The following is a 115343-nucleotide window of genomic DNA, read 5'->3' as shown; positions in this document are numbered from 1 at the left end:
GAAATCTTCCGGATGAATCTCGTATTCGCGCACTTCGCCGTGCCTCAGTTCGCCGACTTTCGTCGCCGCGCCGAGCGAGACTTCGTCCATGCCGTCCTTGCCGTGCACGACGAGCACGTGTTTCGCGCCGAGCCGCTGCATCACGCGAACCTGAATGCCGACGAGGTCTTCGTGGAACACGCCCTGAAGCTGGTTCGGCGCGCTCGCCGGATTCGTGAGCGGCCCGAGAATATTGAAGATGGTTCGCACGCCGAGTTCGCGCCGCACGGCTGCGATGTTCTTCATGGCCGGATGATGATTCGGCGCGAACATGAAGCCCATGCCCGTTTCGGCGATGGAGGCGGCCACTTGCTCCGGCGTGAGGTCGATGTTGACGCCGAGTGCTTCGAGCACGTCCGCGCTGCCCGACTTGCTGGATACGCCGCGATTGCCGTGCTTGGCTACCTTCGCGCCGGCCGCGGCGGTGACGAACATCGACGCCGTGGAGATGTTGAACGTGTGCGAGCCGTCGCCGCCCGTGCCGACGATATCGACGAAATTCGAGTTGTCCGCCACGTCGACGTGATTGGCGAACTCGCGCATGACGGTCGCCGCCGCCGCGATCTCGCCGATGGTTTCCTTCTTCACGCGCAAGCCGGTGATGATCGCGGCGGCCATCACGGGCGACATCTCGGCGCGCATGATCTGGCGCATGAGATGCAGCATTTCGTCGTGAAAAATCTCGCGATGCTCGATGGTGCGTTGCAGGGCTTCTTGTGCAGTGATCGTCATGTTCTTAAGCCCGCTTGCCGGACGCCGTGTTCTTCACGAAGTTTTCGAGCAGCGCGTGGCCGTGCTCGGAAAGAATGGATTCCGGGTGGAACTGCACGCCTTCCACGGCGAGTTCCTTGTGGCGCACGCCCATGATTTCGCCGTCCGCCGTCCATGCCGACACTTCGAGACAGTCCGGCAACGACTCGCGCTCGATGGCGAGCGAGTGATAGCGCGTGACGTTGAAGTGCTTGGGCAGATCGGAGAAGACGCCCTTGCAGTCCGTTTCGATCTGGCTCACCTTGCCGTGCATGATGGTCTGCGCGCGCACGACGCGCCCGCCGAACGCCTCGCCGATCGCCTGATGGCCGAGACAGACGCCGAGAATCGGCAGCTTGCCGGCGAATTCGCGCAGCACGTCGAGCGTGATGCCCGCGTGCTGCGGATTGCTCGGGCCAGGCGAGAGACAGATGCGCTCGGGTTGCAGCTCCGCGATCTGGTCGAGGGTGATTTCGTCGTTGCGATACGTGCGCACGTCCTCGCCGAGCTCGCCGAAGTACTGGACCAGGTTATAGGTGAACGAATCGTAGTTGTCGATCATCAGCAGCATGGTCTTGTCTCCTCAGAAGTCGCTGTCGAGGCCGTCTTGCACTTGCTCGGCCGCGCGCAATACGGCGCGCGCCTTGTTCTCCGTCTCTTGCCATTCCGATTCGGGCACGCTGTCCGCGACGACGCCCGCCGCTGCCTGCACGTAGAGATTGCCTTTGTGAATGAGACCGGTCCGGATGGCAATCGCCAGATCCATTTCGCCGCTGAACGACAGATAGCCGACGGCGCCGCCGTACAGCCCGCGCTTGACGGGCTCCAGTTCGTCGATCAGTTCCATCGCGCGGACTTTCGGTGCGCCGGAAAGCGTGCCGGCGGGGAACGTCGCGCGAAGCACGTCGAAGTTGTTCATGCCGGGCTTGAGTCGGCCTTCCACCGAACTCACGATGTGCTGAACGTGCGAGTACTTCTCGATGATCATCTTGTCCGTCACCGCGACCGAGCCCGTCTCGGCGATACGGCCCACGTCGTTGCGCGCGAGGTCGATCAACATCACGTGTTCGGCGATTTCCTTCGGATCGTTCAGCAGTTCGGTGGCGAGTTCGGCGTCGCGCTCGGGCGTGTTGCCGCGCGGCCGCGTGCCGGCGAGCGGGCGAATGGTGACGATACGGTCCTCGGCGCGCTTTTCCTGACGCACCAGAATTTCGGGCGATGCGCCGACCACGTGAACGTCGCCGCCGAAGTTGTAGTAGTACATGTACGGCGACGGATTCAGCGACCGCAACGCGCGATACAGCGAAAGCGGATTGTCGCGGAACGGCTTGATCAGACGCTGGCCGACTTGCACCTGCATGAGTTCGCCCGCCGCGATGTACTCCTTCGCGCGACGAACGGCGTTGAGATAGTCCTCTTTCGCGAACTCGCGATACGTCTCCGTGCGCACGCTCGCCGATGTCACCGGCGGCTGGACCGTCGCGCGCAGACGACCGCGCAACTCGCGCAGACGATGCTTCGCCTTCGCATACGCTTCGGGCTTCGTCGGGTCTGCATAGACGATGAGGTAGAGCTTGCCCGCGAGATTGTCGATGACCGCGACTTCTTCAGTCAGCAGCAGCTGGATGTCGGGCAGGTTGAGGTCGTCGCGCGGCGCCGTATCGGCGAGCTTCTTTTCGATGTAGCGAACCGCGTCGTAACCGAAGTATCCTGCGAGACCGCCGCAGAAGCGCGGCAGGCCGGGGCGCATGGCCACTTTGAAGCGTTTCTGGAAGCGTTCGATGAACGCGAGCGGATCGCCTTCGTCGGTCTCGGTGACCGTGCCGTCCGTGACCACTTGCGACACGCCGTTCTGCACGCGCACCGTCGTGCGGGCCGGCAAGCCGATGAACGAGTAACGCCCGAACCGCTCGCCGCCGACAACCGATTCCAGCAGGAAGGAGTTCGCGCCATTGCGCTCGCTCTGGGCGAGCTTGAGGTAGAGCGAGAGCGGCGTTTCGAGGTCGGCGAGGGCTTCGGCGATCAGCGGAATGCGGTTGTAGCCTTCGTTCGCCAGCGATTGGAATTCGAGTTCGGTCATCTTGCTGTCCTTGAGCGACGCGTTCGTTTTGTCAGGGCGCGTCAAAGGGGATGCTTACGGCGCTGCGGGCGGCTCGTTTGCCGGATTGTCGGTCGATGCAGCTTGGCCGCGCGGCATCGAACTATTTCGATGTCACGTGGACGGCCTGCGCGTACGGCACATGCCGCGCGCAACGCTATACGGCGCATGCCGAAGCAAGGCTCGATGTACGAGATGTACGACCAATCAACGGAAACGGCGCGGGAATGCGCAGCGAAACAAAAAACGGTTGCTGAAGCGAGTGAAGCAGAACGCAACGTCACTTCAGCGTACCTCGGGCGAGGTTAGCGCGACCAGCGACGCCAGGGCCAGGCTCCCCGGTCGATGCTGCTCAGACTCCGTTTTCTGTTGAGAAACATGAGAGATGGACTATTCAGTCAGTGTGGTATTCGGCGGCGCGAGCGTGGCGGCGATTGCCGAAGCGGCCGCGCGCAGCGAGGAAACTATACCATCGGATTTCACCGATTGCACGGCTTTCCCATGGTTGTAACCGTAGGGCACCGTGAGCGTCGCCATGCCAGCGGCGCGGCCTGCGAGCGCGTCGTTTTCGGAATCGCCGACGGCCACCGTTTCGCGCGGCAACACGTCCAGCCGCTCGCATGCGGTGAGCATCGGCAGCGGGTCGGGTTTCTTCAACGGCACGGAATCGCCGCCGAGAATGACCTTGAAGTACTGCGCGATGCCGAAGTGCGACAGCAATTCCACCGCGAAGCGATGCGGCTTGTTCGTGACGCACGCGAGCGCAATGCCGAGTTCGCGCATGGCTTCGAGCCCTGCCTCGACTTCGGGGAAGAGCGTCGAATGCTTGCCGTTGATCTTCGCGTATTCGCTCTGATAGGTGGCGAGGGCGTCGTCGAACTGAGCGGTGGCCTGCGGATGCGGCAGGCGCGCGCCGAGCACGCTGCGGATCAGGTTTTCCGAACCCTTGCCGATGTAGCCGACGACTTCTTCCCGCGTGGCGGGCTGGTCGATGCCCACGCGCGTCAGCATGCCGTTGAGCGCGGCGACGAAGTCGTCGGCGGTGTCGACCATCGTGCCGTCCAGATCGATGATCGCGGCGCGGATAGGGCGGTTCGTGAATGCCGGCGGCGGCGCGATGACGTCGCTCATTGCTGCGCTCCCGATTTAGCCAGTTCGGCGCGCATGGCGTCGATGACCTGCTTGTAGTCGTGCTTGCCGAAGATGGCCGAGCCCGCGACGAACGTGTCCGCTCCGGCCGCCGCGATTTCCGCGATGTTGTCCACTTTCACGCCGCCGTCGATTTCCAGATGAATCTCGCGGCCCGTGCGCTCGCGGTAGGCGTCGATGCGCGCCCGCGCTTCGCGCAGCTTGTTGAGTGCTTCCGGAATGAACGACTGCCCGCCGAAGCCCGGATTCACCGACATGATCAGCACGAGATCGAGCCGGTCCATCACGTGATCGAGATAATTCAGCGGCGTTGCGGGATTGAAGACGAGACCCGCTTTGCAGCCGTGATCGCGAATGAGCGAAAGCGTGCGGTCGATGTGGTCCGAACCTTCCGGGTGAAAGCTGATCACGTTCGCGCCGGCCTTCGCGAAATCGGGCACGATGCGATCCACCGGCCGCACCATCAGATGCACGTCGATAGGCACTTCCGTGTGCGGGCGAATGGCCTCGCACACCATCGGGCCAATCGTGAGATTCGGCACGTAATGGTTGTCCATCACGTCGAAGTGAATCCAGTCGGCTCCCGCGGCGACGACGTTGCGGACTTCCTCGCCGAGCCGGGAGAAGTCGGCGGAAAGGATGCTGGGAGCGATGTGAAATTGCGCCATGGACGTATCCGGTTTGGGGCCGCAGGGACCAGGAGACTCGATTCGCGCGGCCAAGCGTGCAGCCGACGGTCTGAAGCGCAATTCTAACCCGCGTTGTCTTTGGCGTAAGTCGGCCGGACGGCCAGCTTGACGGCGCGGAAAACGCCCGCGAGGCCCCGTCCGTGTTGCGGGCGCGGGCTGCATCAAGCAGAATGCCTGACCAGTAGCGGCGCACCCGCGCGCTGTTTTTGCGCAGCGCAGCGATGAATTGACTTGGAACGACGATGAGCCAGTACGAATTCACCGTGTCCGTCGAGACGCGATATATGCCCGAGCAGTCCGACCCGGACAGCCGCCAATACGCCTTCGCCTACACGTTGACGATCCGCAATACGGGCCACGTGACGGCTCAGTTGATTTCGCGTCATTGGGTCATCACGGATAGCGACAACCAGGTGCAGGAAGTGAAGGGGCTGGGCGTGGTCGGCCAGCAGCCGTTGCTTGCGCCGGGCGAGCAGTTCGAATATACGAGCTGGGCTGTGATCGCGACGCCGGTGGGCACCATGCGCGGCGAGTATTTCTGCGTGGCGGACGACGGCGAACGCTTCGAAGCGCCTATCGCGGAATTCGCGCTGCACGTGCCGCGCACGCTGCACTGACTGGGCAAGCAGCGGGCAAGCGCAAGTTAGCGGCGTTTGGCCGAGTCGTTGGCGCGGTTCTGGTGCTTCTTTTTGCCCGAAGCCGTCCACGCGACGATGAAAATCAAGAGCCCGAGCGCCACGAGCGCCTCGAGCGCGAAGATGAGCATTGGATATTCGTCGAACAGATCAGACATGGCGGTTCCCATCAAGAACGAGCATTGTATGCGGTTAGCGCCACGCGCCGCGCGAGGAGCGGCCTGGGCCGCGTCGATTGCAACGGCCGTGCTGCTCGCCTCGTGCGGCGGCGGCAGTTACGTGAAGCCGGGGCCGAGCACAGCGGGCGGCACGCCCATCACCACGGGCCAGCGCGCATCGTCGCGACTGACCGCAGTGAGTTGGCAGCAGGTTCCCGGCTGGCAGGACGATAGCCTGATCGGCGCGACGGCAGCGCTGCGACAAAACTGCAGCCGGCTCGCACGCCAGCCTGGATGGCAGAAGGCCTGCGCGGCGGCGCAAAGCCTCGACGATCTGGACATGTCGGCGGCGCGCAGTTTCTTCGAGGCGTATTTCACGCCGTTCCAGCTCGCCAATACGGACGGCACCGTCGATGGTCTCGTGACCGGCTATTACGAGCCGTTGCTGCGCGGTTCGCGCACGCGCCATGGGGCGTATCAGTACGCGCTGTATCGCTGGCCGTATCGGTACAAGCCGGGCTCCGCGCTGCCGGCGCGCGCGCAGCTCGAACGCTCCGGCGTGCTGAACGGCAACGAGCTCGTGTGGGTCGACGACCCGATCGAAGCGTTCTTCCTGCAAGTGCAGGGGTCGGGGCGCATCGTGATGGAAGACGGCAGCGTCATGCGCGTGGGCTTCGGCGGGACGAACAACCAGCCGTACCGATCCATCGGCAAGGAGTTGCTCGATCGCGGCGAACTCACGCCCGCGCAGGCGACGATGCAGGGCATCAAGGCCTGGGCGAAGGCGAACCCGGCGCGCGTCGATGCGCTGCTCGACGTGAATCCGCGCTTCGTGTTCTTCCGCGAGATGCCCGCGAACGACGTGATGAGCGCGAGTCTCGGCGATGGTCCCGTCGGCGCGCTCGGCGTGCCGCTCACACCGGAACGTTCGATTGCCGTCGATCCGTCCGCCATTCCACTCGGCACGCCCGTGTTCCTGCAAACCACGCGGCCGCTCAGCAACCAGCCGATGAACCGCCTCGTCTTCGCGCAGGACACCGGCACGGCGATCAAGGGCGGCGTGCGCGCCGATTATTTCTGGGGCCTCGGCGACAACGCCGGCGACCTTGCCGGGCGTATGAAGCAGGGCGGCCGGATGTGGCTGCTGATGCCGAACTCCTGAACGCAGGGACGCTTACGCGCTTATCTTGCGCTTGTCGACTACACGCCGCGCCTTGCCGACCGACCGCTCTATGCCGTTGACCGCAAGGACGTTCACGACCGCGCTCACACCGATCAGCGCCTTGATGTCGTAGGCAAGCGCGGTCTTCGCGCTTTCCAGAGCGGCGACATCCTGTGCCGACTCGGGACACGGCTCGCAGTTGAGCGTCAGCACGTCGAGCGGGCCGTCCTTCGTCAGCACGATCTGATAGTGCGGCGCGAGCACCGGCCGCTTCAGCAGCAATTCCTCGATCTGCGTCGGGAACACGTTGACCCCGCGCACGATCATCATGTCGTCGGAGCGGCCGGTGATCTTCTCCATGCGGCGCATCGTGCGTGCGGTGCCGGGCAAAAGGCGCGTCAGATCGCGTGTGCGATAGCGGATGATCGGCAACGCTTCCTTCGTGAGCGACGTGAACACAAGCTCGCCGAATTCGCCATCGGGCAGGACTTCGCCCGTTTCCGGATCGATGATTTCCGGATAGAAGTGATCTTCCCAGATCATCGGGCCGTCCTTGGTCTCGGCGCACTCGGACGCGACGCCCGGTCCCATGACCTCCGACAATCCGTAGATGTCCACGGCATCGATACCCATGCGTTGCTCGATGGCATGGCGCATGTCGTTCGTCCACGGCTCCGCCCCGAAAATGCCGATTCGCAGTGAGGAGTTCGACGGATCGAAGCCTTGCCGCTCGAGCTCGTCCGCGATGGACAGCATGTAGCTGGGCGTGACCATGATGATGTCGGGCCGGAAGTCCTGAATGAGTTGCACCTGCTTCTCGGTTTGCCCGCCGCCGAACGGGATCACGGTCAGCCCCGCGCGTTCGGCGCCGTAGTGCGCGCCGAGCCCGCCGGTGAAGAGGCCGTAGCCATAGCTCACGTGCACCTTGTCGCCGCGCCGCGCGCCCGCTGCGCGAATCGAACGCGCGACGAGATCTGCCCACGTGTCGATATCTGCCGCGGTGTAGCCGACGACAGTCGGCTTGCCCGTGGTTCCCGACGACGCGTGAATGCGCGCGACACGCTCCTGCGGCACGGCGAACATGCCGAACGGATAGTTGTCGCGCAAGTCCTTCTTGGTCGTGAACGGAAACCGCGCGAGATCGGCGAGGGATCGCACTTCGTCGGGATGCACGCCCGCTTCGTCGAACTTGCGCCTGTAGACCGGCGAGTTCTCGTAGGCGTGCTTGAGCGTCCATTTCAGGCGTTGCAGTTGCAGCGCGACGAGTTCGTCGCGGCTCGCCGTTTCGATCGGATCGAGCGGCAATGCTGTGGTCATCGGTGTCTCCTTCATGCTCGCGGTCTCGGTGCGCTTCACGGCCCGTCAGACGGGAATCACGGTTCCCTTGATTTGTGCCGACTTGCCGCGAAACATCGCTACCGTTTCGCTTTCGCGGTTGGTCACGCGGATGTCGTAGATGCCGGCGCGTCCGCTCAATGTCTGTTCGACTGCCTCCGCAGTCAGCCGGTCGCCGCCCTGCACGGGCCGCAAAAACTCAATCGAGCAGCCCGCCGCGACCGTGCTCACGTTGTACGAATTGCACGCGAAAGCGAACGCGGAATCCGCAAGCGTGAAGATGAGACCGCCGTGGCAGATGGCGTGACCGTTGAGAAAGTCGGGACGGACGTTCATCTGCAGGCGGGCATAGCCCGGGCGCACTTCGATCAACTCGATGCCGAGCGTGCGCGAGCAAGCGTCCGCTTCGTACATGGCTTTGGCGGTGGCTTCCGCAAGCTGTTGAGGCGTCACAGGTCTCTCCGGTAATGGTCTTACAGGCCCTCGAAGCGCGGCGCGCGCTTTTCCTTGAACGCTGCGACGCCTTCGATATAGTCGGGCGACGCGCCGAGTTCGCGCTGAATATCGCGTTCGAGGTCAAGTTGGGCGTCGAATGTGTTGTTCGCGCTCGCACGCATCAGTTGTTTGATTGCGGCCACTGCGCGCGCCGGCTGTTGCGCGAGTTGCGCCGCCAGTTGCGCGGCTGCCTGCTGCAATTCACCGTCTTCGACGACCCGCCACACGATGCCCCAGGCTTCCGCGTTATCCGCGCTCAACTTCTCGCCGGTGAGCGCGAGGGCGAGGGCTCGCGCTTCGCCGACGCGGCGCGGCAGCAGCCACGTCCCGCCCGAGTCCGGAACTAGGCCGATCTTCACGAATGCCTGGATGAAGCTCGCCGAGCGCGCGGCGATGACGAGGTCGCACGCCATCGCCAGATTCGCTCCCGCGCCGGCGGCCGTGCCGTTGACGGCAGCGATGACGGGCAGCGGCATCGTCTGCAGGCGACGCACGAGCGGATTGAAGTGCGCGTCGATCAGCTCGCCAAGGTCGGACATCGAACCGGGCGTGAAGTCGAGGTCGGCCAAGTCCTGCCCCGCACAGAAGCCGCGCCCCGCGCCCGTGATGACGACCGCGCGCGCGTTGCTGGCCTCGATCTCCGTGAGCGCGTGGCTGAGATGGCCGTGCATCTCGCGCGTGAAACTGTTCAGCTTGTCCGGGCGGTTCAGCGTAATGGTCGCGACGCGCGTATCGCCGTCAATGTGGTACAGGACAGACTTCTCTGACATGGCATCTCCTTGGGCACGTGCCGGCCGCGTTGCTCACTCACCCGCCGATACTAGACGTGCTAAACGCCGCTTTCCATTCGGCCGAACGGCATAGGCCGATTGCACGGTTTCGCAGGTTGTCGTTTTCGCCTATGCCGTTTGGCCAGCTTCCGCGGGCGTTGCTTTCGGGGCAACATGAACCCGGCTCTGGACAACGCGGAAGCGATTCGCGACGAACGCGGCATCCGCGAGCGCAGCGTTGGCGGCCGGGTTCGCGCCCGTGCCGTGGAAGTCCGAAAACGCGGCCGACTGATTGACGAACACGCCACCGGTCAGATTGATTGAAAGCGCGACGCCCCCGCGTATCGCGGCGTCATGCGCGGAGTGGATAACGGCGTCGTCGGTGCTGTAGACGGACAACGTGAGCGCGCCGTGCTCCTGAGCGATCGAGCCGGCGAGGTCGAGGGAGTGCGCGGTCGAATCCGTTGCGATGACGAACGAGATGGGCCCGAACCATTCCTTGGTGAACTTCGGTTGGTCGGAGCGCGCGTCCATCTTTAGCATGAGAGGCGTATGAATGCGCGCGTCGGGGAAAGCCGGATGGGCGAGCGTCCAGCTATCGAGCAATACCTCGCCGATTGCGCGGGCCTCGGCGATGCGCGCGACGACGCCTTCGTTCTGGATCGCGCCGATCAGATCGACGGCGCGCGCCGGATCGGAGGTCAGCTTCTCGACCGCGCTGGCGAGCGACTTCGCGACATCGTCGAAGCTCAGGTGACCGTCGGCGGTACGGATGCCGTCGCGCGGCACATAGATGTTCTGCGGCGCGGTGCACATCTGGCCGGAGTAAAGCGCGAGCGAGAACGCGATATTGCGGGCGGCCGCTTTCATGTCGTCCACGGAATCGATGACGATCTGATTGACGCCCGCCTTCTCGGTGTAGACCTGAGCCTGATGCGCATTGCGCTCGAGCCACGTGCCGTTTTGCGTGCTACCGGTGAAGTCGATGACCTTGATCTCGGGGCGAACCGCAAGCTGCTGAACAAGTGCGCCATCGTCCGGTTCAGTTGCGAGCAGCGTGACGATGTTGGGATCGAAGCCCGCTTCGCGAAGCACCTCGCGGGCAATGCGGACGGTGATTGCCAGCGGCAGGATTGCACCGGGGTGTGGCTTGACGATAACGGCGTTGCCGGTGGCGAGATCGGCGAAAAGGCCCGGGTATCCATTCCACGTCGGGAAAGTGCAGCAGCCGAGCACGAGCCCCGTGCCGCGAGGCACGACGGTGTAACGCTTTTGCATGGCGAGTGGCGGATTCTTGCCCTGCGGCTTTTCCCAGTGCGCTTCGGCAGGAATCCGGCGCAACTGGTCCCAGGCGTAGACCACGGCCTCGAGCGCGCGGTCCTGCGCGTGCGGGCCGCCTGCCTGGAAGGCCATCATGAAAGCCTGTCCGGTGGTGTGCATGACGCTGTAGCCGATCTCGAAGCTCGCGCGATTAAGACGTGACAGGATCTCGAGGCTCACGCCGACCCAAGCCTGCGGACCGGCGGCGCGCCATTCGGCTTGCGCTTCGGCGGCTGTGTGAATGAGCGCGTCCGGGTCCGCCTTCGGATAGCGAATATCGAGCGCGATGCCGAAAGGCGATTGCTCTTTGCCGACGGTTTCGCCCGTCGACGGTTGGTCCAGCTCGAACGTCTTGCCGAGGTGCGCCTTGAACGTCGCTTCTCCGTCCGCGTTGGCGGTTTCCCCGTACACTTTGGGACTGGGCATTTCGGCGAACGGGCTCCAGTAGCCGCGGGTTTCGATGGCAGCGAGAGCTTTGTCGAGCATCGCCTCATGCTTCGTGAATAGCGGATGTGTCATGGTCGCGAGAACGGAAGTAAAGGACGGTTGGGCCAGATTAATTAACCGACCGGTTGGTTGGTGATGTTAGCATTATCAAGATGACGGAGAAGAGGTCTTTTCATTAGGACTTACCTGAGGATCGCTAGGAGGAGCGCATGACTTACGAGAATCTGCTGGTCGAGACACGCGGGCGGGTCGGGCTGATTACGCTGAATCGTCCCAAGGCGCTGAACGCGCTGAACGACGCGTTAATGGATGAACTCGGCGCGGCCCTGAAGGCGTTCGACGCGGACGACGACATCGGTGCGATCGTGCTGACCGGCAGTGAGAAGGCTTTTGCGGCGGGCGCGGACATCGGCATGATGGCCAAGTATTCTTATATAGACGTCTACAAAGGCGACTACATCACGCGAAACTGGGAGACGATCCGGTCCATTCGAAAGCCGGTCATCGCGGCGGTGGCCGGGTTCGCGCTCGGCGGCGGCTGCGAGTTGGCCATGATGTGCGACATCGTCATCGCGGCGGACACGGCGAAGTTCGGTCAGCCTGAAATAAAGCTCGGCGTGATTCCGGGAGCGGGTGGCACACAGCGGTTGCCGCGTGCCGTATCCAAGGCAAAAGCGATGGACATGTGCCTTACGGCCCGAATGATGGACGCCGCCGAAGCCGAGCGTGCGGGACTGGTGTCACGCGTGGTCGGGGCGGAGCGTCTGCTCGACGAGGCTGTCGAGGCTGCCACCGTCATCGCCGGCTTCTCGTTGCCCGCGGTGATGATGGCCAAGGAGTCGGTGAACCGCGCCTACGAGACGACGCTCGCCGAAGGCGTCCACTTCGAGCGGCGTTTGTTTCATTCGCTGTTCGCGACCGAGGATCAGAAGGAGGGAATGTCGGCGTTCGTCGAGAAGCGCAAACCGGCGTTCAAACATCGATAATTTCTTGCGCGGAGTCCTTGCGTATTGTCGTGCCGGTCACTAAAATTCCGTCCTTCGCGATTCAACGAACGCGAAGGAAGCGGGAAAAGTGGTGTCGTGGTGAGCTTGGAAGGTAGAAGTGTTCCAAGCGCGGTTGACGAGTGAAATGCTTCAAAAACTTGTTGACACTGACCGAAACGACGTACATAATCTCGTTTCTCTGCTGCTGATGCAGCGACGCAAGACGAAGCGGTTGAGCCAAGTGCTCGATGCGGCAAAGCAGGAAGGTCTTGGCGGATTGCTCTTTAAAAACTAACAGCCGATAAGTGTGGGCGCTTGATGGTGAGTGCGGCCGGTTCTTCGGAGCCGGGCAAGCAAAAGTATCAAGAGTCTCACACGAAGTATCAGAGGAAGGTTTATCTGTCGAGAGACGGATTAATCATCGTCAGTACGTTGAGTGAGCGACCGGTTGGTAAGACAACCGAAAACAGTAACAGGGTTTGAACTGAAGAGTTTGATCCTGGCTCAGATTGAACGCTGGCGGCATGCCTTACACATGCAAGTCGGACGGCAGCGCGGGCTTCGGCCTGGCGGCGAGTGGCGAACGGGTGAGTAATACATCGGAACGTGTCCTGTAGTGGGGGATAGCCCGGCGAAAGCCGGATTAATACCGCATACGATCTACGGAGGAAAGCGGGGGATCTTCGGACCTCGCGCTGTAGGGGCGGCCGATGGCAGATTAGCTAGTTGGTGGGGTAAAGGCCTACCAAGGCGACGATCTGTAGCTGGTCTGAGAGGACGACCAGCCACACTGGGACTGAGACACGGCCCAGACTCCTACGGGAGGCAGCAGTGGGGAATTTTGGACAATGGGGGCAACCCTGATCCAGCAATGCCGCGTGTGTGAAGAAGGCCTTCGGGTTGTAAAGCACTTTTGTCCGGAAAGAAAACTTCGTCCCTAATATGGATGGAGGATGACGGTACCGGAAGAATAAGCACCGGCTAACTACGTGCCAGCAGCCGCGGTAATACGTAGGGTGCGAGCGTTAATCGGAATTACTGGGCGTAAAGCGTGCGCAGGCGGTCTGTTAAGACCGATGTGAAATCCCCGGGCTTAACCTGGGAACTGCATTGGTGACTGGCAGGCTTTGAGTGTGGCAGAGGGAGGTAGAATTCCACGTGTAGCAGTGAAATGCGTAGAGATGTGGAGGAATACCGATGGCGAAGGCAGCCTCCTGGGCCAACACTGACGCTCATGCACGAAAGCGTGGGGAGCAAACAGGATTAGATACCCTGGTAGTCCACGCCCTAAACGATGTCAACTAGTTGTTGGGGATTCATTTCCTTAGTAACGTAGCTAACGCGTGAAGTTGACCGCCTGGGGAGTACGGTCGCAAGATTAAAACTCAAAGGAATTGACGGGGACCCGCACAAGCGGTGGATGATGTGGATTAATTCGATGCAACGCGAAAAACCTTACCTACCCTTGACATGGTCGGAATCCTGCTGAGAGGCGGGAGTGCTCGAAAGAGAACCGGCGCACAGGTGCTGCATGGCTGTCGTCAGCTCGTGTCGTGAGATGTTGGGTTAAGTCCCGCAACGAGCGCAACCCTTGTCCTTAGTTGCTACGCAAGAGCACTCTAAGGAGACTGCCGGTGACAAACCGGAGGAAGGTGGGGATGACGTCAAGTCCTCATGGCCCTTATGGGTAGGGCTTCACACGTCATACAATGGTCGGAACAGAGGGTTGCCAAGCCGCGAGGTGGAGCCAATCCCAGAAAACCGATCGTAGTCCGGATCGCAGTCTGCAACTCGACTGCGTGAAGCTGGAATCGCTAGTAATCGCGGATCAGCATGCCGCGGTGAATACGTTCCCGGGTCTTGTACACACCGCCCGTCACACCATGGGAGTGGGTTTTACCAGAAGTGGCTAGTCTAACCGCAAGGAGGACGGTCACCACGGTAGGATTCATGACTGGGGTGAAGTCGTAACAAGGTAGCCGTATCGGAAGGTGCGGCTGGATCACCTCCTTTCTCGAGCTTCGCACGAAACTAGCAAGCGCTCACGCTTATCGGCTGTGGTTTAGAAACAGGCTAAGGGTCTGTAGCTCAGTCGGTTAGAGCACCGTCTTGATAAGGCGGGGGTCGTTGGTTCGAATCCAACCAGACCCACCACCCTAACAAGTGCTGACCGAGCTTCGAACTCAAGTCAGGCATACGGGGGATTAGCTCAGCTGGGAGAGCACCTGCTTTGCAAGCAGGGGGTCGTCGGTTCGATCCCGTCATCCTCCACCAATCCTCAATGCTTAGGGTTTCGCAAAAAGCGAAGCATTAAGCATTGGCGATTGCTAGCCAGTTGATGCTGTGGGTATTGCAAGACACCTATCGGCTAAACGTTCTTTAACAATCAGGAAGAAGTAGTAAAGAGATTATCTGAAAGCACTTAGAGATGGGTGTGAGTAGGGTAGTCAGGGTAGTGATTGTATCGAGTATGAAAAGTGATCTTAATTGATGACTTGGAATACGGCACAACGCGAATACTCAGCCTGTAGCGTGTGAGTCTAGAGCAGCAAAGAGACACACTCGTTATAGGGTCAAGCGAACAAGTGCATGTGGTGGATGCCTTGGCGATCACAGGCGATGAAGGACGCGGTAGCCTGCGAAAAGCTTCGGGGAGCTGGCAAACGAGCATTGATCCGAAGATGTCCGAATGGGGAAACCCACTCCGTATGGAGTATCCATAGCTGAATACATAGGCTATGTGAAGCGAACGCGGTGAACTGAAACATCTAAGTAACCGCAGGAAAAGAAATCAACCGAGATTCCCAAAGTAGTGGCGAGCGAAATGGGAAGAGCCTGTACTCTTTATTTGTATTGTTAGCTGAACGCTCTGGAAAGTGCGGCCATAGCAGGTGATAGCCCTGTAAGCGAAAACAGTATGAAAGAACTAGGGGTACGACAAGTAGGGCGGGACACGTGAAATCCTGTCTGAAGATGGGGGGACCATCCTCCAAGGCTAAATACTCGTGATCGACCGATAGTGAACCAGTACCGTGAGGGAAAGGCGAAAAGAACCCCGGGAGGGGAGTGAAATAGATCCTGAAACCGCATGCATACAAACAGTCGGAGCCCTGTCAAGGGGTGACGGCGTACCTTTTGTATAATGGGTCAGCGACTTACGTTCAGTAGCGAGCTTAACTGATTAAGGCAGGCGTAGCGAAAGCGAGTCCGAATAGGGCGATCAGTTGCTGGGCGTAGACCCGAAACCAAGTGATCTATCCATGGCCAGGTTGAAGGTGCGGTAACACGTACTGGAGGACCGAACCCACTAACGTTGAAAAGTTAGGGGATGAGCTGTGGATAGGGGTGAAAGGCTAAACAAACTTGGAAATAGCTGGTTCTCTCCGAAAACTATTTAGGTAGTGCCTCGTGTATCACCTTCGGGGGTAGAGCACTGTCATGGTTGTGGGGTCCATTGCGGATTACTACGCCATAGCAAACTCCGAATACCGAAGAGTGCAATCACGGGAGACAGACATCGGGTGCTAACGTCCGGTGTCAAGAGGGAAACAACCCAGACCGCCAGCTAAGGTCCCAAAGATTGGCTAAGTGGGAAACGAAGTGGGAAGGCTAAAACAGTCAGGAGGTTGGCTTAGAAGCAGCCACCCTTTAAAGAAAGCGTAATAGCTCACTGATCGAGTCGTCCTGCGCGGAAGATGTAACGGGGCTCAAGCCAGTCACCGAAGCTGCGGATGCGTGTTTTACACGCATGGTAGGAGAGCGTTCCGTAAGCCTGCGAAGGTGCGTTGAAAAGCGTGCTGGAGGTATCGGAAGTGCGAATGCTGACATGAGTAGCGATAAAGGGGGTGAAAAGCCCCCTCGCCGTAAGCCCAAGGTTTCCTACGCAACGTTCATCGGCGTAGGGTGAGTCGGCCCCTAAGGCGAGGCAGAAATGCGTAGCTGATGGGAAGCAGGTCAATATTCCTGCACCATTGTTAGATGCGATGGGGGGACGGATCGCGGAAGGTTGTCCGGGTGTTGGACGTCCCGGTCGCTGCATTGGAGAAGGTGCTTAGGCAAATCCGGGCACATAATTCAAGGGTGTGGCGCGAGTGACTTCGGTCACGAAGCAATTGGAAGTGGTTCCAAGAAAAGCCTCTAAGCTTCAGTCTAACGATGACCGTACCGCAAACCGACACAGGTGGGCGAGATGAGTATTCTAAGGCGCTTGAGAGAACTCGGGAGAAGGAACTCGGCAAATTGGTACCGTAACTTCGGGATAAGGTACGCCCTGGTAGCTTGACTGGCCTGCGCCAGGAGGGTGAAAGGGTTGCAATAAACTGGTGGCTGCGACTGTTTAATAAAAACACAGCACTCTGCAAACACGAAAGTGGACGTATAGGGTGTGACGCCTGCCCGGTGCCGGAAGATTAAATGATGGGGTGCAAGCTCTTGATTGAAGTCCCGGTAAACGGCGGCCGTAACTATAACGGTCCTAAGGTAGCGAAATTCCTTGTCGGGTAAGTTCCGACCTGCACGAATGGCGTAACGATGGCCACACTGTCTCCTCCCGAGACTCAGCGAAGTTGAAGTGTTTGTGATGATGCAATCTCCCCGCGGCTAGACGGAAAGACCCCATGAACCTTTACTGTAGCTTTGCATTGGACTTTGAACCGATCTGTGTAGGATAGGTGGGAGGCTATGAAACCGGAACGCCAGTTTCGGTGGAGCCGTCCTTGAAATACCACCCTGGTTTGTTTGAGGTTCTAACCTTGGTCCGTGATCCGGATCGGGGACAGTGCATGGTAGGCAGTTTGACTGGGGCGGTCTCCTCCCAAAGCGTAACGGAGGAGTACGAAGGTACGCTAGGTACGGTCGGAAATCGTGCTGATAGTGCAATGGCATAAGCGTGCTTAACTGCGAGACCGACAAGTCGAGCAGGTGCGAAAGCAGGTCATAGTGATCCGGTGGTTCTGTATGGAAGGGCCATCGCTCAACGGATAAAAGGTACTCTGGGGATAACAGGCTGATACCGCCCAAGAGTTCATATCGACGGCGGTGTTTGGCACCTCGATGTCGGCTCATCTCATCCTGGGGCTGTAGCCGGTCCCAAGGGTATGGCTGTTCGCCATTTAAAGAGGTACGTGAGCTGGGTTTAAAACGTCGTGAGACAGTTTGGTCCCTATCTGCCGTGGGCGTTGGATATTTGAAGGGGGCTGCTCCTAGTACGAGAGGACCGGAGTGGACGAACCTCTGGTGTACCGGTTGTCACGCCAGTGGCATCGCCGGGTAGCTATGTTCGGAAGAGATAACCGCTGAAAGCATCTAAGCGGGAAACTCGCCTTAAGATGAGATATCCCGGGGCTTCGAGCCCCTTGAAGGGTCGTTCCAGACCAGGACGTTGATAGGTCAGGTGTGTAAGTGCAGTAATGCATTGAGCTAACTGATACTAATTGCCCGTAAGGCTTGATCCTATAACCAGTGTGTCTTGTCGGTCAAAGTTAGCGCTTCAGCGCTTACTTGGACCCCACCCTCGAAGAGGGCCACACGGGTTGAGTAGCGACTGTGCCCACAGTCACTGCCCTAACACACTACTTCTTCCCCGATTGGTTGTAGCGCCCCACAGGCGATACAACATCCCCTTTATGCCTGATGACCATAGCGAGTCGGTCCCACCCCTTCCCATCCCGAACAGGACCGTGAAACGACTCCACGCCGATGATAGTGCGGATTGCCCGTGTGAAAGTAGGTAATCGTCAGGCTCCCCCTTGCAAAACAAAAACCCCACCCCGAAAAGGTGGGGTTTTTGCGTTTGGGCGACATAGCGCGTCGCGCCACTCGACGGACCCCTAGATCACCGGGCTAAGAACCGCTCAGCAAGCCTAACCCAATACGACGAGCCGACGGACAGTAACGCGTCGTTGAAATCGTAGCTCGCGTTATGCAGCATGCACGGACCTTCACCGTGTCCATGCTCGCGGTGCGCCCCATCTCCATTACCCAAGAACGCGTAGCAGCCCGGCTTCTCGAGCAGCATGAAGGAGAAGTCTTCAGCGCCCATCGTCGGTTCGACGGAAGAGTCGACGTTCTGCTCGCCGACCACTTCACCCATTACCTCGGCCGCAAATTTCGTTTGCGTCGGATCATTGATTGTCGGCGGATAGCTTCGACGGAAGTAGACTTCGGCTTCGCAGTCGTAAGCTAAGGCGGTCGCATCAGCAATCTTCCGCATGCGCGCTTCGATCAAGTCGAGCGTTTCCACCGTAAAAGTCCGCACCGTGCCGCCCAGCCACGCATGATCCGGCACCACGTTGACCGCTTCGCCCGCATGGATCTGCGTGATCGATAACACGGCCGTATCGAGCGGCTTCTTGTTGCGCGTGATGATGCTCTGCAGCGCGTTAGCGATTTGAACTGCGCTGAAGACGGGATCCCGTCCGTTATGCGGCAAAGCGGCGTGCGACCCAACTCCGCGGACGGTAATTCGAAACTCATTGCTCGACGCCATGATCGGGCCTTCCGTCACGCCGAAGTGCCCTGCCGGAATGCCAGGCCAGTTGTGGATGCCGAAGACGGCGTCGACTGGAAAGCGGGTGAAAAGTCCATCGTCGATCATGGCCTTCCCGCCGGCGCCGCCTTCTTCTGCCGGTTGAAAGATGAAGACGACCGTCCCGTCGAACTTTCCGTGTTCCGCGAGGTACTTCGCCGCGCCGAGCAGCATGGCCGTGTGCCCGTCGTGACCGCACGCGTGCATGCGTCCGGCGTGAGTCGATTTATGGCCGAAGCTGTTGATCTCCTGAATCGGCAAGGCGTCCATGTCGGCGCGCAGCCCGATAGACGCGCGGCCCAACCCACGCTTCAAAACGCCAACGACCCCTGTCTTCCCCAAGCCTCGGTGGACCGTAATGCCCCAACGTTCGAGATTCTCCGCCACCAGTTTCGCAGTCCCTATCTCTTCATAGCGCAGTTCGGGATGAGCGTGGATCGTTCGTCGGAGAGCCTGGATTTCATCGTGAGATGCTTCGATTTCCGGTATCAGATTCATTGAACCGCTCGCTTGTTTGAATTCGGACCAACCGTGTGATGCACCGCTGGTTCATTCTACGCCGCCACTATTTGAGGCATCGGACGGACGGTCGCATAGCCGGCGTAATAGAATTCTGGCATCTGCCCCCTTGCCGATTGACCGGACTATCCGATGAACGCCCCAGCCGAGTTTGCCCGAGCCGTTTGCCCGCACGATTGCCCCGACACCTGCGCGATGCGCGTCACCGTAGAGAACGGCCGGGCAGTGAAGGTGAGCGGCGACCCGGATCATCCGCCGACGCAAGGCGTGCTCTGCACGAAGGTCACGCGATACGCCGAGCGAACGCATCACAAGGACCGCCTGCTCACGCCGTTGATCCGTGTCGGGCCGAAGGGGTCCAGTCGTTTCGAACGGATCAGTTGGGAGGCGGGGCTGCAAATAGCCGCCGAGCGCCTGGGCGCGATCGCGCGCCGTGCGCCGGAAGCGATCCTTCCGTACAGCTACGCCGGCACCATGGGCCTCGTCCAGGGCGAAAGCATCGCCGCGCGACTTTTCAATGTGCTCGGCGCGTCGCGGCTGGATCGCACGATTTGCGCGGCAGCCGGTGCGGCCGGGCTGCGCTACACGTATGGCGCGGGCATCGGCATGCACGTCGAGTTCTTCGAGGAAAGCGAGCTGATCCTGATCTGGGGCGCGAACCCGATCGCGTCGAGCCTGCACTTCTGGACGCGCGCGCAGGAGGCGAAGCGGCGCGGCGCGAAACTGATCGCAATCGATCCGTATCGGTCGCTGACCGCCGAGAAATGCCATCAGCACATCGCGCTGCGGCCCGGCACGGATGCCGCGCTCGCGCTCGGCATGATTCACGTGCTGATCCGCGACAACCTGCTCGATCACGAGTACATCGCAGACCACACCGTTGGTTTCGACGCGCTCGCGGCGCGGGCCGCGCAGTATCCGCCGTCGCGCGTGGCGACGATTTGCGGCATCGAGGAACAAACCGTCGTGGATCTCGCGCGTGCATTCGGCTCCACCAAGAAAGCTGCCATCCGCCTGAACTACGGCATGCAGCGCGTGCGCGGCGGTGGCAACGCGGTGCGCGCCGTCGCGTGTCTGCCATCGCTGACGGGTGCGTGGCGCGAGCGGTCGGGCGGTCTATTGTTGTCGTCGTCGGGATGGGCACCGGTCGACAACGCCGCGCTCGAGCGCCCGGACTTGCTGCCGGCTTGGCCGAATAAGCTGCCGCGCAGCATCAATATGAACGCAATCGGCGACGCCTTGCTCCATCCGGGCGATGCTGCGTTCGGGCCGAAAATCGAAGCCCTGATCGTCTACAACTCGAACCCGGTCGCCGTTGCGCCGGACTCGGCGAAAGTTGCGGCTGGCTTCGCGCGCGAGGACTTGTTCACCATCGTGCTCGAGCACTTCCAGACCGATACAGCCGACTACGCCGACCTGATCTTTCCGGCGACCACGCAGCTCGAGCACCTCGACGTCCACAAGTCGTACGGCCACACGCACATCATGGCGAACCTGCCGGCCATACCGCCGGTGGGCGAATCTCGTCCGAACACCGATTTCTTCCGCGGCCTTGCCCGCGCGATGCATCTCACCGAGCCTGCTCTCTTCGAAACGGATGAGCAGATCGCGTCGAAAGCCTTTCGCTGGGACGACCCCACGCTGAACGGCCGCGGATGGGAAGCACTGAAGGCGTCGCGCTGGCTCGAACTCGACATTCCCGACGCGCCGCTCGCGCACGGAGGATTCCGCACGCCATCAGGAAAGTGCGAGTTCTTCAGCGAACGTCTCGCACGCGAAGGCATGGACCCGCTGCCGGATTACCTTCCGCCGTACGAGTCGGCGGAAGCGGCGCCGGAGCTCGTCGCGCGCTATCCGCTCGCGATGATCTCGCCGCCCGCGCGCAACTTCCTGAACAGCAGCTTCGTGAACATCGAAAGTCTGCGCGCGACGGAAGCAGAGCCGCATCTCGATATTCATCCGGCCGACGCGGACGCGCGCGGTATCGCGGACGGCGCGCAGGTGCGCATTTTCAATGATCGCGGGTCGATGCAGGCGCGTGCGCGCGTCACCGATAGGGCGCGCGAAGGCGTGGTCGTCGGCTTGTCGATCTGGTGGAAGAAGTTGTCCCCCGATGGCTGCAACGCCAATCAAGTAACGAGCCAGGCTTTGACCGATCTGGGGGGATCGGCGACGTTCTACGATTGCCTGGTGGAAGTGGAGTCAGTGCATTGAGAAGTATGGAAAGACCCGACCCGAAGTGGTCTGAAATGCGGCGTCTAACCGGATTGTCGGAACGGAAGCGAGCGGCTAGCATCCTGTTTTCGCACGACCATTCGGAAATTAAATAAGGAGACGCCGTATGGAGAAACTCTGGCTGAAATCGTATCCGGCCGGCGTACCCGCGGAGATCGACGTGTCGGCGTACCGGTCGGTCTCACAGTTGCTCGAAGACAGTTTTCGCAACAACCGCGACCGTCGCGCCTTCCTCTGCATGGGGCAGGCGATCACTTACGGCGAGCTCGACGACATGTCGAAAAAGCTCGCTGCGTGGTTGCAGCACAGGGGACTGAAACGCGGCGCGCGCGTCGCGCTGATGATGCCGAACGTGCTGCAATACCCGGTCGCCATTGCCGCTGTGCTGCGCGCGGGCTATATCGTCGTGAACGTGAATCCGCTGTACACGCCGCGCGAGCTTGAACATCAGCTTCGCGACAGCGGCGCGGAGGCCATCGTCATTCTGGAGAACTTCGCGACCACGCTCGAAGCCGTGATCAAGAACACGGCGATCAAGCATGTCGTCGTCGCCGCAATGGGCGACCTGATGGGCATGAAAGGCCTGCTGGTGAATCTCGTCGTCCGCAAAGTGAAGAAGATGGTGCCTGCGTTCAATCTGCCAGGCAGCATCCGCTTCAACGATGCGATCAGCGAAGGCAGCCGCCACGCGCTGGAGCCGGTCGCGCAGACACCGGAGGACGTCGCGTTCCTCCAGTACACCGGCGGCACCACCGGCGTGGCGAAGGGCGCGACGCTGACGCATCGGAACCTGATCGCCAACGTGCTGCAATCGGAAGTGTGGCTGGAACCGGCGCGCAGACAGCGGCCCGACATCGACCAGTTCGTGTGCGTCGTCGCGCTGCCGCTGTATCACATCTTCGCGTTGACGGTGTGCGGCATGCTCACCATCCGCACGGGCGGGCTGGGCGTGCTGATTCCGAATCCGCGCGATATCGCGGGCACCATCAAGGGACTGAAGGGCATTCCCATCAACACGTTCCCGGCGGTGAACACGCTCTATAACGCGTTGCTGAATCATCCCGACTTCTCGAAGCTGGATTTCTCCAAGCTGATCGCGGCGAACGGCGGCGGCATGGCGGTTCAGGAAGCGGTCGCAAAGCGCTGGTTCGCGGTGACCGGCGTGCCTATCGTCGAAGGCTATGGGCTGTCGGAGACTTCGCCCTGCGTCACGTGCAATCCCGTGACGGCCACCGAGTACACCGGCACCATCGGCTTGCCGCTGCCATCGACCGAAGTCTCGATCCGCGACGACGACAACAACGAAGTGCCGCTCGGCCAGGCGGGCGAGATCTGCATCAAGGGACCGCAGGTGATGGCGGGCTACTGGAATCGCCCGGACGAAACGGCCAAGGTGATGACGCCCGATGGTTTCTTCCGCTCAGGCGATGTCGGCGTGTTCGACGAGCGCGGCTACGTGAAGATCGTCGATCGCAAGAAGGACATGATTCTCGTCTCGGGCTTCAACGTGTATCCGAACGAAATCGAGGATGTCGTGGCGATGCTGCCGGGCGTGTTCGAAGTGGCCGCGGTCGGCGTGAAGGATCAGAATTCGGGCGAGGCGGTGAAGCTCTTTATCGTGCGCAAGGACGACAACCTGACCGAAGCGGACGTGATCGCGTTCTGCAAGGAACGGCTGACGGGCTATAAGCGGCCGCGCATCATCGAGTTTCGCAAGGACTTGCCGAAGAGCAATGTGGGCAAGATCCTTCGCCGCGAGTTGCGCGACGGTACAGTCTGACCGGATCGCGCTCACTCGATAAAAGCCTTCGCGTCGCAAGACGCGAAGGCTTTTTTCATGGCGCGAGGCAAAAGCTCGAGACGAAAAAAAGGCGCCCAAAGGCGCCTTTTAAGGAATACGACGTTGTTACGAGCTTCTTAGAACTTGTGGCGGATACCGACCAGCGCTGCCACCTGGTTCGACGTCGACGACGGCGACAGGCCGTTGATGTTGGCGACTGCGGCGCCACGCGTCGAGTCCGTGCCCGAAGCGTGCTGATACACGCCGTCGATATACACGTCCGTGCGCTTCGACAGGAAGTAGTCCGCGCCCAGCATGCCTTGGTGATACTTGGCATTGCCCAGGCCGTAACCCTTCGTGTAGTCGTAGGCAGCGCCAACCAGCAGAGCCGGGGTCAGCTGATACTTGAAGTTGATTTCGGCGTTGTGGAACTTGCCCGTGCCGCCCGTGTAGCCAGCCGGGTTCAGACCCGTGCCTGCTTCCCTGCCGACATCCTTGAACTGCGTGTTGCTATACGTTGCGCCGACCGTTGCTGCGCCGAACGTGTAAGCCGCGCCTGCCGAGATCACTTGCTGCGTATGAGCCGAAGCGTAGCCGGAATACACGCGGCTGCCGCCCATGTTCGAGCCCGTCGTGCTCGACGCCGGCGTGTTGCCGAAGAACGAGTAGTTCGGGTCCTTGACGTTCAGGTAGCCCGCGCCCAATTGCAGCGGACCTTGCGAGTAGCCGAGGCCGACCGACCAAATCTGGTTGCGGTTGAACTGGCCAGCGTTGCCGCCGAGGCTATACAGACCGCCGAACGTGAAGCCTGCGTAATTGGCGCTCGTGAACTTGATCGCGTTGTTCACGCGGTTCGAGTTGTTCATGTTGTCGAGGTCGCCCGGGTGCGCACCGTAGTACGTCGCCCACTGGCTGCCGACTTCGAACGCACCGGTGAAGTCGACCACGGAGTCATACTGGCGACCCAGCGTGACCGTGCCGAATTGCGCCGTCGACAGCCCCACATACGCCTGACGGCCGAACTCCGAGCCGCCTTGGGCGAGACGGCCGTTGAACACGTTGAAGCCGTTCTCCAACACGAACAGGGCCTTCAGGCCGCCGCCCAGATCTTCCGTGCCACGCAGGCCCCAACGGCTGCCCTGCACGTTGCCGCTGCTCATTGCATACAGCTTTTGACCGCCGACATTATTGGAATAGACGAAACCTGCGTCGATGATGCCGTACAGCGTCACGCTGCTCTGCGCATGTGCGGCGCCAGCGAAGACGCCCAATGCTGCGAGAGCGAGAAGCGACTTTTTCATTGTGTAGATCTCCAAGGAGTGTTTTGCGACTTGTTTGGCAAGGTCACTGTTCTAGCGCCAGTGTGTTGACGGCCCCTGCCGGGGTCTTCTTTGCGAAGTGACACGTAATGTAACAAACACGACTTTTCGCACAAAGGAAAAGGGACCGCGCCCGCGGCTACGTGTGACGTTTACGCAACATGCGCTAAAATCCTGGTTTTGCAGCAGTTTTGCGAGTCGTGTTTGCCCTAATTACAAAAAATGGCGCTCGCCGACGGCCGTTTTCGCATGTCTGACCGGGGAGAATAGGGATTGCTAACTGTCCTGTACGACGTTGCGCGAAACGATGACATCAACAACGAGGTGAGAACATGACGCTCGACGAAATCATTGGCGAGTTCGATCGCGGCCTGCGTTCCATGACCGGAGTGAGCCGCATGTCGCGGCCTGTACCGCAATCGAACATGCCGGTTCTCGTGGAGGGCGGCGTGGTCGCTGATGCGCCGCAGCTCACGGACGAAGAGAAGGCTCATTCGGCCGGTCTGATGCGTGTGAATCATGTAGGCGAAGTCTGCGCGCAGGCGCTTTATCAGGCGCAAAAGCTCGCGACTCAATCGCCGGGCTTGAAGGCGAGCTTCGAGCAGGCCGCCCGCGAAGAGGAAGATCACCTCGCATGGACGTCGCAGCGTCTCAAAGACCTCGACTCGCGCCCGAGCCTTCTCAATCCGCTGTGGTATGCGGGCGCGCTCGCCATCGGTTTCGTCGCGGGCCGCTTCGGCGACCGCGCGAGCCTCGGCTTCATGGCGGAAACCGAGCGCCAGGTGGAACAGCATCTCGACGGCCACATGAAAACGCTGCCTGCGACCGACTACGCTTCTCGCGCGATCGTCGAACAGATGCGGCAGGACGAAAGCGCGCACGCAGCAGCCGCCATCGGCGCGGGTGGATCGGAGATGCCGTTTCCAGTCCGTCTCGTGATGCGAGCGGCGGCGAAGGTGATGACGCGCACCGCATACTACGTTTAGGCGCCAAAGTGTCGCGCGAGGCGCTTTGTATGAACAATGCAACCTGTCGAGCGCCCGCGAGCGCTCGCGGAAACCGTTACATTTCACACGTCTGCGGCGCGGATGTTCATACTTTACGTTCGCTTCCCGCACTAGTTCTCTAATTTCAAACGATTTTCCCCTTCCTCCTGGCAATAAGTCCGTTCGCTAAGTCCTTGTTCTAGCGAGTAAAAGCTCCCCGAAAAAAAGCCGCGCGTCTTGACCGAGGAAATCCGTTCCTCTAAAGTGGGAGACAGTGTGAGAAAGTGGTTGTTTGTGTGATCCGGCGACTACTTTTCGGCAGTTTCAAGGCATGTGCGGCGTCTCGGTGGGCATCGACAGTCAGGCAGCGACAAACGGGGAGAAGGGCGAGTGTTCCAAGGGGCGTCGGCGCTGACGCTCGATGCGAAAGGGCGGATGTCGGTTCCGTCCCGCTATCGGGAGGCGCTGCAAGGGCAGGCAGAAGGCCGGGTGACGCTCACGAAGAGCCCGGATGGATGCCTGTTGCTGTTTCCTCGCCCGGAGTGGGAAGTCTTTCGCGCCAAGGTTGCCGCGCTTCCCATGGAAGCCATGTGGTGGCGGCGCATTTTCCTCGGTAACGCAATGGATGTCGAACTCGATACCGCCGGGCGCGTGCTGGTCTCGCCCGAGCTTCGTGCTGCCGCTTCGCTCGAAAAAGAAGTGACGCTGCTCGGCATGGGCGCGCACTTCGAATTATGGGACTCGCAGACGTACGCGGCGAAGGAAGCCGCAGCCATGGCGCAGGGCATGCCCGAAGCGCTGAAGAACTTCACTTTCTGACGCGGCGCTGAAAAACATGGCACCTGCGATGGGAAATGACTTGCAGCATCGCACGGTGCTGTTGAAGGAAGCGGTAGACGGACTGATCACGCGCGCCGACGGTATCTATATAGATGGCACCTTCGGGCGCGGCGGTCATAGCCGGGCGGTATTGCAGCGGCTGGGCGAAGCAGGGCGGCTGATCGCGTTCGACAAGGACCCGCTCGCCATCGCCACGGCGCAACAGATTCAGGATCCGCGCTTTTCGATCGTGCATGACAGCTTCGCCGCGTTGCGAAGCGCGGCAACGGAGCGCGGGATAGAACGGGTGTCGGGCGTGTTGCTGGACCTCGGGGTGTCGTCGCCGCAGGTGGACGACCCCGAGCGCGGTTTCAGTTTCCGCGCGGAAGGTCCGCTCGACATGAGGATGGACCCGACTCGCGGCGAGTCGGCGGCCGAGTGGCTCGCGCGGGCCACGGTGCAGGAAATGACGGAGGTGATCAGAGATTATGGGGAAGAACGGTTTGCTTTTCAGATTGCAAAGGCGCTTGTTGCTCGCAGGGCAGAGTCCGACCGTCTTGGGCCTCTCGTCAGCACGCGCGAGCTTGCCGAAATCGTGGGTCACGTCGTCAAGACCCGTGAAAAGGGCAAGGACCCGGCAACTCGCACCTTTCAGGCTATACGGATTCACATCAATCAAGAGCTTGCGGAGCTGCAAGTAGTTCTTGAATCGGCACTTTCGTTGTTGGAGCAAGGGGGGCGGCTGGTCGTGATCAGCTTTCATTCGCTCGAAGACCGGATCGTCAAGCGGTTCATGCAGGCGCAATCCAGCGCGCCGGCGGTGGACCGTCGTTTGCCGATCCGCGCGGTCGATCTGCCGAGTCCGCCTCTGCGGATCGTCGGCCGCGTGTTTCCGAGCGATGCCGAAGTTGCCGACAACCCGCGCGCCCGGTCCGCGGTCATGCGTATCGCGGAGCGCATCGCGCCATGAACCGTCTCAACATCTTTCTCCTGATCGTCGTGCTCGGGTGCGCGCTGTCGGTCGTCAGCGCCACGAACAAGCAGCGGCAGGTGTTCATCGAATTGCAGCGGGCGCAGTCGCAGGAGCGCCAGCTTCAGCAGGATTACGCGCAGTTCCAGTATCAGCAGAGCGCATTGTCGAAGACTTCGCGCATCGAGCAGTTGGCCACTAACTCACTGAAGATGCAGCCCGCAACAACCGGCCGCACGCAATACCTGACCTACGACCCGGCGACCGCGAAGGCCGCCGATGCACCCATGCCGCCGCCGTTGCCCGCCTCGGCGCCGTCCGCACGCGGAGTCAAACGATGAAGAAATCCGCGAAGCAGAAGGACGTCGCCTACACGCCGAACCCGATTCTCGCCGTGCGCCTGCCCATGTGGCGCTCGAAGCTCGTCGTGTTCCTGCTTTTCATGGCGTTCGTCGCGCTGGCCGCGCGCGCCTTCTGGATTCAGGGCCCGGGCAACGCTTTCTTCAAGAAGCAGGGCGAAAGCCGCTATCAGCGCACGCTGGAAATGCCCGCCACGCGCGGCCAGATCCGTGACCGCAACGGCCTCGTGCTCGCCACGAGCCTGCCCGTGAAAGCAATTTGGGCGATTCCCGAAGCCGTCCCGAACGATCTCGGTGCGGACAAGCTCGCCGAACTCGCGAAGCTGCTCGACATGACGCAGAAGGACCTGCGCGCGAAGCTGTCGATGGATAAGACGTTCGTCTACGTGAAGCGTCAGGTTCCGCTCGAAGTCGCGCAGAAGGTGGCGGCGCTGGACATTCCGGGCATCTATTCGCGCGGCGAATACAAGCGCTTCTATCCGGAAGGCGAAATCACCGCGCACCTGATCGGCTTTACTAATATTGAAGACAAGGGCCAGGAAGGCGTCGAGCTCGGCGACCAGAGCGTGCTGGCCGGCACGCCGGGCATGCGTCGCGTCATCAAGGACCGGATGGGGCATATCGTCGAGGACGTCGACGAACAGGTCGTGCCGCATAACGGCCAGGACGTCGAGCTTTCGATCGACAGCAAGATTCAGTACATCGCGTACACGGACCTGAAAGCGGCCGTCGAAAAGACGAAGGCGAAGGCCGGCGCTGCGATGGTGATCGACGTGAAGACGGGCGAAGTGCTCGCGCTCGTCAACTATCCCACCTACAACCCGAACGACCGCTCGCGCATGACCGGCGAGCAGTTGCGCAACCGCATTCTGACGGACACTTTCGAGCCGGGCTCGATCATGAAGCCGTTCACCGTTTCGCTCGCGCTCGATCTGCATCGCGTGACGCCTAATACGCTCGTCGAAACGGGCGGCGGCGTGTTCGTACTGGACGGCGCGCGCATCACGGACGACTCCGGTTTCGGCACGCTCACCGTCGGCGGCGTGATTCAGAAGTCGAGCAATATCGGCGCCACCAAAATTGCGATGCAATTGCGGCCCGAGGAAATGTGGAACATGTACACGAGCCTGGGTCTCGGTCAGGCGCCGAAAGTCGGTTTTCCGGGCGCCGTCACCGGACGTCTGCGGCCGTGGAAGAGCTGGCGGCGCATCGAGCAGGCGACCATGTCCTATGGCTACGGCTTGTCGGCGTCGCTGTTCCAGCTGGCTCGCGCGTACACCGCCATCGCGCATGACGGCATGATTCTGCCGGTCTCGATTTTCCGCACGCCGGGCGAGCAGCCGCCGGTGGGCCAGCAGGTCTTCTCGCCGACCACTGCGCGCGAGGTTCGCGCCATGCTCGAGACGGTCGTGTCGAAGAACGGCACGTCGCCGGATGCGGCGGTGCCGGGCTATCGCGTCGGCGGCAAGAGCGGCACGGCGTACAAGCACGCGGGCCGCGGCTACGATCACTCGAAGTACCGCGCGTCGTTCGTCGGCATGGCGCCGATGCCGAATCCGCGCATCGTGGTGGCCGTATCGGTCGACGAACCGACCGCGGGCAGCCACTTCGGCGGCCAGGTATCGGGGCCGGTGTTCTCGGGCATCGTCGGCGATACGCTGCGCGCGCTGAACGTGCCGCCGGACATGCCGGTCAAGCAAATGGTCGTGACGGACGAGTCGAATTCCGCCGCGCAAGCGTCCGCGCACCCCGCGAGCGCGAACGGTTCGAACAACGCGAACACGGCGAAGAAGGTGGCCGTGTCGAGCAACACGAAGACACATCCGGGAGTCGTGCGATGAGCGCGCCCCGTCAAAGCAAGATGCAGAAGGACGTTTCACACGCCGTTCAATGGCTGCGCGCGCACGCGCGGCCCGAGGCCCAGTTGCACGCCGACACGCGCTCGCTGAAAGGCGGCGACGTGTTCCTGGCGTACGCCGTCGACGGCGCGGACAACCGGCCGTATCTCGACACGGCGCTCGGCGCGGGCGCGGCTGCCGCGCTGTATCAGCCGGAGAACTTCGCGGGACAGCCGGACGCTTCGAAGGCGCTCGCCGTGCCCGCGCTCAACGAACTCGCGGGTCCCATTGCGTCCGCGTGGTACGGCGAGCCGAGCGCGTCGATGCTCACCGTCGGCGTGACGGGCACCAACGGCAAGACCTCGTGCAGCCAGTGGATCGCCACGGCGCTGACCGCGCTCGGTCGGCCGTGCGCGATCATCGGCACGCTCGGCATCGGCATGCCGGGCAAGCTCGCGTCCACCGGCTTCACCACGCCGGATGCGCCGCAGCTTCAGCGCAGCCTCGCGCAACTGAAGGCGCAAGGCGCGGAGGCTGTCGCAATGGAAGTCTCGTCGCATGCGCTGCATCAGGGGCGCGTGAACGGCACGGACTTCGACATCGCCATCTTCACGAATCTCACGCAGGATCATCTCGACTATCACGGCACCTTCGAGGCTTACGAAGCCGCGAAAGCGCGTCTTTTCGCGTGGCCATCGCTGAAAACGGCCATTGTCAATCGCGACGATGCCGCCGGTCAGCGCCTCATCGAATCGCTGCGCGGCAAGGTCCGCACGATTGCGTACGCCGTCGACATGCCGGCCGATGCCCCGCCGAGCGCCGACGCCGTGCTGCTCGCGAGCCGCGTGCGCGCAACCGCAACGGGCACCGCGTTTCATCTTTCGTCCGATTGGGGCGAGGCCGAAGTCGAAGTGAACACGCTCGGCGCGTTCAACGTGAGCAACCTGCTCGCGGTGCTCGGCGTGCTGCTGGAAGTCGGCGTTCCGTTCGATGCCGCGCTCGCGCGAATCTCGAAGCTCGAATCGGTCAACGGCCGAATGGAGCGTCTCGGCGGCCGGCTGCAAAACGATGAGCCGCTCGTCGTGATCGACTACGCCCACACGCCCGACGCGCTCGAAAAAACGCTCGCTGCGCTGCGCCCGATCGCTGCCGCGCGCGGCGGCGAGCTCGTGTGCATGTTCGGCTGCGGCGGCGACCGCGACGCCACCAAGCGTCCGCTGATGGGCGAAATCGCCGAGCGTCTCGCGGACCAGATCGTCGTCACGAGCGACAATCCGCGCAGCGAAGATCCGCTCGCCATCATCGACCAGATTGCCGCCGGCATGAAGAACGCGGCGAACGCACGGCGCATCGAGGATCGCGCGAGCGCCATTCTGCAGGCGCTGCGCTCGGCGGCGCGGGAAGATGTCGTACTGCTCGCCGGCAAAGGACACGAGGCCACGCAGGAAATCATGGGCAAGAAGCGCGCGTTCTCGGATCAGGATCACGCGCGCCTCGCGCTTGCCGCACGCGCCACGCAACAACGCGGAGGCGGCGAATGACGATGTTCACCTTGCGCGAAGCTGCCGCGCTGATTCCCGGCGCGGTCTTTCAGGGCGACGAAGCAATCGCCATCGAACGCGTCGTGACCGACAGCCGCGCCGTGCAGGCGGGCGATCTGTTCGTCGCGGTGAAGGGCGATCGCTTCGATGCGCATGACTTCCTCGATCAGGTGGCGAAGAGCGGCGCGGCCGCCGCGCTCGTCTCGCGCGATGTACGCAATTCCGATGCCTGGCCGCTGCCAGTCATCAAGGTAAAGGACACGCGTGCGGCGCTCGGTGCGCTGGCGCACGGCTGGCGCAAGCGCTTCAGCATGCCGCTGGTGGCCGTCACCGGCAGCAACGGCAAGACGACGGTCAAGGAGATGATCGCGTCGATCTTCGCGGCGGCAGTCGGCGAAGACGCGCGCCTCGCGACCGCGGGCAACTTCAACAACGACATCGGACTGCCGCTCACGCTGTTTCGCCTGAACGCGGCGCATCGGCTCGCGGTGGTCGAGCTCGGCATGAATCATCCCGGCGAGACGGACGCGCTCGGCAAGATCGCTGCGCCGACTGTCGCCGTCGTGAACAACGCGCAGCGCGAGCATCAGGAGTTCATGGCGACGGTCGAGGCCGTTGCGCTCGAACATGCATCCGTCATTCATGCGCTCGGCGAAACGGGCACGGCCGTGTTTCCCGCCGACGACCACTACGCGAGCATCTGGCGCGTGGCGGCCACGGGCAATCCGATCATGGATTTCGCGCTGTCCGACGACGAATCGAAGGCCGCAGTCACGGGCACGGTCGACGGCGCGACGGTTCACGTCCGCACGCCGCAAGGCCGCGTCGACATCGCGCTCAACGTGCTCGGCGAACACAACGCGCGCAATGCGCTCGCGGCCACGGCCGCCGCGCTGGCGGCGGGCGTATCGCTCGACGTCATCAAGCGCGGCCTCGAAGCGTTCCAGCCGGTGAAGGGCCGCTTGCAGGTTAAGCGCGCGGTGACGGGCGCGCTCGCGGGCGCGACCATCATCGACGACACGTACAACTCCAATCCCGATTCCATGCGCGCCGCCATCGACGTGCTCGCGGCGCAGGCCGCGCCGCGCGTCCTCGTGATGGGCGACATGGGCGAAGTCGGTGAAGAAGGGCCGGCGTTTCATCGCGAAGTCGGCGCGTATGCGGCCGAGCGCGGCATCGACGCGTTGTTCGCGCTCGGCGACGCCAGCCGCGATTCCGTGAACGCATTCCACGCGGCGGCGTCGAAGCAGACCGCCGTTCATTTCGACGACGTCGCCGCGCTCATCGACGCCCTTCAGCAAGCCGGGTTCGGACCCTGCGCAACGTATCTCGCGAAAGGCTCGCGCTTCATGAAGATGGAGCGCGTGGTGGACGCCCTGACGAGCCCACAACAACCCGCGGCGGGCCATGCGCCCGCTGCACACTGACTCACAGAAAGAGAAGGATCAGCATGCTACTCGCACTCGCGCAATGGCTTCAGAATGACGCCAGCTTCATGCGCGTGTTCACCTACATTACGTTCCGCGCGGTGGGCGCCACCGCGACGGCGCTTTTGATCGGTCTCTTCTGCGGCCCGTGGGTCATCCGCAAGCTGACCGCGATGAAAGTCGGTCAGGCGGTGCGCAAGGACGGCCCGCAAACGCACCTCGTCAAGTCGGGCACGCCGACGATGGGCGGCGTGCTGATCCTCATGGGCATCGCTGTTTCCACGCTTCTCTGGGCCGATCTCACGAACCGCTTCGTGTGGATCGTGATGCTCGTCACGTTCGGCTATGGCGTGATCGGCTGGGTGGACGACTATCGCAAGGTCGTGCACAAGGACCCGCGTGGCATGTCGTCGCGCGAGAAGTATTTCTGGCAGTCGGTCATCGGCCTGTTCGCGGCCGTGTATCTCGCGTTCAGCGTGTCCGAGGCGAGCAACACGCGCGTGTTCGATCTCTTCATGGCGTGGGTGCGCAGCGGCCTCTCGATGGGCCTGCCCGCGCGCGCCGACCTCATGTTGCCGTTCCTCAAGTCGATCACGTATCCGCTCGGCGTGTGGGGCTTCATCGCGATGACGTACTTCGTGATCGTGGGGTCGAGCAATGCGGTCAACCTCACCGATGGTCTCGACGGTCTCGTCATCATGCCCGTCGTGCTGGTAGGCGCGTCGCTCGGCGCGTTCGCGTACGTCATGGGCAGCTCGGTATATTCGAAGTACCTGCTCTTTCCGCACATTCCCGGCGCGGGCGAACTGCTGATCTTCTGCTCGGCGATGGGCGGCGCGGGCCTCGCCTTCCTCTGGTACAACACGCATCCCGCGCAAGTCTTCATGGGCGATGTTGGCGCGCTCGCGCTCGGCGGCGCGCTCGGCACCATCGCGGTAATCGTCCGTCAGGAGATCGTGCTGTTCATCATGGGCGGCATTTTCGTGGCGGAAACGCTCTCCGTCATGTTGCAAGTCTTCTGGTTCAAGTTCACGAAGCGCCGTTACGGAGAAGGCCGGCGCTTCTTCAAGATGGCGCCGCTCCACCACCACTACGAACTGTCCGGCTGGACGGAAACGCAAGTGGTGGTGCGCTTCTGGATCATCACGTTGATGTTGTGTCTCTTCGGCTTGTCGACGCTCAAGTTGCGTTGATCGTGCACGTCTGCGGTTTCTTCGGTTTCAGGAAAGGGTAAAGCGATGTTTGGCGAGAAGTTTTCCGGTCGGCAAAGTCCGATGGTGCTCGTGCTGGGGCTCGGTGAATCCGGCCTCGCGATGGCGCGCTGGTGCGCCAGGCACGGATGCCGGCTGCGGATTGCCGATACGCGCGAGAACCCGCCGAATCTGTCGGAACTGGTGATTCACAACATCGACGCGGAGTTCGTCGGCGGCGCGTTCACGACCGAACTGCTCGATGGCGGCATCGAACTGCTGGCCATCAGCCCCGGACTTTCGCCGCTCGCGCCGGACCTCGCGCCGCTCATCGCGGCGGCGAAGGAGCGCGGCATTCCGGTGTGGGGCGAACTCGAACTGTTCGCGCAGGCGCTCGCCGGTCTTGCCGTGAACGGTTACGAGCCGAAGGTGCTCGCGATAACCGGCACCAACGGCAAGACGACGACCACCGCGCTCACCGGTCTTCTGTGCGAACGCGCGGGCAAGCGCGTGGCGGTCGCGGGCAACATCAGCCCGGCGATGCTCGACAAGCTCGCCGAAGCCATCGATCAAACTGCGCTGCCGGACGTCTGGGTGCTCGAACTCTCCAGCTTCCAGCTCGAAACATCGCACAGCTTCGCGCCGGATGCGGCAGCCGTGCTCAACATCACGCAGGATCATCTCGACTGGCACGGCGGCCTGGACGCCTACGCCGCCGCGAAGGGCCGCATCTTCGGGCCGCGCACGGTGCGCGTGCTGAATCGGGACGACGCCCGCACGATGGCGCTCGCCGCGAATATCGCGCAAGACCGCGTGGTGACGTTCGGGCTGGATGAGCCGTCGAAGGTCGGCGACTACGGCCTGTTGCGCGACAACGGCATTGCGTGGCTTGCGCAAGGCATCGACCGCGACGCCGCCGACGAACCCGCGCCGTCGCGCCGCCGCAAGCAGGACGTCGCCGCGCCTAACGTCGTCGCCAAGCGGCTGATGCCGTCGGACGCGCTGCGCATTCGCGGCCTGCACAACGCGGCCAATGCGCTCGCCGCGCTCGCGCTCGCCCGCGCGATCGACTTGCCGCTCGCCGCGCTGTTGCACGGCTTGCGCGAATATCGCGGCGAACCGCATCGCGTGGAAGTGATCGCTCAGATCGACGGCGTCGATTACGTGGACGACAGCAAGGGCACGAACGTCGGTGCGACGGTCGCCGCGCTCGATGGCCTCGCGCAGCGCGTCGTGCTGATCGCGGGCGGCGACGGCAAAGGTCAGGACTTCTCGCCGCTCGAAGCGCCGGTTGCGCGCTGGGCGCGTGCCGTGATGCTGATCGGCCGCGACGCGCCGCGCATTCGCGAGACGCTCGCATCCACCGGCGTCGCGCTCGAAGATCACGCCACGCTCGAAGCCGCGACCGAGGCGGCATCGCGCATCGCCGAGCCGGGCGACGCCGTGTTGCTGTCGCCCGCGTGCGCGAGCCTCGACATGTTCAGGAACTACGCACACCGCGCCGACGTGTTTCGCAGCGCGGTCGAAGATATCGCCGCCGCGCGGGGAGTGATGCTATGAGCTGGTCGGACCGCTTCGGATCCAAAATCACCGGGCAGCGGAACGCGGTTCCGAACGATTCGCTCGCCGGCCGCTCGGGCGGCATTTCGAGCGCGGTCAACGGCGTGCGTCCCGCGCGCTCGCGCATGCTCGACTACGATCACTCGCTCTTATGGGTGACCATCGCGTTGCTCGGGCTCGGCATTGTGATGGTGTATTCCGCGTCCATCGCCATGCCGGATTCGCCCAAGTACGCGCAGTACCGCGACTATCACTTCCTCGTGCGGCACCTCGTTTCGGTTTCGACGGCGCTCGTGGGCGCGGTCATCGCGTTCAAGATTCCGGTGAAGACCTGGGACAAGCTCGCGCCCAAGCTCTTTCTCGTCGCGCTGGTGATGCTCGTCATCGTGTTGATTCCGCATATCGGCAAGGGCGTGAACGGCGCGCGCCGCTGGATTCCGCTCGGCATCACGAACATGCAGCCGTCCGAAATCATGAAGCTCGCGGTCACCATCTACGCCGCGAACTACACGGTGCGCAAGCAGGAGTTCATGCACAGCTTCGGCAAGGGCTTCCTGCCGATGGCCGTGGCGGTCGGCGCGGTCGGTGCGCTGTTGCTGCTGGAACCGGACATGGGCGCGTTCATGGTGATCGCCGCCATTGCGATGAGCGTGCTGTTCCTCGGCGGCGTGAACGGCAAGCTCTTCGGCGGGCTGGTGCTCACGGCGGTCGGCACGTTCACGATGCTCGTGTGGCTCTCGCCGTGGCGTCGCGAGCGGATCTTCGCTTATCTCGATCCGTGGGACGACCGCTACGCGCAGGGCAAGGCGTATCAGCTGACGCATTCGCTGATCGCGTTCGGGCGCGGCGAGTGGTTCGGCGTCGGTCTCGGCGGCAGCGTCGAGAAGCTCAACTATCTGCCGGAAGCGCATACCGACTTCATTCTTGCGGTGATCGGCGAGGAACTCGGTTTCGTCGGCGTCATCTGCGTGATTCTGCTGTTCTACTGGATCGTGCGCCGCGCGTTCGAAATCGGCCGCCAGGCATTGGCGCTAGATCGCACGTTCGCGGGCTTGATGGCGAAGGGCGTCGGCATCTGGTTCGGCGCGCAGACGTTCATCAACATGGGCGTGAACCTCGGTCTTCTGCCGACCAAGGGCCTGACGCTGCCGCTCGTCAGCTACGGCGGCTCGGGCATCTTGCTGAACTGCGTCGCGCTCGCGGTGCTGCTGCGCGTCGATTACGAAAATCGCGTGCTCATGCGCGGAGGCAAAGTATGAGCGCGCAACGCCCCACGCTGATGGTCATGGCGGGCGGCACCGGCGGCCACGTGTTTCCGGGGCTCGCGGTCGCGCACTGGATGCAGGCGCGCGGCTGGCGCGTCGTCTGGCTCGGCAACGCGAGCGGCATGGAAGCGACGCTCGTCCCGAAGCACGGCATCCCGATGGAATGCGTGCGCTTCGGCGGCGTGCGCGGCAAGGGCATCAAGACGAAGCTGATGCTGCCGGTGAATCTCATGCGCGCGTGCTCGCAAAGTCTGCGTGTGCTGCGTCAGGTGAAGCCCGACGTGGTGCTCGGCATGGGCGGCTACATCACGTTTCCGGCGGGCATCATGACGAAGCTCGCGGGCTGCCCGCTCGTGCTGCACGAGCAGAACTCCATCGCGGGTCTCGCGAACAAGGTGCTCGCGCATCTCGCGAAGCGCGTGCTCGTCGCGTTTCCCAATGCTCTGCCGAATGCCGAATGGACCGGCAATCCCATTCGCGCGGAACTTACGTCGACATTGCCGCCCAAAGAACGCTACGCGTCGCGCACGGGCAAGCTGAACGTGCTCGTCGTCGGCGGGAGTCTCGGCGCGGCCGCGCTGAACGAAACGGTGCCGAAGGCGCTCGCGCTGCTGGCGCCGGATGAGCGCCCGCGCATCGTGCATCAGGCGGGCGCGAAGCATATCGAAGCATTGCAGGCGAACTACGCGGCGGCAGGTCTTTCGCGCGGCGAAGACTTGCAGCTCGTGCCGTTCATCGAGGACATGGCGAGCGCGTACGCATCCGCCGATCTCGTGATTTGCCGCTCGGGCGCAATGACGGTGTCGGAGATCGCGGCGGTCGGCGTCGCGGCGCTCTTCGTGCCGTTCCCGTTCGCCGTCGACGATCACCAGACGACCAACGGCGCGTTCCTCGCGAAGAACGGCGCAGCGGAATTGATTCAACAACGCGACTTGTCGGCGGAAAAGCTCGCCGGCTGGTTGCGTGCGCAGACGCGCGACACGCTGGCGGAGATGGCCGCACGCTCGCGCGCCCTGGCGAAACCGGACGCGACCGAACGAGTCGCGACCGTGTGCGCCGACGTCGCCGGCGCGCGTCTTACCCGCCAAGCTCGGGAGGCACATTAAGTCATGAAACACATCGTCAAGCACATTCACTTCGTCGGCATCGGCGGGGCAGGAATGAGCGGCATCGCGGAAGTGCTGCTGAATCTCGGCTACCAGGTCAGCGGCTCGGACCTCTCGAAAAACGCCGTCACCGAGCGGCTGAAGGCACTGGGTGCGCGCGTCGAGATCGGGCACAACGAGCAGAACATCGAAGGCGCGAATGCGGTGGTCGTATCGACGGCCGTGCGTCCCGACAATCCCGAAGTGCTGGCCGCGCGCCATCGGCGCGTGCCGATCGTGCCGCGCGCCGTCATGCTCGCGGAACTCATGCGGCTGAAGCAGGGCATCGCCATTGCCGGCACGCACGGCAAGACCACGACGACATCGCTCGTCGCGAGCGTGCTGGCCGCGGGCGGGCTCGATCCGACGTTCGTGATCGGCGGGCGTCTCATCAGCGCGGGCGCGAACGCGCGGCTCGGCACGGGCGATTTCATCGTCGCGGAAGCCGATGAATCGGATGCGTCGTTCCTCAATCTTTTCCCGGTGATCGAAGTCATCACGAACATCGACGCCGATCACATGGACACCTACGGCCACGACTTCGCGCGGCTCAAGCAGGCGTTCATCGAATTCACGCACCGGCTGCCGTTCTACGGCATCGCGGTGCTGTGCGTCGACGACCCGAACGTGCGCGAGATCCTGCCGTTCGTCTCGAAGCCGATCATCCGCTATGGCATCGGCGCCGACGCGCAGGTGCGCGCGGTGAACGTGGAGGCGCGCGACGGCCGCATGCATTTCACGACGCTGCGCGAAGATGCGCCGCCGCTCGATATCGTGCTGAACCTGCCGGGCCTGCACAACGTGCAAAACGCGCTCGCGGCCATCGCGATTGCGACTGAACTCGAAGTGGCGGATGCCGATATCCAGCGGGCGCTCGCCGAATTCAACGGTGTCGGCCGGCGCTTCCAGCGTTACGGCGACGTGAAGACGAACGACAACGAAGGCGCGTACACGCTGATCGACGACTACGGGCATCACCCGGTGGAAATGGCGGCGACCATCGCGGCGGCGCGCGGCGCGTTCCCGGACCGGCGTCTCGTGCTCGCGTTCCAGCCGCATCGCTACACGCGCACGCGCGACTGCTTCGAAGATTTCGTGAAGGTGCTCTCCACCGTGGACGCACTGGTTCTCACCGATGTTTATGCCGCAGGCGAAGCGCCGATCGTCGCCGCCGACGGCCGCGCGCTCGCACGCGCGATCCGCGTGGCGGGCAAGGTGGAGCCGGTATTCGTCGAAACGGTGGATGAAGTGCCGGACGCGGTGACGACGCTCGCGCGCAACGGCGACGTGGTGATCACCATGGGCGCGGGCTCCATCGGCGGTGTATGCGGACGGCTCGCGCAGAGCCAGCCGCAGTGAAGACAGCAACAAACGACGTCATGAGTAACACAGTGAACAACATCGATCCGAAGGTCTTCGGCAAAGTCGCGGTGCTTCTCGGCGGGAATTCCGCCGAGCGCGAAGTCTCGCTCAATTCGGGCCGCCTCGTGCTGGAAGGGCTGCGAGAGGCGGGCGTCGACGCGCACCCGTTCGATCCCGCCGAACGCCCGTTGTCGGATCTCAAGGCGGAAGGCTTCGAGCGCGCGTTCATCGCGCTGCACGGCGGCTACGGCGAGAACGGCCAGTTGCAAGGCGCGCTGGATTTTTACGGCATTCGCTATACGGGCAGCGGCGTGCTCGGCTCGGCGCTCGGCATGGACAAGCTGCGCACCAAGCTCGTGTGGCAGCAGACCGGCATTCCGACGCCGCCGTTCGAAACCGTCTATCGCGGCGACGACTACGCCGGGCGCGCGCAGGAAATCATCGCGAAGCTGGGACTGCCGCTGTTCGTGAAGCCGGCGAGCGAAGGCTCGAGCGTCGCGGTCATCAAGGTGAAGAGCGCGCAAAGGCTCGTGCCGGCGCTGGAAGAAGCCGCGAAGTTCGACAAGATCGTGATCGTCGAGCAGAGCATCGAAGGCGGCGGCGAGTACACGTGCTGCATCGCGGGCGATCTGGACCTGCCGGTCATCAAGATCGTGCCGGCGGGCGAGTTCTACGACTACCACGCGAAGTACGTCGCCGACGACACGAAGTATCTGATTCCCTGCGGCCTGACGGACGCCGAAGAAGCGCGCATGAAGCAACTCACGCAGCGCGCCTTCGACATGCTCGGCTGCACGGACTGGGGCCGCGCCGATTTCATGCTGGACGCCGACGGCAACCCGTACTTCCTGGAAGTGAACACCGCGCCGGGCATGACGGATCACTCGCTGCCGCCGAAAGCGGCGCGTGCGGTCGGCATCAGCTACAAGGATCTGGTTGTGAAGGTGCTGTCTCTCACCCTCAAGAACTGACGAAGCGCAACCATGTGGAACAACGTTCGCCAGATGAATCTCGCCGCAAGCGCGCTCAACGCCATGCTCGTGTTGATGCTGCTGTGCGCGGCGGGCGTCTACGCGATCCAGCGTCCCGAGTTTCGTCTGCGCGAGATTCAGATCGACGGCGATACGACGCACATCAATTCGCCGACGGTGCGCGCGAGCGTCGTGGGGCACCTGAAGGGCAACTTCTTCACCGTCGATCTCGACACCGCGCGCACCGCGTTCGAACAGATGCCGTGGGTGCGCCGCGCGAGCGTGCGTCGCGTGTGGCCGAACGCGATCGCCGTGACGCTGGAGGAATACAAGCCGCTCGGCACGTGGGGCAGCGATCAGTTGGTCAGCGTGGACGGCGAACTGTTCACCGCGAATCAGGGCGAACTGGACGACGACCTGCCCGCGTTCGACGGTCCGGAAGGCACGGCGAAGGAAGTGGTCGCGCGTTATCACGACTTCCAGAAGTGGTTCGCGCCGCTCGACGCGCAGCCCGAGGAAGTCACGTTGTCGCCGCGTTTCGCGTGGACCGTGAAGCTCTCGAACGGCACGCAGATCGAACTGGGCCGCGAGCGTAATCAGGACACGCTCGATGACCGTTGCAAGCGCTTCGTCGCGTCGTGGGCAGCGGTCACGGGGCGGTGGGGCAAGGACATCGAATATGCGGATTTGCGTTATCCCAACGGCTTCGCGATACGCGCCGCCGGCATGCGCTTCATCAACGACACCGACAAGGCCAAGAAGTAAGCAGACATCACAGGCATGAGCACGCTATGAGCAAAGACTACAAAGACCTGCTGGTTTCCCTCGACATAGGTACGTCGAAGGTGGTCGCGATCGTCGCCGAATTGAAGGGCGAAGGCCACTACGAGGTGATCGGACTCGGTCAGAGCGACTCGAAGGGGTTGAAAAAAGGCGTCGTGGTCAACATCGAGGCAACGGTGCAATCCATTCAGCGCGCGCTTGAAGAAGCCGAGCTGATGGCGGATTGCAAGATCACGAACGTCTTCACCGGCATCGCGGGCAGCCATATCCGCAGCTTCAACTCGAGCGGCATGGTCGCGATCAAGGACAAGGAAGTCACGCAGACGGACGTCGCCCGCGTGATCGAAACGGCCAAGGCGATCAACATTCCGACCGATCAGCAGGTGCTGCACATCCTGACGCAGGAATTCATCATCGACGGTCAGGAAGACGTGCGCGAGCCGATCGGCATGAGCGGCATTCGCCTCGAAGTGAAGGTGCATATCGTCACGGGCGCGGTGAGCGCGGCGCAGAACATCGTGAAGTGCGTGCGCCGCTGCGGGCTCGAAGTGAACGACCTCATCTTGCAGCCGCTCGCGTCGTCGCTCGCGGTGCTGACCGAGGACGAGAAGGAACTGGGCGTCGTGCTCGTCGATATCGGCGGCGGCACGACCGACATCGCCATCTTCAGCGAAGGCGCGATCCGTCATACGGCGGTGATTCCGATCGCCGGCGATCAGATCACGAGCGACGTCGCGATGGCGCTGCGCACGCCGACGCCCGACGCGGAAGACATCAAGGTGACGTACGGCATCGCGAAGCAGGCGCTCGCGGACCCGGACGAGATGATCGAAGTGCCGGGTCTCGGTGAACGCGGTCCGCGCACGCTGTCGCGTCAGGCGCTGGCGGCGGTGGTCGAGCCGCGCGTCGAGGAACTGTTCTCGCTCGTGCAGCAGGTCGTGCGCGAGTCCGGCTACGAAGAGTTGCTCTCGAGCGGCGTCGTGCTGACCGGCGGCGCGGCGATGATGCCCGGCATGGTGGAACTCGGCGAAGACATCTTCCTGAAGCCGGTGCGCATCGGCGTGCCCGAGTACGCCGGCGGTCTCGCGGACGTCGTGCGCAACCCGCGCTATTCGACCGCGATGGGCCTGCTCGCCGAAGGACGCTCGCAGCGCATGCGCGGTCGCAAGGTCGCGGTGCAGAACGGATCGATGGGGCAAGTGCTCACACGAATGAAAGACTGGTTCCTCGGAAACTTCTGAAGCTTGCGCGGAACAGAGCAGTACGAAACAAACGTATTTAAGTAATGAATATAATTCGCGCCGGTACCGGCGGCTAGCGCGCGGCGAGAGGTTGCCCGATCTCTCTCCGGATAACGCCGATCTTCATTCTTGACGGAGGCAACATGGATTTCGAAATGCTGGAAACGGAAACCAACGGAACGATCATCAAGGTGGTCGGAGTTGGTGGTGCGGGCGGTAATGCCGTTCAGCACATGATCAACCGGGGTGTGCAGGGCGTCGACTTCATCGTGATGAACACCGACGCACAGGCGCTCGCACGTTCGCGCGCGCCGCAGGTGTTGCAGTTGGGCATGACCGGTCTGGGCGCGGGCGCCAAGCCGGAGAAGGGCAAGGAAGCGGCTGAAGATGCGCGCGAGCGTATCGCCGATGCACTGCGCGGCGCGCACATGGTGTTCATCACCGCGGGCATGGGTGGCGGCACGGGCACGGGCGCAGCGCCGGTGGTCGCGCAGATCGCGAAGGAAATGGGCATTCTGACGGTCGGCGTCGTGAGCAAGCCGTTCGAATTCGAAGGCGGCCGCCGCATGCGCGTGGCGGAAGCCGGCTCGCAGCAACTGGAGGATCACGTCGATTCGCTGATCGTCGTGCTGAACGACAAGCTCTTCGAGGTGATGGGCGACGACGCCGAGATGGACAAGTGCTTCCAGTGCGCGGATGACGTGCTGAACAACGCTGTCGCGGGCATCGCGGAAATCATCAACGTCGACGGTCTCGTGAACGTCGACTTCGAAGACGTGAAGACCGTGATGGGCGAGCAAGGCAAGGCGATGATGGGCACGGCGACCGTCGCCGGCGTCGATCGCGCGCGTCTTGCTGCGGAACAAGCTGTGGCGAGCCCGCTGCTCGAAGGCGTCGACCTGTCGGGTGCGCGTGGCGTGCTGGTCAACATCACGTCGAGCCGTTCGCTGCGTCTGTCGGAAACGCGCGAAGTGATGAACACCATCAAGAGCTACGCCGCCGACGACGCAACCGTGATCTTCGGCGCGGTGTACGACGACGCAATGGGCGACGCTCTGCGCGTGACGGTGGTGGCGACGGGCCTCGGCCGCGCGGCGAAGAAGCAGCAGCAAGCGCCGATGACGCTGCTGCGCACGGGCACCGACAATCAGCCGGTCGCGCACGCGTCGCATAACACGTACGCGCCGCAGCACGGTCAGGCAACGGATTACGGTTCGCTGGACACGCCGGCTGTGTGGCGTTCGTCGCGCGAAACGGCGGCATCGCACGTGCAGGCATTGCAGGAAAAGGGCGTCGATACGTACGACATCCCGGCGTTCCTGCGCAAGCAAGCGGACTGAAGCCGCGCTGTGCTCGTTGCTCGCTAGCTGGCAAGAGCAATGCAGCCACCGCAGGCACGCGCCGAGCATGAGACGGCGAAGCAGGTTTCGCGTGGGGCGACTGTCCAAGGCCGCGTCAGCATCAGACGCCAGGCCGTGGCCAGCCGACCTCCACGAATTTGCCGACGAGCAAATGAGACCTGAATCGTCGAGGAACGCGAGGCGAGACTGCGGGACGATGCAATCGCAAGGAAGTTCGAGCACTGACGAGGGAAGGACCGAGCATGATCGAAGTGGGTGAAACGTTGCCCGATGCGCGTCTCTTCGAGTTCATCGAAGTGGCGAGCGACGGCTGTGCCGTGGGACCGAATGGGTTCGCGGTGCGCGAGCGGACCGCCGGCAAGCGCGTGGTGATCTTCGGATTGCCGGGCGCGTTCACGCCGACGTGTTCCGCCAGACACGTGCCGGGTTATGTCGAGGCGGCGGATGAGTTTCGGGCCGCCGGCATCGACGAAATCTGGTGCGTTTCCGTCAACGACGCGTTCGTCATGAACGCGTGGGGACGCGATCTCCAAGCCGCGGGCAAGGTGAGGATGATGGCGGACGGCAGTGCGCGTTTCACTCAGGCACTCGGACTGGATCAGGATTTATCCGAGCGTGGCATGGGAATCCGTTCCCAGCGTTACGCGATGGTGGTCGACAACGGCGTGGTCAAGACGCTCGCTGTCGAAGCGCCCGGAAAGTTCGAAGTCAGCGACGCTCGCAGCATCCTGGCGACGTTGCGCTGAGCGCAGCGGCGTCGCGTTGTCTTTGTACAACGCGCAAAGACGCCCTCGCATTCGGCGACAACTTGGGGCCGATGACCGGAAATGCCTCCATTCCGGCCATCGGCCCGTTCTACTTGACTGGCCCTGCGTCGCGGCGTAACACAGGGAAACAGTTGATACCTCTTCGTTTGGGACGACTTACTCCGAATGGAGTATACTTCGGTCTATTAGAATTTAATGAACGATTAATTCTCTTTATTGGGAATTGCTATCGGAAAAAGATCATGTTGAAGCAGCGAACAATCAAGACCGTCGTCAAAACCGTGGGAATCGGGCTTCATTCCGGCCGCAAGGTCGATCTGACGCTGCGCCCGGCAGCGGTTGGAACGGGCATCGTTTTTTCTCGGATCGACCTGCCGCAGCCGGTCGACATTCCCGCGTCCGCCATGGCGATCGGCGACACGCGGCTCGCGTCCGTGCTGCAAAAGGACGGCGCGCGCGTGTCGACTATCGAGCACCTGATGTCGGCATGCGCGGGCCTGGGCATCGACAATCTGTACGTCGATGTCACCGCCGAGGAAATCCCGATCATGGACGGCAGCGCGTCTTCGTTCGTGTTTCTCATTCAGTCGGCGGGTATCGAAGAGCAGAACGCGCCGAAGAAATTCATCAAGGTGAAGAAGCCTGTCGAAGTGCGCGATGGCGATAAATTCGCGCGTCTCGAACCGTATTTCGGCTTCAAACTGAGCTTTACTATCGATTTCCGCCATCCGGCAGTCGACAAGACGGGTCAGGCGCTGGAAGTCGATTTCGCGACCACGTCGTATGTGCGCGAGATCGCTCGCGCTCGCACGTTCGGTTTCGCGCATGAAGTGGAAATGATGCGCGAACTGGGTTTGGCGCGCGGCGGCAGCATGGACAACGCCATCGTGCTCGACGAGTACCGCATCCTGAACAACGACGGTCTGCGCTACGACGACGAGTTCGTGAAGCACAAGATGCTCGACGCCATCGGCGATCTGTACGTCGTGGGGCATCCGCTGCTCGCGTCGTACACGGCGTACAAGGGCGGTCACGCGATGAACAACATGCTGCTGCGCGAACTGCTGGCGAACGAAGAAGCGTTCGAGATCGTCACGTTCGAGGACACGCAGAAAGCGCCGCGCGGTTTCGCATTCGACACGCAGACGGCGTTTGCCTGATCATCGGCAAGAAGCAGGACAAAGGTGAGCGGCAGCGAAAGCGCCGCTCATTTTTTTTGCCCGCGCCCCTGGTGACGCGCCGCCATGCGCGCGAGGGCTTCCCGTAGCGGCGAAGGCGCGAGCGTCTCGGCGAGGTCGTGCAGCGCGGACGCGCCCGCCGCGGACATGCGCGCCTGCTTCGGTGGCGGCGCTTCCTTCATCGACTGGGGACGCACGCGGATTTTGAGCGAATCCACCGCCCAGCCGCGCTGCTGGAGATCGGACAGAAGCCGCGGCTCGATATGCCGCAAGCGCGCGGCGAGTGCATTGTGCGCGGCGAAGAGCGCGAGCACGCCGTCCTTGATGAAGCCGGGCTCGACATTCGCCGCGAGATAGTCGGGCAGAAGCGCGGCCAGATCGCGCTGGAGCGCCGCCACTTGCTCGACGCCCGCGCGCAGGGCGCGGAACGCGTCGGTCCGATCCAGCACGTCGGCCAGGGCTTGCGGACGGCGCGGATCGAACCGCCCCGGCGAAGACCTTGAATTTGTAGAAAAGCGGCTCATTTTTTAATCAGCGGACGCCTGATGCGACCGCTCGATTGTACCGCGAGCCTGACTTCCGCTTCGCGTGGACGCCCGCCGCCAAGGCCCGCGCGGCCAAGCTTTCAACGCGTTGACTGTCGCGTGGTGCAGACGCCCGAGCGCCCACGCTGACGCAAGATGTGCTTGACTCGCGTGCTAAAATTCCCGATTCGAATTTCACCCAATGGACTTAAGTCGCCGAGGTTTTCCGAGCCCGGACGCAGCATCGCGCTGCCGCCCGTCCGAAGCCGCGACGCAGACACTGATCCAATGACGACCGGTTTCCTTCAGAAGATTTTTGGCAGCCGCAATCAGCGGCTGGTCAAGCAGTACCAAAAGACCGTTGTGGCGATCAATGCCCTCGAGCCGACCGTCGAGAAATACACGGACGATCAGTTGCGCGCGAAAACGGACGAGTTCCGCAAGCGCGTCGCGAGCGGCGAGTCGCTGGACGTGATTCTTCCGGAGGCGTTCGCCGTCTGCCGCGAAGCGAGCCGGCGCGTGCTTAAAATGCGCCACTTCGACGTCCAGTTGATCGGCGGCATGGTTCTGCACTACGGCAAGATCGCGGAAATGCGCACCGGCGAAGGCAAGACGCTCGTCGCCACGCTCGCCGCGTATCTGAACGCGCTGTCGGGCCGCGGCGTGCATGTCGTGACGGTGAACGACTACCTCGCCCAGCGTGACGCCGAGTGGATGGCGCGCCTCTACAACTTTCTCGGGCTGTCGTGCGGCGTGAACCTGTCGCAGATGGAGCACTCGCAGAAACAGCAGGCGTACGCGGCGGACATCACCTACGGCACGAACAACGAGTTCGGCTTCGACTATCTGCGCGACAACATGGTCTACGAGACCGACGCGCGCGTGCAGCGGCCGCTCAACTTCGCCATCGTCGACGAAGTGGATTCCATCCTGATCGACGAAGCGCGTACGCCGCTCATCATTTCCGGTCAGGCTGAAGATCACACGGATCTCTACGTGCGCATGAACGCGCTGCCGCCGCTGCTCGAACAGCAGATCGGCGAGGAAAAGGCGGACGGCACGGGCGTCGAAAAGCCGGGCGACTACACGCTCGACGAGAAAGCCCGTCAGGTGTTCCTCACGGAATCGGGCCACGAGAAGGCAGAGCGCCTGCTCGCCGAGTGGGGCCTGATCGGCGAAGGCGAGAGCCTGTACGCGCCGCAGAACATCACGCTGATGCACCACATCTATGCCGCCCTGCGCGCGCATACGCTTTTCCATCGCGATCAACATTACGTGGTGCAGAACGGCGAAGTCGTGATCGTCGACGAATTCACCGGCCGCATGATGACCGGCCGCCGCTGGTCGGACGGCCTGCATCAGGCGGTCGAGGCCAAAGAGCACGTGCAGATTCAGGCGGAGAATCAGACGCTCGCCTCCATCACGCTGCAGAACTACTTCCGCATGTACGCGAAGCTGTCCGGCATGACCGGCACGGCGGATACCGAAGCGTACGAATTCCAGGAGATCTACGGCCTCGAGACGGTCGTGATTCCGACGAACCGTCCGCCGAAGCGCGTCGACAAGCAGGACCAGATCTACAAGACATCGAAGGAACGTTACGACGCCGTCATCCGCGACATTCGCGATTGCGTCGAACGCGGCCAGCCGACGCTCGTCGGCACGACGTCGATCGAAGCGTCCGAACTGCTGTCGGGCATGCTGATGCAAGCCGGCATCAAGCACGAAGTGCTCAACGCGAAGCAGCACGCACGCGAAGCGGCAATCGTCGCGGAAGCGGGCCGGCCGGGCGTCGTCACCATCGCGACGAACATGGCGGGTCGCGGCACGGACATCGTGCTTGGCGGCAATGTGGAGAAACAGGCGTCGTTCATCGAAGCCGATCTCTCCATCCCCGAGAACGAGAAGGCCGCGCGCATCCAGAAGCTGCACGACGAATGGCAGGCGCTGCACGACCACGTGAAGGCGGCGGGCGGGCTGCATATCATCGGCACCGAGCGTCACGAATCGCGCCGTATCGACAACCAGTTGCGCGGCCGCGCAGGCCGCCAGGGCGATCCGGGCTCGTCGCGTTTCTATCTGTCGCTGGACGATCCGCTGTTGCGCATCTTCGCGGGCGACCGCGTGCGCGCCATCATGGATCGCCTGAAGATGCCGGAAGGCGAGCCGATCGAAGCGGGCATGGTCACGCGGTCCATCGAAGGCGCGCAGCGCAAGGTGGAAGCGCGCAACTTCGATATCCGCAAGCAACTGCTCGAATACGACGACGTCGCGAACGATCAGCGCAAGGTGATCTATCAGCAGCGCAACGAACTGCTCGAAGCGAACGACGTGCAGGAAACGATCGCGGCCATGCGTCATAGCGTGATCACCGACCTCGTGCGCACGTTCGTTCCGGCGGGCAGCATCGAAGAGCAGTGGGACGCGCCCGAGCTGGAAGAAGTCCTGCGCAACGAGTGGTCGCTCGATCTCGCCATTCAGGAGATGATCAACGAGTCCAACTCGATCGACGCCGAGGAAATCTGCGAAGCCGTTCTCGCCGCCGCCGACGAAGCGTACGAGGCGAAGGTCGCGCTCGTGGGCCGCGAATCGTTCAGCGCGTTCGAGCGTTCGATCATGCTGCAGACGCTCGACAGCCGCTGGCGCGAGCATCTGGCGGCGCTGGATCATCTGCGTCAGGGCATTCACCTGCGCGGCTACGCGCAGAAGAATCCGAAGCAGGAATACAAGCGCGAGGCGTTCGAGCTGTTCGCCGCCATGCTGGACGCGGTTAAGCAGGAAGTCACGCGCATCGTGATGAACGTGCAGATTCAGTCGCCGGAGCAGCTGGAAGAAGCCGCCGAGCAGTACGAAGAAAAGGGCAGCCACGTCGAGAATGTCTCGTTCACGCATGCGGACTACAACGCGGCGGCCGCGCCCGCTGCGCCCGCAGCAGCGGCGGCAACGGCCACCGCGCAGATGATCAGTCAGGCGATGGCTGGCGGCGACGACATCAGCGTGGCCACGCGCCCGGCGGACGACGTGCCGAAGGTCGGCCGCAACGACCCGTGCCCGTGCGGCAGCGGCAAGAAGTACAAGAACTGTCACGGCAAGCTCGTATAACGAACTGTCCGTCCGACAAATCTGGCAAGCGACGCAGCAATGCGTCGTTTGTCTTTCCGGGTTCGAGCACGCGTTGCGCTGCGCGCCCGGCGTTTCACGGCGCTCCCGGCCTGCCGGGCGGCGTCAGTCTTTCACAGCGTGCCGGCGCATGCGAGCCGGCACTCGCCACCTTCAGCGAGTCGCGAACATGGCTGTCAACTTCCCCTCGATCGATCCCGCCGCGCTTCATCCGGTCACTGGCGTCACGCTAGGCTGGGCCGAAGCGAATATCCGCAAGCCGAATCGCAAGGACGTGCTCGTGATTCGCGTCGATGAAGGCGCGACGGTCGCGGGCGTGTTCACGCAGAACCGCTTCTGCGCGGCGCCCGTGACGGTGTGCCGCGAGCATCTGGACGCGGTGCGCGCGGGCGGCAAGGGCATTCGCGCGCTGGTGGTCAACACGGGCAACGCGAACGCCGGCACGGGCGAGCCGGGCATGGCGCACGCGCGCGAGACCTGCGCGGAGCTCGCGCGTCTCGCGGGCGTGGAACCGCAGCAGATTCTGCCGTTCTCGACCGGCGTGATTCTGGAGCCGCTGCCTATCGATCGCCTGAAAGCGGGCCTGCCCGCCGCGCTCGCGAACCAACAGGCCGCGCACTGGTTCGACGCCGCGCAAGCCATCATGACCACCGACACGCTGCCGAAAGCCGCGTCGCGTCAGGTGCAGATCGACGGCCACACGGTCACGCTGTCGGGCATCAGCAAGGGCGCGGGCATGATCAAGCCAAACATGGCGACGATGCTCGGCTTTCTCGCGTTCGATGCCGCCGTCGCGCAGCCGGTCCTCGACGAACTGGTGAAGCACGTGGCGGATCGCTCGTTCAACTGCATCACGATCGACGGCGATACGTCCACCAACGATTCGTTCATTCTGATCGCGTCGGGCAAGTCGAGCCTGCCCGCGATCACGTCCACGGATTCGCCCGCGTACGCCGCGTTGCGCGACGCGGTTACCTCCGTGGCGCAGGAACTCGCGCAGTTGATCGTGCGCGACGGCGAAGGCGCGACCAAGTTCATGACCATCACGGTCGAAGGCGGCAAGGACGTCGCGGAGTGCCGCCAGATCGCCTACGCCATCGGTCATTCGCCGCTTGTTAAGACGGCGTTCTACGCGTCGGACCCGAATCTGGGCCGCATCCTCGCCGCCATCGGCTATGCGGGCGTGACGGATCTGGATGTCGGCAAGATCGACCTGTATCTCGACGACGTGCTCGTCGCGAAGGCGGGCGGACGCAACCCCGACTACCGCGAGGAAGACGGCCAGCGCGTGATGAAAAAGAGCGAGATCGCCATTCGCGTGTTGCTCGGCCGCGGCCAGCAGCAGGCGACCATCTGGACCTGCGACCTCTCGCACGACTACGTGAGCATCAACGCGGATTACCGCTCGTAAAGCGCGCCCGACCGGCGCGCACAGAAATGGACATGGACAAACTCGAACAATTTCTCACGCGCGCCGAGGCGGTTCTGGCGCGCATCGAAGGGATGCTGCCGCCGGCCGCGCCGGAAATCGACTGGGAATCGGCCGTGGCGTTTCGCTGGCGCAAGCGGCAAGGTCGCGGCTTTTTGCAGCCGGTGCCGGCCATCTCGCAGATTGCGCTCGGCGACCTGCAAAACATCGACCGTCAGAAGGCGCTCATCGAGCAGAACACGCGGCAGTTCGTCAACAAGCTGCCCGCCAACAACGTGCTGCTCACGGGCGCGCGCGGCACAGGCAAGTCGTCGCTCATCAAGGCGTGCCTGAACGCGTACGCGAAGGACGGCCTGCGCCTGATCGAAGTCGACAAGGACGATCTGCACGATCTCGGCGATATCGTCGATCTGATCTCGACGCGGCCCGAGCGTTTCATCGTATTTTGCGACGACCTCTCGTTCGAAGAAGGCGAGTCCGGCTATAAGGCGCTGAAAGTGGCGCTGGACGGCTCGGTCGCGGCGCAGTCGGACAACGTGCTGATCTATGCGACCTCGAACCGCCGGCATCTGCTGCCCGAGTACATGAGCGACAACGAGACCTACAAGCACACGCCCGATGGCGAGATTCATCCCGGCGAAGTGGTCGAGGAGAAGATTTCGCTGTCCGAACGCTTCGGGCTGTGGGTCAGCTTCTATCCGTTCAAGCAGGACGACTATCTGTCGATCGTCGGGCACTGGCTGAAGCATTTCGGCTGTGACGCGAGCGAGATCGAAGCCGCTCGCGGCGATGCGCTCGTCTGGGCGCTCGAGCGTGGATCGCGCTCGGGCCGTGTGGCGTGGCAGTTCGCGCGCGACTGGTCGGGCCGCAAGCAATGAGCGGCGCGTCGGACGTTGCGGGCGCTTCGGGTGATCTCGCACCCGATGGCCGCAAGGTGACCGAAGTTGCCGTCGGCGTGATGGTGCATCCGGATGGCCGTTATCTGCTCGCGCAGCGCCCCGAAGGCAAGCCGTACGAGGGCTACTGGGAGTTTCCGGGCGGCAAGCTCGAACCGGGCGAAAGCGTCGAAGCGGCGCTCGGGCGCGAACTGCACGAGGAACTCGGCATCGACGTGACCGCGTGCGAGCTTTGGCGCACGCTCGAGCACGACTATCCGCACGCGTACGTGCGGCTATTCTTCTGCAAGGTGATGAAGTGGACCGGCACGCCGCTCGGCCGGGAAGGGCAGGCTATCGCGTGGCAGACGCTGCCCGTGGAAGTCGGGCCGCTGTTGCCCGCCGCGATTCCCGTGCTGGAGTGGCTCGCGGCGGAAGCGCAGCAATAGCGCGCGTTAGTTGAGACCGCCGTGCGAGTCGTCGTCCGGCGGCGTTTCCTGAGAGTTACCGGAAATACGGTACTTCCCGGTCGCCCAGGCGCCGAGATCGATTTGCTTGCATCGCTCGGAGCAGAACGGACGAAAGCGGTTTTCCGGGACCCAGCGCACTTCCTTCGCACAGGTCGGGCATTTTACGACAGTGGTCATGACGGCGAGACGTTTTGGATTGAGCCAGCGTTGATCGACATTCGATCATATAAGGCCGAAGCGCGTGGTTCAAAGACTGCAAAGCGTCAGATGAAAGGGCACGTCGACATCGACGGCGCGCGGTTTCAAGTCGCCGTCCTGCACGGTGAAGCGCACCCAGAGCATGTATTTGTTCGCGCTCGCCTCGGGAATGACGCGCACTTCCGGCGACACGCGCACCTGCATCAACTGATACGTACGGCCGGAAAGCATCTGCTGATAGCTGCCCTGCATGGCCATGACCTTCGACGCCTGGCCGGATTCGCGCGCGAGCCGCAGCACGATAGCGGCGGCGTCGCGTAGCGCGAGCATCGGCATGACCCATTTGGCGATGTCCTGACGTCGATCTTCGACAGGCAACTGCTGCCACGCGTAATACGACGGCAGATCGAACTTGCAGGTTCCACCGGGAATGATCGTGCGGCTGCGAATGCTCGCGAGCCATTCGTTGTCGGCCAGATGCTGCCCCGTCTTGCCGTGCATGTCGGTGAGCCCGGCAAGCGTCTGCTCGATCTCGCCGAGAACGGCTTCCAGCGCTTCCTGTTCGATGCCCGGATTGCCGCGAAACGGCGCGAGTGTCTGCCTCTGCCGTTCGAGTTCCTTCATCAGATCGGCTTTGAGGTCCGTACGGCCCGCGACCTCCGCGATCTCGAACAGCGTGGTGAGCGCAACGTGATGTTCCCGGGGATCTTCCTGCGTGAGGAAGAACGTGAAGCGCTCGAACAAGTCTTCGAGACGCAGCAGCGTCCGAATCCGCTCGTTGAAGGGATACTCGTAAAGAATCAAGCGCTCGCCTCGGCGTGGGTCGGTTGCTTCCATGAGCGGAAGTCAGGACATTCTAATGCCGCATCTTTACCCTAGCAAATCGGCTCACATTTACGGCGCTTTTGACGCGGTTCGCGGCAATAAATGGAACTTTTTCTGATGTTTCAGGCAAGCAATGCGCTACCCACGCTTTGTCAGCGACGCGAGTTCCAGATATCGCGCGTGCAGTGCCTCGACCTCGTGCGCCAGCGATTCGAGCGTGGCTGAGTCGTCGTTGAGCACGATGTCGTCCGCTGCGGCGAGGCGTGTTTCGCGCGATGCCTGCTTCGCGATGATCGCCAGCACCTGCTCCCGCGAAAAGCCGTTGCGCCGCATGACGCGCGCGATCTGCGTCTCGACGGGGCAATCGACGACGAGCACCCGCGATACCCGCGACGCCCAGTTGCCCGACTCGACGAGCAGCGGCACCACGACGATGTGGTACGCGCCACCGGCCGCCGCCCGCTGCCGCTCCGTCTCCGCGCGGATCAGCGGATGAAGAATGGCTTCTAGACGCGCGCGCGCGGTGTCATCGGAGAACACGAGCTCGCGCATCTTCGCGCGATCCAGCGAGCCGTCCGCCGCGACATACGCGCTGCCGAACTCGCTCGCGATCAGCGGCATCGCGACGCCGCCCGGCGCGCTCACCTGATGCGCGATGAGATCGGTATCGACTAGCGGTACGCCGCGCGCCGCGAAGAGGTCGGCGACCGTGCTTTTGCCGCTGCCGATACCGCCCGTCAAGCCGATGCTGAACATCCGTTGCTCCCTTCGCTCATCCGAACAGTGAATAGAGCGGCGTTCCGATAAAAAGCGTGATCGCGCCGCCCGCCGCGAGAAACGGGCCGAACGGCAACGGTTCCTCGAAGCGCATGCGTCCGCGCCATGTCGCGAGAATACCGAAGAGCGCGCCCGCTACCGCTGAAATCAGCAGCACCTGCGCGAGCGCCGCCCACCCGAGCCACGCGCCGATGGCCGCGAGCAGCTTGAAGTCGCCGTAGCCCATGCCTTCCACGCCGCGCGCCAATTTGAAGAGCCAGTACACGCACCAGAGGAACAGATAGCCCGCGATCGCGCCGATTACGCCGTCTTGCAGCGTCGCGAAGCCGCCGTCGCCGAAATTGACGATGAGCCCTGCCCACAGCAGCGGCAACGTGAGCACGTCAGGGAGGTAGCGCGTGTCGTAGTCGATCAGGCCCGCGGCTAGCAGTGTCGCGCAGAGTCCGAATGCGGCGAGCGCGGGCCAGTCCGGACCGAACGCATAGAGCGAGAGCGCAGCGAAGGCGCCGGTCGCCAGTTCGATCAGCGGATAGCGCGGACTCACGCGCGCGCCGCACGCGGAACAGCGCCCGCGAAGCGCGAGATAGCTGATGACCGGAATGTTCTCCCACGCGCGCAGGACGTGACCGCAATGCGGGCAGGCGCTGCGTGGAACCGCGATGTTGAACCGCGCCGGATAGCCGTCCGGCGGCGGCTTCGGCGCATCGGGCAGCGCCGCGTCGAGTTCCGCGCGCCACGCGCGTTCGAGCATGACCGGCAGGCGATGCACGACCACGCTCAGAAAGCTCCCGACGATCAGCCCGAACACGATCGCGAACGCGTATTGCGCGGCCACCGGCAACGCGGCGAACGTTGCCAGATAAGGGCTCGCGTGGTGCGCGGCGGACGGAGTCATCGGAGGCTGCATGGTCGTGATGCGATGTCTTTGGCCCGCGATGCTACACCACGTTGCCAAGCTGAATGATCGGAAGATACATGGCGATGACGAGTCCGCCGACGAGCGCGCCCAATACCGCGATGACGAGCGGTTCGCACAGGCTCGCGAACGCGCCGATGCGCTCGTCCACCTGCCGATCGGCGAGCGCCGCGAGATCGAGCAGCATGGAGTCGAGCGAGCCGGATTCTTCCGCGACGGCAATCGGCTGCACTACGTCCTGCGGAAAGCAGCCGAGCGCGCGCATCGCGGCGGCAAGTCGCTCGCCGTTACGCAGACGGGACGCGATCTCGACGGTCGCGCTGTCGAACACCGGACTGCCCGTGGCCTGCGAGAGCGAATCGAACGCGTCCGAAAGCGGCGTGCCGGCTGCGAGCAGTGTGCCGAGCGCGCGGCTCCAGCGCGCGACGGCGAGCGACCGGAGCAACGGACCGGCAATCGGCAGCTTGAGCGCGATGCGGTCCGCCGTCCCCCGGGCGTGCGCCGATCGCTTGATCCAGCGAGCCGCGACGAGCGTCATGCACGCGCATACCGCAATGAACGCCACGCCGTGACGCCCGACGGCATCGGACAACGCGAGCACGAAGCGCGTCGGTGCGGGCAGCGCGGCGCCGAAGCCGTCGAAGATCGTCTTGAAAGTGGGGACGACGCCGATCAGTAGTCCTGCCGTGATCGCGAGCGACAGCAGCAGCACCATGACCGGATAGGCAAGCGCCGCGCGCAGCTTCGCGCGCTGGGCGCTGGCCCGCTCGCGATCGTCGGCGAGACGCGCGAGCACCGCAGGCAGCGCACCGGCTACTTCGCCGACCGCGACGAGTTGACAGTACAACGCGCCGAATGCCGGGTGACGCGCGAGCGCGGCCGAGAACGGCACGCCGCGCGTGATGTCGCGCGCCAGCGACCGCACGATGCGCGGCAACCCGCCGCGCCCGCCCGCGTTGCCGAGCAGTTCGAGGGCGCTCGCGAGCGGCAACCCGGCGCGGAGCAACCCGGCCAACTGACGCGTGAACACGCCGATTTCCGCCGACGATGCCTTCGGCGGCGACGCTGCGCCCAACGCGTCGAGTTCGAGCACGGTCACGCCTTCCCGCCGCAACGAGGCGCGCGCCGAAGCGGAATCTGCCGCGATCAGCTTGCCGCGCTTCGACGCGCCTTGCCCGTCGATGCCGCGCCACGCGTAGCGCATCTCGCGCACCTCGCGCATATCGGGTAAGTCGGCGGCCATCACGCGATCTCCGTCGCGTCGGTTGCTTCCGCGACGCTCGTCACGCCTTCGCGCACGCGTGCGAAAGCGGCGTCGCGCAAGGCGGGCATGCCCTCGGACTGCGCGAGCCGCGCAACGGCGTGCGTCGCCGCGCGGCCGACGATCAACTCGCGAATGCCGTCCGACACCGGCATCAACTGATGCACGCCGACGCGCCCGCGATATCCGATGCCGTGACACGCCGGGCAGCCACGCGGCTCGAAGGGACGAAAGCCGTCGGCGAGCGTCAGCGCGGACGGCGCGCGGCAAGCGTCGCAGAGCTTGCGCACGAGCCGTTGCGCCGTCACGAGCCGCAGCGCCGACGCGAGGTTGTACGGCGCGACGCCAATGTCGATCAGGCGCGCGATGGCGGCGGGCGCGTCGTTGGTGTGGAGCGTCGAGAGGACGAGGTGGCCGGTCTGCGCGGCTTTCACGGCGACGTCGGCGGTTTCGGCGTCGCGAATCTCGCCGACCATGATGACGTCCGGGTCCTGCCGCATGAACGCACGCAGCGCGACGGCGAAGGTGAGGCCGGCCTTCTCGCGCACGCTGACCTGATTGATGCCCGCAAGCTGGATTTCGGCGGGGTCTTCCACGGCGCAGATGTTGCGCGCTTCGGCGTTGAGCATCTGAAGGAAACAGTACAGCGACAGCGTCTTGCCGCTGCCGGTCGGACCCGTGACGAGCACGAGGCCATGCGGCGCGCGAATGGCGGATTCGACGACGCCGCTTTGTTCGTCGCTTAGGCCGAGCGCACCGAGCGACAGGTCGCGCGGCAAGGCATCGAGCCGGCGCAGGACCAGCTTCTCGCCGAAGAGCGTCGGCAGTGAACTCACGCGATAGTCGCCGCTCTGGCCGCCCGGCAAGGCGAGCCGTAGACGTCCGTCCTGCGGCACGCGACGTTCCGCGATATCCATGCGCGCGAGCACTTTGATTCGCGTGACGAAGGCATCACGCAAATGCGGCGGCGGACGGCGCAGAAGATGCAACGCGCCATCCACGCGCAGCCGGATGCGCCATTCGTGCTCGGACGGTTCGACGTGAATATCGGACGCGCCGCGCTCGGCGGCTTCGCGCAAGGTGTCGGCGAGCAGCGAAACGGCGGGCGAGTGAGCGTCGGACGTTGCCTCGAAGGCGGGGTCGGCCGGGCGTGGGAACGCGGCGGGAGGAACGGACTTCATCGGCGGTAGCGGGACGGGATCGGAACGAGATGACCGATCATCCCGCCGTCCCGCCTGCGCGCCTACTCGTCCGAATGGCTAACGCAATGCGCGCTTCGTCGGCGCGGCCGGACGAAAGATCTTGACCGTGCGAACCGCCTGATCGTCGCTGCGCATGACTTCCAGATACACGCCGCCGATGCGCATCGCCACGTCGCCGTCCGGAATGTCTTCCAGCGTTTCGAGGATGAGGCCGTTGAGCGTCTTCGGACCGTCCGTCGGCAGTGTCAGCTTGAGCCAGCGGTTCAGCTCGCGCAGCGGCATGCTGCCCGGCACGATGCACTCGCCGTTCTCGTCCCAGCCGCGCGAGCCCGCGCCGCGCGGAATGGTCGACGTGAATTCGCCGATCAGTTCCTCGATGATGTCTTCCGGCGTGACGAGCCCTTGCAGCTCGCCGTATTCGTCGACGACGATCGCGATGCGGTGACCGCTTTCCTGGAAGTACTGCAACTGCTGGAAGACAGGCGTGCCGGCGGGCACGAAATAAGGCTCGGTCAGCAGTTCGCGCAGCGTCTCGCGCTCGAGTTCCTGGTTATGCAGCGCCGACAGCGTCTTGCGCACGTGAAGGACGCCGAGCACGCGGTCGATATCGCCCTGATAGACGACGAGCTTGTTGTGATAGCACGTCTCGAGCTGATGCAGGATGTCGTCGAACGGGGCATCGAAGTCGAGCGCCTCGATACGGCGGCGCGGGATCATCACGTCATCGACGGAGATGTTTTCCAGATCGAACAGATTGAGCAGGATGCTGCGGTGCTTGGTCGGCATGAAGCTGCCGGTTTCCAGCACGATGGTGCGCAGTTCTTCGGGCGAAAGACGCTGATCGCGCTTGCCCTTCAGGTTGATATGCAGCGCGGCGAGAAGCGCGTTGGCAAAGAGGTTGACGAACCACACGAGCGGCCGCGCAATGCGCATGAGCGGCGCGAGCACGAGGCTCGCCGGCAACGCGACCTTTTCGGGATACGTCGCGCCCACGATCTTCGGCGCGATTTCCGCGAACACGATGATGAGAAACGCGATCACGCCTGTCGTGACCGAGAGCACGACGTTGTCGTGCCCGAACGTGTGCAGCGCGATGGACGTGGTCAGCACGGGGATGATCGTGTTGATCAGATTGTTGCCGATCAGGATGACCGAGAGCAGCTGATCCGTCTTGGCGAGCAAACCTTGCGTCGTGCGCGCGCCCAGCGAGCCCTGGCTGGCCAAGTATTTCAGCCGATGGCGATTGAGCGCCATCATCGACGTTTCAGAGATGGAGAAAAAACCGGAGAGGAACAGCAGCAGAAAAATGGCGCAGATTTGCGCCCATAAGGGAAGGTTGTCCACGCGGTGATCGAGTAGGGGCGGTGATGGATGGACTATAGCAGACGGCTCTCCCGGCCCGCCGGGCTTGCCAGTGGGCTTTCCGCCGGGGCATCGGCCGGAAAAGAAAAAACCCGCATGGCGAACCATGCGGGTTTTTGCAATTCTGGTCGGGGTGAGAGGATTCGAACCTCCGGCCTCTACGTCCCGAACGTAGCGCTCTACCAGGCTAAGCTACACCCCGAATTCCTTACTTGGACGCTTTTGGCTCCGGAGTCTCTTTCAAGACTGCCTCGACGTCGAGTAAGAACATAATTCTAGCAGGCTCTCTTTGTAAATGGAAGCGGGGAATGCAGAAATCGCGTTCGCCGCTGCCTGCGCTTCTTTGCGCGCGCATTCGAGCGTGTGATCCAACGCGCCCGACGTGGTGATGGCGTGGAAAATCGTCTCGAAGCGATCCGTGCCGCCGTGTTCGATGGCTTCGCGCGCGAGCGCCGCCTGTTCCGCCGTGCCGTGCTCCATCAAATAGATGAGCGGGAGAGTGGGCTTGCCTTCCCGCAGATCGTCACCGGCGTTCTTGCCCATGGATTCGGGCGTGCCGGTGTAGTCGAGCCAGTCGTCCATGATCTGGAACGCCGTGCCGATGCGCCGGCCGAATTCCGCCGCCGCCGCTTCCGTGCGCGCGTCCGCGCCCGAGAGCACCGCGCCCAGTTGCGCCGCCGCCTCGAAGAGCTTCGCGGTCTTGTAACGGATGACCTGCATGTAGCGCGCTTCGTCCACATCCGGGTCGTGCATGTTGAGAAGCTGCAGGACTTCGCCTTCGGAAATAATGTTGGTCGCGACCGACAGGATCTCCATCACGCGCATCTTGCCGACGCTCACCATCATTTCGAACGAGCGCGAGTAGAGAAAATCGCCGACGAGCACGCTCGCCGCGTTGCCGAAAAGCGCATTGGCCGTCTTGCGGCCGCGGCGCAGGTCCGATTCGTCGACGACGTCGTCGTGCAGAAGCGTGGCCGTGTGAATGAACTCGACCACGGCGGCCAGTTCATGGCGATGCCCGGTCGTATCGCCCAGCGCGCCCGCCACCAGCAGCAAGAGCGCCGGGCGCAGCCGCTTGCCGCCCGCGCCGATGATGTACTCGGAAATCTGGTTGATGAGCATCACTTCTGATGCCAGGCGCTGCCGGATGACGCGATTGACCTGCTGCATGTCCTCGGCGATCGGGGCAAGCAGTGCGGCGGCGTCGGGGGAGGAAGTGGCGGTGGACGACATGATCGGCAAATGAGGTAATGCGGCGGATTATAAGGCGAATCGGACCCGCGACGAATCACCGGGCGCTTTGCGGCGTCCTTCGCGCACCGCTTTGCGGCTGCCATGGCCTTCAGCGGGCTGCCAAAGCCGCTTGCGCGAAATGTCAATGCCTTTTGACGCGGCGTCTAAGCCTATGTATAATCTCGTGTTTTCCCCGCGCGGTGCGTGGAAAAACGAATTCTGAGTGAGGTTCTCAATGTACGCGGTCATAAAAACCGGCGGCAAGCAGTACAAAGTTGCCGTTGGCGAAAAATTGAAAGTAGAACAGATACCGGCAGACATTGACGCTGAAATCACGCTCGACCAGGTTCTCGCAGTAGGCGAAGGCGAATCGATTCAGTTCGGTACGCCGCTGGTCAGTGGGGCTTCCGTCAAGGCTACCGTCGTGTCGCAAGGTCGTCACAAGAAAGTGACCATCTTCAAGATGCGTCGCCGGAAGCACTACCAAAAGCACGCTGGCCATCGCCAGAACTACACCGAACTGCGCATCGACGCGATCAACGCTTAAGCGTCGCGCAACGGTCAAGGAGCTATAGCAAATGGCACACAAAAAAGCAGGCGGGTCTTCCCGCAACGGCCGCGATTCGGAATCGAAGCGCCTCGGCGTGAAGGTTTACGGCGGCCAGGCAATCAATGCAGGCGGCATCATCGTTCGCCAGCGCGGCACGCGCATGCACCCGGGTGAAAACGTCGGCATCGGCAAGGATCACACCTTGTTCGCGCTGACGGACGGCCACGTCCAGTTCACGACGAAGGGCGCAGCGAAGAAGCACACGGTCGTCGTCGTCCCGGCAGCAGCGTAAGGTTCACTGCACGGGCTTCAGGACCGCAAAAAAGGCCCCGCGAAGTTCGCGGGGCCTTTTTCATTGGCGCGCCGGAAAGCGCGCCCACAGAATCGAAGCATATGAGTGCCCGGCACGCGCCGGTCACGGCAAAATAGCGTGTCGACTGAGCGGGTTGCGTCTCGCGGCAGTCATCGCGCTGAAACACGGGACGGAGCAACGCATGAAGTTCATTGACGAAGCGAGGATCGAAGTCATCGCCGGCGACGGGGGAGATGGCAGCGCGTCGATGCGCCGCGAAAAGTTCGTCCCCTTCGGCGGGCCGGACGGCGGCGACGGCGGGCGCGGCGGCAGCGTCTACGCGGTCGCGGACCGCAACATCAACACGCTGATCGACTACCGGTTCGCGAAGAAACACCAGGCGCGCAACGGCGAAAACGGTCGCGGTTCGGACTGCTACGGCAAAGGCGGCGACGACATCACGCTGCGCATGCCGGTCGGCACCATCATTTCGGATCAGGAAACGGGCGAAATCATCGCCGACCTCACCGAGCACAATCAACAAGTGCTGATTGCGCAAGGCGGCGCGGGCGGTCTCGGCAACCTGCACTTCAAGTCGAGCACGAACCGCGCGCCGCGTCAGAAGACCGACGGCAAGCCGGGCGAGCGCCGCATGCTCAAGCTCGAACTGAAGGTGCTCGCGGATGTCGGCCTGCTCGGCATGCCGAACGCGGGCAAATCGACGTTCATCGCCTCCGTCTCGAACGCGCGGCCGAAGATCGCGGACTATCCGTTCACGACGCTCGCGCCGAATCTCGGCGTCGTGCGCGTCGGGCCGAGCAAGAGCTTTGTAATCGCGGACATTCCGGGGCTGATCGAAGGCGCGGCGGAAGGCGCGGGCCTCGGCCACCGCTTCCTGCGCCATTTGCAGCGCACGGGCGTCTTGCTGCACCTCGTGGACCTCGCTCCGTTCGATGAAAACGTCGATCCGGTCGCGGAAGCGAAGGCGATCGTCAACGAATTGCGCAAATACGACGAGTCGCTCTATGAGAAACCGCGCTGGCTCGTGCTGAACAAGCTCGACATGGTGCCGGAAGACGAGCGCGCGGCGCGCGTGAAGGACTTCCTCGACCGCTTCGAGTGGGACGGCCCGGTGTACGAAATTTCGGCGCTGACCGGCCAAGGCTGCGAGGCGCTGGTCTACGCCATCTACGACTACATCTCGACGCATTCGGACGCGTCGCGTGCGGCGGAAGCAGAAGATCTCGCGGCCGACGTGCGTTTTCGCGACGACATCGCCGGAAATAGAGCGGACGACGAAGACAGATAACCGAGGAGAGAAGCGCACGATGCGTTCGGTCATTGCCGCTGCGAAGCGAATCGTAGTGAAAGTGGGGTCCAGCCTCGTCACCAACGACGGGCGCGGACTGGATCACGCGGCCATCGCCCGGTGGGCGGCTCAGATCGCGGCACTGCGCGAAGAGGGCAAGGAAGTCGTGCTCGTCAGTTCGGGCGCGATTGCGGAAGGCATTCATCGGCTCGGCTGGACCAAGCGTCCGCGCGAGATCGACGAATTGCAGGCCGCGGCCGCCGTCGGTCAAATGGGCCTCGCGCAAGTCTACGAGAGCAGCTTCGGCGCGCACGGCATCCGCACCGCGCAGATTCTGCTCACGCACGCCGACCTCGCCGACCGCGAGCGCTATCTCAACGCACGCTCCACGCTGCTCACGCTGCTGCGTCTGGGCACGGTGCCGGTCATCAACGAGAACGACACCGTCATCACCGACGAGATCAAGTTCGGCGACAACGACACGCTCGGCGCGCTCGTCGCCAATCTGATCGAAGGCGACGCGCTCGTCATTCTCACGGACCAGCGCGGTCTCTTTACCGCCGATCCGCGCAAGGACCCGAACGCGACGCTCGTCGAACAGGCCGATGCCGGCACGCCCGAACTCGAAGCGATGGCCGGCGGCGCGGGATCGAGCCTCGGCCGCGGCGGGATGCTCACTAAAATTCTCGCGGCCAAGCGCGCCGCGCACAGCGGCGCGAACACTGTGATCGCGAGCGGCCGCGAGGCTGACGTGCTTACGCGCCTCGCGTCGGGCGAGCTAATCGGCACGCAGCTTATCGCGCGCACCGCTCGCATGGCTGCGCGCAAGCAGTGGATGGCGGATCACTTGCAGGTGCGCGGGCACGTCGTGATCGACGCTGGCGCGGTGCAGAAGCTGACCGCCGACGGCAAGAGCCTGCTGCCGATCGGCGTCGTCGATGTGAAGGGCGCGTTCGGTCGCGGGGAAGTGATCGCGTGCATCGACGACCATGGGCAGGAAGTCGCGCGCGGCATCACGAATTACAGCAGCGCCGAGGCGCGGCTGATTCATCGGCGGCCGAGCGCGGAGATCGAAGCCGTGCTCGGGTATATGCTGGAGCCGGAACTCATCCATCGCGACAATCTGGTGCTTGTCTGAGGCACTTCATCCCGCCGGATGAACGAAGCCCGCTGAGCCGAAAGGCCAGCGGGCTTTTCACTGCGCGGACTCAATCAGCGCAGGTTGATGGAGCGTTGCGTGCGCTCGTACTGAATGTTGTTGACGATCTGCTTCGCGGTGCCAACCGGCAGCTTGCTGGTGCAGAAGTAGTCCTGATACAGCGCTGCCTGATACGCGTTCAGTTCGCCGTTCTCAATGCGCCGGAAGTCGAACGCGACGCCGCGATCCCAGCCGGTGCCGTCTTCGTTGATGCTCGCGTAGCGGCGCCATTCGTACGTGTCGCAGCGAATGCCTTCGTAGTTGACGTTGCGCGCGCCGCTCGGGCTCGTCGCCACGACGACGTAACGCACGACGCCGTCATCGCCGACCGTGAGCGAGGTCTTGTCGACCGCGAACGTCAGCGGTGTGTTCTGCGAAACATTGAACGGCAGCAGGTTCGACGCCTGCGGCAGCGGCGGCAGCGTATCCACTTTGTTCTCCACCCATTCGGTCTTGCGGTCGAGCAGATAGGTGAACACGCCGTCGTCCTGATTCGACGGGCCTTTGGAACTTGAACAGCCGGCGAGCGCGGCGAGCATGGCGACGAGTACCGCGGATGAGACGATGACTTTCAATTCGATGTTCCCGAATAACGGATGCGCGGACGGCGAATGCCCGGCGCCGCGAGCAGTGCTCGCCGCGCCGGGCCATGAAACCTGCCGAGTGTCAGAATGAACGAAGAATCGCCGCGCTCGACGCCAAGACCGAACGCGAAGTCAGTCGCACGATGAACGCCGCGCGATGACCTGCACTTCTTCGCTGACCGTACATTCTGCCTGAACCGCGGCGCCGGCGGCGGTTACGGCAGGTGTCTCGATCGTCATGGTCTGAATGACGCGCGGGTAACGCGGCCCATGATGCGCGGCGCGCTCACCGCGTTCGCCACGAGTATTGGTTCGCCGCAAGAAGCGGGAAAGCTCGGTGAGAGCCAGTTGATAAACGTCGCGCTTGAACTCGATGACCGCGTCGAGCGGCACCCAGTATTCGTTCCAGCGCCAGGCATCGAATTCCGGATGGTCCGTCGCGCGCAGGCAAATGTCGCAGTCGCGCCCGACCATGCGCAGCAGAAACCAGATCTGTTTCTGACCGCGATAATGACCGCGCACTTCGCGCTTGATGAACTTATCCGGCACCTCATAACGCAGCCAGTCGCGCGTGCGACCGACAACTTTCACGTGCTCAGGAAGCAGGCCCGTTTCTTCGTGTAACTCCCGATACATTGCTTGCACGGGGGTCTCGCCGTATTTGATACCCCCTTGCGGAAACTGCCAGGAATGTTCACGCAGCCGCTTGCCCCAAAACACTTCGTTGCGCGCGTTCAAGAGGATGATGCCGACGTTCGGGCGAAAGCCTTCACGATCCAGCATACAACCACCTTCGAATCCTTTAAAATTGCTTTGATTATAAACAGATAACGGCCCCGGCGCATCCGTTCCAACCCGTGTCGGAGCCCTAATTTCGGGGCTCGCCGTGCGCCTGCCCGCAAGGAATCTTTGCCAGGCAACCCGGAAGTCGGCAGAATCTTCTTTTCCGGCTTCATGCAGGGCGGTCGGCCGCAAGTGGCGCGCGAGCGTTTCATTGCGGCCTCGTGCAGAGCCGTCGACCGTTTCGTCGTTCACCCGTTTCGCCAGCCTTCAACCACATGGTTTCGTGGGCGCGCGCCGCTTTTGGAAAATTTCTGAATGAAAGCATCCCGTTTCTTCATCGGCACCCTGAAGGAAGCTCCCGCCGACGCCGAGATCGTCAGCCACAAGCTGATGATGCGCGCCGGCATGATCCGCCGCGTCGCGGGCGGCATCTACGATTACATGCCGATCGGCCTGCGCTCGATCCGCAAGGTCGAAGCCATCGTGCGTGAAGAGATGAATCGCGCGGGCGCGCTCGAACTGCTGATGCCGGCCGTGCAGCCTGCCGAGTTGTGGCAGGAATCGGGACGCTGGGAGCAGTACGGCCCCGAACTGCTGCGCATCAAGGACCGTCACGAACGCGATTTCGTCGTCGGCCCGACGCACGAGGAAGTGGTCACGGACATCGCGCGGCGCGAGATCAAGAGCTATCGCCAGTTGCCGGTCAACTTCTATCAGATCCAGACGAAGTTCCGCGACGAGATTCGTCCGCGCTTCGGCGTGATGCGCGGCCGCGAGTTCATCATGAAGGACGCCTATTCCTTCGATAAGGACACGGCCGGCCTCGCCGAGTCGTACAAGAAGATGTACGACGCCTACGTGCGCATCTTCACGCGCATCGGGCTGGAGTTCCGCGCGGTCGCGGCGGACAACGGCTCGATCGGCGGCAGCGGATCGCACGAGTTTCACGTCATCGCGGAAACGGGCGAGGACGATATCGCGTACTGCCCGGACTCGGACTTCGCGGCGAACGTGGAAGCGGCCGACGCGTTGCCGCTGATCGCCGAGCGCGCCGCGCCCGCCGAGGAGATGAAGAAGACGCCGACGCCCGGCGCGGCCAAGTGCGAAGCCGTCGCGCAGTTGCTGAACATCCCGCTCGAACGCACGATCAAGTCGATCATTCTCGCGACGGACAACGAAGGCGCCGAGCCGACCATTTGGCTCCTGATGCTGCGCGGCGATCATTCGCTGAACGACATCAAGGTCAGCAAGCTGCCGGGTCTCTCCGGCTACCGCTTTGCGACGGAAGCCGAGATCGTCGAATGGTTCGGCACGCCGCCGGGCTATCTCGGTCCCATCGGCACGAAAAAGCCGGTGCGGGTGATCGCGGATCGCACGGTCGCGAACATGAGCGATTTCGTCGTCGGCTCGAACGAGGTCGACTATCACACGACCGGCGTGAACTGGGGCCGCGACCTGCCGGAACCGGAAGTCGCGGATATCCGCAACGTCGTGGCGGGCGATCCTTCGCCGGACGGCCGTGGCACGCTTGAAATCTGCCGCGGCATCGAAGTGGGGCACGTTTTCCAGCTCGGCACGAAGTATTCGGATTCGATGGGCGCCACGTTCCTCGACGAAGGCGGCAAGCCCGCGCCGATGCAGATGGGCTGCTACGGCATCGGCGTGACGCGCGTCTTGGGCGCGGCTATCGAACAGAATTTCGACGACAAGGGCATCATCTGGCCGGAAGCCATTGCGCCGTTCGAAGTGGTGATCTGCCCGATGGGCTACGACCGCAGCGACGCGGTGCGCGAGCAGGCCGACAAGCTGTACGCAACGCTGCAGGAGGCGGGCATCGACGTGATTCTCGACGATCGCGGGGAGCGCCCCGGCGTGATGTTCGCGGACTGGGAGCTGATCGGCGTGCCGCATCGCATTGTGATTGGCGATCGCGGGCTGAAGGAAGGCAAGCTCGAATATCAGGCGCGCCGCGACACAGAAGCCACGCTGCTGCCGGTGGACGAAGCCGCGGGCGTCGTGACGGCGAAGGTTCGGGCCGCGCTCGGGAAGTAAATGCAGTACAACTTCCTGTCGGCGACGATCCTTCTGCTCTTGATCACCGATCCGCTCGGCAACATTCCGATCTTCATCAACGCGCTGCGCGGTGTCGCCACCGAGCGGCGCCGCGTGGTGATTCTGCGCGAAGTGGCGATCGCGTTCGGCATTCTGCTCGTCTTCATGCTGGCCGGCGACCGCTTCCTGCGCGCGATGAATCTCACGGATGTGTCGCTGCGCATCGGCGGCGGGATCGTGCTGTTTCTGATCGCGCTCAGGATGATCTTCCCGCATCCGGATGGCCCGATGGGCGGCGACACGCGCGGCGGCGAACCGCTGATCGTGCCGCTCGCCATTCCCGCGCTGGCCGGCCCGTCCGCGCTCGCGACGGTGATGCTGCTGACGTCCCAAGCGCCAGGAAAGATGTTCGAGTGGATCGGCGCGCTGACCGTCACGATGGTCGTCTGCGCGGTCGTGCTGATTCTCGCGGAGAAGATTCAGCAATGGCTAGGCGAGCGCGCGGTCACGGCGTTCGAGCGGCTGATGGGGCTCGTGCTCGTCGCGATTTCCGTCGAGATGATTCTGACCGGGATACGCGCGTTCGTGCATCAGTTGTGAAAAAAGCGGCCGAGGCCGCTTTTTCTTTTTCGTCGCGCGTGCGAACGATCACGCGCCTTCGGTCAACGCCCGGATAGTCGGCAGATTGCGCCAGTAACCCTTCGCATCCATCCCGCAGCCGAACACGTAACGGTCCGGCACTTCGAAGCCGCAGAAATCCGGGCGCAGCGGCTTCGCCTTCGGGATGAGCTTCTCGCACAGCACCGCCGACAGAAACTGCTTCGCGCCCATCGCCATGATGCGGTCGCGAATGGCGGCCATCGTTTCGCCTTCGTCGAGAATGTCGTCGAGCACGAGCACCACGCGGTCCTTCACCGATTCGGCCGGCGCCACGCGCCACTGCATTTCGCTGCCGCCCTTGATGGCGTTGCGATAGCGCGTCAAATGGATGTAGTCGAATTCCAGCGGGAAATCCAGATGCGGCAACAGCATGCCGGTGAACACGGCCGCGCCGCCCATGACTGAGAGCAGCAACGGGAAGTCGTCCTGCGTCGCGGCCTTGATGTCCGCAGCCATGCGCTTGATCGACGCGTCGACCTGATCGGCGCTGACGATCTCTTCGGAGTGGCTGAAAATGTGGAGAGCTTCTTCGCGGTTCATAGAGGCAGGCGGGAGAGACGACGACTCAGTGGGAAAAAAAGGCGGCGTGCGCCATATGATAAACCCGCGTTCCTTTCGCGTCGGGCGAACGAAAGCGCGGGTTCGAAGCGGCGCGAATCAGCGCATGCCCGGCATCATGCCCTTCATGCCGCGCATCATCTTTTGCAGATTGCCGCCTTTGAGCTTCTTCATCATGCCGCGCATCTGCTCGTACTGATTCAGCATGCGGTTGACTTCCTGCACATGCACGCCCGCGCCCGCGGCGATGCGGCGCTTGCGTGCCGCCTTGATGAGCTCGGGCTTCGCGCGCTCCTGAAGCGTCATCGAATTGATGATGCCTTCCATGCGGCGCATCTGCTTCTCGGCGTTGTTCATGTCCGCGCCTTGCGCCGCCTGCTGGAACTGCGCGGGCAGCTTGTCCATCAGCGACGACAGCCCGCCCATCTTCTTCATCTGCGAGAGTTGCGCTTTGAAGTCGTTCAGGTCGAAGTCGCCGCCTTTCTTCACCTTGTCGGCGAGCTTCTGGGCGGCTTGCGTATCGACGCCGCGCTGCGCTTCCTCGACGAGCGCGAGAATGTCGCCCATGCCGAGAATCCGGTTCGCCATGCGATCCGGGTGGAAGACTTCGAGGCCGTCGAGCTTTTCCGCGACGCCGACGAACTTGATCGGCTTGCCGGTGACGTGCCGCACCGAAAGCGCCGCGCCGCCGCGCGAATCGCCGTCGAGCTTCGTGAGCACGACGCCCGTGAGCGGCAGCGCGTCGTTGAACGCCTTCGCGGTGTTCACGGCGTCCTGTCCGAGCATCGCGTCGACGACGAAGAGCGTTTCAGCGGGCTTGAGCAGCGCGTGCAGCTCGCTGATCTCGTTCATCATCGCTTCGTCGATACCCAGGCGACCGGCCGTATCGACGATCACGACATCGTGGTAATGGCGCTTCGCCCAGTCGATGGCGGCCCGCGCGATGTCCGCAGGCTTCTGGTCCGGCTCCGACGGGAAGAAGTCCGCGCCGACCTGTTCGGTCACCGTTTGCAGCTGGCGAATAGCGGCGGGGCGGTAGACGTCGACGGAAACCGTCAGGACCTTCTTCTTCTGCTTTTCACGCAGCAGTTTCGCGAGCTTGCCGGTGGTCGTGGTTTTACCCGCGCCCTGCAAGCCGGCCATCAGAATGACGGCGGGCGGCGTGACGGCGAGATTGAGTTCGGCGGCCTTGCCTTCGTAGTCGCCGCCAATCACGGCCGTCAGCTCGCGCTGCACGACGCCGACGAGCGCCTGACCCGGCGACAGGCTCGAAAGCACTTCTTCGCCGAGCGCCTTTTCCTTCACCTTGGCGATGAACTCGCGCACGACGGGCAGCGCCACGTCGGCTTCGAGCAGCGCGAGGCGCACTTCGCGCAACATGTCCTGCGTATTGGCCTCGGTGAGCCGGGCCTCGCCGCGCAGCGTCTTGACGACGCGTGCCATCCGTTGAGTGAGGTTGTCGAGCATGGGAATGTGAGAGTGCGGCCCTGGTTTCCGGCGACGCGCAGGCGGTTTCGCGGCGATGCGCCCTACTTTGGCGCAAGGGGGAAGACGTCGCGGGTTCGGGGCCTAGTGTAAACTTCGAACATGGATATTGTACTGTATGCCCTCACTGCGTTTCTCTACGGCGGACTGGCCGTGGCGGGCTGGCGCGCGCATCGTCATACGGCCGTGGAGCCGGTTCTGGCGGGCGTGCCTTCGGGTATCGGGACCGCGCCGGCGAGTCCGTCGAAGGCGTCGGGCATGAGCGGCGTGGGACGCGCTCTATTATTAATAGCGTTGGTCGTGCACGGCGTTCTCCTGCACATGACCATCTTCCCGCAGAACGAGATGATCTTCGGCTTCGCGTTCGCGTTGTCCGCGATGTTCTGGCTCGGCGCGGGCATCTACTGGATCGAGAGCTTCTTCTTTCCGCTCGACGGGCTGCGCCTGCTCGTGCTGCCGCTCGCGTGCGTCGCTTCGCTGTTGCCGCTGGCGTTCGGCGGCGTGCGCGTGCTGTCGTACTCCGCCGCGCCGATGTTCAAGCTCCATTTCCTGATCGCGAACATCGCGTACGGCCTCTTTGCGATTGCCGCGCTGCATGCCGTGCTGATGCTGATGCTCGAACGACGCCTTCAGCGCATGCGCGGCCTCGCGATGCGTCACAGCGGCGGAAACGGCTGGCTCGCGAGCTGGCTCGACACCTTGCCGCCGCTGCTCACGCTCGAAAAGCTGTTGTTCCGGCTGATCGGCGCGGGCTTCGTGCTGCTGACGCTCACGCTGGTGTCGGGCATCGCGTTCAACGAGCAACTGGTCGATCGTGCGCTGCGTCTCGATCACAAGACGGTCTTCGCCATTCTGTCCTGGCTGATGTTCGGCGGGCTGCTCACTGCGCGCCGCATCTCGGGCTGGCGCGGACGCGCCGCGCTGCGCTGGGTGCTGGCTTCGTTCGTGGCGCTGCTGCTCGCGTATGTGGGCAGCCGCTTCGTGTTCGAAGTGCTGCTGCATCGCGCGGTTGTCTGAACGCGGTATTACTTCTTTAAGCCGATGCGAGCTTTTCTTCTTCTTATCGTTCTCTTCTTCGTGACGCAATGGCTCTTGAAGAAGCTGCGGCGCGCCAACGAGCGCGAGCAGGCGGGAACGCGTGCTTCGTCGAATCGCGCTTCCACGACGGCGGGCGGTGCGGGCGCCGGCAACGGCGCGGCTCGCCGCGATGCGCCGCAGCTTGCCGATCCGCTTATCCGCTGCGCGCAGTGCGGCGTGCATACGCCGACAAGCGAATCCATAGCCGTCGCGGGACAACGGTTTTGCTGCGCTGACCACGCAAGGCGTCATGCGGCGCGTCCTAGTGGTCGGGACGCGAGATGAGGGTGCTGCGTGCGGGCATCGACGCGCAACTGCGCCCGCGGGTGAAGCAATAATCGTAGCGGACAAGCGTTCGGCTGCGTCGGGCGCGTCCGACGCCGTTGCGACGCGCGCTGTATGCGTTGCCTGCTAGCGATGCGGATACCTACGCGCCCGTGTGCCCACGAGCGCATTAATAGACGTTGCGGGACAGCGTTAGCTGCGTCTAGCGCGCGGCGTCGCGCGGGCGCGTAAGAGCGGTCGCGACGCCAGATCAATGCGCTGCCTGCGCGCGATGCCTTTATCGGCGCGCACGGCCGGCTTGGAAGCGCGGCGCGTATGCCGCCGCCGAACGTCGAGGCGCGTCCTCGCGGCATGACGCCGACGCTCGGCACGATTCGCAACATCTGCATGCCATCCGGTGATATCAGCGCGGCGCTTCTTCCAACACGTTGAATCGCGACGCGCATCGGTCCTTCGATCGCCTCAGCCGCATGCGCGTGTCGGCGCATTTCATGATTCACCGCGACGGCGGGTTGGCGCTGTCCGTCCCGGGTGGTGAACGCGCGTTCCAAGCGTGCGTGTCGTCGTTTCGCGAGCGCGGGCGTCGCAGCGACGACTTGATGAGCCCTGCGGTTCGACGAGTACCGTAGCTTGGGCGGTCGTGTGAATCATCGCGAAGCGATATCCGATCGACGCTTTCCCGCTGTCCGTCCCGAGCGATGAACGCGCGTGCCACGCGTGTGTGTCGTCGTTTCGGGAACGCTGGCGCTGCAGCGACGGACTCGATGAGCATCTTCGCGGAGCTTGCCGCTCGCGATGAATCCATCGCGAACCGATATCGCGATTAACGCAATCGCCCGGGCGCGCAGTTCGCCTCACCCTGCCCGCGCTGCGACGACGCGCCGCCGCCACTTCAACGAGTCGCCCAAGCCGACACCTCGACGGTCTCCGACCTCCGCCGACGGTCATTCTCGCTGCGACGCAACAGCGTCGCGCGGGAGCCCTTGCCGCGCTTCGACGCCGCAAAAGTCAACCCCGCGCGGGCGCTTCGGAAGCAAATAAACCTTTTTGAGACCCTGCGAAGTTCCACTATACTTGGTGCCGAAGGACGTGATTTGCACTATATCTTGTGTTGTAGAGGCGGCGCCCGCTCGCATGAGCCGGCGCCGTCGGCTTTCCGGCGTATCTGAAGTTTGGCTGGCCCGGGGCGGTGCGCAAGCGGTCTCATCAAGAGGCCCTCAGCGCATCGAGCGCCAGCGAGCAGCACCGTGAAGAACGCATGCAAGTGAATGCGAGTCTCGTCGACCGACACCGCGCGCCAACGCGGGCACCGCACGCGACGCCATGACAGTGCGGGCCGCCATCGCCGCGACTCGTGTTCAGGGCCTGCTGTCTTCACAGCCCGCACCACTGCCAAACACCGCGACGCGTATCTCATGAGGCGACGCGCGCGGCATAAGTGATAAATCCGCGGATCATCCGCACCATTCGAACACCAGGAGTTTTGCACATGCAAACCACCGACAACGCCACGACTTCCTACGAAGGCGCATCCGTCCAGCATGCTGGCGGCTCGCATGTTCAGGGCGCGCAATCGCCCGCGTCGAACACGACGTATGCCGACTACAAGGTCATCCGTCGCAACGGAAGCGTGGTGTCGTTCGAGCCGTCGAAAATCGCGATTGCCGTGACGAAGGCGTTCATCGCCGTGAACGGCGGCCAAGGCGCGGCGTCCGCTCGCGTGCGCGAGCAGGTCGAGCAACTGACCCAGGCGGTCGTGCGCGCGCTGCTGCGCAGCCGTCCGCACGGCGGCACGTTCCACATCGAAGACATTCAGGATCAGGTCGAACTCGCGCTGATGCGCGGCGGCGAGCACAACGTCGCGCGCGCCTACGTGCTGTATCGCGAGAAGCGCACGCAGCAGCGCGAGCAGGACCGCGGCCACGCGCAGAATGCGAAGACGCACGAAGGCGTCATCAACGTGACGGACAACGGCATCACGCGCCCGCTGGATCTCGACGCGCTGAAGGCGCTGATCGTCTCCGCCTGCGCGAATCTGGGCGATGCCGTCTCGGCTGATCCGATCGTCGCGGAAACGGTGAAGAACCTGTACGACGGCGTGCCGATGAATCAAGTCTACGATTCGGCCATTCTCGCCGCGCGCACGATGATCGAAAAAGATCCGGCGTACAGCCAGGTCACTGCACGCATCCTGCTGCACACGATCCGCCGCGAGATTCTCGAAGGCGAAGTGACGCAAGCCGAAATGGGCGAGCGTTACGCCGAATACTTCCCGCAGTTCATCAAGCGCGGCGTCGAAGCGGGCCTGCTGGACGACAAGCTGCAGCAGTTCGACCTGAAGCGTCTCGGCGCCGCGCTCGACGCGAACCGCGACCTGCAGTTCGGCTACCTCGGCCTGCAAACGCTATACGACCGCTACTTCCTGCACGTCGAGGGCACGCGCATCGAGTTGCCGCAGGCGTTCTTCATGCGCGTGGCGATGGGTCTGTCGCTGAACGAAATCGACCGCGAAGCGCGCGCCATCGAGTTCTACAACGTGCTGTCGTCGTTCGACTTCATGTCGTCGACGCCGACGCTCTTCAACTCGGGCACGCATCGCTCGCAGCTTTCGTCGTGCTATCTGACGACGGTGGCCGACGACCTTGACGGCATCTACGAGGCGCTCAAGGAAAACGCGCTGCTCTCGAAGTTCGCGGGCGGTCTCGGCAACGACTGGACGCGCGTGCGCGCGCTCGGCTCGCATATCAAGGGCACGAACGGCAAGTCGCAAGGCGTCGTGCCGTTCCTGAAGGTCGTGAACGACACGGCAGTCGCGGTGAACCAGGGTGGCAAGCGCAAGGGCGCGGTGTGCGCGTACCTGGAGACGTGGCACCTCGACATCGAAGAATTCCTAGAACTGCGCAAGAACACGGGCGACGACCGCCGCCGCACGCACGACATGAACACGGCGAACTGGATTCCCGACCTGTTCATGAAGCGCGTGATGGAAGGCGGCGAATGGACGCTGTTCTCGCCGTCGACGTGTCCGGACCTGCATGATCTGTTCGGCGCGGACTTCGAGAAGGCGTACGTCGCTTACGAAGAGAAAGCCGCGCGCGGCGAGATCAAGCTCTTCAAGAAGGTGCCGGCACAACACTTGTGGCGCAAGATGCTCGGCATGCTGTTCGAAACGGGCCATCCGTGGATCACGTTCAAGGACCCGTGCAACGTGCGTTCGCCGCAGCAGCATGTCGGCGTCGTGCATTCGTCGAACTTGTGCACGGAAATCACGCTGAATACGAGCGACACCGAAATCGCGGTGTGCAACCTCGGCTCGGTGAACCTCGTCGCGCACCTGACGAAGCAGGCCGACGGCACGCTCGCGCTGGATCACGCGAAGCTCAAGCGCACCATCAGCGTCGCGATGCGCATGCTCGACAACGTGATCGACATCAACTACTACGCGGTGCCGAAGGCGCGTAATTCGAACCTGAAGCATCGTCCGGTGGGCATGGGCATCATGGGCTTCCAGGACTGCCTGCACTTGCTGCGCACGCCGTACGCGTCGCAGGAAGCGGTGGAGTTCGCGGATCGTTCGATGGAAGCCGTCTGCTACTACGCGTACTACGCGTCGACGGAACTGGCGGAAGAGCGCGGCCGTTATTCGAGCTATCGCGGCTCGCTGTGGGATCGCGGCATTCTCCCGCAAGACACGGTGAAGCTCCTGGCCGAAGCGCGCGGCGGTTATGTGGAAGTGGACACGTCCGAGTCGATGGACTGGTCGACGCTGCGTTCGCGCATCGCGACGCACGGCATGCGCAACTCGAACTGCGTGGCGATTGCGCCGACGGCGACGATCTCGAACATCATCGGCGTGTCCGCGTGTATCGAGCCGACGTTCCAGAACCTGTACGTGAAGTCGAATCTGTCTGGCGAATTCACGGTGGTCAACGACTACCTGGTGCGCGATCTGAAGGCGCGCGGCCTGTGGGACGAAGTGATGGTGTCGGACCTGAAGTACTTCGACGGCACGCTCTCGCGCATCGATCGCGTTCCGGCTGACCTGCGCGCGATCTACGCGACGGCGTTCGAAGTCGATCCGAAGTGGCTGGTGGAAGCGGCGTCGCGCCGTCAGAAGTGGATCGATCAGGCCCAGTCGCTGAACATCTACATGGGGGGCGCGTCGGGCAAGAAGCTCGACGAGGTGTACAAGCTCGCGTGGCTGCGCGGCCTCAAGACGACGTACTACCTCCGCACGATGGCGGCGACGCACGTCGAGAAGTCGACGGTGGCGCACGGCGCGCTGAATGCGGTGCCGTCGGGTGAGGGCGGCTCCGGTGCTGGCGGTGGCTTCGGGGTATCGTCGGGCGGTGCGGCTTCTGCTGCCGGCGGCGTGGGTGGCGGTTTAAACGCGGCCGCTGCTGCGCCTGCGGTCGAGGCGGCTGCTGAGCCGGAAGCCGACGGCCCCGTCTGCATGATGCGTCCGGGCGATCCGGGGTTCGACGAGTGCGAGGCATGTCAGTGAGTTCTTTCGCTGGCGCTTGAGTAGGGTTCTGCTCTTGGCCGAAGGCCGGTGCTGAGTTTCTCGGTGCCGGCTTTTTTTGTTTTTGTTGTCTTGTCTTGTCGTTGGGAAACTTGTATTCGCGTCGGTCTATTAGCGTTGCCCCTCCCCGGGGCGGGGGTCACTTTCTTTGCTGTCGACCAGAGTAGGCGCTTTAGCGCCGTACTCTGGTCCCATGCAAAGAAAGTAACCAAAGAAAGCAGCTTTTTTTGGGCCCGCAGCACTGAGAAGGTGATCACTCCGCAGAAAGACCGTGGCACTCAGTTGGAAACAACCTTGAATCACCTTCCACGCCCACTGAGCACCACGTCCTCCGAGCCCCTTGGCTCGTTAACACCAACGTGCGTTTGCGCGTGTCGCATGGAAGAAAGAAGTGCCTGTGTCGAACTACGTCGCGTGCTTGTCCGGGTTCAGCGCGGGCAGCGTCTGTCGCGCGGATTCCGCTTCAGGCGTTAGAGGCAGCCACGCTCGACGGATTGGCATGGGCAACGCGAGAAGAAGGACATGCGCGATGTTCCCGAAGGTTTTGACGAGCCAAGGGGCTCGGCGGACGTGGTGGTCAGTGGGCGTGGAAGGTGATTCAGGGTTGCTTCAAACTGAGGGCCAATGACTTCCTGCGAAGTGACCACACTGTTACTGCTGCGGGCCAAAAAAAGCTGCTTTCTTTGGTTACTTTCTTTGCAGCAGTGTATAGACCGGAGACATGGGTAACAGGTGTGTCAGGACATAGGTAACACATTCAACTGCTTCTGCTGCGCTCTTTCAAGTTGACGGTATCGATTCGATGATGAAGGAAGTACACGTCATAACAGCCGTCGGTTCCCGGACACGCCCGCAGGGCGATCGGCAGGTTCGCCAGCGCGCTCGAGACTTTGAAGCGTTGCGACCGGAAGCGCACCTCGCCGTTGAGCCCGACCCGAACCACCGCGTCTGCGTCCCCGTATTCGATCGGCGGCATGCGCTCCGGATACGCTCGCGGGCTCGGTTGATAGCGCGAAATCGGTGTGGCCATGTCCAGCGCCTGATGCGGCCGCTCGTGGTTGTACACCTGACGCCATGCGTCGAAGGCTTGCTGGGCGCTCTTCAGGTTCTTGAAGTGGCGGCCCGCGAGCAGTTCGGCCTTGAGCGTGCGATGAAACCGTTCGTCTTTACCATTGGTCTGCGGGTGCCGGGGACGGCTGTACGAAATCCGGATGCCCAGGCGTATCAGCCAGATCGCCAGCGCAGTCAACTGGCCCGAGCGCGCCGGGCTGCCCCAGGGCGGACCGTTGTCCGCATTGATGCGCAGCGGCATGCCATAGCGGCGAAACACCGCGCGCAAGTGCTCGCGCACCACCCGCGTGGGCGTGCTGCCACAAGCATCGAGTGCCAGATCGAAGCGCGAGTGATCGTCCAGCACGGTGAACGGCGCGCAGCGCGCCCCACTATCCAGTTCGATGCAGCCCTTGAAGTCCATCTGCCACAAATCGTTGGGATGCGCGTGTTCGAAGCGCTGCCACGGCAAGGCTGCGGTGCTGCTCTCGGCGCTGATCAGGCCGTGCCGATGCAGGATGCGCGTCACGGTGCTGGGCGATGGGGTTCGATCGCAACCGAGATCGCTCATGCGACGCGCGATCTTGGGCGCGCCCCACGCAGGCTGCGCTTGACGCAGCTCGACCACGCGCGCCTCCACATCGGCCGCTGTACGCGACGGGCTATGGATGGGCCGCCGGCATCGATCGGCCAGCGCGGTGTCGCCCTGCTCGTAGCGCCTGATCCACTTGTAGCCGGTCTTCGGACTAATGCCGTATTGACGGCACAAGGCGCGTCGATTGGCACCTTCTTGGCTGGCGAACTTCACGAATTCAAGCCGCAGTTCCATGATGTCTTTGCTATCCCAGGTCATGACCGACTCCGGACGAACCATTCGTCCGAAGTGTTACCTATGTCCTGGAACAGGTGTTACCCATGTCTCCGGTCTATACACATGGGACCAGAGTACGGCGCTGAAGCGCCTACTCTGGTCGACAGCAAAGAAAGTAACCCCCGCCCCGGGGAGGGGCAACGCCAATAGACCGACGCGAAAACAAGTTCAACGACAAGACAAGCCCAACGAACACCGCCGACAGGCAAAAAACAAAGAACCCTTACCCCCGCGTCCCCCGAGAAATCTCAACCCCCGCATCCCGCGCCAACCGAGCCGTAACCGGCATGGAAAGAAACGAGAACAACCCGACGACAACAAACGCAGGCCAGAAGTCCGACCATCGCACGGTCGCATGACCATTCACGTACTGCGTCACCTCGAGCGTGATCCCCGCCACCGTGACGCCAAGCCCGAGCGACACCTGCTGCACGAAGCTGGCAAGACTCGTCGCCCGTCCGACATCGCGTGTTTCGATCTCCGCATAGGCGAGCGAATTGAGGCTCGTGAACTGCAGCGCCGGAAAGAAGCCGCCGAGCAGCACCACAGCCCAGATCACCCAAGTCGGCGTGCCGGGAAAGAACGTGCCGCATGCCGCAATCGCCAAGCCCGACAACGCCGCGTTGATGAGAAGCGTCTGCCGGAAGCCGAATCGATGCAGCACGCGCGCCGCAAGCGAGCGCATGAACATCCCGCCGAACGCCGATGCGCAGGTGATCGCGCCTGACTTGAACGCCGTCATGCCCAGACCCTCCTGCAACGCGAGCGGCAAGAGGAACGGCACCGCGCCGAGCCCGATGCGAAAGAGCGAGCCGCCGAGGACGCTCGCCTGAAACGTCGGCACGCGAAAGAAGCGCAGGTCGAGTAGCGGTCGCGCGGCCCGGCGCGCGTACAGACAGTAGAGCGCGGCCATCAGCGCGCCGGCTGCGCACATCGCGAACGCAACGCTTTGCGGCACCAGTTCGCCGCCGACGAGCGAAAGCCCGAGCAGCAGCAACACGCCGGCGCCCGCCGAGAGAAAGAAGCCGAGCCAGTCGAGCCGGCCCGGATGTTCTTCGCGCGAGTCGGCGATGTAGCGATTGGTCAGGTAGATGCCCGCAATGCCGATCGGAATATTGATGAAGAAGATCAGCCGCCAGTGCAGATACGTCGTGATGAAGCCGCCGAGCAGGGGGCCGGCGGCAGGGCCGAGCATCGCGGGAACCGAGAGATAGTTCATCGCGCGAATGAACTCCGAGCGGCGCACCGAACGGAAGATGATGATGCGGCCAACCGGTACCATCATCGCGCCGCCCACGCCCTGTATGAAGCGCGCGACGGTGAAGGGCCCGAGCGACGTCGATGCCGCGCACAGGATCGAACCGGCAACGAATACGCCGATGGCCGCGCGAAAGACCGCGCGTGCGCCGAAGCGGTCGGCCACCCAGCCGCAGATCGGAATGAAGACGCCTAAGCCGAGCACGTAACTCGTGACGGCGACCTTGAGTGTGACGGGATCGCGTCCGAACGCGCGCGCCATTTCGGGGATTGCAGTGACGATGACGTTGGCGTCGACGCTTTCCATGAACATCGCACACGCGACGATGAGAGGAGCAATGAAAGCTTTGACGGCGAGCGGCATCGGAGAATGCGATCAGTCATGGCGGCAAGAGCGGCGATTATGGCACCGATACCAGGCGCATGCGATCGCGCGCCGGGCGCCATGTGATGCGATCGACATAACGAGGAGTGAAGACACGATGGACCCCGATGACCTGCAGCGTCTCGTGACGCAGACCATGCCCTATGGCAAGTACAAGGACAGACTCATCGCGGACTTGCCCGGTCACTATCTCGCGTGGTTCGCGCGTGAGGGTTTTCCTGAAGGCAAGCTCGGTGCGTTGCTTGCGCTCATGCACGAGATCGATCACAACAATCTTCGCGCGTTGCTGGACCCTTTGAGGCGTTGACTCCGCGCGCTATAGGTAGTAGAGCAGCGCCTGATCGGACACAATATATAGTGGTAAAGCGAGGCAGCGAATGCTAAACTTCGGCAACGAATTCGAAGCGCGCGAAGGCAAGAACGACGCCTCGCTCGGCTGCTCGAGCGTCATCGAGCGAAGCCGAAACGAGCACGCGCTTTCATCTTCGCTCGCATCGCATTGCATTCGATCAACGGCACTCGCGTCGATCGCCTCGAACGATCATCGCGGGTCGTCGCCAAGCGTTCGCATGACAGCGTCGAAGCATCGATGGAAGCATCGACCGAAGCATTGAAGCCACGCAGTCCGATCACACATCGCAACGCTTGAAGAGAGTCGATGAGGACCGCTTCACACCCGTCTCTCTCTTGCTCGCATCACGCATGAAAGACCATGCGCAGAGCCAAGTGTTGTATGCAGGTAGCAACGCTGAATCCAAATCGCTAGAAAACGAGAATTTTCATGAGCAAGCTCTTTTATCGCTCATGAAAAGATGGTACAAACCGATCTAAATTGATGGTGAGAATTTATGCTCAACTGGGATGACGAGACCACTGCCGTAACTCCGTCGAGCGGTTCGCAACACAACACGTTGCGCAACGCTCAAGGCACGGCTTTCGGTACGCAGAGCGCAGCGCATGCTGCCCAATCGTTCGATCATCAAGCCGCCCATCAGACTGCTCAGGCGCAGAACATCTTCTCCGATGGCTTCGTGCCTCCTGCAGCCGCCACGCCTTCCGCTGGCGCCATCGCCGCGCAGAGTGAAGCGCGCGTCAACGTCGCAGACAAGCGCATCATCAACGGCAAGACCGATGTCAACCAGCTCGTGCCGTTCAAGTACAAGTGGGCGTGGGAGAAGTACCTCGCCGGCTGCGCGAATCACTGGATGCCCCAGGAAGTGAACATGTCGCGCGACATCGCCCTCTGGAAAGACCCGAACGGTCTGTCCGACGACGAGCGCCGCATCGTCAAGCGCAACCTCGGCTTCTTCGTCACGGCCGACTCGCTCGCCGCGAACAACATCGTGCTCGGCACGTATCGTCATATCACCGCTCCGGAGTGCCGCCAGTTCCTGCTGCGCCAGGCGTTCGAAGAGGCGATCCACACGCATGCGTATCAGTACATCGTCGAATCGCTCGGCCTCGACGAAAGCGAGATCTTCAACGCGTATCACGAGGTCAAGTCGATCCGTGACAAGGACGAGTTCCTGATCCCGTTCATCCAGACGCTGACCGACCCGGCCTTCACCACCGGCACGCTGGAAGCGGACCAGAAATTGCTCAAGTCGTTGATCGTGTTCGCCTGCATCATGGAAGGGCTCTTCTTCTATGTGGGCTTCACGCAAATTCTGGCGCTGGGTCGCCAGAACAAGATGACGGGCGCGGCGGAGCAGTATCAGTACATCCTCCGCGATGAATCGATGCACTGCAACTTCGGCATCGACCTCATCAACCAGATCAAGCTGGAAGAGCCGCAACTGTGGACCGCCGAATTCAAAGCGGAGATTCGCGAGCTCTTCAAGCAAGCTGTCGATCTTGAATATCGCTACGCTGAAGACACCATGCCGCGCGGGGTTCTCGGCCTGAACGCGTCGATGTTCAAGAGCTACTTGCGGTTCATCTGCAATCGGCGTTGCCAGCAGATCGGCCTGGACCCGCTCTACCCGAACGAGGAAAACCCGTTCCCGTGGATGAGCGAAATGATCGACTTGAAGAAGGAACGCAACTTCTTCGAGACACGCGTGATTGAGTATCAAACCGGCGGCGCGCTGACCTGGGAATAACAACAAGCCCAGGACGTGTTGCAGACGAAATCGATGGGATGGCTGGGCAGCAGCGTGCGTCATTGCGCGCGCCCCGCCGACAAGGTTTAGGAGAACGGTCGCCTGATGCAAAGTGCGCCTACTGACTTGACGGGCCAAGTGGTTCGATTGAAAGACAGGCGTTTTGCGTTCCCTTCAATGGGATGGGCAAACTTCCCCCCGGAAAATGCCGGCGACAAGCTCGCTGGCTCGATCAAGCGATGGCCGGCGCCGTGTATGGGCGCTGACTCAATTTGGCGCGCGGTGCCTCGGGGCACGGCGCGCCTTGCCGTATTCATTAGCGTAAGCAGGTGGGATCAGCGTACGCCGATGAATAATCCGCTTCGTAGCGTGTGCCCTGAGAGCCTCCACGCGAAGAAGCGGGTTTTGACGAAGGGTGTTGTTTGAACTGACTCTCATCTGAAAACCTGAAGGAGAAAAACCATGGCAGTTGCCAAGAAGAAACCCGCCGCGAAAAAGGCTGCAGCAAAGAAAGCCCCCGCCAAGAAAGCCGCCGCTCCGGCGAAGAAGGTAGCCGCGAAGAAGGTCGCTGCGAAGAAGGTTGCAGCGAAGAAAGTCGCCGTGAAGAAGGTCGCGGCGAAGAAGGCTGCGCCGGCCAAGAAGGCAGCAGCAAAGAAGGTCGCAACGAAGAAGGTAGCGGCCAAGAAGGCGCCCGCGAAGAAAGCCGCAGCGAAGAAGGTCGCCACCAAGAAGGTAGCCACGAAGAAGGCCGCAGCCAAGAAGGCGCCTGCCAAGAAGGCCGCCGCGAAGAAGGCGCCTGCGAAGAAGGCCGCTGCCAAGAAGGCGCCCGCGAAGAAAGCGGCGGCGAAGAAGGCCGCTGCGAAGAAAGCGCCCGCGAAGAAGGCTGCCGCGAAGAAGGCTCCTGCGAAGAAGGCGTCGGCCAAAACCGCCGCTGCCCCTGCTGCGCCTGCTGCCTCCGCGCCCGCTCCCGCAGCGAAGAAAGCCGAGCCTGCTGCAAAGAAGGCGCCGGCCAAGAAGGCTGCCGCTGCAAAGAAGACGACGGCTGCGGCTCCCGCAACGACGGCTACCACGGTGTCGACGCCCGCTCCGGCGGCTCCGGCCACTGCGGTCAAGACGGCGCTGAACCCGGCGGCGGCATGGCCGTTCCCGACGGGCAGCCGTCCGTAAGTCGCGGCAACAGCAGTCCGAAGCACCGCGGCACACGTCGATGTGCCTTAAGACCGGGTAGGCCTACCCGGCCACGACCCGTCGCCGGTCAAGACCGGCGGCGGGTTTTTCGCTTCGGCACCCGAAGTAAGTTCGCGCCGTGCTCGCAGCGCGTGACGAACGAAAAAAGCGCATGCCTCTTTCGATGCATGCGCTTCTTTGAGCAACCGCAGGCTGGCTGCGAATCCTCGGCGGAATACCCCTGACGAACTTAGTGCGTCACGCGCGTCACGCCGCCGCTCGACAGCAGCCGAACGCGCTCGCCGGCTTGAAACACTTCGCCATTCGACGTTTGGGTGATGGCCCGCAAGTCGCCGTTGTCGAGACGCACGGTGATTTCCAGCCCGTTCTTGGTCGAAACGCTGTTCTCGACCGCGTTGCCCGCCACCGCGCCGGCGAGACCGCCGATGATGCCCGCGATGATCGACCCGTTTCCGCCGCCGATTGCGCTGCCCGCCGCGACGCCGCCGAGCGCGCCGCCGCCGATGGCGCCGAGGCCGGTCGGCTGGCCGTTGTTCGAGCTGATCTTCACGCCGCGCACGCTCTCGACGGTCGCCATGCGCACCGTTTCCTCGCGCTGCGCCTGCGACGCCGTGTAGACGTCGGGCGAACTGCTGTTGTAGGCGCAGCCCGTCAGCGCGACTGAGCCGATGAGCGATGCTGCCAGCACCACGCGACTTACCGTTTTCATTCCTTCACTCCCTTCATCCACTCGATCACGACAGGCTGCTTCCGAATGCCTGCTTGAAACGCTCTTCGATTTCGGCGCGCGTCGGCGCATAAGTTTGCGGGCCCTGATGCTCGATTTTCAACGCACCCATCAGACTCGCGAGACGCCCCGTCTTTTCCCAGCCAAGCTTGTTCTCGATGCCGTACAACAGGCCGCCGCGAAATGCGTCGCCGCAGCCGGTCGGGTCCACCACTTGCCGCGCCTTCACGGCCGGCACGTCCATCACTCCGTCTTCATGATAGATCTGCGCGCCGTGTTCGCCGCGCGTGACGACCAGCGCCTCGACCCGGCTCTTGATGTCTTCGATCGACCAGCCGGTCTTGTTGCTCAACAACTTGGCTTCGTAATCGTTGACCGTCACGTATGTGGCAAGTTCAATCATGCGACAAAGCTCTACACCTTCAAGAATGGGCAAACCCTGACCCGGATCGAAGATGAACGGCACGCCCGCCGCCGCAAACTGCCTGGCGTGCTCGCGCATGCCGTCCGCGCCGTCCGGCGCCACGATGCCGAGCGTAATGCCCTGCGCCTCGTCCGCGCGGTTCAGGTGCGATTCCATCATCGCGCCGGGGTGGAAGGCCGTGATCTGATTGTTCGCGAGGTCGGTCGTGATGAAGCATTGCGCCGAGTGCTGGCCGGGCAGCACGCGCACGTATTCCTTCGACAATCCGAGCGCGTCGAGCCGGTCGATGTAGAGCTGCGCGTCCGCTTCGCCGAGCGTCGCCATGATCTTCGCATCGCCGCCGAGCAGCTTCAGCGCATACGCGATGTTGCCCGCGCAGCCGCCGAAGTCGCGCCGCATCGTCGGCACCAGGAAGCTGATGTTCAGCATGTGCACCTGGTCCGGCAGGATGTGGTCGCCGAAGCGGCCCTGGAAGGTCATGATGTTGTCGTAGGCGAGCGAGCCGCAGATAAGCGTAGCCAAGGCGAACGTCCTTATTGGTTAGGCGCGGGGAAAGGTTGGCGCATACGGCGCGCGGCGGTGTGGGCATCGGTCGAACCGAAAGACCGCCGCGCCCCGTATGCGGACCGCCGCAGCGGTCCGTCGATGCACTTTACTTCAGGGCGGCGAGCGCCGAATCGTAGTTCGGCTCGTTCTTGATTTCCGGCACGAGCTCGGCGTGCAGCACCTTGTCGTTCTCGTCCAGCACGACGACCGCGCGCGCGGTCAGCCCTTTGAGCGGGCCGCTCGTCACGTCGACGCCGTAGGACTGCGCGAACTCGCGACCGCGGAACGTCGATGCCGTCACCACGTTGGCGAGACCTTCCGTCGTGCAGAAGCGCTTGGCCGCGAACGGCAGGTCGCCCGAAACGACGAGCACCACGGTGTTGTCCAGCTTGCCGGCCGCTTCGTTGAACTTGCGCGTCGACGTGGCGCACGTGGGCGTGTCGAGGCTCGGCACGATGTTCAGCACCTTGCGCTTGCCCGCGAAGCTCGCGAGCGTGATATCGCCGAGATCCGCGCCGACGAGCGTGAACGCGGGCGCTTGCTGTCCTTCGCTCGGGAACGTGCCGCTGACTTCGATCGGGTTGCCGCCGAGGGTAACTTGACTCATGTTGCGCTCCAGAGGATGTGTCAGATGCTGACGGGAACTGTGCGACCGGCTCTTGCTGCCGGGTCGCGTCTTGAAAAGCCGGGCGCTCGCGCCGCTATCCGGTCACGGATAGAAGACCTGCACCCGGTAATTCGCGGCGACGGCATCGCCCGTATCGAGCCGGACGACGACCGGTTGCGCGCTTTGCGGCGGAAGGCCGATGGCGAATATCGTACCCGGTCGCGCGTAATCCTGCGGCCACAGCACGCGGCGAATGGCGACGTCGCTCTTGTCGTCGAGCAGCGTGAGTTCGAGCGCCGGATAGGCGAGCGCGACGTCTGAGCGGTTGCGCAGCATGAGCTTCAGTTCGAGCTTGTGCGGGCCGTCCACCTGACGCAGGCCGGAACTCTCGATCTGCAAACCGGAGATGTAGCGCGGCGGCGAAATCGTGCAGCCGATCTGGTCGCAGATATTGACGTAGAACGAGTGGGAGCCGGGGACATTCACCATGATCGCTTCGCGTTGCCACCACGCGAACTGGACCAGGAGCAGCAGCGCGAGCAAGACTGCAATGACGATACCGAGCGCACGCAAGCCCTTGCGCGCAGGCTTGGCCGGTTGCGTCGTCTCCATACGCGGTTCTCGCGTGACCGGAAACGCTTCGTTGGCGCTCGGCGGGTGGGCGGTGCCGAGACCGGACGGCCGTGCGCCGAAGCCGGGTTCGTCCTCGTCCCATGCAGAAGCCGGAGCCGGGGCCGGCGTCGGGGTAGCGGCGGGGCGCGCGCGCGGCGGTTCTGGCCGCCTTTGCGCCGGACCGATGAAAGGCTCCGCGCGGTCGTCGAGCGGATCGACGAAGCGCGAGGGCGGCGGAGCGGGTTCCGGCCGCCTCGGCGCTTCGCTTCTGACGGGCGGCGCGGATGCGTCGTCGTTGAGCGGCGCACCGGACACGGCGACCGGCTTCACCCGGCCGAGCGGCACCGGTTCGACGACAGGCTCGGCATCGGGTTCGTTCGCGGCGTCCTTGCGCGGCACGTTGCGGGGCCCATTGCGTTCGGGCGGCGGCGGCATCGACGCGCTCGCGAACGCCGGCGCGTTCGCATGCACGGTCGGATCGTTGTCTTCTTTCGCCGCAGGCGAGAAGGGCTTCGCGGCCGGCTTGTTGCCGAGATCGAGCTGACGCGGCACTGCCAGCGTGGGCGGCACGCTCGTGGCTTCCTTCTTCGACGACGAGAACGTCGAAGGCCCGACCGCAACTTCATCGTCGATCAGCGCGGCGTGCTGCGCTTCGTCGGCCTCGGCCGACTCGTCCGGCAACTGGAACCGATGATGAGCGGCGTCGAAAATTTCCTGGCAATGGCCGCAACGCACCCGCCCGTCATGCGGCGCGAGCAGATGCGGATCGAGCTTGAATACGGTTTCGCAGTGTGGGCAGCGGGTAGCCAGCGCCATAGGAAGTGCCAGTGGAAAGTGCCAGCGGCCTCACGGCCGAAACGGTGACGATGGCGCTATTCTAAAGGCTTTCGCGCCGCGTTCCGGCAAGGCACACCCAGCCTTCGTGCTCGCGCCAGACGCCGATGTCGATCCACTTCGCATAGACCGCCGCGACCTCGTCGGCCTGGCGCGCGAGGATGCCCGACAGCGCGATGCGCCCGCCCGGCTTCACCTTGGCGGCGAGCATCGAGGCCATGAGCTTCAGCGGATTGGAGAGGATATTGGCGACGACGATATCGAACTCTCCGGCGGGGCAGTCGTCGGGCAGGCCGTAGGTGACGTCCGCGTGATTGCGCTCGCTGTTCTGGCGCGCGGACTCGACCGCTTGCGGGTCGATGTCGATGCCATAAACCGGATTCGCGCCGCACTTCTTCGCGAGAATGGCGAGGATGCCGGAGCCGCAGCCATAGTCGAGCAGCGACTGCCCCGGCTGCACCGATTGCTCCAGCCACTCCATGCACAAACGCGTGGTCGGATGGCTACCGGTGCCGAACGCGAGGCCCGGATCGAGTTCGAGCACGAGGGCGTCGGGATCGGGCGCGTCGTGCCACGACGGCACGACCCAGATGCGCTCGCCGATGGCGATCGGATCGAACTGCGCCTGCGTCAGACGCACCCAGTCGTGCTCCTCGACTTCACGCACCGAGAACGCGGGCGTCGCTTTCAGGCCGATGTCGTTGGACGCTGCGGCGAGCAGCACGGCCGGGTCCGCGTCCTGGCCGAGCAGCGCGACCACGCGCGAACGCTTCCATGCGCTGCGCTCGGGCGTGAGCCCGGGCTCGCCGAAGAGCGGCTGCTCGTCGGGCGTGTCGGCATCGGCGTCCTCGACGGACACCGAGAGCGCGCCCATGTCCAGCAGCGCATCCGACAGCGCCTCCGCGTGCTCGCGGTCCAGCTCGGCGATCAGTTCCCGGTAACTCATGCTCGTTTCTCTGCCAATGCGCTTTACGACTCTTCGGCCACCGCCGCCTGACGCGCGGCGAGCTTGTTTTCGAGGTAATGGATGCTCGTGCCGCCTTCGACGAACTTCGCGTCGATCATCAGTTCGCGGTGCAGCGGAATGTTGGTCGAGATGCCTTCCACGACCATTTCCGACAACGCGATGCGCATACGGTTGATCGCCTGTTCGCGCGTCGCGCCGTACGAGATCAGCTTGCCGATCATCGAATCGTAGTTCGGCGGGACGAAGTAGCCGTTGTACGCGTGCGAGTCCACCCGAATGCCCGGGCCGCCCGCCGCGTGCCACGACGTGATGCGTCCCGGCGACGGCGTGAACTTGAACGGATCTTCCGCGTTGATGCGGCATTCGATCGCGTGGCCGCGGAACTGAATGTCCTTCTGGCGCAGCGTGAGCTTTTCGCCGGCGGCAATGCGAATCTGTTCCTGCACGATATCGACGCCCGTGATCAGCTCCGTCACCGGATGCTCGACCTGCACGCGCGTGTTCATCTCGATGAAGTAGAACTCGTTGTTCTCGTACAGGAATTCGAACGTGCCCGCGCCGAGATAGCCCATCTTCTTGCACGCTTCGGCGCAACGATCGCCGATGCGGTCGATCAGACGCCGAGCGATGCCCGGCGCCGGTGCTTCTTCGATCACCTTCTGGTGGCGGCGCTGCATGGAGCAGTCGCGCTCGCCGAGCCACAGCGCGTTGCGGAACGAATCCGACAGCACCTGAATCTCGATATGCCGCGGGTTCTCCAGGAACTTCTCCATGTAGACCTGCGGGTTGCCGAACGCACGGCCCGCTTCTTCGCGCGTCATGTTCACCGCGTTGACGAGCGCCGCTTCGGTATGGACCACGCGCATGCCGCGCCCGCCGCCGCCGCCCGCCGCCTTGATGATGACGGGATAGCCGACCGCGCGCGCAATCTTCACGATCTCCTTCGGATCTTCCGGCAACGCGCCTTCCGAACCCGGCACGCACGGCACGCCGGTCTTGATCATGGTTTGCTTGGCCGTGACCTTGTCGCCCATCAGGCGAATGGTTTCCGGACGCGGGCCGATGAACGTGAAACCCGATTGCTCGACGCGCTCGGCAAAATCCGCGTTCTCGGAAAGAAAGCCGTAGCCGGGATGGATGGCTTCGGCGTCGGTGACTTCGGCCGCGCTGATGAGCGCGGGCATGTTCAGATACGACAGATTCGACGGTGCCGGTCCGATGCAGACGGCTTCGTCGGCGAGCTTCACGTACTTCGCTTCCTTGTCGGCCTCTGAATAGACGACGACTGTCTTGACGCCCAGTTCGCGGCACGCGCGCTGGATGCGAAGCGCGATTTCGCCGCGGTTCGCAATGAGGATTTTTTCAAACATGGCAGTGGGTCGGCTCATCAACGGGCACGCGCGAGCGGCCCTCGGGATTCGAATCGGCGGCGCGCGCGTCCGGATGCTTGCGGATGGCGCGCGCCGGCGCGGTGAAGCCGGGCAGACCGGAGCGAGGCGTCCGGCGCACGGCCCGACGCGCTCAGTCGCCGATCACGAAGAGCGGCTGGCCGTACTCGACCGCCTGACCGTTCTCGACAAGAATTTCCTTTACGACGCCGGACTTGTCCGATTCGATCTCGTTCAGCAACTTCATGGCTTCGATGATGCACAGCGTCTGGCCTTCCTTGACCGTCTCGCCGACCTGCACGAAAGGATCGGCGCCCGGCGACGGCGCGCGGTAGAACGAGCCGACCATCGGCGAGGTCACGACGTGGCCCTGCGGCGCGGCGGCGCTCGCGGCGGCGCCAGCGCTCGCGCCGGCATCGCCCGATGCCGATGCGCTCGGCGCGGCTTGCGCCTGCACTTGCGGCGCGTACTGCTGCGGCGCCTGCATATAGACGGGCGCCGCGTTCTTGACGATGCGAACCTTGCCTTCGCCCTCCGTCACTTCCAGCTCCGAGATGCCGGATTCCGAGACGAGGTCGATCAGCGTTTTCAGTTTACGAAGGTCCATCGAAAAATCCCCTTTCAATACTTGGAGACCGGGACTGCCCGGTGCTTGACTTGATTTGTGGGTGTGTTCTGAGCGTCAGCCGCGTGCCGGCGCGGCCATCATCCGGTGCGCGCAGGAGTGCGGCGCAGCGCGCCCGCGGCGAAACTGGCGGCGTGGCGACCTGTCGTATGGCGCGCGGTGGCTCGGCCAGCGCCGCTTTCGCGGGCGGCTAAACGGGCGGCTGCGTGGCCTTGCTGCACCGGCGGAATAGTCATGGTCGCTTCGGGTTGTGCGGAATTCGGCGCACTTTAGCGCCGTTTAGAGAATTTTGTCTAGTTTTACAGCGCGACAGACGGTGCTCGTTCCCGCGCGCGGTCCGACATTATCGCAGCGAAACAGACAAGTTACAGCAATCCGACGCCAACTCGCTGTTTAATCCTGCGAACTTCAGCCGAACCCGCAGCGAATTTTTACAGCGCGTCGAGGGTGTGACGCAGTTCGCCTTCGTTGACTTCTCCAAGCTTCGTCGACCGAACCGTGCCCTTGCTGTCGATGACCACGGTGAACGGCAGCCCGCCCGCGTTGTTGCCGAAGCTGCGCGCAAGGTCCGCGCCACCGAAGCCCGTGACGTAGACCGGATAGTCGACCGGGACTTTCTTTAGGAAATCGTTGACGTTCTTCTCGCTGTCGACGCCGAGCCCGATGAATGTGATGCCCTTCTTCTGATATTCGCGCTGCAAGGCGGAGAGCGTCGGCATTTCCTTGACGCACGGTCCGCACCACGACGCCCAGAAATTCACCACGACCGGTTTGCCCTTGTACGCCGCGAGCGGTTGCGATGTCCCGGACGCGGCGGGCGGCGTGGTCTTCCACAGTTGATCGACGGCGTTGCTGTTCGGCTGCGTCGCGGCTTCGGTGTCGTTGCCGGTAAACAGATGACCTGCGTAGAAGCCGCCGACTGTCGCGGCGATGGCGACCGCCAGGGCCGCGAAGATACGTGTGCTGTTCATGGAGGTGAGATTGGAAGCGTCCCGCCGTTTCACTCGCCGATGTAAAGCGGCGGGCGATCCGGATCGTCGGATTGATCGAGCAGCGCGCGCACGGCGGCGGCGTTCGCGCGGGCGAGCCGGCCGCGTCCGTCGGCGCGCACCGCGCCGCGCAGATCCACGGTGTTGTAGAGCGCGATGTGAACGCCGATCGGCTCCTCGCCGCGCAGGCGATGCAGAAAGCTCAATGTCTCCACATAACCGCGCCCCGCGAAGTGCCGCGTCTCGGAGACGTCGTATTGAATATTGGCGTTGAGCAGATAGATCGCGACTTCCTTCGGGTTGTCGCAGAAGCATTGCAGATGGATATCCGAATGCTCGCCCGCCGTGCCGTTGAGCACCGCGCCGGTCAGATACGGATCGTAGGGCTTCAGGCGCTCCATCCATTCGAGCGCGGTCTCGCGCATGCGGCGCAGCACGGCGGGCTGGCTGTCGCTCTGGAAAATCGCCTGATATTCGCGGATTTCCTCTTCGATCTGATCGTTGTCGGGCAAAAACTCGCCGCCGATCTTGCTTTCGCCCACCACGAGCCGCGCTGCCTTGCGCTTGGCGGTGGAGTAGTCGAGACCGTCTTCGGCGATCATTCTCGCGGCCGCGATCGCGATTTCCTCGCGCACGCGCTGCGGATCGATATGTGATTTGCGAACCATGGGGGCATCATACTAGATAACGTCTCGGGGCCCGGCGCGCCGGGCGGGCCCGGCAAGGCGCGCCGGCGCGGCAGAAGTGCAGGCGTGGCGTAAGGGCGGCGGGCGCGCTCGGTTACAATATGCGCCTCCGGGCGCACTCCCGCACGGCTTTTGTTCGTGGTGCGCCGTTCCAGTTTTCCGCACTCCATCGCCCGCGCGGCGCGACACGCTTTATGCACATCCACATCCTCGGCATCTGCGGCACCTTCATGGGCGGTCTCGCCGTCCTGGCGCGCGAGGCCGGACACAAGGTCACCGGCTGCGACGCCGGCGTCTATCCGCCGATGAGCACCCAGCTCGAAGCTCAAGGCATCGAACTGATCGAGGGCTTCGGGGCCGAGCAGATCGAACTCGCGCCGGATCTCTTCGTCGTCGGCAATGTGGTGTCGCGCGGCAATCCGCTGATGGAAGCCATTCTCGACCGCGGCCTGCCGTACACGTCGGGCCCGCAATGGCTCGGTGAGCATGTGCTCGCGGGCAAATGGGTGCTGGCGGTCGCGGGCACGCACGGCAAGACCACGACCAGTTCCATGCTCGCGTGGCTGCTGGAAGACGCCGGCATGAATCCGGGCTTTTTGATCGGCGGCGTGCCGCTCAACTTCGGCATTTCCGCGCGTTTGACGGATTCGAGCTTCTTCGTAATCGAAGCCGACGAGTACGACACCGCCTTCTTCGACAAGCGGTCGAAGTTCGTTCACTACCGCCCGCGCACGGCGGTGCTGAACAATCTGGAGTTCGATCACGCCGATATCTTCCCGGATCTCGCGGCTATCGAGACGCAATTTCATCACCTCGTGCGCACGGTGCCGGGCGTGGGCCGCATCGTCACGAACGGGCGCGAGGCGGCGCTCGAACGCGTGCTGTCGCGCGGCTGCTGGTCGGGCGTCGAGCGCTTCGGCGTGGACGGCGGCTGGCAGGCGCTGCCCGCCGAGGACGGCGCGACCGTCGACGAACAGTTCGCTGTCTACTGGCAGGGCGAGCGGCAGGGCGTGGTCGACTGGCAAGTGCAGGGCGAGCACAATCGCATGAATGCGCTGGCGGCCATCGCGGCGGCGCGCTCGGTCGGCGTGCCGGCGGCGCAGGCGGCGAAGTCGCTCGCGAGCTTTCGCAACGTGAAGCGGCGCATGGAAGTGAAGGGCAGCGTCGACGGCGTGACTGTCTACGACGACTTCGCGCACCATCCGACCGCCATCGAAACCACGGTGGCGGGACTGCGCACGCGCATCGGCGATTCGGGTCACGCGCGCATTCTGGCCGTGCTCGAACCCCGCTCGAACACGATGAAGCTCGGCACGATGAAGGCGCAATTGCCCGCGAGCCTCGCCGGCGCGGACCTCGTCTTCGGCTATGGCGCGCGCGAAGGCCGCGACAAGCTCGGCTGGAATCTGGCGGAGGCGCTGTCCCCGCTCGGCGACAAGGCGCACGCCTTCGACGAAATCGAACCGCTCGTGAAGGCGGTCGCCGCCGCCGCGCGCCCCGGCGACCACGTGCTCGTCATGAGCAACGGCGGGTTCGGCGGCGTGCATCAGAAACTGCTGGACGCGCTTTCCGCGCGTCCCTCCGGCACCACGACACGAGGCCCCGCGTGATCCTCTACCTGCACGGCTTTCGCTCGTCTCCCCAATCGTTCAAGGCGCGCGCCATGCGCGCCCGCCTCGCGGAACTCGGCCGGTTGAGCGAATGGCAGTGCCCGGTGTTGCCCGTCTCTCCGTGCGACGCCATCGCGCTGGCGGAAACCATCGCGAGCACGGCGTCGGACGATGTCACCGTCGTCGGCAGTTCGCTCGGGGGCTATTACGCGACCTATCTCGCGGAAAAGCACGGCTGGCGCGCGGTGCTCCTCAATCCCGCCGTGGTGCCGCAATCGGACCTGAGCGCGTACTTGGGCGAACAGCCGTTGTGGCACGGCGGCGGCAGCATCACCGTATTGCCGCGCCATCTGGACGAACTGCGCGCGCTCGCCGTCGATGCCATCACGCGCCCCGAGCGATACTTTCTGATTGCCGCGACCGGCGACGAAGTGATCGACTACCGCACGATGCTCGCGCGCTATCCCGGCGTGCGCACCACGTTGATTCAAGGCAGCAACCACGCGATCAGCGACTTCGCGGACTATCTCGGCGACGTGCTCGCGTTCTGCGATCAGTCGCCGCGCGCGGCCGTCGCGCCCGCGGCGGCATGACGCATCATTCATCCACCGGCGCATGCCGCGTCCGGTCCACCGTCTTACGAGAGTATTGAGTGAACGTTTTCTTCGAGGAATCGGGTAGTTTCAAGGCCGGCTCGGTCTTGTCGAAACAAGGCGACGCGTTCCAGGTCGAGTTGCCGGGCGGACGCCGCGCAAAGGTGCGCGCGAAAGACGTGCTGATCGAGTTCGAAAAGCCCGCCGCCGCCGATCTGATGCAGGAAGCCGACGCCATCGCGCAGGACATCGACCTCGATTTCCTGTGGGAATGCGCGCCCGAGGAAGAGTTTCCGTTCACCGCGCTCGGCGCGGACTACTTCGGCGACAAGTTCGGTCCGAGCGAGCGCGCCGCGCTCGTGCTGCGCATGCACGGCGCGCCGGTGTACTTCCGTCGCAAGGGGCGCGGGCAGTATCAGCGCGCGCCGCAGGAGCAGTTGCAAATGGCGCTCGCGTCGCTGGAACGCAAGCGCCAGCAGGCGCTCGTGCAGGCGAGTTACGAAGAAGAACTGAAGGCGGGCAAGCTGCCGGAGGCGCTGAAGGACAAAGCCATCGGCCTTCTGACGAAGCCGGACAAGAATTCCATCGAATACAAGGCGCTCGAAGCGGCGGCGGCCGCGCGCGGCATTTCGCAGGCGCGGCTCATGCTCGAATGCGGCGGCATTGCGTCCGCGCGTCAATTGCACGAAGCGCGCTTCCTCGCCGAGTACTTCCCGCACGGCGTCGGCTTCCCCTCCGTGCAGCCCGCGCCGTTGCCCGAAGACTTGCCCGAAGCGGACGTCGAAGCGTTTTCCATCGACGACGTGACGACCACCGAAATCGACGATGCCTTCTCCGTGCAGCATCTGGCGGACGGGCGCGTGCGCATCGGCGTGCATATCGCGGCGCCGGCGCTCGGCATCGCGCGGGGCGACACCATCGATTCGATCGCGCGCAGCCGTCTTTCGACGGTCTACATGCCCGGCGACAAGATCACGATGCTGCCGGACAACGTCGTCGATGTGTTCACGCTCGGCGAGGGCGGACTGCGGCCGGCGCTGTCGCTGTACATCATCGTGAATCGCGAGACGCAGGAAATCGTCGCGAGCGAGACGCGCGCCGAGCGCGTGTTCATCAAGTCGAATCTGCGCCATAACCATCTCGACGAGCACGTGACCGAGGAAAGCCTCGCCGCCGGCACGGGCGATTATCCGCACAAGGAAGACATCGCCGTGTTGTGGCCGCTCGCGCAGGCGCTCTTCGAAAAGCGCCAGCAAGCGCGGGCGACGTACGGCCTCAAGCGCGAAGTGCAGCGCAACAACGACTTCAATTTCTACGTCGAAGGCGAGCACATCACCATCACGCCGCGCCGCCGCGGATCGCCGCTCGACCTGATCGTGGCGGAACTCGCGATTCTCGCGAATTCGTCCTGGGGCGCGTTTCTCAACGATCACGGCGTGCCCGGCATCTACCGCTCGCAGCGCGGCTTCGGCGGTCCCGGCCCCAAGCGCACGCGCATGCAGACGACGCCCGCGCCGCACGAAGGTTTGGGCGTCGCGCAATATGCGTGGAGCACGTCGCCGCTGCGCCGTTACGTCGATCTGGTCAATCAGTGGCAACTGCTCGCCTGCGTGCAGCACGGCGTGACCGCGAAGCTCGCCGCGCCCTTCAAGCCGAAGGACGCGGACCTGTTCGCCGTCGTGCAGGGTTTCGACGATACCTACACCGCTTACGCGGATCATCAGCGCCGCATGGAGTACTTCTGGTGTCTGCGCTGGCTGAAGCAGGAGAACAAGCGGCAGGTTCCGGCGTCGGTGGTGAAGGATGATCTCGTTCGCTTCGAAGAGATTCCGCTGATCCTGCACGTGCCCGGCCTGGGCGTGCATGCGCGCGGCACGCGGGTGATGCTCGAAGTGGTGTCGATCGATGAACTGACCGTCGAGGCGTCGTGCCGTCTGCTGCACGTGATCGACGCGCCGTCCGCGGCCGCGCCCGTCGAAGAAGACGAAGCCGAGGAAGAAATCATCGAAGCCGACGACCTCAGCGCCGAAAGCGAAGCTGAAGCGCAGGCGGAGGCATCGGCGGAAGCATCGCCGCAGCCACAGGAGCCGAACGCATGAACGCGCCGCAGCCGCGCGACCGGTACGCGGTGATCGGCAATCCGGTCGAGCACAGCAAGTCGCCGTGGATTCACGCGCGCTTTGCCGAGCAGACCGGCGAAGCGGTCGAATACGGGCGCATTCTCGGGCCGCTCGGCGGCTTCGAGCAGGCGGTCGAAGCGTTCATCGCGTCGGGCGGACGCGGCATGAACGTGACGGTGCCGTTCAAGCTCGACGCCCACGCGTTCGCCGATTCGCTATCGCCGCGCGCGGCGGCAGCCGGCGCAGTCAACACGCTGTCGTTCACCGAAGACGGCGTGCGCGGCGACAACACCGACGGCGTCGGCCTGGTGCGCGACATCGAAGCAAATCTCGGCGTGAGTCTCGAAGGCGCGCGCGTGCTGCTGCTCGGCGCGGGCGGGGCCGCGCGCGGCGTCGTTCTGCCGATCTTCGACCGGCGGCCGGCGTCGCTCGTCATCATCAATCGCACGGCGGCGAAGGCGCAGCAACTCGTCGAGCAGTTCGAGCAGGCCGCGCACGAGGCGAACGTGAGCCTGTCGGGCGGCGGCGCCCAGAGCATCGAAAAGACGCGCTACGACGTGATCGTCAACGCGACGGCCGGCAGCCTCGACGCCGCGCTGCCCGAATGCGACGACGCGGCTTTCGGCGCGGGCACGCTCGCCTACGACATGATGTACGGCCCGAAGCCCACGGTCTTCATGCAGCACGCGGAGCGTCTCGGCGCGCGCGCGGCCGACGGCCTCGGCATGCTGGTCGAACAGGCCGCCGAATCGTTCTTCATCTGGCGCGGCGTGCGCCCGGACGGCGGCGCGGTGCTGCGCGAACTGCGTCGGACACTGGCGGCAAAAGCCTGATGACCACCGCGCCCGGCCACAGCCGCACGTCGCCGAGCGACCGGCCCACGCGCCGCGCGGTGCGGCTCGGTCCCGCGCGATGGATCGCCTACGGCGTATCCGTGTTCTTCATCGCGATTCTCGCGACGCAGCTCTACTTCTTTCTCCAGATCGGCGTGTGGACGGTAACCAATCCGGGTTCGACCGCCTTCATGCGCGCCGATGCGTGGACGCTCGCGAAGACGCATCCCGGCATCGCGCTGCAACGCACGTGGGTGCCGTACGACCAGATCTCGCGCAATCTGAAGCGCGCGATCATCGCGTCCGAAGATGCGAACTTCGTCAATAACAACGGCTACGAAACCGACGCCATCTTGCAGGCGTGGGAGAAGAACAAGTCGCGCGGAAAGATCGTCGCGGGCGGCTCGACCATTTCCCAGCAACTCGCGCGCAATCTGTTTCTGTCGCGCGAGAAGAGCTATATCCGCAAGGCGCAGGAACTGGTGATTACGTGGATGCTCGAATTCTGGTGGACCAAGGAACGCATCTTCGAGGTCTATCTGAATTCGGTCGAATGGGGCAACGGCGTCTACGGCGCGGAAGCGGCGGCGCGCTATTACTACAAGACGTCGGCGGCCAAGTTGACGGCGGGACAGAGCGCGCGCCTCGCCGTCATGCTGCCGCGCCCGAAATACTTCGACGACCATCGCAACTCGGCATATCTGACCATGCGAGCACGCGTCATCGCGCGGCGAATGGGCGCCGCCGAACTGCCGGAATGATATTTAGCTCGCGTCGCTAAACTCGATAAAGCCCTGATTCATCAGGGCTTTTTCGTTCGCGTGTCGCTTTCAGTTGTCAGCTAGACTCCCATTATGTGAACAGCGCGGTCACATATTGAAGATTTGAGATAGCCGGAACTACAATCCGTCCAAGCCTTCGACGACACCGCCAGAAGGCACCGCGCAGGCCAGGACGCCTCGCGCCAACAAGAACAAAACCGGAGACACGTCATGCACTCGATCGCCTGCCCGCGCTCGCGGGTCGCGCCGCACGATTCATCCGCCTCACGCGAAAAGCGCGCGCCGTCTTGCGCGCGCATCGAGGGGTGAGCGACATGACCAAGCTCCAGCCCGCCGATACGCAGGGTGCAGATAACAGCCTCGCCGCCAACGACGCCCGCGCGCGGGAAACCGGCCGCCGCGACGCCGACGCCATCGCGCTGCCGAGCGCGCTCGTCGATGTCACGCCGCAGCAGGCCGGCACGCAGACGCTGCTGCGCGGCCTCGCGATCCTCGAAGCGGCCGCGAACGGCGCGCGCGATCTGCGCTCGTTCAGCGCGGCGCTCGGCACGACGCGCAGCACCACGCACCGGCTCGTGAGTTCGCTCGTGCAGGCGCGCTATCTGCGGCAAGTGCAGGGCGGCTATCTGCTCGGGCCGAAGCTGATCGAACTCGGCACCATCGCGCTGGAACAGATGCCGCTGACGGCGGTTGCGCGTCCGCATCTTCAGGCGCTCGCGCAGCATACGCACGACACGATTCATCTAGGCGTGCGCGATGGCGACGACGTGCTCTACATCGACAAGATTCCCGGCACGCGCGGGCTCGAAATGCGTTCGCGCGTCGGGCACCGCATGCCGCTCGCATCGACGGGTATCGGCAAGGCGATGATGCTCGACCTCGAAGCCAACGCGTGGAAGAAGCTGCTCGACGCGTCGCACCGGGCGCTCGCCCGCACGAGCTTCAAGCCGGAGAACCGCCCGGACGTCGATACGTTTCTTCAGCGCATGACGCGCTATTCGCAAGGCGGTTACACGTTCGACCTCGAAGAGAACGAAGCGTCGATTCGCTGCGTCGCCGCGCCCGTGCGCGATGCGTCGGGCGCGATCGTCGCGGCGCTTTCTGTCGCGAGCACCATCCCTTATATGCCGGACGAACGCATGGAAGAACTGATCCCGGTCGTGCAGCGCGAAGCGCGCTCGATCTCCGAAGAACTCGGCTGGCGCGCGCCGCAGGCCAATCGCAGGATCAAGCGATGACCGCGCCCGCTCTCATTGCGCTCGACTGGGGCACCACGTCCCTGCGCGCCTATCTGCTCGGCGACGACGGCACGGCGCTCGACACCCGCGCGTCGTCGGCCGGCATCATGAAGCTGCCCGCCGGCGGCTTCGACGAGGCGTTCGAGGAAACCTGCGGCGCGTGGCTCGACGCGCATCCGCGCTTGCCCGTGATCGCGGCCGGCATGATCGGCAGCGCGCAGGGCTGGATCGAAGCGCCGTATGTCGATACGCCCGCCGACGCCAACGCGCTCGTCGCGGGCATCGTGACGGTGACGGCGGCGCGCGGCGTGACCGTGCGCGTGGTGCCGGGCGTGCTCGAACGCGGCGTGCTGCCCAACGTGATGCGCGGCGAGGAAACGCAGATCGTCGGCGCGCTTTCGGCCGACGCGTCGCTGTCCACGCCGGGCGGCGCGCTGATCGGCCTGCCCGGCACGCATGCGAAGTGGGCGTTCGTCGAAGACGGCCGTATCGAGCGGTTCTACACGTTCATGACCGGCGAGACGTTCAGCGCGCTGCGCGACCACACGATTCTCGGCCGCACGATGCAGCAGGGCGCGGCCCCCGATGCAGCGGCGTTCATCCGCGGTGTCGATACTGCGCGCGATGCCGGTCATCCCGGCCTGCTCGCGACCATCTTCAGCACGCGCACGCTCGGACTCACCGGGCAACTGACGCCCGAACAGCAGCCGGATTACTTGTCGGGACTGCTCATCGGCCATGAACTGCGCGGACTGAACGAAGTGCTGGCGCGGGACGCGTCGTCGCTCGCGGGCAGGACGCTGCGGCTGATTGGCAACGATGCGCTTTGCGACCGCTACCGCGCCGCCCTCGCGCGTTTCGACTGTCAGGACGCGCAGACGGTCGCGCACGCCACCGAACACGGCCTTTATCGAATCGCCGCGCAAGCCGGGCTCGTCAGCGCGCCCGCGAGCGCCGCCTGACGCGACGCATACGAACGCACACGAACGCACACGAACGCACACGCAAGGAGCAAGACGATGCAACCTCACATCAATCTGCCGGGGCCGTACGAGATGCACGCCGGTCTCGCGAAGGCGTTCGCCCAGTGTCCGCTCATCGCGATCCTGCGCGGCGTCACGCCCGCCGATGCCGCCGAGCACGGCCGCGCGCTGTACGAAGCGGGCTTTCGCATCGTCGAGGTGCCGCTGAATTCGTCGCAGCCCTTCGACAGCATCGCCGCGATCCGGCAGGCGCTGCCGGACGACGCCATCGTCGGGGCCGGCACGGTGCTGCATCCGAGCTACGTGGATAACGTGAAGGACGCAGGCGGCGAACTGATCGTGATGCCGCACAGCGACGGCGATGTCGTGCGCGCCGCGAAGGCGCACGGACTCGCGTGCGCGCCGGGCGTCGCGACGCCCAACGAAGGTTTTCTCGCGCTGAAGAACGGCGCGGACGTGCTGAAAATGTTCCCCGCCGAGCAACTCGGCCCGACTGTCGTGAAGGCGTGGCGCGCGGTCATCGCGAAGGAAGTGCCGCTCGTGCCGGTCGGCGGCATTGCGCCGGACAACATGGGGCCGTTTCTGACGGCGGGCGCGAACGGCTTCGGCTTGGGGTCCGCGCTCTACAAGCCGGGGCAGAGCGCGAGCGTGACGGCATCGCACGCGAAGGCGTTCGTGGATGGACTCGCGATCGCGAAAGGTGAGAAGCGATGAACCGGCTCGCCGGCAAAGTCGCGATGGTCACCGGCGCGGGGCGCGGCATCGGCGCGGCGATCGCGCTGGCGTTCGCGCGGGAAGGCGCGGCGGTGGCGCTCGCGGAACTGGACATCGAGACGGCGCGCGAGACGGCGAAGCGCATCGCCGACGAAACGCAGTCCGAGCGCGTCATCGCGGTACGGACGGACGTGACGCAGAGCGCGTCCGTGAAAGACGCCGTCGCGCGAACGGAAGCGAAGTTCGGCGCGCTCGACGTGCTCGTGAACAACGCCGGCATCAACGTGTTCTGCGATCCGCTGACCATGACCGACGACGACTGGCGGCGCTGCTTCGCCGTCGATCTCGACGGCGTGTGGAACGGCTGCCGCGCGGTGCTGCCCGGCATGGTGGAACGCGGCCGGGGCAGCATCGTGAATATCGCCTCGACGCACAGCTTCAAGATCATCCCGGGCTGCTTTCCGTATCCGGTCGCGAAGCACGGCGTGATCGGGCTGACGCGCGCGCTCGGCATCGAATACGCGCCGAACAACGTGCGCGTGAATGCCATCGCGCCGGGTTACATCGAAACGCAATTGACGCTCGACTGGTGGAACGCGCAGTCCGACCCGGCCGCCGCGCGGCAGGCGACGCTCGATCTCCAGCCGATGAAGCGCATTGGCAAGCCGCAGGAAGTCGCGATGACGGCGGTGTTCCTCGCATCGGACGAAGCGCCGTTCATCAACGCGAGCTGCATCACCGTGGACGGCGGGCGTAGCGCGCTCTATCACGACTAAAGACGCACGTATCGAAGAAATGACGCACTGGCCGCGGTGCGGCATCCACGCAGAAAGACACGCGGCCACACGCTTTGTACCACCCGCACGCGGGTATTTTGAGACAACGCAAAAAGTCGGGAGACACAAGATGAAACGCAGACTGTTCCTCACGCTGATCGCCGCCGCCACCGCGACGAGCGCCACGATGATCGCCGCGCCCGTCGCGCAGGCCGCCGACGACATCAAGATCGGCTTTCTCGTGAAGCAGCCGGAAGAGCCGTGGTTCCAGGACGAATGGAAGTTCGCCGAGACCGCCGCCAAGGAGAAGGGCTTCACGCTCGTGAAGATCGGCGCGCCGTCGGGCGAAAAGGTGATGAGCGCGATCGACAACCTCGCCGCGCAGAAGGCGCAGGGTTTCATCATCTGCACGCCGGACGTGAAGCTCGGGCCGGGCATCGTCGCGAAGGCGAAGGCCGACAAGCTGAAGATGATGACGGTGGATGACCGCCTCGTCGATGGTTCCGGCAAGCCGATCGAGTCGGTGCCGCACATGGGCATTTCGGCCTACAACATCGGCAAGCAGGTGGGCGACGGCATCGCCGCCGAAATCAAGAAGCGCGGCTGGGACATGAAGGATGTCGGCGCAATCGACGTGACTTACGAGCAGTTGCCGACCGCGCATGACCGCACGAGCGGCGCGACCGACGCGCTTCTCGCCGCCGGTTTCCCGAAGGCGAACGTGATCGCCGCGCCGCAAGCGAAGACCGACACGGAGAACGCGTTCAACGCGGCGAACATCGCGCTCACGAAAAACCCGCAGTTCAAGCACTGGGTCGCCTACGGTCTGAACGACGAAGCCGTGCTCGGCGCGGTGCGCGCGGCGGAAGGCCGCGGCTTCAAGGCGGACAACATGATCGGCATCGGTATCGGCGGCTCGGATTCGGCGTTGAACGAGTTCAAGAAGCCGAACCCGACGGGCTTCTTCGGCACGGTCATCATCAGCCCGAAGCGTCACGGCGAAGAGACCTCCGAACTGATGTACGCGTGGATCAAGGACGGCAAGGCGCCGCCGCCGCTCACGCTCACCACGGGCATGCTCGCCACGCGCGAGAACGTGTCGTCGGTGCGTCAGCAAATGGGCCTGGCGTCGAACTAAATCCATCGGGCAGGCGGGCCGCATGACAGCGCGGCCCGCCGCAGAACAAGGAGGCGATGTGTCAGCGACGCTGCGTTTTGACAATATCGGCAAGGTGTTTCCAGGCGTGCGCGCGCTCGACGGCGTGTCGTTCGACGTCAATGCCGGCGAAGTTCACGGTTTGATGGGCGAGAACGGCGCGGGTAAATCGACCTTGCTCAAGATTCTCGGCGGCGAGTATCAGCCCGATTCTGGGCGCGTGCTCATCGACGAGAAAGAAGTGCATTTCGGGAGCGCCGCGGCTTCGATTGCATCGGGGATCGCGGTGATCCACCAGGAATTGCAGTACGTGCCGGACCTGACGGTGTCCGAGAACCTGCTGCTCGGCGCGCTGCCGAACCGGCTCGGCTGGGTGGACAAGCGCGCCGCGAAAAAGCACGTTCGTGAGCGGCTCGCCGCGATGGGCGTCGATCTCGATCCCAACGCGAAGCTGCGCAAGCTCTCCATCGCGCAGCGGCAGATGGTGGAAATCTGCAAGGCGCTCTTGCGCAATGCGCGCGTGATCGCGCTCGACGAGCCGACTTCGTCGCTCTCGCACCGCGAAACCGACGTGCTGTTCAAGCTCGTGCGCGACCTGAAAGCGGACAAGCGCGCGCTGATTTATATCTCGCACCGCATGGACGAGATTTACGAGCTATGCGACGCCTGCACCATTTTCCGCGACGGCCGCAAGATCGCGTCGCATACGCGTCTTGCCGAAGTGCCGCGCGACACGCTCGTGCAGGAAATGGTCGGCCGCGAAATCTCGGATATCTATAACTATCGACCGCGCAAACTGGGCGACGTGCGCTTCGCGGTGCAGAACGTGCAGGGCGAGGCGCTTTCCGCGCCGGTGAGCTTCGAGGTGCGGCGCGGCGAGATCGTCGGGTTTTTCGGGCTCGTTGGCGCGGGGCGCAGCGAACTCATGCATCTGATCTACGGCGCGGACAAGAAGAAGGAAGGCACGATTCAGCTCGACGGCCAGCCGATCAAGATTCGCAGCACCGGCGAGGCGATTCGCCATGGCATCGTGCTGTGCCCGGAGGATCGGAAGGAAGAAGGCATCGTCGCAATGGCGACGGTCGCGGAGAACATCAATATCTCGTGCCGCCGGCATTATCTGCGCGCGGGGCTTTTCCTCGACCGCAAGAAGGAAGCGGAGACGGCGGACCGCTTCATTCAGCTTCTGAAGATCAAGACGCCGAGCCGCCGGCAGCGCATCCGCTTTCTGTCGGGCGGCAATCAGCAGAAGGCGATTCTCTCGCGCTGGCTCGCCGAGCCGGATCTCAAGGTCGTGATTCTGGACGAACCGACGCGCGGCATCGACGTCGGCGCGAAGCACGAAATCTACAACGTGATCTATCAACTGGCGGAGCGCGGCTGCGCGATCGTGATGATCTCGTCGGAACTGCCGGAAGTGCTCGGCGTGTCCGATCGCATCGTCGTGATGCGGCAGGGGCGCGTGGCGGGCGAATTGCCGCGCGGACAGGCGAACGAACAGTCGGTTTTGAGCCTCGCGCTGCCGCAATCGGAGACGGTGGCCGAGGCCGCGTAAAAAACAAGGGGACTGAGGAAAGAAATCATGGAAGCCAGAGAAAACATCGTGGGACAGGCTAGCGAAACGGTCGCGAACGCGCTGATCCCGCAGAGAAGCGACAAGCAGAAGTGGTGGCAGCAGATCACGGAATACAGCCTGATCGTGATCTTCATCGTGATGTTCGTCACGATGTCGCTGACCGTCGATCACTTCTTTTCCATCGAGAACATGCTCGGGCTGGCGCTGTCGATCTCGCAGATCGGCATGGTCGCCTGCACGATGATGTTCTGCCTCGCCTCGCGCGACTTCGACTTGTCGGTGGGTTCGACCATCGCGTTCGCGGGCGTGCTCTGCGCGATGGTGCTCAACGCGACGAACAACACCTTCATCGCGATCATCGCGGCGGTGGCGGCAGGCTCGGTGATCGGCTTCGTGAACGGCGCGGTGATCGCGTATCTGCGCATCAACGCGCTGATCACCACGCTCGCGACCATGGAAATCGTGCGCGGGCTCGGCTTCATCGTGTCGCACGGGCAGGCGGTGGGCGTGTCGTCGGATACGTTCATCGAAATGGGCAGCCTCGCCATGCTCGGCATTTCGCTGCCGATCTGGGTCACGCTCGCGTGTTTCGTCGTGTTCGGCGTGTTGCTGAACCAGACGGTCTATGGCCGCAATACGCTTGCCATCGGCGGCAATCCTGAAGCGTCGCGGCTCGCGGGCATCAACGTCGAACGCACGCGCGTGTGGATTTTCCTCGTGCAGGGCGCGGTAACGGCGCTCGCAGGCGTTATCCTTGCGTCTCGGATCACGTCGGGACAGCCCAACGCGGCGCAAGGCTTCGAGCTGAACGTGATTTCGGCGTGCGTGCTCGGCGGCGTCTCGCTGCTCGGCGGCCGTGCGACGATTTCCGGCGTGGTCATCGGCGTGCTCATCATGGGCACCGTCGAAAACGTGATGAACCTGCTGAACATCGACGCGTTCTATCAGTACCTCGTGCGCGGCGCGATTCTGCTCGCTGCCGTGTTGCTGGACCAATTGAAAAATCGCGGATCGCGCGACTGAAAGGACGGCGAAACATATGACATCCATCGACAGCTCCCTCGCGCGCTACCCGAGCCTCGCGGGCAAGACCGTGCTCATCACGGGCGGCGCGACCGGCATCGGCGCGGCGTTCGTCGAGCATTTCTACGATCAGGGCGCGAAAGTGGCGTTCTTCGATATCGACGCCGAAGCCGGCGAGGCGCTTGCGGAGCGGCTCGGCGTGGACCTGGCCGGAGCCCACACGCGGCCGATGTTCCTGCGCGTGGATCTGACGGACATCGACGCATTGCGCCAAGGCATCGCGGACGTGCGCGGCGCGCTCGGCCCGATCGGCGTGCTCGTGAACAACGCGGCCAACGACAAGCGTCATACCATTCAGGAAGTCACGCCCGAATCGTTCGATTGGGGCATCGCGGTGAATATCCGTCACCAGTTCTTCGCGGCGCAGGCGGTCGTCGACGACATGAAGCAACTCGGCGGCGGCTCGATCATCAACCTCGGCTCCGTCAGCTGGATGCTGAAGAACCCGAACCTGCCCGTGTACGTGACGGCGAAATCGGCGGTGCAGGGCTTGACGCGCGGTCTTGCGCGCGACCTCGGCAAGTTCGGCATCCGCGCGAATTCGCTGGTGCCCGGCTGGGTGATGACGGAAAAGCAGAAGCGCCTGTGGCTCGACGAAGCGGGCAAGCTCGCGATCAAGCAGGGACAGTGCATCGACGCCGAAGTGCTGCCCGAGCATCTCGCGCGGGCCGCGCTCTTTCTCGCATCCGACGATAGCAGCATGATGACGGCGCAGGAGATCATCATCGACGGAGGATGGGTCTGATGAACCAGAGCGGCGCGACCGATGCAACCGAGGCACGCCTTCTGATCGACAGCCAATGCGCGCTCGGCGAGGGCGCGACGTGGTGCGCCGCGAGCGGGCGGTTCTACTGGACGGACATCGAAGGCAAGCGGTTCCTGCGATACGATCCGCGCGACGGATCGACCGAAGCCTTCGACATGCCGGAGCGCCTCGCGTGCTTCGCGCTCTGTGCCGATCCGGACTTCGTGCTGCTCGGCCTTGCGTCGCGGCTCGCGTTCTTCCAGTTCTCGACGGGCAAGATCGAGACCATCACGGAAGTGGAAGCCGGCCTGCCGACGCGTCTGAACGACGGCCGCTGCGACCGCGAAGGGCGCTTCGTGTTCGGCACGAAGCACGACGTGGACGATGCAGAGCCGCTCGGCGGTTACTATCGGCTGAACGTGGATTTGTCGCTGGAGCGCCTGCCGCTCGGAAATTGCGCGATCAACAACAGCACCGCATTCAGTCCGGACGGCACGACGCTCTACTACTGCGATACGCCGACGCGCCATATTCGCGTCTGCGATTACCCGAGCCTCGCGAACGACCGCGTGTTCGTCGAATTGACGGACGATACCGGCGCGCCCGACGGCTCCACGGTCGACGCGGAAGGCGGCCTGTGGAACGCGCAGTGGGGCGGGCGGCGCGTGGTGCGCTACGCGCCGGATGGCCGCGAGACCGCGCGCATCGAGGTGCCGAGCGCGCAGCCGAGTTGCGTCGCGTTCGGCGGAGCGTTTCTCGATACGCTCTTCGTGACGACGGCGCGCATCGGCTTGAGCGAAGACGCGCTCAAGACCGACGCCCACGCGGGCGGCATCTTCACGGCGCAGCCCGGCGTGCGCGGCATCGCGGAGCCGGTTTTCGCGGGCAAGCCGCGAGCATAAGAAACCGAGGCGGCGCGCGATCCGACGCGCCGTCCGTCCAGCCCCCGGCCGCGGCCGCGCCGGGTTTTTCGCCTCTCGATGGAGCACAGGTCATGACGGTTGCGCGCAATGAGCAAAGGGTGAATACGCCGTCCGCGTCCACGGCGCAGGCGAACGCGCGCCGCTCGCGGCTCGCCGCCGCCGCCGAACCGCCGATCCGGCCGGGACCGAGCACGGCGGTCGTCGCAATCGGCGGCGCGGCCGTCGAAGGCTGCATCACGCTCGCGAACGCGCACTTGAGGCTCGATGTCGCGCCGGCGCTCGGCGGCGGCGTCACGCGTTTCGACTGGCGTCACGAAGGCGCGCTCGTGCCGATTTTCCGACCGTGCGCCGAGCCGGGCCCGGACACCGACCCTAACCAGCTCGCGTGTTATCCGCTGCTGCCGTATTCGAACCGCATCGGCAACGGGCACTTTCGATTCTCCGGACGCGCCATCGACGTGCCGCGCAATCGCCCGGATGAGCCGCTGCCGCTGCACGGCGACGGCTGGCTTGGCGCGTGGACCGTCGAGGAAGAAGACGCGACGCGCGTGCGGCTCGCGTTCGAGCGCAGCGACGGCAAGCCGTACTCGTTTCGCGCGTCACAGACGTATGCGCTCGACGAAGCCACGCTCGTCGTCACGCTCGACGTGCAGAACACCGGCGACGAGGCGCTGCCCTTCGGTCTCGGCCTGCATCCGTTTCTGATGCGCGAAGCCGATACCGAGCTTTCGGCGGCGGCGGGCGGCCTGTGGCTCTGCGGCGACGACTGGCTTCCGGTGCGCCATGTGCCCGCGCCGCCTGCGTGGCAGTTCGGCGTCGCGTACCCGATGCCATCCGAAATGGTGAACAACGCGTTCACCGGCTGGAGCGGACGCACGAGCGTGCTCTGGCCGAAGCGCCGTCTTTCGCTGACGATTGCCGCCGACACCGACTACTACGTGCTTTACGCGCCGCCCGGCGAGGACTTCTTCTGCTTCGAGCCGGTCGATCATCCGATCAACGCGGTGAACCTGCCGGGCGGCGGCGAGGCCAACGGCATGACGGTGCTCGCGCCCGGCGAGCGGCTTTCGCGCGAGTTCCGCTTCACTGTGGAGCGCACCGGCGAGGCCGCGCGCCGCGGCCGGCCACGCACGCGTGCGGGAGCGAAGGCGCGCGGCCGCGCGGCGCTCGCGCGCTGAACGCACCGAACGCCCGAACCGGAAAGCGATGCCGCGCACGTTAAAATGCGTGGCATCCCTTTCCGCCGATCTTTCCCATGTCTTTCATCCAGTCGCTCAACGCCGCGTGGTCGCGCACGCAATCGCTCCTGTGCGTCGGCCTCGATCCGGAGCCGTCGAAGTTCCCCGGCGCGCTGAACGGCCGCGCCGACGCGATCTTCGAGTTCTGCAAGACCATCGTCGATGCCACCGCGCCGTACGCGTCGTCGTTCAAGCCGCAGATCGCGTACTTTGCGGCGCATCGCGCGGAAGATCAGCTCGAAGCGCTGATCGCGCATATTCACGAGAAGCACCCGGGGCTGCCGGTCATTCTCGATGCGAAGCGCGGCGATATCGGCAGCACGGCCGAGCAATACGCGAAGGAAGCGTTCGAGCGCTACAAAGCGGACGCCGTCACGGTGAATCCGTACATGGGTTTCGATTCCATCGAGCCGTATCTCGCGCATGAAGGCAAGGGCGTGATCGTGCTGTGCCGCACGTCGAACGCGGGCGGTTCCGACCTGCAATTTCTGACGACGGACGGCAAGCCGCTGTATCAGGTCGTCGCGAAGCTGGCGGCCGAGAAGTGGAACGCGAGCGGGCAACTGGGGCTCGTCGTCGGCGCGACGTTTCCGAAGGAAATCGAAGCGGTGCGCGGCATGGTCGGCGACATGCCGCTGCTGATTCCGGGCATCGGCGCGCAGGGCGGCGATGTCGAAGCGACCGTGCGCGCGGGCCGCACGGCGAATGGCACGGGCATGCTCATCAACTCGTCGCGCGCCATTTTGTACGCCGGCAAGGGCGACGATTACGCGAGCGCGGCGGCCGAAGCCGCGAAGAAGACGCGGGATACGATCAACGCGTATCGGTGACTATCGCTCGCGCTGATTCGGGATGCCGGGTAGCTTTCGCGGCGTTTGCACGGCGCGGGCTTAACGTCGCGCCGATTCCGGAAGTCGGGTCGCTATCGCAGCGCTTGCGCCGCGAAACCCGGCGCGCGCCGCGCGGGTTTATCGCTCGCGCTGATTCGGGATGCCGGGTAGCTTTCGCGGCGTTTGCACGGCGGCGGCTCAACGTTCGAACTGGTTTGGAAATCGGGCCGCTTTCGCAGCCCGTGCGTCGCGAAAAAAGCTGAAGGCGCGGCGCGGGCTTTTGGGTTGCGTTGAATCAGTAAGTCGGGCGCGGCGCGAGCATAACGCTCCCGCTGATGCAAAAAGTCGAGCCGCTTTCGCAACTGCTGCGCCGCAGCCGCTTAGCCGTACCGTCGCGCGTTCACCGCTCCCGCTGTTCCAAAAACTCCAACAACTTCCTCAAAGCGTGCGCCGCCGCCTGCGTGCGCACCTGCTCGCGGTCGCCCTTGAAATGCTGCGTCTCGAACGCGGTATGCAGGCGATTGCTCCACGCGAAGCAAACCGTCCCGACCGGCTTCGCTTCGCTGCCGCCGGCGGGACCGGCCACGCCCGTGATCGACACCGAAACCTGCGCGCGGCTGTTGCGCAGCGCGCCTTCGGCCATGGCTTTCGCGACCGGCTCGCTCACCGCGCCGTGCTGCTCGATCAGCGCAGCCGGCACGCCGATCATCTCCGTTTTCGCGAGATTCGAATACGTGACGAAGCCGCGCTCGAACCACGCGCTGCTGCCCGAAATGTCCGTGATCGCGGCCGCCACCATGCCGCCCGTGCACGATTCGGCGGCGGCGAGCATCAGCCGTTCGTCGCGCAGCTTGTTGCCGACGCGGATCGCAAGTTGATGAACGACGGTATCGGTCGGCATGGCGGTGTCTCGCAGATTAATGAATGAAACGTCCGGCGGTCATGCGCCACAGCGAAATCACGAGCAAGCTGAAGAACGCGGCGACGAGATCATCGAACATGATGCCAAAGCCGCCTTTCAGATGGCGGTCGAAATAGCGGATCGGCGGCGGCTTCACCATGTCGAAGAAGCGAAACACGATGAACGCCCACAACTGTCCGGTGAAGGTCGCGGGCGTCACGACCAGCAGCACGAGCCAGAACGCGACGATCTCGTCCCACACCACTGGCGACGGGTCCGCGACGCCCATCTTCTTCGCGGTGAAGCCGCAGAACCAGCATCCGGCGATGAAGCCGACGGCGATCAGCACGCCCCATTCCGCCACGGTCAAATGCCGGTTGAGCGGCATGAACGACGCCCACGCGAAGAGCGTGCCGACCGTGCCGGGCGCAATGGGCGACAGGCCGCTGCCGAAGCCGAGCGACAGAATATGCAGCGGATGCGTGAGCATGAAGCGTGCGCTCGCCTTGCGCGGCTTGGCGGGGGTGGGCGAATGCGGCGGCGCGGATTCGCTCGCGGCGGTGGGGTCAGTCTGCATGAAAGTGGTCGAAGCCTTGCAACGTCAGGGAAAGCGGCGCGCCCGCGCCGTCGCGCCAGGCGATGGCGGGCGCGACCGCGGAATCGATTGTACCGATGCGCGTGAGCGGCACACCCACGCGCTCGCCGATGCGCGCCACGGCGTCGCGCGCATCGCTCGGCGCGGTGAAGCAGAGCTCGTAGTCATCGCCGCCCGCGAGCGTGCACTGGCGGCGCGCGGTTTCGGGCAGCGCGCGCACCGCGTCGGAACACGGCACGGCGTCGGCATCGACGGTCGCGCTGACGCCCGAGCGCGTAAGAATGTGCATGAGATCGCCCGCGAGGCCGTCGGAGATGTCGAGCGCCGCGTGGGCGATGCCGGCGAGCGCGAGCCCGAGCGTCACGCGCGGCTCGGGCCGTTCCAGCGCGCGCTTCCATGCCGATGCGCTCGCTTCGTCCGGCGCGCGCCATTCGTCGCGCAAGACGGCCAGGCCCGCGCGGGCATCGCCGAGCACGCCGGACACATAGATGTCGTCGCCGGGTTTTGCTGCATCGCGCCTCAGCGCAGCGCCGTGCGCGACGTCGCCGAACACGGTGATGCAGATGTTGAGCGGCCCGCCTGTCGTGTCGCCGCCGACGAGCGCGCAGTCGAAGCGTTCGGCCAGCGCGAACATGCCGTCGCTGAACGCGGCGAGCCACGCTTCGTCGGCGCGCGGCAAGGCGAGCGCGAGCGTGAACGCGTGCGGCTTCGCGCCCATCGCGGCGAGATCCGACAGGTTCACCGCGAGCGCCTTGTGACCGAGCGCGTACGGATCGACATCGGGGAAAAAGTGACGGCCGGCGACGAGCATGTCGGTCGAGATCGCAAGCTGATGGCCGGCGGGCGGCGCGATCAGCGCGCAGTCGTCGCCGATGCCGAGCGGCGCGTCGCCTTGTCTCGGCGAGGGCGCTTTCGCGCGGCGGGCGAAGTATCGATCGATCAGGGAGAACTCGGAAAGCATCGTCGGGGAAGCGAGTTATTTGTGCAGTGCAAGAGAAAGAGGGCGCGGCAACGACCGCGCCTCCAAGCGCCGCCGCATGTCTTGAAAAAACGGCATGATCTGTCGAAAGCCTTGCCAAGCCGGGCGATCAGGCGTTCTCCGGTCACGGCACTTGTAGCCGAATTGCATGGACTGCGCGTAAAAGCGGGGCTTGATTGGCGCTACAATGCGTTCGAGGTTCCATTCTAATTCCCGCACTGCTAGCCCGCCTTATGACGACTCCCGCCAATACGAAGTTGCGCGAAGCCGCGCTCGATTATCACGAGTTTCCGACACCCGGCAAAATCGCGATCGCCCCGACCAAGCAGATGATCAACCAGCGCGACCTCGCGCTGGCGTACTCGCCGGGCGTGGCGTTCGCATGCGAAGCGATCGTCGAAGATCCGTTGAACGCCGCGCGCTTCACCGCGCGCAGCAACTTGGTCGGCGTCGTGTCGAACGGCACGGCGGTGCTCGGGCTCGGCAACATCGGGCCGCTCGCCTCGAAGCCCGTCATGGAAGGCAAGGCCGTACTCTTCAAGAAGTTCGCCGGCATCGACGTGTTCGACATCGAGCTGAACGAAAGCGACCCGCACAAGCTCGTCGATGTGATCGCCGCGCTGGAGCCGACTTTCGGCGGCATCAATCTGGAAGACATCAAGGCGCCGGACTGCTTCATCGTCGAGCGCGAGGCGCGCAAGCGCATGAAGATTCCCGTCTTCCACGACGACCAGCACGGCACGGCCATCGTCGTCGCGGCGGCCATCACGAACGGCCTGAAGGTGGTCGGCAAAAACATCGGCGAAGTGAAGCTCGTCGCATCGGGCGCGGGCGCGGCGGCGCTCGCGTGTCTGGATCTGCTCGTCGATCTCGGCATGAAGCTCGAGAACATCTTCGTGACGGATCTGGCCGGCGTAGTCTACAAGGGCCGCGTCGAACTAATGGACCCGGACAAGGAACGCTTCGCCCGCGAAACGAGCGCGCGCACGCTTGCCGAAGTGATCGAAGGCGCGGACGTGTTCCTCGGCCTCTCGGCGGGCGGCGTGCTGAAGCAGGACATGGTGAAGGGCATGGCCGCGAAGCCGCTGATTCTCGCGCTCGCCAATCCCACGCCGGAAATTTTGCCGGAGCTCGCGCTGGAAGTGCGTCCGGACGCGGTGCTCGCCACCGGCCGCACGGACTACCCGAATCAGGTCAACAACGTGCTGTGCTTTCCGTTCATCTTCCGTGGCGCGCTGGATGCCGGCGCGACGACGATCACGAAGGAAATGGAAATCGCCGCAGTGAACGCGATCGCCGAACTCGCGCGTCAGGAGCAGAGCGATATCGTCGCGACGGCGTATGGCATTCAGGATTTGTCGTTCGGGCCGGAGTATCTGATTCCGAAGCCGTTCGATCCGCGTCTCATCGTGAAGATCGCGCCGGCGGTGGCGAAAGCCGCGATGGAATCCGGCGTGGCCACGCGTCCTATCGAAGACATGGACGCCTACGAGCAGCACTTGCAGCAGTTCGTCTACCACAGCGGCACGACGATGAAGCCGGTGTTCCAGCTCGCGCGCAGCGTGGAGCCGGAGAAGAAGCGCATCGTGTTCGCGGAAGGCGAGGAAGAGCGCGTGCTGCGCGCCGTGCAGATCGCCGTTGACGAAAAGATCGCGAAGCCCATTCTCATCGGCCGTCCGGCGGTCATTCAGCAGCGCATCACGAAGTTCGGCCTGCGCCTCACGCCGGGCGTCGATTTCACCGTGGTCGACACGGACCACGACGAGCGTTATCGCGACTTCTGGCAGACGTATTACGCGATGATGGCGCGCAAGGGCATCAGCCAGCAAATGGCGAAGCTGGAAATGCGCCGCCGCACCACGCTGATCGGTTCCATGCTCGTGAAGAAGGGCGAAGCCGACGGCATGATCTGCGGCACGGTGAGCACCACGCATCGGCATCTGCACTTCATCGACCAGGTGATCGGCAAGAAGGACGGCTGCAACGTGTACGCGGCGATGAACGCGCTCGTGCTGCCGGGCCGCCAGATTTTCATTGTCGATACGCACGTGAACGTGGACCCGACGCCGGAGCAGCTCGCCGAAATCACGATCCTCGCGGCGGAAGAAGTAAAACGCTTCGGCATCATGCCGAAGATCGCGCTCTTGTCGCATTCGAACTTCGGAACCAGCAACGCGCCGACCGCGCAGAAAATGCGCGACGTGCTCGCCCTCCTGAAAGAGCGCGCGCCCGATCTCGACGTGGACGGCGAAATGCACGGCGACGTGGCGCTGGATGCCCGTTTGCGCAAGGAAGTGCTGCCCGAATCGACGCTCGAAGGCGACGCGAATCTGCTGATCCTGCCGAACATCGACGCGGCGAACATCTCGTACAACTTGCTGAAGACGGCAGCGGGCAACAACATCGCGATCGGGCCGATTCTGCTCGGCGCGGCCGAGCCGGTGCATGTGCTGACGGCATCAGCCACCGTGCGGCGCATCGTCAACATGACGGCGTTGCTGGTGGCGGACGCATCGGCGGCGCGCTAGTCTTCGCCCGATGTAGTCGCGACGCGGCGGGTCATCCCGCCGCGTTTTTTTTGGGCGAAAAAAAACGTGCCGCGAAAAGCGGCACGCCGGGGCAATAGCAAGGGGGAAGTTTGCTGTTCCCTAAATGTGCGGGGCGTCGGCATGGAGCGCATGCCGTGAAACTGACGACAAGTGAGGCGGCCTGTCCAAGGGTTTCGATCCCCAGCGCGTGAATTATTATCTTATTTAGTTGAAAAATCTCTCAGATTTAGGCTAGATGTAGTTGCCTTTTCTCCGCAAATCGGTGCATGCGCCTGCGAAGTTGAGAAAATGTTTCCGAAATCCCGCCGAACGTTGCTTCGCTTTGGCATTAGCGATACCCTTACATTTTTCGGGGTTGTCGCATCTTTCGGTTCATCGCGGGGACAATCGTTTCGTGAAGCGCGCTACGGCACTTGCCTCTATCGTCGCACTCTGCGTCTTTCTGGGCGGCTGCGGCAAGGACGAATCCCGAAGCGCGGCGGACACGGTCATGCCCGCGAAGCCGGCGAACCAGGCCGATTCGGCGAAGATCCCGCCGGAGGCCAGCCGGTCGGCCGCTGTGCAGACCCGGCAAGCGCGCAACGACGACTTTGCGACCGTGGCCGTCGCGCAGTTGCCGAAACAGGCGGTCGAGACACTGCAGTTGATCCAGGCGGGCGGGCCTTTCCCTTACGAGAAAGACGGCGTCGTGTTCGGCAACCGCGAACGCTTGCTGCCACGGCGCGCGCGCGGCTACTACCACGAATACACAGTCCCCACGCCGCGAGCGCGGGATCGCGGCGCACGCCGGATCGTATGCGGCGGCCCCAAGCGGCAGATCGACGATTGTTACTACTCGGACGACCACTACGCCAGTTTTAAACGCATTGCGGGATAACGAGGGATTAACGGCATGAGCGACAACATCTACGCGCACGACAACGGCGTTGCGGGTGTTTTTTTCGCAACCGGCGACGGCAACCTGTTCCAGCGAGTATTGCGGCTACGCATGACAGAACACGACAACAGACCCGATGACGAGCCGAATCATTCGAACGAGCATCCGGCGGGGCATCCGCAGGACGAGTCGGAGTCTCTGTTTGCGACGGTGCGGCCGAACATCGTGCAGTCCATCCGCGCGTTTCGCGTGCAGGAACTCGCCGACGAGGCCAACCGCCTCGGCCAGCATTTTCTGTATGCGTATCTCGGCCAGGCGCAGAGCAAACAGGAAGTGCTTGAAACCATCGCGACCTCGTTCCTGTTTCCGAAGCACTTTGGCAAGAACTACGACGCCCTCTACGATTGCCTGACCGACCTCGTTCATCGCGCGGGTTCGCAGCCGGGCTTCGTGATCGTGCTGGAGCAGTTGCCCATCGCGCAGAAGTTCGACAAGGAAGGGCGCGAAACGCTGCTCGACGTTTTCCGCGATGCCGCCGAATTCTGGGCCGAGCGGCGCGTGGCCTTCCGCGTGTTTTATTCTTTCGTTTGAGTTCGTCTGGGTTCTTTCGATCGCGTCAGCCGTGAGCGAAACAGCCCGTCATCGGGCTGTTTGCTTTTGTGGCGGCCGGGCGCCGAATCACCATCCGCCCCAGCGCGCGGCGAGCGCCGCGAGCACCGCGATTCCCGCCGTTTCCGTGCGCAACACGCGCGGACCGAGACCGAGCGCCGCGAAACCCGCCGCGACGATCTCGTTCTCTTCTTTCGGCGAAAAGCCGGCTTCCGGACCGATCACCAGCGTGACGCGGCCGCGCGGAGGCTCTGCGGGCAGCGCGGCGAACGACACGTCGGCGCGAGGCGAAAGCAGTAGCCGCAGGTCGCCATCCGCAGCGGCTGGCAATGACGCCAGCCACGCGCTCAGGTCGCGCGGCGCGGCCACGTCCGGCACGCGATTGCGCCCGCATTGCTCGCAAGCCGCGCGCGCGAGCGCCTGCCAGTGCGCCTGACGCCGCAAAGCGCGCTCGCCCGCGAGCCGCACGACGCCGCGCTCGGCCGTGAGCGGCACGATCTGCGCGACGCCCAGTTCCACCGTCTTTTCGATCAGCCAGTCCATCTTATCGCCGCCCGCGACGCCCTGCGCGAGCGTCACGCGATACGGCGGCTCGGCTTCGCGTTCGCTGTGCGCGTCGATGCGCGCGAGCGCCGCGCGTTTGCCGATGTCGACGAGCACGCCGTGATACTCGCCTCCGGTGCCGTCGAAGAGCGTGATGGCGTCGCCGTTCTGCAAACGCAGCACATGCACGTGGCGCACGACGTCGTCGGGAAGAGAAAGGGTCTCGCCCGCCGCGAGCGGGCCGTCAACGAAAAAGCGTGGCATGGAAATCGATCACGGACGCTCGGTCCGCGGATAGCGCCTTGCGGCGAGTTCAACGAAGATGGCGCGCAATCGCCCAGCGATAACCGTCCGGGTCTTCGATCTGCGCGAAGCGGTCGCCCCAGAACTGGTCCTGCGGCTCGATAAGCGGCTTTGCGCCGACGGCGAGCGCCTGCGCGAAGGTGGCATCGACATCGTCGACATAGAGATAAAACGACTGCGGCGCCATCTGGCCCGCGCTCTTCGGCGTGCGCGCCTGCGATCCGTACGCGCCCTCCGGCGCGAACATCAGAATCAGTTGCCCGCGATACGTCATCTCGACGTGGATGATGGTGCCGTCGTCGTTGACGCTGTCACGTACCGCGAAGCCGAACGCCTTCTCGTAGAACCCGACGCTCACGCGCGCATCGCGCACGGTGAGATAGGGCGTGAGCCACGGGACGTCGGCGGGGCGAGGGTCAGTCATCGAAAGCACTCCTTGAAGCCTTTTGCTCGTACCAGTGAGGGGCATTTTGCCATGAGGCGCGAACCGCCCGCGGCGCGTGGTGGCGTTTTATCGCGATGAACGGCTTCGCGCGGCTGCACGGAACATGCCCGCGAACGCCGGAAGCCGCACGTTCGGCGCCGTGTCGCACGCCTGTCGATCGGACCGGTCTGTTAGAATGACCGCCTCCCGATCCTCGTCGTTTCTCGTCGTTCCGGTACTGAAAACGCGGTGTGCCGCGGGTCCGGCGTCCGGTGCGAAGTACCGGTCAGACGCAGCGTCAAGAAGCACCGTGGATCATTTCAGCACTGCCTCGACGTACTGCATCGACGCACTGCCCCAACGCTCCCGTAGCCGCCGACACC

Annotated in this window: 98 protein-coding genes, 3 tRNA genes, 3 rRNA genes and 1 pseudogene (1 of these 105 running past the window's edge); 64 read left to right on the top strand and 41 right to left on the bottom strand. The window is 63.7% G+C overall.

Going from position 1 to position 115343, the window contains the following annotated elements; all coding sequences use genetic code 11:
- From trpD to rpe, 5 genes are all read right to left on the bottom strand, one after another.
- A protein-coding gene (gene trpD, locus LDZ26_RS11270; RefSeq protein ID WP_244847307.1) for an anthranilate phosphoribosyltransferase crosses the window boundary here: on the bottom strand, window positions 1-771 show its 5' portion. The gene continues 261 nt to the left of window position 1, outside the view; 771 of the gene's 1032 nt are visible here — the first part of the coding sequence; the start codon lies at window positions 769-771; the stop codon falls past the left edge of the window.
- 4 nt (window positions 772-775) lie between these two features.
- Window positions 776-1360, bottom strand: a complete 585-nt coding sequence (locus LDZ26_RS11265) for an aminodeoxychorismate/anthranilate synthase component II (protein WP_244847306.1) — start codon at window positions 1358-1360, stop codon at window positions 776-778.
- Between the two features lie 12 nt (window positions 1361-1372).
- The gene (gene trpE, locus LDZ26_RS11260) at window positions 1373-2869 is read right to left on the bottom strand and encodes an anthranilate synthase component I (protein ID WP_244847305.1); all 1497 of its coding nucleotides are present in this window, start codon (window positions 2867-2869) and stop codon (window positions 1373-1375) included.
- A gap of 408 nt (window positions 2870-3277) precedes the next feature.
- Window positions 3278-4018, bottom strand: coding sequence for a phosphoglycolate phosphatase (gene gph, locus LDZ26_RS11255; RefSeq protein WP_175946639.1), 741 nt, complete (start codon window positions 4016-4018; stop codon window positions 3278-3280).
- Window positions 4015-4704 carry a ribulose-phosphate 3-epimerase gene (gene rpe / locus LDZ26_RS11250; protein WP_206467084.1) on the bottom strand — a complete coding sequence of 230 codons (690 nt, stop codon included), beginning with the start codon at window positions 4702-4704 and terminating at the stop codon, window positions 4015-4017. Before rpe ends, gph begins: the two co-directional genes overlap by 4 nt.
- A 263-nt stretch (window positions 4705-4967) precedes the next feature.
- Between rpe and apaG the strand changes: the two genes are divergently transcribed.
- The gene (apaG, locus tag LDZ26_RS11245; RefSeq protein ID WP_244847304.1) at window positions 4968-5342 is read left to right on the top strand and encodes a Co2+/Mg2+ efflux protein ApaG; all 375 of its coding nucleotides are present in this window, start codon (window positions 4968-4970) and stop codon (window positions 5340-5342) included.
- 96 nt (window positions 5343-5438) lie between these two features.
- Window positions 5439-6680, top strand: a complete 1242-nt coding sequence (locus LDZ26_RS11240) for a murein transglycosylase A (protein WP_244847303.1) — start codon at window positions 5439-5441, stop codon at window positions 6678-6680.
- A 12-nt stretch (window positions 6681-6692) separates the two neighbouring features.
- On the opposite strand, the gene paaK is transcribed toward LDZ26_RS11240, so the two are convergent.
- The 4 genes from paaK to paaN all read right to left on the bottom strand — a co-directional run bounded on the left by paaK (window position 6693) and on the right by paaN (window position 11119).
- Window positions 6693-7997, bottom strand: a complete 1305-nt coding sequence (gene paaK, locus LDZ26_RS11235; RefSeq protein ID WP_244847302.1) for a phenylacetate--CoA ligase PaaK — start codon at window positions 7995-7997, stop codon at window positions 6693-6695.
- Window positions 7998-8042: 45 nt separating this feature from the next.
- Window positions 8043-8429, bottom strand: coding sequence for a hydroxyphenylacetyl-CoA thioesterase PaaI (paaI, locus tag LDZ26_RS11230; protein ID WP_244849163.1), 387 nt, complete (start codon window positions 8427-8429; stop codon window positions 8043-8045).
- Window positions 8430-8488: 59 nt separating this feature from the next.
- Complete coding sequence (gene paaG / locus LDZ26_RS11225; RefSeq protein WP_244847301.1) at window positions 8489-9280, bottom strand: 2-(1,2-epoxy-1,2-dihydrophenyl)acetyl-CoA isomerase PaaG; 792 nt, start codon at window positions 9278-9280, stop codon at window positions 8489-8491.
- Between the two features lie 129 nt (window positions 9281-9409).
- The gene (paaN, locus tag LDZ26_RS11220; RefSeq protein WP_244847300.1) at window positions 9410-11119 is read right to left on the bottom strand and encodes a phenylacetic acid degradation protein PaaN; all 1710 of its coding nucleotides are present in this window, start codon (window positions 11117-11119) and stop codon (window positions 9410-9412) included.
- A 137-nt stretch (window positions 11120-11256) separates the two neighbouring features.
- Between paaN and LDZ26_RS11215 the strand changes: the two genes are divergently transcribed.
- From LDZ26_RS11215 to rrf, 6 genes are all read left to right on the top strand, one after another.
- Window positions 11257-12033, top strand: a complete 777-nt coding sequence (locus LDZ26_RS11215) for an enoyl-CoA hydratase (protein WP_244847299.1) — start codon at window positions 11257-11259, stop codon at window positions 12031-12033.
- A gap of 481 nt (window positions 12034-12514) precedes the next feature.
- Window positions 12515-14046 (top strand): 16S ribosomal RNA (locus LDZ26_RS11210).
- Window positions 14047-14110: 64 nt separating this feature from the next.
- Window positions 14111-14187: transfer RNA gene (locus LDZ26_RS11205), tRNA-Ile, on the top strand.
- A 44-nt stretch (window positions 14188-14231) separates the two neighbouring features.
- Window positions 14232-14307 (top strand) — tRNA-Ala (locus tag LDZ26_RS11200).
- Window positions 14308-14604: 297 nt separating this feature from the next.
- Window positions 14605-17486: ribosomal RNA gene (locus tag LDZ26_RS11195) — 23S ribosomal RNA — on the top strand.
- A 174-nt stretch (window positions 17487-17660) separates the two neighbouring features.
- Window positions 17661-17774: ribosomal RNA gene (rrf, locus tag LDZ26_RS11190) — 5S ribosomal RNA — on the top strand.
- Together the 16S, 23S and 5S rRNA genes with 2 tRNA genes alongside form the textbook arrangement of a ribosomal RNA operon.
- A gap of 92 nt (window positions 17775-17866) precedes the next feature.
- Here the strand turns inward: rrf and LDZ26_RS11185 are convergent.
- Complete coding sequence (locus LDZ26_RS11185) at window positions 17867-19057, bottom strand: M20 aminoacylase family protein (protein ID WP_244847298.1); 1191 nt, start codon at window positions 19055-19057, stop codon at window positions 17867-17869.
- A gap of 153 nt (window positions 19058-19210) precedes the next feature.
- Between LDZ26_RS11185 and LDZ26_RS11180 the strand changes: the two genes are divergently transcribed.
- On the top strand, window positions 19211-21292 hold the full coding sequence (locus LDZ26_RS11180; protein WP_244847297.1) for a molybdopterin-dependent oxidoreductase: 2082 nt from the start codon (window positions 19211-19213) through the stop codon (window positions 21290-21292).
- A gap of 127 nt (window positions 21293-21419) precedes the next feature.
- Window positions 21420-23093, top strand: coding sequence for a long-chain fatty acid--CoA ligase (locus tag LDZ26_RS11175; protein WP_244847296.1), 1674 nt, complete (start codon window positions 21420-21422; stop codon window positions 23091-23093).
- 137 nt (window positions 23094-23230) lie between these two features.
- Here the strand turns inward: LDZ26_RS11175 and LDZ26_RS11170 are convergent, their stop codons facing one another.
- Entirely contained in the window at window positions 23231-24394 is a 1164-nt protein-coding gene (locus LDZ26_RS11170) for a porin (protein ID WP_244847295.1), read from the bottom strand.
- A gap of 350 nt (window positions 24395-24744) precedes the next feature.
- Between LDZ26_RS11170 and coq7 the strand changes: the two genes are divergently transcribed.
- The 18 genes from coq7 to lpxC all read left to right on the top strand — a co-directional run bounded on the left by coq7 (window position 24745) and on the right by lpxC (window position 45157).
- Window positions 24745-25398: a 2-polyprenyl-3-methyl-6-methoxy-1,4-benzoquinone monooxygenase gene (gene coq7 / locus LDZ26_RS11165; RefSeq protein ID WP_244847294.1), complete on the top strand. Its 654-nt coding sequence runs from the start codon at window positions 24745-24747 to the stop codon at window positions 25396-25398.
- 390 nt (window positions 25399-25788) lie between these two features.
- Window positions 25789-26217, top strand: a complete 429-nt coding sequence (gene mraZ / locus LDZ26_RS11160; protein ID WP_040050492.1) for a division/cell wall cluster transcriptional repressor MraZ — start codon at window positions 25789-25791, stop codon at window positions 26215-26217.
- Window positions 26218-26233: 16 nt separating this feature from the next.
- Window positions 26234-27187, top strand: a complete 954-nt coding sequence (gene rsmH, locus LDZ26_RS11155) for a 16S rRNA (cytosine(1402)-N(4))-methyltransferase RsmH (protein WP_244847293.1) — start codon at window positions 26234-26236, stop codon at window positions 27185-27187.
- Window positions 27184-27528, top strand: coding sequence for a cell division protein FtsL (gene ftsL, locus LDZ26_RS11150; RefSeq protein ID WP_244847292.1), 345 nt, complete (start codon window positions 27184-27186; stop codon window positions 27526-27528). Before rsmH ends, ftsL begins: the two co-directional genes overlap by 4 nt.
- Window positions 27525-29387 (top strand): penicillin-binding protein 2, encoded by a 1863-nt coding sequence (locus tag LDZ26_RS11145; RefSeq protein ID WP_244847291.1) that lies wholly within the window; start codon window positions 27525-27527, stop codon window positions 29385-29387. Before ftsL ends, LDZ26_RS11145 begins: the two co-directional genes overlap by 4 nt.
- On the top strand, window positions 29384-30925 hold the full coding sequence (locus LDZ26_RS11140; RefSeq protein WP_244847290.1) for a UDP-N-acetylmuramoyl-L-alanyl-D-glutamate--2,6-diaminopimelate ligase: 1542 nt from the start codon (window positions 29384-29386) through the stop codon (window positions 30923-30925). The genes LDZ26_RS11145 and LDZ26_RS11140 overlap by 4 nt, the downstream gene beginning before the upstream one ends.
- Window positions 30922-32352 carry a UDP-N-acetylmuramoyl-tripeptide--D-alanyl-D-alanine ligase gene (gene murF, locus LDZ26_RS11135; RefSeq protein ID WP_244847289.1) on the top strand — a complete coding sequence of 477 codons (1431 nt, stop codon included), beginning with the start codon at window positions 30922-30924 and terminating at the stop codon, window positions 32350-32352. Before LDZ26_RS11140 ends, murF begins: the two co-directional genes overlap by 4 nt.
- Before the next feature lie 23 nt (window positions 32353-32375).
- Window positions 32376-33545 (top strand): phospho-N-acetylmuramoyl-pentapeptide-transferase, encoded by a 1170-nt coding sequence (gene mraY / locus LDZ26_RS11130; protein WP_244847288.1) that lies wholly within the window; start codon window positions 32376-32378, stop codon window positions 33543-33545.
- 45 nt (window positions 33546-33590) lie between these two features.
- Window positions 33591-35102: a UDP-N-acetylmuramoyl-L-alanine--D-glutamate ligase gene (murD, locus tag LDZ26_RS11125; RefSeq protein WP_244847287.1), complete on the top strand. Its 1512-nt coding sequence runs from the start codon at window positions 33591-33593 to the stop codon at window positions 35100-35102.
- Complete coding sequence (gene ftsW, locus LDZ26_RS11120) at window positions 35099-36361, top strand: putative lipid II flippase FtsW (protein ID WP_244847286.1); 1263 nt, start codon at window positions 35099-35101, stop codon at window positions 36359-36361. The genes murD and ftsW overlap by 4 nt, the downstream gene beginning before the upstream one ends.
- Window positions 36358-37473: an undecaprenyldiphospho-muramoylpentapeptide beta-N-acetylglucosaminyltransferase gene (murG, locus tag LDZ26_RS11115; protein ID WP_244847285.1), complete on the top strand. Its 1116-nt coding sequence runs from the start codon at window positions 36358-36360 to the stop codon at window positions 37471-37473. Before ftsW ends, murG begins: the two co-directional genes overlap by 4 nt.
- Before the next feature lie 3 nt (window positions 37474-37476).
- Window positions 37477-38871, top strand: coding sequence for a UDP-N-acetylmuramate--L-alanine ligase (murC, locus tag LDZ26_RS11110; RefSeq protein ID WP_244847284.1), 1395 nt, complete (start codon window positions 37477-37479; stop codon window positions 38869-38871).
- A gap of 32 nt (window positions 38872-38903) precedes the next feature.
- Window positions 38904-39845 (top strand): D-alanine--D-alanine ligase, encoded by a 942-nt coding sequence (locus tag LDZ26_RS11105; RefSeq protein WP_244849162.1) that lies wholly within the window; start codon window positions 38904-38906, stop codon window positions 39843-39845.
- Window positions 39846-39857: 12 nt separating this feature from the next.
- Complete coding sequence (locus LDZ26_RS11100; protein WP_244847283.1) at window positions 39858-40610, top strand: cell division protein FtsQ/DivIB; 753 nt, start codon at window positions 39858-39860, stop codon at window positions 40608-40610.
- A 26-nt stretch (window positions 40611-40636) separates the two neighbouring features.
- On the top strand, window positions 40637-41869 hold the full coding sequence (gene ftsA / locus LDZ26_RS11095) for a cell division protein FtsA (protein WP_159837031.1): 1233 nt from the start codon (window positions 40637-40639) through the stop codon (window positions 41867-41869).
- Between the two features lie 143 nt (window positions 41870-42012).
- On the top strand, window positions 42013-43209 hold the full coding sequence (gene ftsZ, locus LDZ26_RS11090; protein WP_175945177.1) for a cell division protein FtsZ: 1197 nt from the start codon (window positions 42013-42015) through the stop codon (window positions 43207-43209).
- Between the two features lie 263 nt (window positions 43210-43472).
- Window positions 43473-43976: a peroxiredoxin gene (locus LDZ26_RS11085; RefSeq protein WP_244847282.1), complete on the top strand. Its 504-nt coding sequence runs from the start codon at window positions 43473-43475 to the stop codon at window positions 43974-43976.
- A gap of 263 nt (window positions 43977-44239) precedes the next feature.
- Window positions 44240-45157, top strand: a complete 918-nt coding sequence (gene lpxC / locus LDZ26_RS11080; protein WP_244847281.1) for a UDP-3-O-acyl-N-acetylglucosamine deacetylase — start codon at window positions 44240-44242, stop codon at window positions 45155-45157.
- A 47-nt stretch (window positions 45158-45204) separates the two neighbouring features.
- On the opposite strand, the gene LDZ26_RS11075 is transcribed toward lpxC, so the two are convergent.
- Window positions 45205-45699 (bottom strand): DUF721 domain-containing protein, encoded by a 495-nt coding sequence (locus tag LDZ26_RS11075; RefSeq protein WP_244847280.1) that lies wholly within the window; start codon window positions 45697-45699, stop codon window positions 45205-45207.
- Between the two features lie 288 nt (window positions 45700-45987).
- On the opposite strand from LDZ26_RS11075, the gene secA reads away from it, so the two are divergent.
- From secA to LDZ26_RS11050, 4 genes are all read left to right on the top strand, one after another.
- Window positions 45988-48801 carry a preprotein translocase subunit SecA gene (gene secA / locus LDZ26_RS11070; protein ID WP_244847279.1) on the top strand — a complete coding sequence of 938 codons (2814 nt, stop codon included), beginning with the start codon at window positions 45988-45990 and terminating at the stop codon, window positions 48799-48801.
- 187 nt (window positions 48802-48988) lie between these two features.
- Entirely contained in the window at window positions 48989-50230 is a 1242-nt protein-coding gene (gene argJ / locus LDZ26_RS11060; protein ID WP_244847277.1) for a bifunctional glutamate N-acetyltransferase/amino-acid acetyltransferase ArgJ, read from the top strand.
- A 32-nt stretch (window positions 50231-50262) separates the two neighbouring features.
- On the top strand, window positions 50263-51126 hold the full coding sequence (locus LDZ26_RS11055) for an ATP-binding protein (RefSeq protein ID WP_175945164.1): 864 nt from the start codon (window positions 50263-50265) through the stop codon (window positions 51124-51126).
- Entirely contained in the window at window positions 51123-51572 is a 450-nt protein-coding gene (locus LDZ26_RS11050) for an NUDIX domain-containing protein (protein ID WP_255774820.1), read from the top strand. The genes LDZ26_RS11055 and LDZ26_RS11050 overlap by 4 nt, the downstream gene beginning before the upstream one ends.
- A 6-nt stretch (window positions 51573-51578) precedes the next feature.
- Here LDZ26_RS11050 and LDZ26_RS11045 read toward each other — a convergent pair whose 3' ends face one another.
- The 9 genes from LDZ26_RS11045 to LDZ26_RS11005 form a co-directional block, all read right to left on the bottom strand.
- On the bottom strand, window positions 51579-51770 hold the full coding sequence (locus LDZ26_RS11045) for a DNA gyrase inhibitor YacG (protein ID WP_244847276.1): 192 nt from the start codon (window positions 51768-51770) through the stop codon (window positions 51579-51581).
- Window positions 51771-51839: 69 nt separating this feature from the next.
- A complete protein-coding gene (gene zapD / locus LDZ26_RS11040) occupies window positions 51840-52595 on the bottom strand; it encodes a cell division protein ZapD (RefSeq protein WP_175945315.1) in 756 nt (251 codons plus the stop codon).
- Window positions 52596-52754: 159 nt separating this feature from the next.
- The gene (gene coaE / locus LDZ26_RS11035; protein ID WP_244847275.1) at window positions 52755-53372 is read right to left on the bottom strand and encodes a dephospho-CoA kinase; all 618 of its coding nucleotides are present in this window, start codon (window positions 53370-53372) and stop codon (window positions 52755-52757) included.
- Between the two features lie 16 nt (window positions 53373-53388).
- On the bottom strand, window positions 53389-54300 hold the full coding sequence (locus LDZ26_RS11030) for an A24 family peptidase (protein WP_244847274.1): 912 nt from the start codon (window positions 54298-54300) through the stop codon (window positions 53389-53391).
- A 31-nt stretch (window positions 54301-54331) separates the two neighbouring features.
- Window positions 54332-55552 (bottom strand): type II secretion system F family protein, encoded by a 1221-nt coding sequence (locus LDZ26_RS11025; RefSeq protein WP_244847273.1) that lies wholly within the window; start codon window positions 55550-55552, stop codon window positions 54332-54334.
- Window positions 55552-56751, bottom strand: a complete 1200-nt coding sequence (locus tag LDZ26_RS11020; protein WP_244847272.1) for a GspE/PulE family protein — start codon at window positions 56749-56751, stop codon at window positions 55552-55554. Before LDZ26_RS11020 ends, LDZ26_RS11025 begins: the two co-directional genes overlap by 1 nt.
- A gap of 78 nt (window positions 56752-56829) precedes the next feature.
- On the bottom strand, window positions 56830-58116 hold the full coding sequence (locus tag LDZ26_RS11015) for an HlyC/CorC family transporter (RefSeq protein ID WP_244847271.1): 1287 nt from the start codon (window positions 58114-58116) through the stop codon (window positions 56830-56832).
- Between the two features lie 143 nt (window positions 58117-58259).
- A tRNA-Pro gene (locus tag LDZ26_RS11010) sits at window positions 58260-58336 on the bottom strand.
- A gap of 38 nt (window positions 58337-58374) precedes the next feature.
- Window positions 58375-59367 carry a polyprenyl synthetase family protein gene (locus LDZ26_RS11005; protein ID WP_244847270.1) on the bottom strand — a complete coding sequence of 331 codons (993 nt, stop codon included), beginning with the start codon at window positions 59365-59367 and terminating at the stop codon, window positions 58375-58377.
- 235 nt (window positions 59368-59602) lie between these two features.
- Here LDZ26_RS11005 and rplU point away from each other — a divergent pair, with 235 nt between their 5' ends.
- The 4 genes from rplU (at window position 59603) to proB (ending at window position 62656) form a co-directional block, all read left to right on the top strand.
- Window positions 59603-59914, top strand: coding sequence for a 50S ribosomal protein L21 (gene rplU, locus LDZ26_RS11000; RefSeq protein WP_008342953.1), 312 nt, complete (start codon window positions 59603-59605; stop codon window positions 59912-59914).
- Window positions 59915-59945: 31 nt separating this feature from the next.
- Window positions 59946-60209 carry a 50S ribosomal protein L27 gene (gene rpmA, locus LDZ26_RS10995; protein ID WP_175945147.1) on the top strand — a complete coding sequence of 88 codons (264 nt, stop codon included), beginning with the start codon at window positions 59946-59948 and terminating at the stop codon, window positions 60207-60209.
- A gap of 202 nt (window positions 60210-60411) precedes the next feature.
- Window positions 60412-61518 (top strand): Obg family GTPase CgtA, encoded by a 1107-nt coding sequence (gene cgtA, locus LDZ26_RS10990; RefSeq protein ID WP_244847269.1) that lies wholly within the window; start codon window positions 60412-60414, stop codon window positions 61516-61518.
- A gap of 19 nt (window positions 61519-61537) precedes the next feature.
- Window positions 61538-62656 carry a glutamate 5-kinase gene (proB, locus tag LDZ26_RS10985; protein ID WP_244847268.1) on the top strand — a complete coding sequence of 373 codons (1119 nt, stop codon included), beginning with the start codon at window positions 61538-61540 and terminating at the stop codon, window positions 62654-62656.
- Between the two features lie 74 nt (window positions 62657-62730).
- On the opposite strand, the gene LDZ26_RS10980 is transcribed toward proB, so the two are convergent.
- Window positions 62731-63255, bottom strand: coding sequence for a CNP1-like family protein (locus LDZ26_RS10980; RefSeq protein ID WP_244849160.1), 525 nt, complete (start codon window positions 63253-63255; stop codon window positions 62731-62733).
- Between the two features lie 177 nt (window positions 63256-63432).
- Window positions 63433-64083 carry an RNA pyrophosphohydrolase gene (locus LDZ26_RS10975; RefSeq protein WP_244849159.1) on the bottom strand — a complete coding sequence of 217 codons (651 nt, stop codon included), beginning with the start codon at window positions 64081-64083 and terminating at the stop codon, window positions 63433-63435.
- A 315-nt stretch (window positions 64084-64398) separates the two neighbouring features.
- Between LDZ26_RS10975 and LDZ26_RS10970 the strand changes: the two genes are divergently transcribed.
- Together LDZ26_RS10970 and LDZ26_RS10965 are read left to right on the top strand one after the other, a co-directional pair.
- Window positions 64399-66135 (top strand): proline--tRNA ligase, encoded by a 1737-nt coding sequence (locus LDZ26_RS10970; protein ID WP_244847267.1) that lies wholly within the window; start codon window positions 64399-64401, stop codon window positions 66133-66135.
- Complete coding sequence (locus LDZ26_RS10965; protein ID WP_175945138.1) at window positions 66136-66735, top strand: MarC family protein; 600 nt, start codon at window positions 66136-66138, stop codon at window positions 66733-66735. It abuts the gene before it with no gap.
- Window positions 66736-66783: 48 nt separating this feature from the next.
- Here the strand turns inward: LDZ26_RS10965 and LDZ26_RS10960 are convergent, their stop codons facing one another.
- The gene (locus LDZ26_RS10960; RefSeq protein ID WP_244847266.1) at window positions 66784-67335 is read right to left on the bottom strand and encodes a hypoxanthine-guanine phosphoribosyltransferase; all 552 of its coding nucleotides are present in this window, start codon (window positions 67333-67335) and stop codon (window positions 66784-66786) included.
- Between the two features lie 117 nt (window positions 67336-67452).
- Complete coding sequence (gene ffh, locus LDZ26_RS10955; RefSeq protein ID WP_244847265.1) at window positions 67453-68820, bottom strand: signal recognition particle protein; 1368 nt, start codon at window positions 68818-68820, stop codon at window positions 67453-67455.
- Between the two features lie 120 nt (window positions 68821-68940).
- Between ffh and LDZ26_RS10950 the strand changes: the two genes are divergently transcribed.
- The 3 genes from LDZ26_RS10950 (at window position 68941) to LDZ26_RS10940 (ending at window position 74704) form a co-directional block, all read left to right on the top strand.
- Window positions 68941-69855, top strand: coding sequence for an inner membrane protein YpjD (locus LDZ26_RS10950; RefSeq protein ID WP_244847264.1), 915 nt, complete (start codon window positions 68941-68943; stop codon window positions 69853-69855).
- A gap of 24 nt (window positions 69856-69879) precedes the next feature.
- On the top strand, window positions 69880-70200 hold the full coding sequence (locus LDZ26_RS10945; protein WP_244847263.1) for a PP0621 family protein: 321 nt from the start codon (window positions 69880-69882) through the stop codon (window positions 70198-70200).
- Between the two features lie 1489 nt (window positions 70201-71689).
- Window positions 71690-74704 (top strand): ribonucleoside-diphosphate reductase subunit alpha, encoded by a 3015-nt coding sequence (locus tag LDZ26_RS10940; protein ID WP_244847262.1) that lies wholly within the window; start codon window positions 71690-71692, stop codon window positions 74702-74704.
- A 775-nt stretch (window positions 74705-75479) separates the two neighbouring features.
- Here the strand turns inward: LDZ26_RS10940 and LDZ26_RS10935 are convergent.
- Window positions 75480-76625 carry an IS481 family transposase gene (locus LDZ26_RS10935; RefSeq protein WP_244849158.1) on the bottom strand — a complete coding sequence of 382 codons (1146 nt, stop codon included), beginning with the start codon at window positions 76623-76625 and terminating at the stop codon, window positions 75480-75482.
- A gap of 241 nt (window positions 76626-76866) precedes the next feature.
- On the bottom strand, window positions 76867-78264 hold the full coding sequence (locus LDZ26_RS10930) for an MFS transporter (protein ID WP_244847261.1): 1398 nt from the start codon (window positions 78262-78264) through the stop codon (window positions 76867-76869).
- Window positions 78265-78382: 118 nt separating this feature from the next.
- On the opposite strand from LDZ26_RS10930, the gene LDZ26_RS10925 reads away from it, so the two are divergent.
- The 4 genes and pseudogenes from LDZ26_RS10925 to LDZ26_RS10910 all read left to right on the top strand — a co-directional run bounded on the left by LDZ26_RS10925 (window position 78383) and on the right by LDZ26_RS10910 (window position 81554).
- On the top strand, window positions 78383-78592 hold the full coding sequence (locus LDZ26_RS10925) for a DUF3820 family protein (protein ID WP_244847260.1): 210 nt from the start codon (window positions 78383-78385) through the stop codon (window positions 78590-78592).
- A 541-nt stretch (window positions 78593-79133) separates the two neighbouring features.
- Complete coding sequence (locus LDZ26_RS10920; protein WP_244847259.1) at window positions 79134-80387, top strand: ribonucleotide-diphosphate reductase subunit beta; 1254 nt, start codon at window positions 79134-79136, stop codon at window positions 80385-80387.
- 105 nt (window positions 80388-80492) lie between these two features.
- Window positions 80493-80818, top strand: a pseudogene (locus LDZ26_RS10915) (hypothetical protein).
- A 31-nt stretch (window positions 80819-80849) separates the two neighbouring features.
- A complete protein-coding gene (locus LDZ26_RS10910; protein WP_244847258.1) occupies window positions 80850-81554 on the top strand; it encodes a histone H1-like DNA-binding protein in 705 nt (234 codons plus the stop codon).
- A gap of 250 nt (window positions 81555-81804) precedes the next feature.
- Here the strand turns inward: LDZ26_RS10910 and LDZ26_RS10905 are convergent, their stop codons facing one another.
- The 9 genes from LDZ26_RS10905 to LDZ26_RS10865 form a co-directional block, all read right to left on the bottom strand.
- Window positions 81805-82284 (bottom strand): hypothetical protein, encoded by a 480-nt coding sequence (locus LDZ26_RS10905; RefSeq protein ID WP_244847257.1) that lies wholly within the window; start codon window positions 82282-82284, stop codon window positions 81805-81807.
- A 25-nt stretch (window positions 82285-82309) separates the two neighbouring features.
- The gene (locus tag LDZ26_RS10900; protein ID WP_244847256.1) at window positions 82310-83248 is read right to left on the bottom strand and encodes a carbohydrate kinase family protein; all 939 of its coding nucleotides are present in this window, start codon (window positions 83246-83248) and stop codon (window positions 82310-82312) included.
- Window positions 83249-83378: 130 nt separating this feature from the next.
- Window positions 83379-83879, bottom strand: a complete 501-nt coding sequence (gene tpx / locus LDZ26_RS10895) for a thiol peroxidase (protein ID WP_244847255.1) — start codon at window positions 83877-83879, stop codon at window positions 83379-83381.
- Between the two features lie 102 nt (window positions 83880-83981).
- Window positions 83982-85307 carry a zinc-ribbon and DUF3426 domain-containing protein gene (locus tag LDZ26_RS10890; protein WP_244847254.1) on the bottom strand — a complete coding sequence of 442 codons (1326 nt, stop codon included), beginning with the start codon at window positions 85305-85307 and terminating at the stop codon, window positions 83982-83984.
- A gap of 61 nt (window positions 85308-85368) precedes the next feature.
- Entirely contained in the window at window positions 85369-86271 is a 903-nt protein-coding gene (gene prmA / locus LDZ26_RS10885) for a 50S ribosomal protein L11 methyltransferase (RefSeq protein WP_244847253.1), read from the bottom strand.
- Between the two features lie 23 nt (window positions 86272-86294).
- Window positions 86295-87662: an acetyl-CoA carboxylase biotin carboxylase subunit gene (gene accC / locus LDZ26_RS10880; RefSeq protein WP_244847252.1), complete on the bottom strand. Its 1368-nt coding sequence runs from the start codon at window positions 87660-87662 to the stop codon at window positions 86295-86297.
- 151 nt (window positions 87663-87813) lie between these two features.
- A complete protein-coding gene (gene accB, locus LDZ26_RS10875) occupies window positions 87814-88287 on the bottom strand; it encodes an acetyl-CoA carboxylase biotin carboxyl carrier protein (protein WP_244847251.1) in 474 nt (157 codons plus the stop codon).
- A 449-nt stretch (window positions 88288-88736) separates the two neighbouring features.
- Complete coding sequence (locus LDZ26_RS10870; RefSeq protein WP_244847250.1) at window positions 88737-89276, bottom strand: TlpA disulfide reductase family protein; 540 nt, start codon at window positions 89274-89276, stop codon at window positions 88737-88739.
- Window positions 89277-89305: 29 nt separating this feature from the next.
- Window positions 89306-89962 (bottom strand): UDP-N-acetylmuramate--alanine ligase, encoded by a 657-nt coding sequence (locus LDZ26_RS10865; protein WP_244847249.1) that lies wholly within the window; start codon window positions 89960-89962, stop codon window positions 89306-89308.
- A 212-nt stretch (window positions 89963-90174) separates the two neighbouring features.
- Here LDZ26_RS10865 and mpl point away from each other — a divergent pair, with 212 nt between their 5' ends.
- The 16 genes from mpl (at window position 90175) to pyrF (ending at window position 107180) form a co-directional block, all read left to right on the top strand.
- A complete protein-coding gene (gene mpl / locus LDZ26_RS10860; protein ID WP_244847248.1) occupies window positions 90175-91590 on the top strand; it encodes a UDP-N-acetylmuramate:L-alanyl-gamma-D-glutamyl-meso-diaminopimelate ligase in 1416 nt (471 codons plus the stop codon).
- Window positions 91587-92183: a YqiA/YcfP family alpha/beta fold hydrolase gene (locus LDZ26_RS10855; protein WP_244847247.1), complete on the top strand. Its 597-nt coding sequence runs from the start codon at window positions 91587-91589 to the stop codon at window positions 92181-92183. Before mpl ends, LDZ26_RS10855 begins: the two co-directional genes overlap by 4 nt.
- A 59-nt stretch (window positions 92184-92242) precedes the next feature.
- A complete protein-coding gene (locus LDZ26_RS10850) occupies window positions 92243-94282 on the top strand; it encodes a ribonuclease catalytic domain-containing protein (protein ID WP_244847246.1) in 2040 nt (679 codons plus the stop codon).
- Window positions 94279-95136 (top strand): shikimate dehydrogenase, encoded by an 858-nt coding sequence (aroE, locus tag LDZ26_RS10845; protein WP_244847245.1) that lies wholly within the window; start codon window positions 94279-94281, stop codon window positions 95134-95136. Before LDZ26_RS10850 ends, aroE begins: the two co-directional genes overlap by 4 nt.
- Window positions 95136-95897 carry a monofunctional biosynthetic peptidoglycan transglycosylase gene (gene mtgA, locus LDZ26_RS10840; RefSeq protein WP_244847244.1) on the top strand — a complete coding sequence of 254 codons (762 nt, stop codon included), beginning with the start codon at window positions 95136-95138 and terminating at the stop codon, window positions 95895-95897. The genes aroE and mtgA overlap by 1 nt, the downstream gene beginning before the upstream one ends.
- Window positions 95898-96232: 335 nt before the next feature.
- Window positions 96233-97156, top strand: a complete 924-nt coding sequence (locus tag LDZ26_RS10835) for an IclR family transcriptional regulator (protein ID WP_244847243.1) — start codon at window positions 96233-96235, stop codon at window positions 97154-97156.
- Window positions 97153-98118: a 2-dehydro-3-deoxygalactonokinase gene (locus tag LDZ26_RS10830; protein ID WP_244847242.1), complete on the top strand. Its 966-nt coding sequence runs from the start codon at window positions 97153-97155 to the stop codon at window positions 98116-98118. Before LDZ26_RS10835 ends, LDZ26_RS10830 begins: the two co-directional genes overlap by 4 nt.
- Before the next feature lie 57 nt (window positions 98119-98175).
- Entirely contained in the window at window positions 98176-98853 is a 678-nt protein-coding gene (locus LDZ26_RS10825) for a 2-dehydro-3-deoxy-6-phosphogalactonate aldolase (RefSeq protein ID WP_244847241.1), read from the top strand.
- Window positions 98850-99629 carry an SDR family oxidoreductase gene (locus LDZ26_RS10820; protein WP_244847240.1) on the top strand — a complete coding sequence of 260 codons (780 nt, stop codon included), beginning with the start codon at window positions 98850-98852 and terminating at the stop codon, window positions 99627-99629. The genes LDZ26_RS10825 and LDZ26_RS10820 overlap by 4 nt, the downstream gene beginning before the upstream one ends.
- 130 nt (window positions 99630-99759) lie before the next feature.
- Window positions 99760-100767: an arabinose ABC transporter substrate-binding protein gene (locus tag LDZ26_RS10815; RefSeq protein WP_206467033.1), complete on the top strand. Its 1008-nt coding sequence runs from the start codon at window positions 99760-99762 to the stop codon at window positions 100765-100767.
- Window positions 100768-100825: 58 nt separating this feature from the next.
- A complete protein-coding gene (gene araG, locus LDZ26_RS10810; protein WP_244847239.1) occupies window positions 100826-102340 on the top strand; it encodes an L-arabinose ABC transporter ATP-binding protein AraG in 1515 nt (504 codons plus the stop codon).
- A gap of 27 nt (window positions 102341-102367) precedes the next feature.
- Window positions 102368-103384 (top strand): L-arabinose ABC transporter permease AraH, encoded by a 1017-nt coding sequence (araH, locus tag LDZ26_RS10805; protein WP_244847238.1) that lies wholly within the window; start codon window positions 102368-102370, stop codon window positions 103382-103384.
- Between the two features lie 16 nt (window positions 103385-103400).
- Window positions 103401-104189: an SDR family NAD(P)-dependent oxidoreductase gene (locus tag LDZ26_RS10800; protein ID WP_244847237.1), complete on the top strand. Its 789-nt coding sequence runs from the start codon at window positions 103401-103403 to the stop codon at window positions 104187-104189.
- Complete coding sequence (locus LDZ26_RS10795; protein ID WP_244847236.1) at window positions 104180-105091, top strand: SMP-30/gluconolactonase/LRE family protein; 912 nt, start codon at window positions 104180-104182, stop codon at window positions 105089-105091. Before LDZ26_RS10800 ends, LDZ26_RS10795 begins: the two co-directional genes overlap by 10 nt.
- A 92-nt stretch (window positions 105092-105183) precedes the next feature.
- The gene (locus LDZ26_RS10790; RefSeq protein ID WP_244847235.1) at window positions 105184-106290 is read left to right on the top strand and encodes an aldose 1-epimerase; all 1107 of its coding nucleotides are present in this window, start codon (window positions 105184-105186) and stop codon (window positions 106288-106290) included.
- Window positions 106291-106367: 77 nt separating this feature from the next.
- On the top strand, window positions 106368-107180 hold the full coding sequence (pyrF, locus tag LDZ26_RS10785) for an orotidine-5'-phosphate decarboxylase (RefSeq protein ID WP_244847234.1): 813 nt from the start codon (window positions 106368-106370) through the stop codon (window positions 107178-107180).
- A gap of 400 nt (window positions 107181-107580) precedes the next feature.
- Here the strand turns inward: pyrF and LDZ26_RS10780 are convergent, their stop codons facing one another.
- From LDZ26_RS10780 to thiL, 3 genes are read right to left on the bottom strand one after another with little or no spacing between them, the layout of a single operon-like run.
- Window positions 107581-108081 (bottom strand): CinA family protein, encoded by a 501-nt coding sequence (locus tag LDZ26_RS10780; protein ID WP_175945071.1) that lies wholly within the window; start codon window positions 108079-108081, stop codon window positions 107581-107583.
- A 16-nt stretch (window positions 108082-108097) separates the two neighbouring features.
- Entirely contained in the window at window positions 108098-108658 is a 561-nt protein-coding gene (locus tag LDZ26_RS10775) for a phosphatidylglycerophosphatase A (protein WP_244847233.1), read from the bottom strand.
- Entirely contained in the window at window positions 108648-109637 is a 990-nt protein-coding gene (thiL, locus tag LDZ26_RS10770; protein WP_244847232.1) for a thiamine-phosphate kinase, read from the bottom strand. Before thiL ends, LDZ26_RS10775 begins: the two co-directional genes overlap by 11 nt.
- A gap of 251 nt (window positions 109638-109888) precedes the next feature.
- Between thiL and LDZ26_RS10765 the strand changes: the two genes are divergently transcribed.
- From LDZ26_RS10765 to LDZ26_RS10755, 3 genes are all read left to right on the top strand, one after another.
- A complete protein-coding gene (locus LDZ26_RS10765) occupies window positions 109889-112183 on the top strand; it encodes an NADP-dependent malic enzyme (protein WP_244847231.1) in 2295 nt (764 codons plus the stop codon).
- 415 nt (window positions 112184-112598) lie between these two features.
- On the top strand, window positions 112599-113081 hold the full coding sequence (locus tag LDZ26_RS10760) for a ribonuclease (protein ID WP_244847230.1): 483 nt from the start codon (window positions 112599-112601) through the stop codon (window positions 113079-113081).
- A 15-nt stretch (window positions 113082-113096) separates the two neighbouring features.
- On the top strand, window positions 113097-113672 hold the full coding sequence (locus LDZ26_RS10755) for a barstar family protein (protein ID WP_244847229.1): 576 nt from the start codon (window positions 113097-113099) through the stop codon (window positions 113670-113672).
- Between the two features lie 87 nt (window positions 113673-113759).
- Here LDZ26_RS10755 and LDZ26_RS10750 read toward each other — a convergent pair whose 3' ends face one another.
- Window positions 113760-114497, bottom strand: coding sequence for a 16S rRNA (uracil(1498)-N(3))-methyltransferase (locus LDZ26_RS10750; RefSeq protein ID WP_244847228.1), 738 nt, complete (start codon window positions 114495-114497; stop codon window positions 113760-113762).
- A gap of 49 nt (window positions 114498-114546) precedes the next feature.
- A complete protein-coding gene (locus LDZ26_RS10745; RefSeq protein WP_244847227.1) occupies window positions 114547-114960 on the bottom strand; it encodes a glyoxalase/bleomycin resistance/extradiol dioxygenase family protein in 414 nt (137 codons plus the stop codon).
- Between the last annotated feature and the right edge of the window lie 383 nt (window positions 114961-115343).

It is taken from the genome of Caballeronia sp. SL2Y3 (assembly GCF_022879575.1).
In the GTDB taxonomy this organism is placed as follows: Bacteria; Pseudomonadota; Gammaproteobacteria; order Burkholderiales; family Burkholderiaceae; genus Caballeronia.
Note: the sequence above shows the minus strand (reverse complement) of the source record. Positions and strands in the feature narration are given on the sequence as shown.

Coding starts and splice junctions, on each gene's coding strand:
- LDZ26_RS11025 (WP_244847273.1), bottom strand. CDS start 55,552: ATGGCCGCCGACTTACCCGATATGCGCGAGGTGCGCGAGATGCGCTAC.
- thiL (WP_244847232.1), bottom strand. CDS start 109,637: ATGCTTTCCGAGTTCTCCCTGATCGATCGATACTTCGCCCGCCGCGCG.
- rpmA (WP_175945147.1), top strand. CDS start 59,946: ATGGCACACAAAAAAGCAGGCGGGTCTTCCCGCAACGGCCGCGATTCG.
- pyrF (WP_244847234.1), top strand. CDS start 106,368: ATGTCTTTCATCCAGTCGCTCAACGCCGCGTGGTCGCGCACGCAATCG.
- aroE (WP_244847245.1), top strand. CDS start 94,279: ATGAACGCGCCGCAGCCGCGCGACCGGTACGCGGTGATCGGCAATCCG.
- secA (WP_244847279.1), top strand. CDS start 45,988: ATGACGACCGGTTTCCTTCAGAAGATTTTTGGCAGCCGCAATCAGCGG.
- LDZ26_RS10765 (WP_244847231.1), top strand. CDS start 109,889: ATGACGACTCCCGCCAATACGAAGTTGCGCGAAGCCGCGCTCGATTAT.
- paaK (WP_244847302.1), bottom strand. CDS start 7,997: ATGACCACAGCATTGCCGCTCGATCCGATCGAAACGGCGAGCCGCGAC.
- prmA (WP_244847253.1), bottom strand. CDS start 86,271: ATGAGTTACCGGGAACTGATCGCCGAGCTGGACCGCGAGCACGCGGAG.
- mtgA (WP_244847244.1), top strand. CDS start 95,136: ATGACCACCGCGCCCGGCCACAGCCGCACGTCGCCGAGCGACCGGCCC.
- LDZ26_RS11100 (WP_244847283.1), top strand. CDS start 39,858: ATGTGGAACAACGTTCGCCAGATGAATCTCGCCGCAAGCGCGCTCAAC.
- LDZ26_RS10940 (WP_244847262.1), top strand. CDS start 71,690: ATGCAAACCACCGACAACGCCACGACTTCCTACGAAGGCGCATCCGTC.
- LDZ26_RS11145 (WP_244847291.1), top strand. CDS start 27,525: ATGAAGAAATCCGCGAAGCAGAAGGACGTCGCCTACACGCCGAACCCG.
- LDZ26_RS11140 (WP_244847290.1), top strand. CDS start 29,384: ATGAGCGCGCCCCGTCAAAGCAAGATGCAGAAGGACGTTTCACACGCC.
- LDZ26_RS11020 (WP_244847272.1), bottom strand. CDS start 56,751: ATGAAGTCCGTTCCTCCCGCCGCGTTCCCACGCCCGGCCGACCCCGCC.
- coaE (WP_244847275.1), bottom strand. CDS start 53,372: ATGTTCAGCATCGGCTTGACGGGCGGTATCGGCAGCGGCAAAAGCACG.
- LDZ26_RS10780 (WP_175945071.1), bottom strand. CDS start 108,081: ATGCCGACCGATACCGTCGTTCATCAACTTGCGATCCGCGTCGGCAAC.
- trpE (WP_244847305.1), bottom strand. CDS start 2,869: ATGACCGAACTCGAATTCCAATCGCTGGCGAACGAAGGCTACAACCGC.
- murG (WP_244847285.1), top strand. CDS start 36,358: ATGAGCGCGCAACGCCCCACGCTGATGGTCATGGCGGGCGGCACCGGC.
- LDZ26_RS11030 (WP_244847274.1), bottom strand. CDS start 54,300: ATGCAGCCTCCGATGACTCCGTCCGCCGCGCACCACGCGAGCCCTTAT.
- ftsW (WP_244847286.1), top strand. CDS start 35,099: ATGAGCTGGTCGGACCGCTTCGGATCCAAAATCACCGGGCAGCGGAAC.
- ftsA (WP_159837031.1), top strand. CDS start 40,637: ATGAGCAAAGACTACAAAGACCTGCTGGTTTCCCTCGACATAGGTACG.
- tpx (WP_244847255.1), bottom strand. CDS start 83,879: ATGAGTCAAGTTACCCTCGGCGGCAACCCGATCGAAGTCAGCGGCACG.
- LDZ26_RS11240 (WP_244847303.1), top strand. CDS start 5,439: ATGAAAATCAAGAGCCCGAGCGCCACGAGCGCCTCGAGCGCGAAGATG.
- LDZ26_RS11265 (WP_244847306.1), bottom strand. CDS start 1,360: ATGCTGCTGATGATCGACAACTACGATTCGTTCACCTATAACCTGGTC.
- LDZ26_RS11055 (WP_175945164.1), top strand. CDS start 50,263: ATGGACAAACTCGAACAATTTCTCACGCGCGCCGAGGCGGTTCTGGCG.
- LDZ26_RS10835 (WP_244847243.1), top strand. CDS start 96,233: ATGACCAAGCTCCAGCCCGCCGATACGCAGGGTGCAGATAACAGCCTC.
- LDZ26_RS10815 (WP_206467033.1), top strand. CDS start 99,760: ATGAAACGCAGACTGTTCCTCACGCTGATCGCCGCCGCCACCGCGACG.
- LDZ26_RS11050 (WP_255774820.1), top strand. CDS start 51,123: ATGAGCGGCGCGTCGGACGTTGCGGGCGCTTCGGGTGATCTCGCACCC.
- LDZ26_RS10775 (WP_244847233.1), bottom strand. CDS start 108,658: ATGCAGACTGACCCCACCGCCGCGAGCGAATCCGCGCCGCCGCATTCG.
- LDZ26_RS10950 (WP_244847264.1), top strand. CDS start 68,941: ATGGATATTGTACTGTATGCCCTCACTGCGTTTCTCTACGGCGGACTG.
- LDZ26_RS10890 (WP_244847254.1), bottom strand. CDS start 85,307: ATGGCGCTGGCTACCCGCTGCCCACACTGCGAAACCGTATTCAAGCTC.
- LDZ26_RS11215 (WP_244847299.1), top strand. CDS start 11,257: ATGACTTACGAGAATCTGCTGGTCGAGACACGCGGGCGGGTCGGGCTG.
- LDZ26_RS11175 (WP_244847296.1), top strand. CDS start 21,420: ATGGAGAAACTCTGGCTGAAATCGTATCCGGCCGGCGTACCCGCGGAG.
- murC (WP_244847284.1), top strand. CDS start 37,477: ATGAAACACATCGTCAAGCACATTCACTTCGTCGGCATCGGCGGGGCA.
- accC (WP_244847252.1), bottom strand. CDS start 87,662: ATGTTTGAAAAAATCCTCATTGCGAACCGCGGCGAAATCGCGCTTCGC.
- LDZ26_RS11085 (WP_244847282.1), top strand. CDS start 43,473: ATGATCGAAGTGGGTGAAACGTTGCCCGATGCGCGTCTCTTCGAGTTC.
- LDZ26_RS10755 (WP_244847229.1), top strand. CDS start 113,097: ATGAGCGACAACATCTACGCGCACGACAACGGCGTTGCGGGTGTTTTT.
- LDZ26_RS10745 (WP_244847227.1), bottom strand. CDS start 114,960: ATGACTGACCCTCGCCCCGCCGACGTCCCGTGGCTCACGCCCTATCTC.
- gph (WP_175946639.1), bottom strand. CDS start 4,018: ATGAGCGACGTCATCGCGCCGCCGCCGGCATTCACGAACCGCCCTATC.
- LDZ26_RS10750 (WP_244847228.1), bottom strand. CDS start 114,497: ATGCCACGCTTTTTCGTTGACGGCCCGCTCGCGGCGGGCGAGACCCTT.
- LDZ26_RS10830 (WP_244847242.1), top strand. CDS start 97,153: ATGACCGCGCCCGCTCTCATTGCGCTCGACTGGGGCACCACGTCCCTG.
- LDZ26_RS10790 (WP_244847235.1), top strand. CDS start 105,184: ATGACGGTTGCGCGCAATGAGCAAAGGGTGAATACGCCGTCCGCGTCC.
- LDZ26_RS10865 (WP_244847249.1), bottom strand. CDS start 89,962: ATGGTTCGCAAATCACATATCGATCCGCAGCGCGTGCGCGAGGAAATC.
- rsmH (WP_244847293.1), top strand. CDS start 26,234: ATGGCACCTGCGATGGGAAATGACTTGCAGCATCGCACGGTGCTGTTG.
- LDZ26_RS10980 (WP_244849160.1), bottom strand. CDS start 63,255: ATGCTCGCCGCGCTCGCCGGCTGTTCAAGTTCCAAAGGCCCGTCGAAT.
- mraY (WP_244847288.1), top strand. CDS start 32,376: ATGCTACTCGCACTCGCGCAATGGCTTCAGAATGACGCCAGCTTCATG.
- rplU (WP_008342953.1), top strand. CDS start 59,603: ATGTACGCGGTCATAAAAACCGGCGGCAAGCAGTACAAAGTTGCCGTT.
- cgtA (WP_244847269.1), top strand. CDS start 60,412: ATGAAGTTCATTGACGAAGCGAGGATCGAAGTCATCGCCGGCGACGGG.
- LDZ26_RS11170 (WP_244847295.1), bottom strand. CDS start 24,394: ATGAAAAAGTCGCTTCTCGCTCTCGCAGCATTGGGCGTCTTCGCTGGC.
- ftsL (WP_244847292.1), top strand. CDS start 27,184: ATGAACCGTCTCAACATCTTTCTCCTGATCGTCGTGCTCGGGTGCGCG.
- LDZ26_RS11180 (WP_244847297.1), top strand. CDS start 19,211: ATGAACGCCCCAGCCGAGTTTGCCCGAGCCGTTTGCCCGCACGATTGC.
- LDZ26_RS10910 (WP_244847258.1), top strand. CDS start 80,850: ATGGCAGTTGCCAAGAAGAAACCCGCCGCGAAAAAGGCTGCAGCAAAG.
- LDZ26_RS11075 (WP_244847280.1), bottom strand. CDS start 45,699: ATGAGCCGCTTTTCTACAAATTCAAGGTCTTCGCCGGGGCGGTTCGAT.
- LDZ26_RS10930 (WP_244847261.1), bottom strand. CDS start 78,264: ATGCCGCTCGCCGTCAAAGCTTTCATTGCTCCTCTCATCGTCGCGTGT.
- LDZ26_RS11045 (WP_244847276.1), bottom strand. CDS start 51,770: ATGACCACTGTCGTAAAATGCCCGACCTGTGCGAAGGAAGTGCGCTGG.
- LDZ26_RS10935 (WP_244849158.1), bottom strand. CDS start 76,625: ATGACCTGGGATAGCAAAGACATCATGGAACTGCGGCTTGAATTCGTG.
- paaG (WP_244847301.1), bottom strand. CDS start 9,280: ATGTCAGAGAAGTCTGTCCTGTACCACATTGACGGCGATACGCGCGTC.
- lpxC (WP_244847281.1), top strand. CDS start 44,240: ATGTTGAAGCAGCGAACAATCAAGACCGTCGTCAAAACCGTGGGAATC.
- paaI (WP_244849163.1), bottom strand. CDS start 8,429: ATGTACGAAGCGGACGCTTGCTCGCGCACGCTCGGCATCGAGTTGATC.
- LDZ26_RS10795 (WP_244847236.1), top strand. CDS start 104,180: ATGGGTCTGATGAACCAGAGCGGCGCGACCGATGCAACCGAGGCACGC.
- paaN (WP_244847300.1), bottom strand. CDS start 11,119: ATGACACATCCGCTATTCACGAAGCATGAGGCGATGCTCGACAAAGCT.
- LDZ26_RS10825 (WP_244847241.1), top strand. CDS start 98,176: ATGCAACCTCACATCAATCTGCCGGGGCCGTACGAGATGCACGCCGGT.
- LDZ26_RS10965 (WP_175945138.1), top strand. CDS start 66,136: ATGCAGTACAACTTCCTGTCGGCGACGATCCTTCTGCTCTTGATCACC.
- coq7 (WP_244847294.1), top strand. CDS start 24,745: ATGACGCTCGACGAAATCATTGGCGAGTTCGATCGCGGCCTGCGTTCC.
- mpl (WP_244847248.1), top strand. CDS start 90,175: ATGCACATCCACATCCTCGGCATCTGCGGCACCTTCATGGGCGGTCTC.
- LDZ26_RS10945 (WP_244847263.1), top strand. CDS start 69,880: ATGCGAGCTTTTCTTCTTCTTATCGTTCTCTTCTTCGTGACGCAATGG.
- LDZ26_RS10820 (WP_244847240.1), top strand. CDS start 98,850: ATGAACCGGCTCGCCGGCAAAGTCGCGATGGTCACCGGCGCGGGGCGC.
- argJ (WP_244847277.1), top strand. CDS start 48,989: ATGGCTGTCAACTTCCCCTCGATCGATCCCGCCGCGCTTCATCCGGTC.
- LDZ26_RS10975 (WP_244849159.1), bottom strand. CDS start 64,083: ATGCTGGATCGTGAAGGCTTTCGCCCGAACGTCGGCATCATCCTCTTG.
- apaG (WP_244847304.1), top strand. CDS start 4,968: ATGAGCCAGTACGAATTCACCGTGTCCGTCGAGACGCGATATATGCCC.
- LDZ26_RS10970 (WP_244847267.1), top strand. CDS start 64,399: ATGAAAGCATCCCGTTTCTTCATCGGCACCCTGAAGGAAGCTCCCGCC.
- LDZ26_RS10925 (WP_244847260.1), top strand. CDS start 78,383: ATGGACCCCGATGACCTGCAGCGTCTCGTGACGCAGACCATGCCCTAT.
- LDZ26_RS10960 (WP_244847266.1), bottom strand. CDS start 67,335: ATGAACCGCGAAGAAGCTCTCCACATTTTCAGCCACTCCGAAGAGATC.
- ftsZ (WP_175945177.1), top strand. CDS start 42,013: ATGGATTTCGAAATGCTGGAAACGGAAACCAACGGAACGATCATCAAG.
- LDZ26_RS10920 (WP_244847259.1), top strand. CDS start 79,134: ATGCTCAACTGGGATGACGAGACCACTGCCGTAACTCCGTCGAGCGGT.
- LDZ26_RS11005 (WP_244847270.1), bottom strand. CDS start 59,367: ATGTCGTCCACCGCCACTTCCTCCCCCGACGCCGCCGCACTGCTTGCC.
- accB (WP_244847251.1), bottom strand. CDS start 88,287: ATGGACCTTCGTAAACTGAAAACGCTGATCGACCTCGTCTCGGAATCC.
- ffh (WP_244847265.1), bottom strand. CDS start 68,820: ATGCTCGACAACCTCACTCAACGGATGGCACGCGTCGTCAAGACGCTG.
- LDZ26_RS10905 (WP_244847257.1), bottom strand. CDS start 82,284: ATGAAAACGGTAAGTCGCGTGGTGCTGGCAGCATCGCTCATCGGCTCA.
- LDZ26_RS11185 (WP_244847298.1), bottom strand. CDS start 19,057: ATGAATCTGATACCGGAAATCGAAGCATCTCACGATGAAATCCAGGCT.
- murD (WP_244847287.1), top strand. CDS start 33,591: ATGTTTGGCGAGAAGTTTTCCGGTCGGCAAAGTCCGATGGTGCTCGTG.
- rpe (WP_206467084.1), bottom strand. CDS start 4,704: ATGGCGCAATTTCACATCGCTCCCAGCATCCTTTCCGCCGACTTCTCC.
- proB (WP_244847268.1), top strand. CDS start 61,538: ATGCGTTCGGTCATTGCCGCTGCGAAGCGAATCGTAGTGAAAGTGGGG.
- murF (WP_244847289.1), top strand. CDS start 30,922: ATGACGATGTTCACCTTGCGCGAAGCTGCCGCGCTGATTCCCGGCGCG.
- LDZ26_RS10870 (WP_244847250.1), bottom strand. CDS start 89,276: ATGAACAGCACACGTATCTTCGCGGCCCTGGCGGTCGCCATCGCCGCG.
- LDZ26_RS10800 (WP_244847237.1), top strand. CDS start 103,401: ATGACATCCATCGACAGCTCCCTCGCGCGCTACCCGAGCCTCGCGGGC.
- araH (WP_244847238.1), top strand. CDS start 102,368: ATGGAAGCCAGAGAAAACATCGTGGGACAGGCTAGCGAAACGGTCGCG.